This is a genomic window from Nonomuraea sp. H19, assembly GCF_052068215.1.
Taxonomy (GTDB): Bacteria; Actinomycetota; Actinomycetes; order Streptosporangiales; family Streptosporangiaceae; genus Nonomuraea.
Genome location: NZ_JBQHCV010000012.1, coordinates 1 through 115,343 on the forward strand (window position 1 = coordinate 1; position 115,343 = coordinate 115,343).

Genomic DNA, 115,343 nt, shown 5'->3' on the forward strand with positions numbered 1-115,343 from the left:
GTACTTTGTGGCGAGTGCGGGCGCGGTCAGCGCGGGCACGGTCCAGCGCTACATCGAGACCCAGTACGAGCGCGCCCCTAAGGCCAAGAGCGGGGGCGAGGGTGCGTAGGTCGTTCAAGTTCCTGCTGCGGCCGACCCGGCACCAGCAGATCGCGCTGACGGCGATGCTGGACGATCACCGGGTGTTGTACAACGCCGCGCTGGAGGAACGACGGGAAGCGTGGCGGCGGTCCAGAGTCTCGATCCGGTACGGCGATCAGTCCGCCCAGTTGAAGGAGATCCGTGACGCTGACCCCGAGGGTCAGGGCCGCTGGTCGTTCACCAGCCAGCAGCAGACCCTGCGGCGGCTGAACAAGGCGTTCGAGGCGTTCTTCCGCCGGGTCAGGGCCGGCCGGACACCTGGCTATCCCCGGTTCAAGGGCAAGGGCTGGTTCGACACCGTCACCCTGGTCGAGGGCGACGGCGCGAGATGGGACTCCCAGCCACACCACCCGTCCGCGACCTACCTGCGCGTGCGGGGCGTCGGGCACCTGCGGGTGCACCAGCACCGGCCGATCGCTGGGCGGGTCAAGCAGATCGAGATCAAACGGGAGGGCTCGCGCTGGTATGTGATCTGCTCTTGCGACAGCGTGCCTGCCGCGCCGTTGCCTGCGACCGGCCGCGAGGTCGGGGTGGACATGGGCGTCGCGCACTTCGCAACCGTGAGCGAGCCGATCGACGGCGTCACCGACCAGAGCGGGCATATCGCCACCCCCCGCTACCTCAAGACCGTGGAGGAGGAACTGGCCGCCGCGCAGCGGGCCTACGCCCGCACCCGACGCGGCAGCAGCCGCAGGAAGAGGGCTGCCAGGAAGATCGGGCAGATCCACCGCAAGGTGGCCCGGCAGCGGAGCGACCACGTGCACAAGAGCGCGCTTGGCCTGGTCCGCGCGGCCGACATGATCGCGATCGAGGACCTGCGCATCGCGAACATGACCAAGAGTCCCGCAGTGAAGCCTGACCCGGAGCAGGCGGGCCGATTCCTGCCCAACGGGTCAGCGGCGAAGGCTGGGCTGAACAAGAGCATCCTGGACGCGGGTTGGGGGGTGTTCCTCGCGATCCTCACGAACAAGGCTGAAATCGCCGGTCGGGTCGTGATCGCGGTGGATCCCCGCAACACTTCCCGCACCTGCCCCGAATGCGGGCACGTGTCAGGGGAGAATCGCACGACCCAGGCCGGCTTCGTCTGCGTCACGTGCGGGTACGCCGCCAACGCGGACGTGGTCGGGTCTGTCTGTCTGTCTTTCGTCTTTCTGGTCTTTCGTTGCTCGCTCCCTGGAATGACCCAGGTCGTGTCCGATAAGCATGACGGCGACCCCGGGCACGCCCGGGGTCGCCGTCATGATCACGCAATATGCGATATGTGGTTATCTCAGCACGGCAAGCGCGGGTTAGCGCTCGTCGTTGGGGGTCATCGAGCGGGTTTCGCTGAGTCGAGCCGACTCGTCCAGGATGTCGGCGCCCTTTTCGCGCAACGCTGCGATGTGCTGACGCCCATGGTGGGCACAGAACAGCAACTCCCCGCCCACTGGCAGGGTTGCGCGAATGTAGGCCTGGGCGCCGCAGCGGTCGCAGCGGTCGAGGGCCGTCAGCGGCTTAACGGGGGCGAGAGCTCCAGTCACGTATCGCCTTTCGGGTCACCCCCGCCGAAGCGAGGATCTGGCGTCAGTCACTTGGAACAACATCTAACCGGACGTGGACGTTCCCAACCGCCCCCTCTCTACGCCCAGAGCGGAATGTGTCCCAAAGTAATGATGATCAGCCGGTTGGTAACGGCAAACGGGTCGACGTGGCAAGCTTGTACGCGCACGTACGGGAAGAACGGTAAGCTGCGCACACGTGTTCGATGCCTAGACCTGGGGAGCTGGAGTGACGCTAGTGGAGGCGGGTTACACGGCTCGTCACCTGTCGGTGCTGGAAGGGCTTGAGGCCGTTCGCAAGCGTCCCGGCATGTATATCGGGTCCACCGACAGCCGCGGGCTCATGCACTGCCTCTGGGAGATCGTGGACAACGGCGTCGACGAGGCGCTGGCGGGGCACTGCGACCGCATCGAGGTCGAGCTCCACCCCGACGGCTCCATCGAGGTCCGTGACAACGGCCGGGGCATCCCCGTGGACGTCGAGCCCAAGACCGGCCTGGCCGGCGTGGAGCTCGTCTATACCAAGCTGCACGCCGGCGGCAAGTTCGGCGGCGGCTCCTACGGCGCGTCCGGCGGCCTGCACGGCGTGGGCGCCTCCGTGGTCAACGCCCTGTCCGCGCGGCTGGACGTCGAGGTCGACCGCGACGGCCTCGTGCACGAGATCAGCTTCCGCCGTGGCGTCACCGGCGTCTTCGACGGCGACGGGCCCACCGCCAAGTTCAAGAAGAAGTCGGGGCTGCGCGTCGGCGCCAAGCTCCCCGGCAACGTCACCGGCACCCGCGTGCGCTTCTGGGCCGACAAGCAGATCTTCCTGCCCGATGCCGAGGTCTCGCTCGATGAGATCCACGTGCGCCTGCGGCAGACCGCCTTCCTCGTCCCCGGGCTGACCCTGGTCGTCTATGACAGCAGGCACGAGGAGCGCGTCGAGGAGGAGTTCCGCTTCGACGGCGGCATCTCCGAGTTCACCGAGTTCCTGGCCCGTGACGAGGCCGTCTGCGACGTGCTGCGCCTGCAGGGCGTGGGCCACTTCCACGAGACCGTGCCGGTCCTCGACGACCAGGGCCACATGACGCCCACCGAGGTGCAGCGCGAGCTGACCGTCGACGTGGCGGTCCGCTGGGGCAAGGGCTACGAGTCGACCGTGCGCTCGTTCGTCAACGTGATCGCCACTCCCAAGGGCGGCACCCATCTCACCGGGTTCGAGCGCGGCCTGGTGCGCACGATCAACGAGCTGCTGCGCGAGACCCGCCTGCTGAAAAACGGCGACGACCCGGTCACCAAGGACGATATCTCCGAGGGGCTGACCGGCGTGGTGACGGTCCGGGTGCCCGAGCCGCAGTTCGAGGGCCAGACCAAGGAGGTGCTCGGCACCTCGGCGGCCACCCGCATCGTCTCCCACGTGGTCTCGCGCGAGCTCAAGGAGCTCTACACCAACCCGCCGCGAGGCTACAAGCAGCCGCTGCGGGCCGTTCTCGAGAAGATCGTGGCCGCGGCCAAGGCCCGCATCGCGGCTCGTGAGCACCGCGACAACCAGCGCCGCAAGAGCGCGCTGGAAAACTCCGCGCTGCCGGCCAAGCTGGTCGACTGCCGCAGCGACGACGTGGACCGCAGCGAGCTGTTCATCGTCGAGGGTGACTCGGCGCTGGGCACCGCCAAGCTGGCCCGCGACTCGGAGTTCCAGGCTCTGCTGCCGATCCGGGGCAAGATCCTCAACGTGCAGAAGGCGTCCGTGAGCGACATGCTCAAAAACGCCGAGTGCGCCGCCATCATCCAGGTGGTCGGGGCCGGCTCCGGGCGCTCGTTCGACATCGACGCCGCCCGCTACGGCAAGGTCATCCTCATGGCCGACGCCGACGTCGACGGCGCCCACATCCGCTGCCTGCTGCTGACCCTCTTCCACCGCTACATGCGGCCGATGGTGGAGGCCGGCCGGGTGTTCGCCGCCGTGCCGCCGCTGCACCGCATCGAGCTCACCAACCCCGGCAGGGGCAAGGAGAAATACATCTACTGCTACTCCGACGCCGAGCTTCACAAGGTGCTGCGCGACCTGGAGCGGCGCGGGAAGCGGTGGAAGGACCCGGTGCAGCGCTACAAGGGTCTGGGTGAGATGGACGCCGACCAGTTGGCCGAGACGACGATGGACCCGCGGCACCGGATCCTGCGCCGGGTGCGTATCGAGGACGCCGAGGGTGCCGAGGGCATCTTCAGCCTGCTGATGGGGAGCGAGGTGGCGCCGCGGCGCGAGTTCATCGTCAACAGCGCCGCCGAGGTCGACCGCGACCACATCGACGCCTAGACGCCTGGACGGCTCCCGAAGTGCGTCCGGAGGCATGCTCTCGCCGTGGGGCGGGTCTGGAAGGTCGTCTCCGTGAGGTGCGGGCGTCGATCGGTGTGGCTCCGTTCACGCGGGCTGGCGGCTTGTCTCCGTAGGACGCGGGCCGGTGAGTCGCGTCTGAGGTTTCGCGCGCGCCGCTTCTTGATGCGGCGCCTCCGAGGCGCGTCCGCAGTAGCCCCCCGCGTCCAGGGGGGTGCCTGCTCGTCGCGTCTGGAGGCGCCTGTGAGCCGTGCCGGCCGGGCAGCCCGGTCGCGGTCCCGGAGGACAGCCGTCCCGTGATCGCCGGCAGACGCCTCCTGGAGCGCCTGAGAGGGCCCTGCTGAGTGGCGCCCTCCTGGAGCCCCTGTAGGCGTCTGCAAGCCGTCTGACCCTCTTACTCGCCCTCGCGGACACGCCCGCCTTCGTGGCGGGCGTGAGGGCCGTCTGGGGCGTTTGGTGGCGGTTTGGCGGCGGTGTCAGTGCGGAGAAGGGGTCAGGCAGCCCGTGCGGACGTCGTAGATCGCGCCGGCCACCGGCATGTCCTCGGGCAGGAACGGGCTGGTCCTGACGCGGATCAGGTCGTGGCGGAGCGCCTCGTCCTGGCTGGGCACCGTGTGAAACTCCAGGCTGCGGGTGTCCACCCCGCGCTCGCTGGTGAGCGCGTGGACATCCGAGTCCGTCACCTTCGCCATGCCGCAGTCCGTATGGGGCATCACGAGCACCCGCTCGACGCCGAGCAGGTAGACGGCCAGCACCAGCGTACGCAGCACGTCGTCCGTCACACGGGCCCCGGCATTGCGGAGGATCTTGGCGTCGCCCGCCTTCAGCCCCAACAGGCCCAGCGGGTCGATGCGCGAGTCCATACAGGTCACGACGGCCAAACCCCGGGCTGCCCGGCCGGTGAGCCCAGAGTCTCCGAAATTCTTCGCGAACTTGGTGTTCGCGGCATAGACGTCGTCGAACGCACTCATGGCACAGATGATGGCGTACGCCCTAAAAGTGCTGGCTACCGGGGTGGCGCGACTGGCCGGACTTGGCAAACGTCCCACGAAAACGCTTCACCGTGCGTGATGATGTCGTAGCCGAAAGTACGTGATCGAAGAAGGTTAGTCGTGAGTAGGTCCGAATCGCTCGCCGCGTATCTCCGTGCTCAAGCCTGGCGCCGCCTCGACCGCGTGGAGTCCAACGACGGTGGCCGCAACGCCAAGTGCGCCCTGGCCCTCCTCGACACCGCCGCCTACGCGGCCAGTCTTCCCGACGACGATCCGCTCATCCTCATGCTGGACGAGGTGGGCTGCTTCGGCCCGCTGGGATGCGAGCAGTTCGACCCGGGGGAGACGGGCAGCAAGCTGATCCGGCACTGGGAGGGCGGCGAGCCGCACGAGCTCCTGCTGGCGATCCCCTCCGCCATCACCGCTTCCACCCAGTAGCCGGCCGGAGAATCAGACCGACGTCATCCCCGCCGCGATCAGCAGCAGGGATGACCGCGTGACGCTGCTGAGCACCAGGCTGCTTCAGGACGGCTCGTTGCCCGGCTTCCATTTGATGCCGCAGCCGAGCGACGGGTGCTGCTCCGCGGGCACCTCGCCGCTCTCCAGCAGGGCGTTGATGGCGGCCCGCAGGGACGCGCCGGTGACCGGCTCGGAGTTTCCGGGCCGGGCGCCGTCGAACTCGCCGCGGTAGACGAGGCGGAGCCGGGCGTCGTACAGGAAGAAGTCCGGCGTGCACGCCGCCTTGTACGCCTTGGCCACCTCCTGGGTGTCATCGAGCAGGTACGGGAACGTGAACCTGGCCCGCGCCGCCTGCTCCGCCAGGTGTGTCGGGTCGTCGTCCGGGTAATTGACGCTGTCGTTGCTGCAGATGGCGACGATCGAGAGCCTGGCGCCGTAGTCCCTGGCCAGTGCGCCGATGCCCTGCTCGATGTGGCGCACATAGGGGCAGTGATTGGAGAGGAAGACCACAAGCGTGGCGGGAGAGCCCTTGAGGTCTGCCAGCGAGACGCTGCCGCCGTTGATCGCGGTGAGGTCGAAGTTGGGCGCAGGTGTGCCGAGCGGAACCATGAACGAGTTGACAGCCATGACATCCATTGTCGTCCTTGGCCTCGTCCGGCCAAACAAGATCCAGAGGTGAAGATGAGCGGTGTCGCGGAATTCCAGAGCGTCGTCTTCGACTGCCCCGACCCGAAAGGGCTGGCGGAGTTCTACTCCCAGCTGCTGGGCTGGCCCGTCACGTCGGTCGAGGACGACTGGGTGGTGGTGAGCGACGGCGGGCCGCCCAGGCGGCTGGCCTTCCAGCTCGCGCCCGACTTCCGGCCGCCGACCTGGCCGGACCCCGAGCGGCCGCAGCAGCTCCACCTCGACCTCCGCGTGGCCGACCTGGACGAGGCGGAGAAGCGGGCCCTGGAGATCGGCGCGGTCAAGCACGAGCACCAGCCCAGCGAGGAAGACAGCTTCCGGGTGTTCCTGGACCCAGCCGGGCACACGTTCTGCCTGTGCCGGGACTGACCTGGCGCTCGGCGGGGGTTTCCGGGAGCGGGCCCTTGCCGCACGCACCGCCATCTTCACCGCCCGCGCCGCCGGCAGTCCCACCGGCTGGCCAACAGCATCAGCATGGCCACCGCCTTGCTCGGCGACGCGATCGCGAAGCCATCTCTTCCCTGGAGCGGGGCTTCAACGATCATGAGCACACCGAGCTGCTGATGGCGGGCGATTTCCAGTCCCGTGGCCTTGAGCCGACAGCCCGCCCGATTCGGACAGGTCTCCGTCGCCAGGTCCGTCTCAGCGGCCGGAGACCGTCTCCTTGATCTGGATCCAGGGGAATTTGTACTCGATGCTCTGGGGGAATTTGTGGTAGATCGCCGCGTATTCCTCGCCGAGCTTGCGCAGATGGTCGCGCGCCGCGTCGGCGCGAGGGTCGCCGACCAGATCCGCGAGCCAGCGCCCGAATCCGCCGTCGTCGGGGTCGACGACGAGGCCCACGGTCCTGCGGTACTCGGTGAGGACCGCGCCGGTCTCGGCGGCCCGGTCGCCGACGAACCCGGTGAAATAGGCGAATTTCTGGCTCTCGGTGTAGATCCGGCGCAGCGCCTCCTGGGCGGTCTCGGCGGCCTGTCCGACCCAGGCGTCGCGCATGTCCAGCGCGCGCTGGTACAGCTTGTGGGTGACGGCGACGAGGTCGGACGCGAGTTGCCCGTACCTGCGAGCGATGTCGTCCATGGTGTACGGCTCCGCCAGCGCGAACATGATCAGGATGTCGTCGGCGGACAGGCCGTTCCGGACGTCGCCGGGGTCGGGCGCGAATTCGTAGACGTGCCCTTGGATCGGCATCTTCTCCCGGGCCGTGTAATCGCTCGGCCCGGGGCCGCGGGCATCAGTGTCGGCGGTTTTGGTGAAGTCCACCGAATTGTAGTTCTTGTTCGCCAGGCCGATCCCGTGACTGAACGCCGACAGCACGCCGCCGAGCGACATGAGGTACCGGCTGATCGCCTCCGCTGCCACCGAGAAGGTGAGCGCCAACTGCAAGCCGGCGTGCGGGGGAGCGGCGAGAATCTCCTTCCCGATCTGCGGCTTCCCCCAGACGTTCGCGTACCCATCGAAATCGCGCACCATCTCCCCGAGACGGGTGCGGACGGAGCCTAGCCCTTGGTGGGCCACGTCGATGGTCCGCCGTTCGTCCAGCCCGAGCCCGGGCCAATCTCCCGGCTTCGAGGGGTGCAGACTCCAGCTCCGCCATTCGTCGCCCGGGGCCCCCGTGGCCATGGCTGCCCTCCGATCATGCCGCAGACCCTGAAGCATCGCCTGCGCGGCATAAACAATGATCAAATTTGCACGCCACGGTATACCGGTGGGGACGCCCCACAGGTACCACACCCCCGAGCCGTTACCGTCACTTCACGCCCTGGCCACCCCATGTTCGGCCGACCGGCGAAGGCCTGCAGGCGGCGCCAGAACTTCCACGGGGCCCGGGCGGTGTGAGCCTGCCCATCGAGCCGGGCCGCCTGGGCCGCGCTGAGGTCAAGCCGCGCCACATGCGCTCTCGCCTGTTGCACCAATCGTTTGGTCCATGTCACGCCCGAGCGTCCCAGGTGGGACGCATGGCCGCGGGTCAGTGCGCGGCCATGCGTCTCCATTGCAGCGACGTTCAGTCGTCCGCAGGAGGTGCCGCGGTCACCTGGCCGGCGGTGGCCTCGGGCCAGGGGGTGGAGGCGAGGGCGCCGCCGATGGCGCCGATGGTGTGGGTCAGACGGACGCCGGAGCCGTCCCTGCGCCCGAGCTCCTCCGGCAGCGGCACCGGCTTGCCCACCGCGGAGACGGCCTTGGCCGGCGCGGGTCCGGCCCAGGCCAGCAGCAGCTCGTCTTCGCCCTTCAGGAACCGCTGGGCCCGAACCCCGCCGGTCGCCCGCCCCTTGGCGGGGAACTCGGCGTAGTCGGACACCTTGCCGCCGCCCACCTGCGTCCCGGGCAGCGCCGTCGAGGACCCGGCGACCGTGACCACCTGCGCCGGACGCTCGGGATCGACCGCCCCGAACCAGATCACCCTGGCGTCGCCGTCCAGCCGGATGCCGGCCATGCCGCCCGCGGGACGGCCCTGCGGCCGGACCAGCGAGGCAGGGAAGCGCAGCAGCTGGGCGTCGGAGGAGATGAACACCAGATCGTGCGACTCCGACACCAGCTCGACCGCGCCCACGACGCTGTCGCCGTCCTTCAAAGTGATCACTTCGAAGTCGTCGCGGTTGGCCGGGTAGTCGGGCACCACCCGCTTGACCACGCCCTGCGCCGTGCCCAGTGCCAGCCCTGGCCCGTCGGGATCGAGCGAGCCCAGGCCGACGACCTTCTCGTCCGGCTGCAGGGAGACGTATTCGGAGACCGGGTGGCCGCCCGACAGCGTCGGGGGATTGGCCGTGGGCGGCAAGGTGGGCAGGTCCACGACCTGCACGCGGATGAGCCGGCCCAGCGACGTCACGACGCCGACCTCGCCGCGTACGGAGGTGCGTACGACGGAGACCAGCACGTCGTGCGCGGCGCGCTCGCCCTCGCCCGGCAGCGGCGTGGCGTCGGAGGTGCGGGCCAGCAGGCCGGTCGACGACAGCATCGCCAGGCACGGGTCGTCGGCCACCTGCAGCGAGACCACCGGGGTGCGGGCCACGCCCGGCGCCTCCAGCAGGACCGTGCGGCGCGGCGTGCCGTACTTCTTGCCCACGTCCGCCAGCTCGCTGGAGACGACCTGACGGAGCTTGGTCTCCGAGGAAAGGATCTCCGTGAGCTTGGCGATCTCGTCGCTCAGCGTCTCCTTCTCGCGGTCGAGCTCCAGCTTGTCATAGCGGGTCAGGCGGCGCAGCGGCGTGTCGAGGATGTAGGCGGCCTGGATCTCGGTCAGGTCGAAGACGTTCATCAGCCGCGTGCGCGCCTGCGCCGAGTCGTCGGAGGCGCGAATGACCTGGATGACCTCGTCGATGTTGAGCAGCGCGACGATCAGGCCGTCGACCAGGTGCAGGCGCTCCTCGCGCTTGCGGCGCCGGTATTCCGACCTGCGGCGCACGACCTCCAGCCGGTGGTCGACGTAGACCTGGAGCAGCTCGCGCAGCCCGAGGGTGCGCGGCTCGCCGTCGACGAGGGCGACGTTGTTGATCCCGAACGTCTCCTCCATCGGCGTCAGCCGGTAGAGCTCCTCCAGCACGGCCTCGGGGATGAAGCCGTTTTTGATCTCGATGACCAGCCGCAGGCCCTTGTGCCGGTCGGTGAGGTCCTTGAGGTCGGCGATGCCCTGCAGCTTCTTGCTGGTCACCAGCTCCTTGATCTTGGTGACCACGCGCTCGGGGCCGACGTTGTAGGGCAGCTCGGTGACGATGATGCCCTTGCGGCGCGGAGTGATCTGCTCGACAGTGCACTTGGCCCGCATGCGGAACGTGCCACGCCCGGTCTCGTACGCGTCCCGCACTCCCTGCAGCCCGATGATCGTGCCGCCGGTCGGCAGGTCGGGACCCGGGACGAACGTCATCAGCTCGTCCAGCGTCGCGTCCGGCTTCTTGATCAGGTGGCGAGCGGCGGCCACGACCTCGGTGAGGTTGTGCGGCGCCATGTTGGTCGCCATGCCCACCGCGATCCCGCTCGCGCCGTTGACGAGCAGGTTGGGGAACGCCGACGGCATGACGACCGGCTCGGTCTCCTGGCCGTCGTAGTTGGGCTTGAAGTCGACGGTGTCCTCGTCGAGCGACTCGACCATGAGCATGGCCGCCGGGGCCAGCCTGGCCTCGGTGTAACGCATGGCGGCGGGCATGTCGTCGGGCGAGCCGAAGTTGCCGTGGCCGTCCACGAGCGGCAGCCGCATGGAGAACGGCTGGGCCAGCCGCACCAGCGCGTCGTAGATCGCTGAGTCGCCGTGCGGGTGCAGCTTGCCCATGACGTCGCCGACGACGCGTGAGGACTTGACGTGCCCGCGGTCCGGGCGCAGGCCCATCTCGCTCATCGAATAGAGGATGCGCCGCTGCACGGGCTTGAGTCCGTCACGAGCGTCGGGCAGGGCGCGCTGATAGATCACCGAGTAGGCGTACTCGAGAAAGCTCGTGCGCATCTCGGAGGAGACGTCGATGTCGACGATCCGCTCCTCGAAGTCCTCAGGTGGGGGTGCAGTCGTGCGTCGGGCCATCTTGTGCTGCGCGGCTGCCTCGGCCGTCGCGCCGAGGGGAAGCGCATCCTCCTTCTGTCCTTGTGCTGTAACCGTAGCCGTCGCTCGCTGGAGAAGCGTCAGATCGGCGTGTGAGGCGTCGACGTAACGGCGGCGGTCGCGACGCGGTGGCGGCCAGAGGCGCGTACGGCCACGCGACCGATATGGGTTCCGACGTGTTTGCCCCTGGAGATGATGGCACGAGCCGGGGCCCCTATGACGTATCCATGGCCCTCCTCGCCGGGGAGAGTGCAACGTCGCACCGTCGTGCCGAGATGAGGATGATACTCGATGTCCGCCACTTCTCGCATACGTGTTCGATCGCTCCATACTTGACCAAGCAATTGCTTGGTGTTACGTTCGCGGCACGAGCGTTCCGCTGTCCCGGAGGGGTCATGATCGAGTTCCATCCCGTGGCCAAGCACATCGGCGCCGAGGTCACCGGGGTCGATCTGCGCAAGCCGCTGTCGCAGGAAGACGTCGCCACCCTGCGGGAAGGCTGGCTCAAACACCTCGTGCTGTTCTTCCGCGACCAGCCCATAGACGACGAGCAGCACCTGCAGTTCGCCCTGAACTTCGGCACGCTCAACCACCCCGCCTTCAAGAAGGACTCCGCCAGCCCCATCCACGTCCTCGACCAGACCTCCCCCAAGGGGGAAGGCGGCGACGAGTGGCACAGCGACAACACCTTCGAGCCCACGCCGCCGATGGGCTCCCTGCTGCGCTGCGTCCAGCTACCCAGCGTGGGCGGCGACACGTGCTGGGCGAACACCTATATGGCGTACGAGACACTCTCGCCGCCGCTGCAGCGGCTGTGCGACGAACTGACGGCCGTGCACGACATCACGATGTCGATGAAGAAGGCGATCGCGAAGGGCCACCCGTTCGACCTGGCCGAGATCCAGGCCAAATGGCCGCCCATCGAACGTCCGGTGGTCCGCGTGCACGCGGAGACGGGCAGGAAGGCCCTCTTCGTCAACCGGTCCTCGACCACTCGGCTCGTCGGGCTGTCCGACCGGGAGAACGAGGCCCTGCTGCCGCTCCTGATCGACCACATCCGCTCGCCCGAGTTCCAGTGCCGCCTCAGATGGCGGCCCGGCACTCTCGCCTTCTGGGACAACCGCCCAACGCAGCACTACGCGGTGGCCGACTACACAGAACGCCGCCGCATGCACCGGGTAACGATCAACGCCTTCCCCGAACACGCCGACCCCTCCTGAAACCCCCACCGGCCCACCCGACCATGCGCAGGCCGGCGATTCGCCACGCGGGCGGCCCACAGTGCGCACGTAACGGCGCCCGGCCCCGTAAACCGGAGGAGCGTTCCCTGGACGGGGCCCAGCCATGGTCGGTGGGTGGAGTGACGGCGGCACCGCCGTGAAAGATGGTGGGTTGTACGGGTGGAGTGACGGCGGCACCGCCGTGAAAGATGGTGGGTTGTACGGGTGGGGTGACGGCGGCACCGCCGTGAAAGATGGTGGGTTGTACGGGTGGGGTGACGGCGGCACCGCCGTGAAAGATGGTGGGTTGTACGGGTGGGGTGACGGCGGCACCGCCGTGAAAGATGGTGGGTTGTACGGGTGGGGTGACGGCGGCACCGCCGCAAAAGATGCTGGGTTGAACGGGCAGCATGCGCAAACCGTCGGCGGAAGCTGGTAACAAGGAGGCATGATTGACGCCCCCGATGCCGCCGCGCTGCGGGAAGAGGCAGAAGAGCGCCTGCGAGCCCTGGCCGGCGAGCATGCCCAGCTCCGTGACGACCAGTGGGCCGCGATCGAAGCGCTCGTCGTGGACCGGCGCAGGGTGCTCGTCGTGCAGCGGACCGGCTGGGGCAAGTCGGCCGTCTACTTCGTGGCCACCGCGCTCCTGCGCGAGCTCGGCGAGGGCCCCACGGTCATCGTCTCGCCGCTGCTGGCGCTGATGCGCAACCAGATCGCCGCCGCCGAGCGGGCCGGCATCAGAGCCGTCACGATCAACTCCGCCAACCCCGAGGCGTGGGAGGAGGTCTACGGCCAGGTCGCCGACGGCATGGTGGACGTGCTTCTGGTCAGCCCCGAGCGGCTCAACAACCCGGACTTCCGCGACAACGTGCTGCCCGAGCTGGCCGAGAGCGCCGGGCTCGTGGTGGTCGACGAGGCGCACTGCATCTCCGACTGGGGCCACGACTTCAGGCCCGACTACCGCAGGCTGGCCAGGCTGTTCGAGGAGTTGCCGCCCGGCATCCCGGTCCTGTCCACCACCGCCACCGCCAACGCCAGGGTCACGCGTGACGTGGCCGAGCAGATGCGCCTTCCCGCCGAGCTGCGGCCCGACGGCGAGGACACGCTGGTGCTGCGCGGGCCGCTGGAGCGGGAGAGCCTGCATCTCAGCGTCGTCCGCCTGCCCACCGCCGAGCAGCGCCTCGCCTGGCTGGCCCAGACGCTGCGCGAGCTGCCCGGTTCCGGCATCGTCTACACCCTCACCGTGGCCGCCGCCCACGAGATCGCCGGCTACCTGCGCGAGCAGGGTCACGAGGTGGCCGCCTACTCCGGCCAGACCGATCCGGCCGAGCGGCTGGCGGCCGAGGAGGCGCTGCTCAACAACAAGATCAAGGCGCTGGTGGCGACGAGCGCGCTCGGGATGGGGTTCGACAAGCCGGATCTGGGCTTTGTGGTGCACGTGGGCGCGCCGCAGTCGCCGGTCGCCTACTACCAGCAGGTCGGCCGGGCCGGGCGCGGTGTCGAGCGGGCCGAGGTGATGCTGCTGCCCGGCACCGAGGACCGGGATATCTGGGCATATTTCGCCTCGCTGGCCTTCCCTCCCGAACCCCTCGTACGCACCACGCTCCAGACCCTCGAAGAGCGTGGCGTCATGTCCACTCCGGCCCTCGAGACCGCCGTCGACCTGAGCCGCAGCCGCCTGGAGATGATGCTCAAGGTCCTCGACGTCGACGGCGCCGTCCGGCGGGTCAAGGGCGGATGGGAGGCCACCGGGGAGCCGTGGGCGTACGACACCGAGCGCTACGCCCGCATCGCCGCCGAGCGCAAGGCCGAGCAGGAGGCCATGCTCGGCTACCTGACGACGGGCGAGTGCCGGGAGCAATACCTGCGCAGGCACCTCGACGACGAGGCCGCCAGGCCGTGCGGCCGCTGCGACAACTGCACCGGCAGCCACCGCTCGCCGGAGATCGGCGCGCAGGCCGTCGAGACCGCACGGGAGCGGCTGAGCAGGCCCGGCGTCGAGATCGAGGCCCGCAAGCAGTGGCCGACCGGGCTGCCCGACCTGTCCGGGCGGATCAAGCCCGAGCTGGGGGCCGAGCCGGGCCGGGCACTCGGGCGGCTGACCGACATCGGGTGGGGCAACCGGCTGCGGGAGCTGTTCAACGGCGGCGACGGGCCGATCGCCGACGACATGTTCAAGGCCGTGGTGCAGGTGCTGTCCGCCTGGGACTGGCGCGAACGCCCCGTGGCCGTGGTCAACGTGCCGTCCGCGACGCGGCCGCAGCTCGTACGCTCGTTCGCCGAGCGGCTGGCACAGGTCGGCCGGCTGACATATCTGGGAGAGCTGGGCTACCGGGCGGGCTCGCCCGGGCAGCAGTTCAACAGCGCCAAGCGGGTGCAGGCCGTCCGGGGCACGCTGGCCATGCCCAAGGAGCTGGGCGCCCAGATCGCCGGCTGCGGCGGTCCCGTCCTGCTCATCGACGACCGGGTGGACACGGGATGGACGATGACGCTGGCGACCGCCCTGGTCCGCCACGCGGGCGCCCCCGCCGTGCTGCCGCTGGCCCTGGCGACCGTCAGCTGACGCCCATCGTGAGCAGGTCGTAGTCGCCGAAGACCGGGCTCACGTGGACGTTCGCGGCGTTCTCGCCGCGCAGCAGGAGCGGGCTCTCCCAGCCCAGCGGGGCCAGCACCGCCTCGGCGGCCAGGCGCTGCTCCACCTGCGTCCACACGGTGGCCCGCTTCGCCGGGTCGAGCTCCGCCCTGGCCTGGTCGATGAGGTCGTCGATCGCCTTGACACGGACGCTGATGTTGATCGACGAACCCTTCTCGCTGATCTGCCTGCTGTCCGCGAGCAACCCGAGGAACGCGTCCGGGTCCGGCCAGTCGGGCGTCCAGGACTTGGAGATCAGGCCAATTTTGTGCTGCTTGAGATATTCGGGGCTGCTGCCGTATTTCCGGTGGAAGTCCGCGATGGAGACGTGCTTCAGGGTCAGGGTGACGCCAACCTTGGCGAGCGCGGCCCGCACGCTCTCGGCCGCCTCCTTCTCCCCGGGCACGTCCCGGTAGAGGTACGTGGCGGCGAACCCCGACGCCTGCCCGCACGCCTGCAGCGACTGCCTGGCCGCCTGCTGGTCGCCCGCGGGCTTGAGATTCGGGTCGATCCAGCGGCGCCCCGCGACCGCGGGCGGCAGCAGCGACGTGGGCACGGGGGACTGCGTCAGGTCGGTGCCGTAGGCGCGGGCGAGCGCGTTCAGGTCCAGCGCGCGCACCACCGCCTGCCGGCACTCGACCTTGTCGAACGGCGCCACCTGCGGATTGATCGCCAGTATCCGGACCGAGGTGGTCACGGGCGCGTCTGCCCGCTGCTTGAGCGCCGGCGCGGCGAGCACCGTGTTCACCTCCTCTTTCAGGAGGTACGGCCCGAATTCGGCGTCGCCTTCGCGCAGCCGCTCGGTGGCGTCGTCGGCGTTGTACTCCAGCTCGTAGCGGTCGGGGAGCGCCTTGCGGTTGGGGTCCGTCGCAGCGGCCCACTGCTCGTTGCGCACCAGAACGACCTTGTCCTCGGTGACGCCGTCCAGCTTGTACGGGCCCGACGACATGACGCTCTTGGCGTACTGCGCCCGCGTGTCCTTCGCGGCCGGCACGGGGATGGTGTCGGGGAGCTGCGCGACGTGGTCGAACGCGGCGTAGGGCTTCTTGAGGCGGAAGACGATCGTGCGCTCGTCGGGCGTCTGGATGGCCGAGTCGGTGTTCTCGCCCGGCGACTTGTACGGGCCCTCGTAGCCGGTGGGAAGATCGAGCATCTGGTCGAAGTAGTACGAACCGTTGGAGTAACCGGCGTCCATGCTGCGGAGCACCGCGTACTTGACGTCGGCTGAGGTGATCGGGCTCCCGTCCTGATATTTCAGCCCGTGCCGGAGTCTGTAGGTCCAGGTCTTGCCGCCGTCGCCAGGCACGCCCAGCGACTCCGCCAGGTCCGGCACGAGCTGCGTCCCTGCGGCTGCAGGGGCCGGCTTGAACATCGTCAGCGCTCGCCCATAGAGCCTGACCATGTTGAACGAGTCCGGCAAGTACATGTTCCCCGGGTCGGTGGACTCCAGAGACGACGTCGAGACCACGCGGAGGGTGCCACCGGTCTTGGCGGACGGGTTCGCGACCGAGGTCACCGCCGTGCCGAAGCCGGTGACCGGCGGGGTGGCCGGCGGGGTGGCCGGCGTGCGGGTGGCGGTCGGCGTGATCGGAAGGCCGGCCTGCGCGACCAACCAGACCGCGACACCGGTCACCAGGGTGACGGCCGCCGCCCCGACCGTCACCAGCACGTTCCGCCGTCGCCGGGAGGGCTCGGTGGCAGCTCCGAGGCGGGGCGCTATGGGCCCGCTGACCGGGTAGGGGCCGCCGCCCGCCGCCTGAGGGGCGTGGACCTGCCGGCCGCTCGTCGGATGAGGCGCCTCGGCCTGAGCGCTGCTCGCCGCCTGCGGAGGCCGCGATGGGGCACCGCTTCCCGGCCGAGGCACCGAGCCCGAGGGCGCGGGCGGTGGGGCCGATGGCGCGGGCGCCGAGCCCGACGGCGCGGGCGGTGGAGCCGGGGACGCGGGCGGTGGCGCGGTGCCGGCTCGGATCAGGTCGTGGATCAGTTGCTCGGCGGTGGGCCGATGGCGATGGTCCTTGGCCAGGCAGGCCCGCAGCAGCGGCGCGAGCTCGCCCGGCACGCCCGACAAATCAGGCTCCAGGTTCAATATCCGATGCATCACGACGGGCATCGGCCCAACCCCGAACGCCCCCCGCCCCGTGGCCGCGAACACCATCGTGCCCGCCCACGCGAACACGTCGCCGGCAGGCAGCGCCTCACCGAGAAACTGCTCGGGAGCCATGAACGCAGGCGTCCCCACGATCCCGGTCGTGAGACTCTGGCTGATGTCGAGCGCCCGCGCGATCCCGAAGTCGATCACCCGGGGCCCGTCGGGCCCAAGCAGCACGTTGCTCGGCTTGAAGTCCCGGTGCACCACCCCGGCCCGGTGAATGGCCACCAGCGCCGTGGCCGTCGTGATCGCCAGCCGCATCAGCGACGGCCCCTGCACCGGCCCTTCCTTGGTGACCTGGTGCTGCAGGGAAAGGCCATCGACGTATTCGCCCACGATGTACGGCTGGTCGTTGACGGCCCCGACCTCCAGCACGCGAGCCGTGCAGAATTCCGCCACCCGCCGCGCCGCCTCGGCCTCGCGGCGGAAGCGGCGTACCGCGTTCTGGTCGTCGGCGAACCTGGCGTGCAGCAGCTTGATGGCGACCTGCTCGCCGCTGGCGGACACGCCGAGATAGACGCTGCCCTGGCCGCCCTCGCCGAGGAAACCGGTGATCTTGTAGGAGCCAACCGACGGAGGGTCGCCTGCCCGTAACGGGCGCACGCCGCGCATCCGGCTCCCCTATGTCGCGCTTTATCCGGCCCTGCCACCATAGCGCCGGTCAGCACGCCTAGAAGGGCGGACGCGCACCCAGGTGCATGATCGCCTTGGCGGCCAGCCGGCAGCCCGAGGCCAGCGACTCGGCCGGGGGCTTGCCCTCCAGCCACGGCGGCAGGAAGCCGGCGCAGAACGCGTCGCCCGCGCCCGTCCCATCAACGATCTTGTCGACCGGCTCGGCGGCCGCCCGGACGGAGTCGGGGCGGCCGTTGCTGAACCACAGCGCGCCCTCGGCGTTCATCTTGATGACGACCTGCGGGAACCACGCCGTCAGCACCTTGGCCGCGGCCTCGGCGTCGTCGCGGCCGGTCAGCACCTTGGCCTGCTGGATGTTGGCGAACAGCAGCTTGGCGCCGTTGGTCCACTCCAGGAACGGCTCGGCCCCCGTGCGCTCCAGCGGCGCGGACGAGGCGCAGTCGACCGAGATCGACATCCCGGTGTCGTGGGCCATGTCGAGCGCCGCGAGACCGGCGTCGCGCGAGCCCTCGTTGATCAGGGTGTAGCCGGAGAGGTGCAGATGCGCGCCCGATGCGAACAGGTCGCGCGGCAGGTCCTCCGGGGACAGCGCCGCGTTGGCGCCGGGGTCGGACAGCATGGTGCGCTCGCCCTTGTGCGTGACCAGCACCACGCAGGTGCCGGTGGGCCGCTCGGGGTCCATGACGAGCCGGGCGTCGACGCCGTAGCCCATCAGCTCCATGTCGCGGTTTCGCCCGGTGATGTCAGCGCCCCTGCGGCCGATGAAGGCCACCTCGGCGCCCTCGACGGCGAGCCATGAGGCGATGTTGGCCCCTGAGCCGCCACCGTGCATGGTGACGATCGCCGGCGTGTCGCTCGCCCTGGCGAGTGCATAACGGGCGCGCGCGACCGCGTCGGTCATGAGATCGCCCACCACGACGACCCGCGTCATGATGCCACCACCTTGCTGCCTTCAGAACGACCCTGGCCACGGCAAAACTAACAGCTTCCGGGCTGCTCGTGGGGCGGACCCAGGACACCGGGCTTGAGTCGATGCACAAGCGTTGCCCAACCGGACCCCGGGTCTTGGCATGTGGGATGCGGGTTTACCCTCGGGACTGTGGAGGCACACTATCCGGCCCACTGGGAGGCCGATGTCGTCCTGGCCGACGGCGGGACCGCGCACGTTCGCCCGATCAGGCCCGCTGACGCGGATCGCCTCCGTTCCTTCTACTCCCGTCTATCCGACGAGTCGATCTATTTCCGGTTCTTCGGGCCCCGGCCGCGGCTGTCCGACAAGGAAGTCGAGCGCTTCACGAACGTCGACTACGTCAACAGGGTCGCGCTGATCGCCACCATCGGCGCCGAGATGGTCGCCGTGATCCGCTACGACCGCACCGCGCCTGGCGAGGCCGAGGTGGCCTTCCTCGTCGAGGACGCCCACCAGGGCAGGGGAGTGGCCTCCGTGCTCCTGGAGCACCTGGCCGCCACGGCCCGCGAGCGGGGCATCGAGCGCTTCGTCGCCGACGTCCTGCCCGCCAACATGCGCATGATGGGCTTGCTGCGCCAGGCCGGCTACACCGCCCAGAGCCAGTTCGCCGACGGCGTCGTACGCATGACGCTCGACCTCACCCCCACCGACACCTCGGCCGAGGTGACGGCGGCCCGCGAGCACCGGGCCGAGTCCAGGTCCATCGCCCGCCTGCTGACCCCGGGCTCGATCGCCGTCATCGGCGCCTCGCGCGAGCCCGGCGGGGTCGGCCAGACCGCGCTGCGCAACCTGCTGGCCGCCGACTTCACCGGGCCCGTCTATCCCGTGCACCGTGAGGTGCGGGCGGTGGCGGGCGTGCGCGCCTACCCGAGCGTGGGCGCGATCGGCGACGAGGTGGACCTGGCCGTGGTGGCCGTGCCCGCCGAGAGCGTGATCGACGTGGTCAAGGAGTGCGCGGAAAAGGGCGTGCACGGTCTGGTCGTGGTCTCCTCCGGCTTCGGCGAGACCGGCCCGCAGGGCAAGGCCAGACAGGACGAGCTGGCCCGCATCGCCCGCGCCTACGGCCTGCGCGTGGTGGGCCCCAACTGCCTCGGCATCGCCAACACCGACCCCGCCGTCCGGCTCAACGCCACTCTCGCCGCCACTGTGCCGGGCCGGGGCAAGGTGGGCTTCTTCAGCCAGTCGGGCGCGCTCGGCACCGCGTTGCTGCAGCGGGTGGCGCAGCGCGGCATGGGCATCTCGTCGTTCGTCTCGGCCGGCAACAGGGCCGACGTGTCGGGCAACGACCTGCTCCAATATTGGGAGGAAGACGACTCGACCGAGGTGATCCTGCTCTACCTGGAGTCGCTGGGCAACCCGCGCAAGTTCACCCGGCTGGCCCGGCGCATCGCGCGCAGCAAGCCGATCGTGGTGGTCAAGAGCGGGGGCACCCCGTCGGGGCACTCCGCGGAGGAGCTCGGCCTGCCGGACTCCGCGATCAGCTCCCTGTTCGCGCAGGCCGGTCTGATCAGGGTCGACGACCTCATCCAGCTCTTCGACGTGGGGCAGTTGCTGGCCTACCAGCCGCTGCCCGCCGGCCCCAGGGTCGCGCTCGTGACCAACTCCGACGCACTCGGCCTGCTCGCCGCCGACGCCTGCGTGGCCGCGGGACTCGAGCCGCGCCCGCCGGTCAACCTGGGTCCCGCCGCGGGCGCCACGGAGTTCGGCACGGCCCTCGCCGGCGAACTGGACTCCCCCGACGTGGACGCCGCCGTCGTGATCTACATGCCGCCCATTCCCGGCGACACGGAGGCGGTGGCGGCCGAGCTGCTGCGAGTGTCGAAGGACGTGCCCAAGCCGGTGCTCACGACGTTCCGCGGCCATCTGGGCATGCACCCGGCCCTCCGCGTGGCGGGCCCGTCCGCCGACCAGGCGACGCCCGCGCGCGGGTCCATCCCTTCGTACGCGGCGCCGGAGGAGGCGGTCAGAGCGCTGGCCCACGTGGTTCAGTACGCCACCTGGCGCGCCCACCCCGCGGTGCCGCCACCGGAGCTCGACGACATCGACACCGGCCGCGCCCGCGCCCTGGTCAGCGCCACCCTGTCCACCGCCGCGGCCGACGCGTCGCCGGAGCCGGGGGCGGGGGCGGGGTTCGCGGAGCCGGGGCCGCCGGTCGAGATCGACGCCACCGAGCTGCTGTCCTGCTACGGCCTCACCGTCTGGCCCGCCGAGGTGGTGCGCTCGCCCGATGAGGCCGTGGCCGCCGCGGAGCGCCTCGGCTGGCCCGTGGTGCTCAAGGTCGCCGACCCCGGCGCCTCCCGCCGCGCGGGCACCGTGCGCCTGGGGCTGACGGGCCCGCAGATGGTATGCCACGCGTATGCCGAGTTCGCCGACCAACTCGGCGCCGAGGTCGAGCTGGCCGTGCAGCGCATGGCGCCGCAGCCGGCCGTGCCGACCGTGGTGGGCGTCGTCGAGGACCCGGCGTTCGGCCCGGTCGTGTCGTTCGGGCTCGGCGAGGTGACCGCACGCCTCCTGCTCGACCAGGGCTTCCGCCTCGCCCCGCTGACCGGCGAGGACGCCGCCGCACTCGTCCGCTCGGTGCGGGCGGCGCCGCTGCTGTTCGGCCAGTACGGCTACCCGCCGGTCGCGGTCGACGCCCTGGAAGAACTGCTCGTGCGCGTCGGCCGCCTGGCCCACGACCTGCCCGAGGTGGCCCGCCTGAACCTGGACCAGGTCCTGGTGGGGGAGTCGAACGTCATGATCCTCGGAGCCCGCGCGACCCTGCGCACCCCGGCGGGCCCGCGCCTGGACGGCGGCCCGCGCCGGCTCTCCTGACCAGGGCGTGGCCGGAGTGGCAGGTGATACCTGCTTAAGACGTTATAGAGCGTTATATCTGGTGGGTGAGTGCACTGCCCGTCCCTGGCAGGATGGAGCCATGAGGGAAACCCGAGTCTCAGCCGCGGGCCTGCGTGAAGCGATCGAGCGCAGCGGCTACTATCCCGACCTCGTCACCGATGCGGTCGAATCCGCGCTGGGCAAGGAGGCCGTGACCGCGTTCGTGGTCCATCACGAGGCCACTTTCGATCCCGCGATGGAGGTGCGCAGACACGTCACCGTGCTGGTGCTCACCGGGACGCGGCTCCTGGTCTGCCACACCGACGAGCATCCCGCGGTCGAGGGCGTCTCGACGTCCCACGCTTCCACGACGACGGAGGCCGTCCGGCTGAGCCGCATCCAGTCGGTGGCCGTCACCCGCGTCGTGCCCGACCCCGCCTCCTACGTCCCAGGCGTCCCTCCCACGGAGGCGACGCTCACCATCGGATGGGGCGCCATCTCCCACGTGGACCTCGAACCGGCCACGTGCGGCGACGAAAACTGCGAGGCCGACCACGGCTACACGGGCGCCATCACCGCCGACGACCTGTCGCTCAGGGTCAGCGAGGCCGCCGACGGCCCGGAGGCGGTAAACCACGTCCTCGCCTTCGCCAAGGCTCTCTCCGAAGCAACGGCCCACACCACCTCCTGATCCTGGCACCACCGGCGGACTCCCAGCAGCCCGCTGCGCCGATGCGGCGACGACGACGCGCGCGTGGCCGTGATCGGCGCAGCGCCCATGGCGCCCACCGGGCGGACACGAAGACGCCGGCCAAGACGTCAGCGAAGACGCAGGCCAAGCATGCGCTCGTAACGGCGAGGACTCCGTGAGCCTTCACGACCGGCCATGACAGACGGAGACCAGCGACGGCGAGTGCGGGTAAGCCGGCCGGCCGTAAAGAAAAAAAATAGACAGTGGGCGAGTGCCGGGCAAAATGCGCGGCGAGTTGGTCGCGGCTACAAGTAAAGAAGAGCGAGATCCGCGAGGGCTAGGATGAGGGCATGGCGACGCTGGCGGATCTCTCGGGTGCGTTGTTGGCCGCGGTCGGTGTTCCGAGCGAGTCAGACCAGGATCCCGCGATCGTCCTGGCGCCTGCGGAGCGCGTCTGCCTGTTCCTGGTCGACGGCCTGGGCGCCGAGCTGCTGCGGGCGCACCCCGAGGCCGCGCCGTTCCTGTCCGGGCTGGGGAGCAGGACGCTCACGGCCGGGTTTCCCACCACCACCGTCACCAGCCTCTGCTCGCTGGGCACGGCCCTGCCGCCGGGCGAGCACGGCATGCTCGGCCTGACCCTGGCCGTGCCGGGCACCGGGCACCTGTTCAACTGCCTGCGCTGGACGCTGCCGGACGGCCAGACGATGGACCCGGAGAAGTGGCAGCCCGCCGCCACCGTCTACCAGCGGGCCGCCCAGGCCGGGGTCGAGCCCGTCTACGTCGCCCCCGCCGAGTTCGAAGGCACCGGCCTGACAAGGGCCGTCTACCGGGGCGTGCGCTACGTGCCCGCCGACACCGTGGACGACCGCGTGGCCCGCACGCTCGACGCCCTGCGCGAGCGCCGGTCCACGCACGTCACCGTCTATTACGGAAATCTGGACGCCATCGGCCACATGGTGGGATGGGGCAGCGAGGAATGGCTGCGGCAGCTCGCCATCGTCGACGACATGGCCCAGCGCCTGGCCGAAGGGCTGCCTCCCGGGTCCGCCCTCTACATCACCGCCGACCACGGCATGGTCAACGCGACCCAGAAGATCGACGCTGAGAGCCTGTCCGAGCTGACCGAAGGGGTGGCGCTGCTCGGCGGCGAGGCCAGGGCCAGGCACGTCTACGCCAAGCCAGGCGCCGCCCAGGAGGTGCTCCAGGCGTGGCGTGCGACTCTCCAGGGGAAGGCCTGGGTAGTGTCCAGGCAGGAGGCGGTCGAGTCGGGCTGGTTCGGGCCCCGGGTCCGCGACGCGTGGCTGGAGCGCATCGGCGACGTCGTCGCCGTCCCCTACGCCGACCTGGCCATCACCGCCCCGACGATGCATCCGATCGAGGCCATGTTCACCGGATACCACGGTTCGATGACGGCGGCCGAACAGAACGTCCCGCTCCTGGAGGTACGCGCATGAGCCCGCTGATCACTCCCGCCGAGCTCGCCGCGCTCGGCGACGTGACGGTGCTCGACGTCCGCTGGCGGCTGGGCGGGCCGCCCGGGGTGGAGCTCTACCGCGAGGGGCACCTCGAAGGCGCCGTCTACTGTGACCTCGACACCGATCTCGCGGCCCCTCCGGGCGAGGGCGGGCGGCATCCGCTGCCCGAGGCGGAGGCGTTCCAGCGGGCGATGCGCCGCCTGGGAGTACGCGACGGGCGGCCGGTGGTGGTCTATGACGACGCCGGGTCCACCGTCGCCGCCCGAGCCTGGTGGGCGCTGCGGTATTTCGGGCACCAGGACGTGCGCGTGCTCGACGGCGGCCTGGCCGCCTGGACGGAGGCGGGGCTGCCGGCCACGAAGGAGGCACCCGTTCCCGCCGAGGGGGACTTCACCGCCCGGCCGGGCGGGATGCCGGTGCTGGCCGCCGCCGAGGCCGGCGCACTGGCGACCGAGGGCGTGCTGCTGGACGCCAGGGCGGGGGAGCGTTACCGGGGCGAGGTGGAGCCCGTGGACCCGGTCGCCGGACACGTGCCGGGCGCCGTCAGCGCGCCTACCACGGAGAACGTCGGCCCCGACGGCAGGTTCCGCGATCCCGCCGCGCTCCGGGCCAGGTTCGCCGAGCTCGGGGTCGGAGAAGGCGTCCAGGTGGGGGCATACTGCGGCTCCGGCGTCACGGCCGCCCATGAGGTGCTCGCGCTGGAGGTGGCCGGTCTGCCCGCCGCTCTCTACGTGGGCTCCTGGTCCAACTGGGTCGCCGACCCGTCACGACCCGTCGCCACCGGCTGACCACCACAGCCGAACCGGACAGCCGGCCACTTCCCGGCCCGGCCATCCGTCGGCACAAGGGCCGGGCTGCTGGACGAGCCGGCGAACCTGGCGGCCGGCAGCACAGTCCCCGGCTCCTGGGCTCCCGCATCCCGCTCGAGGCACCTGCCGACTGCCTGAGCAGGCACCCGCATCCCGCTTGAGCGGACACCTGCCGACTGCCTGAGCAGGCGCTCGCAGCCCGCCTGAGCGGGGCGCGGCCGTACCGGGGCGGAGGGCGGTGCACCGAGCGGCGGCGGAGGTCAGTAGAGGGCGCGATCACCGGCCCCGAAGCAGGTGAACTCGAACACCCCCGTCTTGGCCGAGGCACAGGCCAGTGCCGCGTCCGGGGGCCGACCGGCCGCGATGAGCTCGTGGAACGCGCTCATCACCGCCCGCGCCGCCTCATCCTGCACCGGCACCATCCCCGCGATCACACACGACGACCCCTTGGCCAGGAACGTTCCAGGCAACCCCAGCGGCGCCCCCTCCACCGGCGTCCGCGACATGCCGGAATTGCAGGCGGAAAGCACCACGAGCCCCGCCGACCGCGGCAACTTCAGCAGGTCGTAGGCCATGAGCGCGCCATCTTCCAACGTGATCCCGGACACCAGCGGACTACGCGCCTGGAACACCCCGTGCGCTGCCAGATGCAGCACGTCCGCGTCCAGCAGCGCCTCCAGCACCGCGTCGGTGCGTCCCGGCACCTCGCGCCCGCCCGGATGGCAGGCCAGCACGTGCGCCACCTCGGCGTGCGCGTGCGTCAGGGCGGGCCCGGCCGCCGCGACCACCACCGGAGGCCCGTCCCTGCGGGTGCTTGCGAGCTCCCTCGCCCGCACCCAGGCGGCCGCGCTGGCCGCCACGCTCACCGGCCGTTCGCGCAGGAAGGGCAGCGCTCCCCAGGGGAGCGTGTGCAGCGCGCCCACGGGCACCACCACCAGTGGCCGGTCACCCAGCTCGGCGGCCAGCGGTCGCAGCAGCAGCCCCTCCAGATCCCCGGCCGCGGCCTCGACGTCCCGCTCATGCTGCGCGTGTCTCGCCGCGCCGGCCAGACCCAGGCAATCCCGGGCCTCTCCCCGCTTGCGGACCACGTAACGCAGCCGGACGATCGCCTCCTCGACCGGCCGCGCGGCCCCCAGCCACCGCAGCAGCACCCGCTCCCCGGTGATCAGTACGGCCAGCAGCGACTCCTCGTCGACCACGAACTCCACCAGCGCCCCGCCGCTCCCCAGCTCCGCCCGCACCCGCTCGAGATCGGCCAGCGCGCAGGCGTGGGCGGGAGCCGTCACCGCGCGCCACCGCTCGGCCCACTCGAACACCTCACCCGCACCCCCGTCGCGCACCGCCAGCCCGAGCCCGAAGGCCGCCAGCCGCTCGCCGGCCCGGGCCGCATGGGCCCGCAGCGACGGATCGTCGAACGTCTCCACCTGCTCGCTCACCTCGGCCAGCCCGTCGCGGACCGCGCGGAAGGCCCCCGTGACGTCTTCCTGCAGAGACGCCTCCAGCGCCAGCGCGTGCTGGCGTACTGGGGCGGGGATGAGGCATCTCCGCCCGAGCTGCTTGGCCTGCGGTTTGGCGGCCAGCGAGGTCAGGCGGGCGCCCGCGGGCGGTGACCACGGCTCGCCCCGCGAAACGTGCCGGGTGAGCCTGGCCAGTTGCGCCGAGGCCGTCGGGTGATCGTCGATGGCGAGCGCCGCCTCGGCGGCCACCAGCCGCAGCGCCGCCGCCGCCGCAAGCTGGGCCGAGCCGTCCTCCAGCTCGTCGGCGCACGCGATCAGCTCGCCGACCAGAGCCGGCGTGACGGGTTCGAGGGCCAGCCGGGAACGCAGCACGACCTCCCTGGCCAGCGGCAGCCACGACGTGCGATCCTGCGCGGCGAGCTCGGCCGCCGCCTGCTCGGCCACCCGCCGGGCCTGGCGCGGGTCCCCGGTCAGCAACTCCACCTGGGCCAGCTTCAGCCGCGCCTCGGCCAGCGCCACGTGCGCCCCCGACGCCTCGAGATCGGGTACGGCGAGGTTCAGCATGGCCCTGGCCTCGCCGGGGAGGTGCGCGGCCAGCAGCGCGCCGGCGAAGTCGGCCCGCATGGTGGCCAGCCGCTCGGGAAAGCCGAACAGGGTGTCCTCGGCCTCCCGGTAGTGGTTGAACGCCCCTGCGATGTCGCCCCGGCGTACTGCCAGGAAGGGGAGGTTGGCGGCGGACAGGCGGGCCAGGTGCTGCAGCCCGGAGTGACGGGAGATCTCCAGGCAGGCGGTCAGGTCGCGCATGGCGGCGTCCCAGTCGCCGCGGTAGGAGTGGATGAGGCCGCGGTTGAGCAGGCCGCCCCCCAGGAACCTGCGGTTGTCCAGAGTGCCCGGCGCGGTCACGAGGGCCCGCACTGCCCGGTCGCAGGAGGCCATGGCCTCCTGGTGGCGGCCGAGGTGGGCGAGCGCGACCGCGCGCTGGGTGTCGAGCTTGGCGCGGTCGAGCGGGGACAGGTAGGCCCAAGCCAGCGCGGCCACGCGCAAGGCCTGCAGCGGATGGCCGCGCTCGGTGCGTACGGTGACGAGCGACAGCCGCGCCTGCGCGACCCGCTCCTGCGGCGCTCCCGGGGTGGCGATGGCCCGGCGCAGATGGTGTTCGGCGCCCTCGAGATCGCCCAGCTCACGCGCGGCCAGCGCCATCGCCCGGAGCGCGACGGCCTCGGCCTCGGCGGATCCGGCCCGGCGGGCGGCCGCGAGCACGACACGGCCGGCATGCATGGCATGGTCGGGATCGACCAGAGAACGCATCATGGCGGCCTCGGCCGCCGCGATGAGCGGGTCGAGGCCGCCGGGCGAGCCGTGGTGCTCCGGGGTGTCGCTCATGGGCGGGCCTTGCTCGAAACGGCCGGAAAAGGCGCGGCTCTCCCGGCCGGCTTGCTGAGGATCACATCAGACCGGCTGGCTGCGGGTCAGTGTGGGAACGGGCCGATCGCGGGTCAGGGCCGGATGCGCACCCATCTGGTCTGTATCGGGGCATGGCCGGGCCGGTGGCACACCACGCTGAGCCAGCCCGGAGGCAGCCCGGTGGCGACGAAATGGCCGTTGTCGGCGATGCGTCTGGTCAGCGTCAGGTGCGGGGTTCTCACATCGACGAGGGCGTCCTCTCCTGGATACGGGAAGACCTGTCCTGCGACGTCGATGAGCCCGTCACCCACCGTCACCTCCAGGTCGAACGTGAGCCCGGCGGCGACGAAGCGCACCAAGTGGGAGCCGTCGTCACCGCGCGCCCCCGCATTGGTGTGGATCGCGGCGAACTCGGCTGGGGCGGCGGTCACCGCCCGGGGGACCCGAAGCCCGTAGACCTCCCGTGCGGCGGTGGACACGTGGCTCGGTATCGGGTCGTTCCCGGCGGCCAGCCGGAGAGCCGCCAGGAAGTATTCGTCATTGATCATTGCGCCGTCTCCTGTGATGAGATCAGAGTGCGCAGTTTTTCCAGGCAGCGGGCCCTGGTCGGACCGACGCTGCCGATCGGCAGCCCGAGCCGCGTCGCCGTCTGCCGGCTCCCCAGGTCGATCGCGACCAGTTGGAGCAGCGTGCGGCAGGGTTCGTGCAAAGCGGAGACCGTCTTCCAGAGCAGCCGCCTGCCGTCGGTCTCCAGAACGGCGGAGGCTGGGTCAGGGTCCTCGACGACCTCGAGGGAGGAGACTCCCGGGCGGTCCTTCCGCAGGAGCAGGAGGGATTCGTGGCGCACGGTCGTCACGAGCCAGCCCCCCACCGCCGCCGGATCCCTGATGCTCTCGAGGTGCTGGAGCAGGCGCAGCCAGGCGCCCTGTACGGCGTCCGCCGCGTCAGACGGGCTCAGGCCGCACGCGCGGGCCACGGCCCACATGAGCGGCCCGAACCTGGACTCGAGCTCGTCCCAGGCGGACCGGTCGCCCTCGGCCGCGGCTTCGAGCAGCTCCGCCGGTTCGCGCGGATCGTGCATCGCGGCCTCCTCTCGTCCGGCACGGAGAGGCGATCATGCCTCCACGTGATTGACCGGGGACTCAGCGTAAACTCTACAGACTCGCCGGGAAGAGAACTCCCAGATCGGGAATTTGCCGGGTCGCCTCCTCATCGAGCAGCCGCCTGACCACCTCCTTCGCCGGCTCCTTCCTGGCCGCGTCGGCGATGGCGCCGGACACCAGCGCGGCGGCGAACGACGTGCCGCTCCACGCCGCATAGCCGCCGAACTCGCTCGTGTCGAGGAAGCTGCTGGTCAGCCAGTCGCCACGGGCGCAGGCGTCCACCCACGTGCCGTATCCGGAGTAGGGGGCCCTGCGCTCCTCAGAGGCGTCCACGGCCGCCACGCCCACCACGTAGGGCAGGGCGGCGGGCCAGAACGGCCGGTCGGAAGCCGTATTGCCGGCGCAGGCCACCGTCACCGTGCCGGTCAGCGCGCGGATGGCGTCCGCCAGCAGGGGCGGCGGCCGGTCGTCGAACGTGTGGCCGCCGAAGGACAGGTTGAGCACGTGCGGGGGCCGCTCCCGCATGCGGTGGAGGGCGCGTACGACGCTCGCCTCGTCGCCGAGGCCGTCGCCGTTGAGCACCCGGCCGACGCGCAGCGGCGCGCCGGGCGCCCGGCGGGTCAGCAGTCCCGCGATGAACGTGCCGTGCCCGGCCTGCGAGCCCTCCGGCGCGTCGGCCTCCTCTGGGCCGACGTCGTCGTACCAGTCGGCGCCGGACCACCACGGGTGCTTGGCGACACCGGTGTCCAGCAGCCCCATCACCACGCCGGACCGGGATCTGCCCGGCTTGAACGCGATGGGCCGGGCGGGGAAGGGCCTGGACGCCGGGCCGCCGAAGAACAGCGGCTGGCCGCGGAACACGTGGTTCGGCGAGGCTCGGAGCCCCCGCCCGCGCAGCTCGGCCGTGATCTCGCAGGGGTCGACGCCGGGCGACAGATGGATGACGCAGACGCCGTCCGCCTCCGAGACCGCCTGGGTCCAGCGCGACACGACCGACAGCGCCGCCCGGTCGGTCAGCACCTGGCCTGGCCGGATGAACGCCGCGCCGACAGATTGCAGTTCCATGGCGGGGTATGTTTCCCGCCCCGGACACCTGTCACGCGACACTCCCGCACCAACTTGGTATGGCCCCCCTCTGGTGCCGGATAGCGACCGACGGTAGTCTCTCCCTAGTCACTTGTGATCATCCCGTGGCGAGGCCGTTGGGGAAGGCGCACCTCGTACCGAAACGGGAGGTCCGGTGTCTGCTCGTGGCGTCCTTTACGTCCACTCGGCTCAGCCCGCGCTGTGCCCTCACATTGAATGGGCAGTCGCGGGTGTTCTTGGCGTGCCCGTAGACCTGACGTGGACTCCGCAACCCGCCGCGCCCAACGTCGTGCGGGCACAGGCGGAGTGGGAGGGCCGCGCGGGCATCGCGGCGGCCATCGCCTCGTCCCTCATGGGCTGGCAGCGCCTCAGATTCGAGATCACCGAGGACGCCTCACCGGGCGTGGACGGGTCCAGGCATGCCTACACGCCGACGCTCGGGGCCTTCACCGCGGTCATCGGTGCCGCCGGCGACATCATGATCCCCGAGGACCGGCTCAGGACGGCGATGATGATGGCCACCCAGGGGCGGTGCGTGCTGGAGGAGGAGATCGACAAGATGCTCGGCCGGCCGTGGGACGAGGAGTTGGAGCCGTTCAGGTACGCCGGGGACGGGGCCCCCGTCCGCTGGCTCCACGCCGCCGTCTGACCCGGCCCCCTGCCCGCACGCCGCTGTCCGACCCCGGTCCGCCGCCTGCCCGGCCGCTGTCCGACCCCGGCCCGTCGCCTGCCCGGCCGCTCTCAGACCCCGGCCCGTCGGCCGCACGCCAACAAGCCTGACCCCCGCCGCCTGACCCCCGCCACGTGCGCCTTCGCCTGCCCGCCGGGCCGAAGCCCCCGCGCCCACGCCTTCCCCTCGGGCGCCCCAGCGAGCAGCGCCCCCCGGCGGCGGCCGTCCTACGCGGAAGCCCTCCCTCGCCGCTCTGCGAGGCAGCGCGGCGAAAGTTCCGTACCTTCCCCAGCCGCCCCGGGCGCGGTGGCGCACAGCCGAAAGGCCCCGCACCTGCGCCGGTGCGGGGCCTTTCGGGGAGAACCTACAGAGGGATGTTGCCGTGGGCGCCTCTGGCCGGGGTCGCCTGGGCGAGGACCTTGGCGATCGCGCCGCGGGTCTCCTCCGGCTTGATCACCTCGTCGATGACCCCCAGCTCCTGCGCCCTGGCCAGCCCGCCGGCGAGCTGCTCGTGCTCGACGGCCAGCCGCTGCTCCAGCTCGGCCCGCTCTTCCTCCGGCGCCGCCGCCAGCTCACGCCGCTTCAGGATGCGCACCGCGGCCACCGCGCCCATGACCGCGACCTCGGTCGTCGGCCAGGCGAACACCTTGGTGGCGCCCAGGGCGCGGGAGTTCATCGCGATGTACGCCCCGCCGTACGCCTTCCGCGTCACCAGCGTGACCCGCGGCACCGACGCCTCGGCGAAGGCGTGCAGCAGCTTGGCGCCGCGGCGCACCACGCCGTCGTGCTCCTGCCCGACACCCGGCAGGTAACCGGGCACGTCCACGAGGACAACCAATGGCACGCCGAACGCGTCACACATACGTACGAAGCGGGCGGCTTTCTCGGCGGACGTGGCGTCGAGGCAGCCGCCGAGCCGCATCGGGTTGTTGGCGATCACACCGACCGTGCGGCCGCCGAGGCGGCCGAGCGAGGTGACGATGTTGGGCGCCCACTTGGGGTGCAGCTCGATGCCGGGCTCGTCGAGCAGGCCGTTGACCAGCGGCTTGACGTCGTATGCCCGTCGCGCCGACTCGGGCAGCAGCGTGGAGAAGTCCACCTCGCCGATCTCGCCGGTGCGTACCCGGCCCTGGTGGCCGAGCAGCGTGGCGAGCTGGCGCGCCTTGACGTAGGCGTCGGTCTCGGTCTTGGTGACGACGTGCACGACGCCGCTGCGCTTGCTGTGGGGCTCGGGGCCGCCCAGGGCCGCGGCGTCGACGTTCTCGCCGGTGACGCTGCGGACCACGTCGGGGCCCGTGACGAAGATGCGGCCGGAGTCGGCCAGGATGACGAGGTCGGTGAGTGCGGGACCGTACGCGGCGCCGCCGGCGGCGGCGCCGACGACCACGGAGATCTGCGGCACGACACCGGATGCCTTCGTCATGGCGGCGAAGACCCGGCCGACGGCGTGCAGCGACTCGACGCCTTCGGCGAGTCGCGCACCGCCGGAGTGCCAGATCCCGATGATCGGCACCCGTTCACGGACGGCCACGTCGTAGGCGTGCACGATGTGCTCGCAACCGTCGCTGCCCATCGCGCCGCCCTGGAAGCGGGCGTCGCTGCAGAAGGCGACGACAGGTACGCCCTCGACACGGCCCATGGCGGCCAGCACGCCGCTCTTGTCCTCAGCGGTGATCAGCCGCAGCGAGCCCTCGTCGAGCAGCGCGGTCAGACGGACGATGGGATCGCGGGGATCAGCAGGCTCCTGATCGGAGTCCCGCGTCACCACCCGGTTGTCGAGCACGGTCATTTAAGCCCCCTTAAACACGACGGTCACGTTGTGCCCGCCGAATCCGAACGAGTTGTTGACCGCGGCGATGTCGCCTTCCGGGAGCTTGCGGTTCTCGCCGTAGACGAGGTCCACCTCGATGCCGTCGTCGATGTTGTCGAGGTTGATGGTGGCGGGGACGATCCGCTCCTGGAGCGCCTTGATGGTGAAGACGGACTCGATGCCGCCCGCGCCGCCGAGCAGGTGCCCGGTCATCGACTTGGTGGAGGTCACCAGCGGGTGCGTGCCGATGGCCTTGGCCACCGCCTGCACCTCGCCGACATCGCCCGCGGGGGTCGAAGTGGCGTGCGCGTTGACATGCTTGACGTCCAGCCCGGTGATGTCCGCGTTGGTCAGCGCCTGGGTCATCGCCATGATGATGCCGCGCCCCTCGGGCTCGGGCTGGGTGATGTGGTGGGCGTCCGCGGAGTAGCCGACGCCGGCGCAGTAGGCGTAGATCCGCGCGCCGCGCGCCCTTGCGTGCTCCTCAGACTCCAGCACGACGATGCCGGCGCCCTCTCCGAGCACGAACCCGTCGCGGTCGCGGTCCCACGGCCGGGACGCGCCTGCCGGGTCGTCGTTGCGGGTGGACATGGCCCGCGCGGCGGCGAAGGCCGCCATGTTGAGGCCGTGGATGGCGGCCTCGGTGCCGCCGGCGACCACGACGTCGGCGCGGCCCACCCTGATCATGTCCATCGCGTAGCCGATGGCCTCGGCGCCGGACGCGCACGCCGACACCGTGGCGTGCACGCCCGCCTGGGCGCCCAGGTCGAGACCGATCCAGGCGGCCGGGCCGTTGGGCATGAGCATCGGCACCGTGAAGGGAGACAGCCGGTTCCAGCCGCGCTCCCGGTAGGTGTCGTACGCCGCCAGCGTGGTGTTGATGCCGCCGATGCCGCTGGAGACCACGACACCGAGCCGCTCCGGCGGCACCTCGGGGGCACCGGCGTCCTGCCAGGCCTCCCTCGCCGCCACCAGGGCGAACTGCTCGCTGCGGTCGAGGCGGCGGGCCTCCGGCCGAGGCAGCACCTCGGCGGGGTCCACGGCGGCCGTCCCCGCGAACTTCACGGGGACGGTGTCGATCCAGTCCGTGGCGAGAGTCTCGACACCCGACTGACCGGCGAGGAGCGCCGTCCAGGTCGAGGTGACGTCTCCACCGACGGGCGTCGTCGCGCCAAGCCCGGTGACGACGACACGTACCCGGTTCGCACTCACGTTTCGCGCTCCTTGCTAATCAGTGCTGGTCGGTGCTGGTCGGTGGGTTTTTCAGCCCTGGATGAAGCCGAGGACGTCCTTGACCGTCTTCAGGTTCTTGAGCTGGTCGTCGGGAATCTCGACGCCGAACTCGTCCTGGGCGGCCACGGCGATCTCGACCATGGACAGGGAGTCGATGTCAAGGTCGTCCACGAAGCTCTTCTCGGGGGTCACTTCCGAGGCCGGAATGCCGGTGATCTCGTTGATGATCTTGCCGAGGCCTTCGAGGATCTCCTGCTCGGTGGCAGCCATATCGTTGGTTCTCCTTTGGTGTTGCCGGGTTCTGTGCGGAGTGCCGCACAAGCCTTGAGTGGTACGGCGTGATCTTACGGAATCTCGATCACTTGGCCCGCATAGGTGAGGCCCGCGCCGAAGCCGAGCACGAGCGCCAGATCGCCCGAGCGGACCTCGCCGCGCTCCAGCATGCGCGAGAGCGCGAGCGGGATGGACGCGGCCGAGGTGTTGCCGGCGGTGACGATGTCGCGCGCGACGACGGCCTTGTCGGCGCCCAGCTTACGGGCGATGGCCTCGATGATGCGCAGGTTGGCCTGGTGAGGGACGAACGCCGCCAGCTCCGACGGGTCCACCCCCGCGCGTGAGCAGGCTTCCAGGGCCACCGGGTGCAGCGCGGTGGTGGCCCAGCGGAAGACGGTCTGGCCCTCCTGGTGGAGGAACTTCGTGCGGTCCTCGATGCGGATGGCGTCGGACTTGTCGCCGGCGCTGCCCCAGACGACCGGGCCGATGCCGGGGGTCTCCGAGGGGCCCACCACCGCGGCTCCGGCGCCGTCGGCGAAGATCACGGCGGTGGCCCGGTCCGTCCAGTCGATCCACTGTGACAGCTTTTCCGCGCCGATGACCAGCACGTTCTTGGCCGACCCCGCGCGTACGGCGGTGCTGGCGGTGCCGAGCGCGTAGCAGAAGCCGGCGCAGGCGGCGTTGAGGTCGAAAGCGCCCGGCGCCTTGATGCCGAGGCGGTGCGCCACGACGGCGGAGGCGTTGGGGATCTGCGACTCGAGCGTGCAGGTCGCCACGATGACCAGGTCGACGTCGTCGGGCGACAGGCCGCTCGCGGCCAGCGCCTTGCCGCCGGCGATGGTGGCCATGTCCTCGAGGGACTCCGCCTCGAGCGCGATCCTGCGCTCCTTGATGCCGACCCGGGACTGGATCCACTCGTCGTTGGTCTCGATGGTCCTGGCCAGGTCGTCATTGGTGACCACGTTGGCCGGCTGGTAGTGGCCGAGGGCCAGCACCCTGGCGCCGGGAGCGATGTCGGGGATCCTCATTTGATCAGCTCCCTGGCCGCGTCGAGGTCGTCGGGTGTCTTCAGCGCCACGGTCTGCACGCCACGCAGACCGCGCTTGGCCAGGCCGGTCAGCGTGCCGCCGGGCAGCAGCTCGATCATCTTGGTGACACCGAGCCCGGCCATGGTGGTCATGCAGGCGTCCCACCTGACCGGGCTGCTGACCTGCTTGACCACCCGCTCGACGAACTCGGCGCCGGTGCCGACGGCCTGGCCGTCGGCGTTGGACAGCAACGTGATCGCGGGGTCGGCGGGAACGACGTTCTGGGCGGCCGTGCGCAGGCTCTCCACCGCCGGGGCCATGTGGTGGGTGTGGAACGCGCCCGCCACGGACAGCGGGATGAGCCGGGCGCGGGCCGGCGCGTCGTCCTTGAACGCGGCCAGCTGCTCCATCGTGCCCCCGGCCACGATCTGGCCGGCGCCGTTGATGTTGGCGGGCGTCAGCCCGTGCTTGTCGATGGCGGCCAGCACCTCCTCCTCGACGCCGCCGAGCACGGCGGTCATGCCGGTCTCGGTGACGGCGGCGGCCTTGGCCATGGCCAGGGCGCGCTCGCGTACGAGGGTCAGCGCCTGCTCGGGGGTGAGCACTCCGGCCAGCGCGGCGGCGGCGAACTCGCCCACGCTGTGGCCGGCGAGCAGGTCCGGGGCCGCGCCGAGCGCCTCCGCCGAGGCCAGCGCGGCGGCCACGAGCAGAGGCTGGGCGACGGCGGTGTCGCGGATCTCGTCGGCGTCGGCGGTGGTCCCGTAGGCGATCAGATCGATCCCGACGACCTCCGACCAGGCGCCGAGTTTGTCCGCCAGACCGGGCAGCTCGAGCCAGGGGGTCAGGAAGCCTGGGGTTTGGGCACCTTGGCCCGGAGCGACGAGTACAAGCACGAAATCCACCATGCCCTGTAGAACTCCGACACGCGGATGGAGATCCGTACGAACTTTGTCCGGGGTGATTTGTAGGAACCCTACAGTGGGGATTTCGGCGCCGTTACGTTAGGGCTCGCCACGTTACGGCGCTCTCCGCAAGCCTGCCGAGGATCAGTCCGACCTGTAGGGTGAAGGCGGATCTGCCCTCCGTCGGCTGGTATCCGGTCAGCTCCGTGATCTTCTTCAGCCGGTAGCGGACGGTGTTGGGATGGACGAACAACAACCGCGCCGTCGCCTCCAGCGACGTCCCCTGTTCGAGGTACGTGGCGAGAGTATCGAGCAGCGGCGTGCCGGCGAGCGGCAGATAGACGTTCTCGATGAGCTGCTCCCTGGCATCGTCGTCGCCGTCGAGCGCCCGCTCGGCCAGCAGGTCCTCGGCGTGCACCGGCCGGGGCGCATCCGGCCAGCCGGCGGACGCCTTCAGCCCGGCCAGCGCCGCCCTGGCGGACCTGGCGGCGGCGTGCAGGTCGGGGACCTCGGGGCCGATCACGATGGGACCCACGCCGAAGCGGGCCACGACCTGCTTGGCCGCGTCGTCGACGCCGCTGGCGCCGCCCACGATCACGATCAGCCGGTCGGCCTGCACCCCGGCGAGCAGGTCCATGCCGATGCGGCGGCCCTTTTCGCGCAGGCCGTCGATCACCGCGCGAGGGTCGCCGTCGGGCGCGTGGCCGGCGATGACGACCACGGGAGAGGAGGTCCAGCCCAGCGCGGCCGCCCACGAATGCAGCCCGTCGTCCACCTCGCCGCGTACGAGGGCGTCCACGATCAGCGCCTCGAGCCGGGCGTCCCACGAGCCCCTGGCCTCGGCCTCGCGGGCGTACAGGTGGGCGGCGGCGAAGGCCACGTCACGGGTGTAGCGGAGCATGGCCTGCTGCAGCTCATGCTCGCCGCCGGGGGCGGCCAGCTCGTGCGCCTGCGCCTCGACCACTTCGACCACGACCCGGACGATGTCGACCGTCTGCTGGAGCGAGATCGACCGCTTGAGCTCGCGCGGCGCCGTGCCGAAGAACTCGATGCTGGGCGTGGGCCGGTCCTCGCCGGCGGTCGAGAACCACTCGACGAACGCGGCGATGCCGGCCTGGGCCACGAGCCCGACCCACGACCGGTCCTCGGCGCTGAGCGCGCGGAACCACGGCAGTTGGTCGTCCATGCGCGCCATCGCCGCCGTGCCGAGCGAGCCCATGGCCCGCTCAAGCCTGCGCGTGGTGTCCTCCCGGGTCCGGTCTGTCACGCCTCCTAGAGTGCCAGGTCGTTTCAGATGACCGCGACAGCGGTGATGAGGCCGATCGCCACATGCGTCACGGCGAGCAGTCGCGCGCCCGGCTGCAACTCCGGTTCCTTGACCAGATCGCGTACCGAGATGCCGACGACCCGGTCGAACACCAGCATCGCCACCGTCTGCACCACGATGCCGACCAGGCCGAACACCGCGGTGCCCGCCAGGCCCTCGGCGAGCCGGCCACCGGAGGCCCAGATGGAGGCGGCCACGATCAGGCCGACGGCGGCCATGGCGGAGGTGGCCAGCAGGGTGGCGTTCGGGTTGCGCTCGGTGCGGATGATCTCGCTCAGCTTGCCGGGCGTGGCCCAGTCGATCACGTAGAAGCCGACGATCATTAGAATCATGCCGACGGCGGCATATGAGGCGATCGCGCCCGCGCCGCGGGCGAGGGTCTCGAGAAGGGTCACGTCAGTTCCAATCGAAGGGTCCGGCTCGGTCAGAGCGAGGGGGTGATAGGTGACACATCATTCGGCTCGGTCGGCTCAGCCGACGATGCGGTGCGGGACGAAGGAGGAGGTGTCGTCGGTGATGAGGCCGGTCGTCTCGCGGATCCCGAGCCCGGCCGCCTCGTCGGCGACCATCCAGGCGCCGAGCACCGGCCGCTGCCCGTCGAACACCGGCAGGGCCTCGAAGCCCTGGAAGACGTATCCCTCCTGGCCGTACCTGCCGGGCGTTTCCTGTGTGCCCTCTGGGGTGACGATCCTCATCGAGGCGCCCTCCCTGCCGAGCAGCGGCTTGGCGATGTACGAGGTCAGCTCCCGCGGCCCGTCCAGATAGGCGGGCAGCAGTCCTGGATGCCCAGGGTAGAGCTCCCACAGCACGGCCAGCAGCGCCTTGTTCGACAGCAGCGTCTTCCACAGCGGCTCGATCCACGTCGCGTGCCGCACCGCGTGCTGCCCGAACTCGTCGGCCAGCATCCACTCCCAGGGGTAGAGCTTGAACACCGACCGGATCATCTGCTCCTGGACGTCGACGAAGCGCCGGTTGAGCGAGTCCCAGCCGATGTCCTCCATCGCGATGGCGACCGTCTGCAGGCCCGCCTGCTCGGCGGTCTCCTGCATGTACGCCACCGTCATGGCCTCCTCGCCGGTCTCGTCCGCGTTCGTGAACGAGAAGTGCACCGGCCCGGGCGGCAGTCGCAGCTCGCGCCAGCGGTCGACGAGCCGCTCGTGCACGGAGTTCCACTGGTCGTCGCCCGGATGGACGTCCTGCAGCCAGAACCACTGCACGACGGACGACTCCACCAGCGAGGTCGGCGTGTCGGCGTTGTACTCCAGCAGCTTGGCCGGCCCCGTGCCGTCGTAGCGCAGGTCGAAGCGGGCGTACAGGTGCGGGTCGCGACGCTCCCACGAGCGCGCCACCTCCTCCCGCGCCCACTCGGGGATGGCGAAGTCGGCGTAGCGCCCAGTCGAGATCACGTGCTCGACGGCGCTCAGGCACATGCCGTGGAGCTCCTCGACCTGCTCCTCCAGCGCCTCGACCTCCTCCAGCGAGAAGACGTAGTGCACGGACTCGTCCCAGTAGGGCCTGCTCAGGCCCATGGGGTGGGCGGCGCGGTGGTAGGCCAGGCCCTGGCCCTCGATCGTCTTCTCCCAGCCGTCCCTGGGAGTGCCATGCTCGCGTCGCATGCCTCAGCTCCCGCCGCTCCAGCTGTTGCCGAAGCCGCCCCGTTGGATCGACTTCCCGTTGCGGGAAGTGATGTCCACGTCGGAGGGCCGGTATGTGGTGCCGCTCTCGATCTTGTTGCCGACCCTGCGGCCGCCGTAGTACCACGTGTAAGCGCCGCGTGACCCACTGTAGTAGTGGGTGTTGCCGTTGTCGTCATCGCAATAGTCGTCGTCCACGACCTCGTAGGTGCCGTCCTCCAACTGGATGACGCAGTCGGCGGTGACCTCCTCGTCGTCCTGCGCGGCGCAATAGCCGACCACCATCACCGACAGGACCCCGAGGACCACCAACGGGACGATCTTCGAAGACTTGCGCGGCGGCTGTGTGGGCGCCTGCGGCGGTTTTGCCATCAAACTCCTGCTTTCCTGGGCCGATCAGCCTAGCGGTGGCCGTTGTCCCTGATCAATGTGTAGTGGTCTGCGGTTGTCGTTGGCTTGGGTATGACTTCACGCATGGATCCGATCGAGGCGCTGCGCGAGATCGCCTTCCTGCTGGAGCGCGCCGGCGAGCCCACCTACCGTGTGCGTGCCTTCCGCCGAGCCGCCGCCGTCGTCGCCGACCTCCCCAGAGACGAGCTCGTACGGCTCGCCCGTACCGGCGGACTCGGTGACCTGCCGGGCATCGGCAAGGTCACCGCTCTTGTTGTGAACGAAAGCCTCGATGGTCAGGTTCCTACGTACTTGCGGAGAATGCGGGCCACGGCGGAGGTCGAGCTGGACGCCGAGACCGCAGTGCTGCGCAGCGCGCTGAAAGGCGACCTGCACAGCCACTCGGACTGGTCGGACGGCGGCTCGCCGATCGAGGAGATGGCCGAGGCGGCCATCGGGCTCGGCCACGAGTACTGGGCGCTGACCGATCACTCGCCGCGCCTGTCCATCGCCAAGGGGCTGTCGGCCGAACGGCTGGAGCGGCAGCTCGACGTCGTGGACAAGCTCAACGAGCGGCTGGCGCCCTTCCGGATCCTGACCGGCATCGAGGTGGACATCGACCTGGACGGCTCTCTCGACCAGGAGCCTGAGCTGCTGGAGCGGCTGGACGTCGTGGTGGCCAGCGTGCATTCCAAGCTGCGCATGGGCGGTGAGGACATGACCCGGCGGATGGTCACCGCCATTTCCAACCCCCTGGTGGACGTGCTGGGGCACTGCACCGGCCGGGTGGTGCAGGCCGGCGGCCGGCGGGGCGTCAAGCGGCCGGAGTCGGAGTTCGACGCCGAGCTGGTCTTCGAGGCCTGCCGGCGGTTCGGGGTGGCGGTCGAGGTCAACTCCCGTCCCGACCGGCTGGATCCGCCGAAGCGGCTGATGCGGCTGGCGTACGAGATGGGGTGCCTGTTCGCGATCGACTCCGACGCGCACGCGCCGGGGCAGCTCGACTGGCAGCGGTACGGCTGCGAGCGGGTCGCCAGGTGCGGGATCGAGGCCGAACGCGTGATCAACACGTGGTCGTTGGACCGGCTCCTGGAATGGACACGGGAGGACGGAGAGGGTCTGTGACCTCCTTCCCTCCGCATGTTCTCGAACATACTACGCACTGCGCCCATCAAATAGCCCTGGGTGACATGACACTCGCGGTCACGGCAGGCCGTCACGCCATGATTGCCTGCTGGGGGCCGCCGCGAGCGAGGTGAAAGGGGCGATCATTTTTGCTGGTGCGTGAAAGCAAGGCCCGACATCCGGAACCGAAGAGTGGCGTGAGATGGGTCACACGAGGCGCGGGACACTGGCCGAGACCGTGAGACCCCTGTTGCCGCGCGGTGAGGAGGGTGTCCCGGGGCTGCCGGGCGCGCCGCGATTGTCGGTGGCGCGGCGTAACGTCACGGCTGTGAATCGTACCGACCGGCTCTACGCGCTCGTCGAGGACCTGCGCGCCATCGCGCCCCGCTGCCGCTCCGCCAGAGAGCTGGCCAAGCGGTTCGAGGTGAGCGTGCGCACGATCGAGCGCGACATCACCGCACTGCAGGAGTCCGGGGTGCCGATCTACGCCGAGGCGGGCCGCACGGGCGGCTATGCCATCGACAAGAAGATGTCCCTGCCCCCGCTCAACTTCACCCCGGCCGAGGCGGTGGCCATCGCGGTGGCGCTCAGCCAGGCCGGCGACCAGCCGTTCGGCCGGCAGGCGCGCAGCGCGTTACGCAAGGTGGTCGCCGCCATGCCGGGCCCCGAGGGGGAGCTGGCCAGGGAGCTGGCCCGCCGCGTGCAGCTCGTCAGCCCGCCGCCCGAGCCGGGCAGCGAGATCCTGCCGCTCGGCGGCGAGGGCATCTCCCGGGCCATCGAGGAGGCGTTGCTGCGCCGCCGCGTGCTCAAGCTCGACTACGTCGACGCCAAGGGGGCGCTGACCTCCCGTGACGTCGAGCCCGGGGTCTACCTGGGCGGGCGCGGCGGGTTCTGGTATCTCGTGGCGTGGTGCCGGATGCGCGACGACGTGCGTGTCTTCCGTCTCGACCGCATCGCCTCGGCCACCGTCACCAACGAGCGTTGCCCCGATCGGCCGCTCGAAGGCTTCGCCACCGACGTCCCCGAGATGATCGTGCGCGGCACGGCGCTCGATTAGTCAATCGAAAACACCGACATAAGGTTGTCGCCAACGCGTTAGATCGTTGTCTTGTTCGAGAAAGCAAGGAGATGACGATGGACAACACGGTGACCTGGTTCGAGGTTGCGACCGACGATCCCGAAGGCGCCCAGCAGTTCTACGGCGGGTTGTTCGGCTGGACGTTCGCGAGTGACGAGGGCCCGATCGACTACCGGTTGATCAGCTATCCGGGTGGTGAGCAGCCCGGGGGCGGGCTCTACAACACCAAGGGCGAGTTCCCCAATCACGCGATCTTCCACGTGCACGTGGCCGACGTGGAGGAGACGTGCGCCAAGAGCGAGGCGCTGGGCGGCAAGGTGCTCACCAAGGTGATCGACGATGGCGCGGGCACCGACTTCGCCTACCTGCGCGACACCTCGGGCAGCGTCTTCGGGGTCTTCCACCGCAGGTGATCGGCCCCTTGACCGGCACCTCAGCCGTCAGGATCCGCCAGTCCAGGTGACCACCCGTTCGCGGGCCGGGAAGAGCGTCTTCCCCGCCGGCCCCGGCACGCGGGCGGGCCGCTCGAAATGAGCGGTTCCCGAGGAGTGGTCCCCGTCGCCCTGGACACGCCGCCGATCGCCGAGCGGCAGCGCGTCCAGGGCGACCGCATCACAAGGCGGCCGCGGCCGCCTTGTGATGCGGTCGCCGTACACCGGACTAGGCCGCCGGGCAGATCGCCCCCTGCTGCGGCATTTTGCCGTTGATCAGGTACGCGTCCACGAGCCCCTGCACGCACTTGCTGCCCGACAGGTACGCCCCGTGCCCCTCTCCCTGGTACGTCAGTAGCGTCGCGGTCTTGAGCTGGGCCGTCAGCCTGGGCGCCCACTGGTACGGCGTGGCCGGGTCGTTCTTGCCGCCCACCACTAGGATCGGCGCGGACCCGGTGGCGTCCACCTGCTTCGCCTCGTTGCTGCCCTTGGCCGGCCAGAACCGGCACAGCCCGCCCGAGCCCTCGCTGCCGAACAGCGGCGAGATCTTGAGCGCGGCCGCCTCGGTTCGCCGCACCTCGGCCTCGGTGGGCCGCTCGGCGGTGTCCACGCAGGTGACGGCCGGGAAGGCGGTCATCTGCGTGGTGTAGGTGCCGTCTTCGCGGCGCCCGACGTAGGAGTCGGCCAGGTACATCAGCGCCGCGCCTCTGCCCTTCAGCGCGTCGGCCAGCGCCTGCTCCAGGAACGGCCAGGTCAGCTCGGAGTAGAGCGCGGCCGCCACGCCCGTGCCGGCCAGCCCCTGGGTGAGCGGACGGTTGCCGACCGCCAGCGGCTTGACGGTGAGCTGGTTCATCAGCTTCGTGACGTTGGCGTTGGCGTCCTCCACATCCTTGCCTATGGCGCAGCCGCCCTTGACGCACGACCTGAGGAAGCTCTCGTACGTCTTCTGGAAACCGCGTGTCTGGGCCAGCGTGCGCTGCTGGAACGTGACCGTGGGATCGAGTGGCGCGTCGAGCAGCATGCGGCCCACGTTCTTCGGGAACTCGGTGGCGTAGACGGCGCCGAGCTGGGTGCCGTACGACATGCCGACGTAGTTGAGCTTCTCCTCGCCCAGCGCGGCGCGGAGGCGATCCATGTCGCGGGCGGCGTTCACGGTGCCGACGTACGGGAGGATCTTGCCGGAGTGCTGCTGGCACAGTGCGGCGAACTCCTTGTTGGCCGCTTCGGTCCGCCGGTGCGTCTCCTCGTCCGGCGGCAGCGTGTCCAGCGAGACGAAGCGGTCCATCTGGGCGGTGTCGCCGCAGCGTACGCCGGAGCTGCGCTCGACGCCGCGCGGGTCGAAGCTGATCAGGTCGTAGCGGGAACGCAGCGTGGTGAGCGCCTTGGCGGCCTGGTCGAGCGTGTCGACGCCGGAAGCCCCCGGGCCGCCGAAGTTGAACACCATCGAGCCCAGCTTCTCGCCCTTGCCGGCGGCCGGGAGCTTGATGAGCGCCAGCTCCAGCTTCTCCCCCTCGGGATTGGCGTAGTCCAGGGGCACCGCGAGCTTCGCGCATCGCACCGAGGTGTCCTGGCGGGCAGGCGGCTCGCTGTCAGGGCGCTTGATGTCGGTGCACGGCCCCCAGCTGATCGTGCCGGCGGCGGTGCGAGTGCCGGCGCCGGTGGTGGTGGCCGTCGGCCGCGAGGCGGGCTCGGCAGGTGCGGTGGAGCAGCCGGCGGCCGTCACGAGCAGGGCGGCGGCTAGGACTCGTCGCATAAAACTAACTTCCCCTCGTCTCTCGGGGGGAAGTAGTGCCCACGATACGCGACGTCGCACCAAAGTCGGGTGAGGCGGCACGTACCCCTCCTGACGTGCCGCCTCACGCGAGCGGGCGGAGCGCCCGCCGGGAACACGATGGCGCTCCCGCGAGAAGCTTCGCGGGAGCGCCATCACCGGATGTCCTAGACGCCCATGGACTGGGTGTCGTTGCTCTCCGCTCCGCCGGCCTCGGTGACGCCGTTCTTGAGGTGGTAGCGGGCGATGGCCTCGCGCAGCACCTCGCCGTCGAGCTCGCCCCGCTTGACCAGGCTGGTCAGCACGGCCAGCGTGATCGAGGCGGCGTCCACGTGGAAGTGGCGGCGCAGCGCCGAGCGGGTGTCGGACAGGCCGAACCCGTCGGTGCCCAGCGAGGACCAGTCACCCGGCACCCACTGCGCGATCTGGTCCTGCACGGCCTTCATGTAGTCGCTGACGCCCACGAACGGCCCCTGCGCCTGCGACAGCACCTGGGTCACGTACGGGACGCGCTGCTCGGCGTCCGGGTTGAGCAGGTTGTGCTCCTCGCAGGCGAGGGCCTCGCGGCGCAGCTCGGACCACGACGTGGCCGACCACACGTCGGCCGACACGCCCCAGTCCTCGGCCAGCAGCCGCTGCGCCTCCATCGCCCACGGGCCGGCCACGCCCGAGGACAGGATGCTGGCCTTCGGACCCTGGGTCTGCGGGCCGTCGGCGAACTTGTACAGGCCCTTGAGCAGCCCCTGCACGTCGAGGTTCGCCGGCTGCGCCGGCTGCAGATAGGGCTCGTTGTAGACGGTCAGGTAGTAGAAGATGTCCTCCGGCTGGTCGCCGTACATCCTCCGCAGGCCGTCCTTGACGATGTGCGCGACCTCGAACGCCCAGGACGGGTCGTAGGAGACCGCGGCCGGGTTGGTCGAGGCGATGAGCGGCGTGTGGCCGTCCTCGTGCTGCAGGCCCTCGCCGTTCAGCGTGGTGCGGCCCGCGGTGGCGCCGACCAGGAAGCCGCGGCCCATCTGGTCGCCCATCTGCCACATCTGGTCGCCGGTGCGCTGCCAGCCGAACATCGAGTAGAAGATGTAGATCGGGATCATGTGCTCGCCGTGCGTGGCGTAGGCGGTGCCCGCCGCGATCGCCGAGGCCATCGAGCCCGACTCGGTGATGCCCTCGTGCAGGATCTGGCCCTGGACGGCCTCCTTGTACGACAGCAGCAGCTCCCTGTCGACGGCCTCGTACGTCTGGCCGTGCGGCGAGTAGATCTTCGCCGTCGGGAACATGGCGTCCAGGCCGAACGTACGGGCCTCGTCCGGGATGATCGGCACGAACCTGTGGCCGATCTCCTTGTCGCGCATGAGGTCCTTGAGCAGCCGCACGAACGCCATCGTGGTGGCCACCTGCTGCTTGCCCGAGCCCTTGCCGAAGGTGTTGTAGATCTCGTCGGCGGGCAGCTTGACCGGCTTGGCGCGCAGGACCCGCTTGGGCAGCACGCCGCCGAGCGCGGCGCGGCGCTCCATCATGTACTGGATCTCGGGGTCGTTCTCGCCCGGGTGGAAGTACGGGGGAAGCTCGCCTTCCAGCGCCGAGTCCGGGATCGGCAGGTAGAGCCGGTCGCGGAACTCCTTGAGCTCGGCCTTGGTGAGCTTCTTCATCTGGTGCGTGGCGTTGCGCGCCTCGAAGTCCTTGCCCAGCGTCCAGCCCTTGATGGTCTGGGCGAGGATCACGGTCGGCTGGCCGACGTGCTCGCGGGCCGCCTTGAAGGCCGCGTAGACCTTGTGGTAGTCGTGGCCGCCGCGCGACAGCTTGCGGATGTCCTCGTCGGTGAGGTGCTCGACCATCTTGCGCAGGCGCGGGTCGCCGCCGAAGAAGTGCTCGCGGATGTAGGCGCCCGACTCGACCGAGTAGGTCTGGAACTGGCCGTCGGGGGTGGTGTTCATCTGGTTGACCAGGACGCCGTCGACGTCGGCCGCCAGCAGCGGGTCCCAGTCGCGGCCCCACACAACCTTGATCACGTTCCAGCCGGCGCCGCGGAAGTACGACTCCAGCTCCTGAATGATCTTGCCGTTGCCGCGCACCGGGCCGTCGAGCCGCTGCAGGTTGCAGTTGATGACGAACGTGAGGTTGTCGAGCTCCTCGCGGGAGGCCAGGCCGATCGCGCCGAGCGACTCGGGCTCGTCCATCTCACCGTCGCCCAGGAACGCCCACACGTGGCTGCGGCTGGTGTCCTTGATCTGCCGGTTGAGCAGGTAGCGGTTGAACCGCGCCTGGTAGATCGCGCCGATCGGCCCCAGGCCCATGGAGACCGTGGGGAACTCCCAGAAGTCCGGCATGAGCCGCGGGTGCGGGTAGGAGGGCAGTCCGTGGAAGCCGTGCGACAACTCCTGGCGGAACGCGTCGAGCTGGGCCTCGTTGAGCCGGCCCTCGAGGAAGGCGCGGGCGTAGATGCCCGGCGCGGCGTGCCCCTGGAAGAAGACCTGGTCGCCCGACTCACCGTGGTCCTTGCCGCGGAAGAAGTGGTTGAAGCCCACCTCGTAGAGCGAGGCCGCCGAGGCGTAGGTGGCGATGTGGCCGCCGACGTTGGTGCGGGCGTTGGCCCTGGACACCATGATCGCCGCGTTCCAGCGGATGTAGGCACGGATGCGGCGCTCGACGTGCTCGTCACCGGGGAACCAAGGCTCGCGCTCCGGCGGGATCGTGTTGATGTAGTCGGTGCTGCGCAGGCCCGGCACGCCGACCTGGTGCTCGCGGGCCCGCTCCAGCATGCGCAGCATGAGATAGCGGGCTCTGGAGCGGCCTTCGGTCTTGACGACGTTGTCGAGAGACTCGAGCCACTCGTTGGTCTCACTGGGGTCGACATCAGGCAGCTGGCTGGGTAGGCCGTCGCTGATGATCGAGAATCGCTGGCGTCCGGAAGCCACTGGGTCTCGCCTTCCGAGAATGACTGATGTCTGGTCTGGGTCTCGCCTTCCATCCTGGTCGCTAGCCGTAGAAAACGCATCTCTACTGACCGGTAACCAGGGTGTCCCTGCTGGCAGGGCCATGCTCGATGGCCTAGACCACCGATGGTAGGACGAATCGCACCAAAGGTTACATCCCCGGTGGAATTTAACAAGACCGGAAAACGAACGAAATTTCGCTCGAATGCCGTGGGCCCCGTCGTCCCGTGGATCTCTGCCGTACCTCAACTTCCCCCGAACAGGGGCTGTTCTCACCGGCAGTCGGCGCAATGCGCTGGGCGAGTCTAGCCGCGGCCTCGGCGTACACCTCCTGCGGGGTGTGTTTCCGCAGCTAGACGGCCCGGGCCGAGCCGATCCAGAGGGCTTCGTTCAGGGGGCCGAGGCCGTGTTGGAGCGCGTGGATTGCCGTCCTCCTGCTCCAGGACGAACCGCAGGCCCTGCCGGACAGACCTCGTCGTCGGCGCGGCGCCGCCGTGCGCCGTGACCGCGACCTCCGGAAGCCGCCCGCCGCCACGGCCGTGGTGACGGCGGCGGGTCCGCGCACCCGGCTCGTCAGCCGCGCACCCGGCTCGTCTCGCGGAGCCGGCGACGATCTCCCGCCTGTGTCGACGGGCATCGCCGGCATCGCGAAGCCCAGCTCGGCTCGCGGCCTGGCATCGCCCACCCTTGTCCTGCCCCGCGTCTGCGCGGCGGGCTCCGCGAAGGCCCGGACACGCCGGGCCTGGCGGCCGGCGCCCTGGCCGCCTCGAAGCTGATCAGCTCGGTGTCCCTGTCCGCCGGCTCCCGCGGCACAGCGTGAGATCGGCGGCGTGGATCAGCGGCTCAGGAAGAGCGCCGCGATCACGGCCTCGACCGGCAGCACCGCGGTGGCGGTGAGGAGCACGTACGAGGCCGCCGTCCTTGCCCTAACAGCCGAAACGCCACATCGGCGCACCGTAACGTTTTGGTCATGTTTCGTCCTCATCCTGAAGAGGAGGCAAAAATCGCTTGATCTTGGGATTCGCTCTTTTCGAGCGGCCCTCCACGTACCAATCTGGGAGGTATGAACGCGACGGTAGGCGACCGGCTCCTGGTGCATGGGAAGAGCGTTGGGGAAAGGGACAGGAGCGGCGTGATCGTGGAGGTCAAGGGCCCGGACGGAGGGCCTCCCTACATGGTGCGGTTCGACGACGGGCACACTGGGCTGGTGTTTCCCGGCCCTGATGCCGTCGTTGTGCCTAAGTAAGATCTCCCCGTGAGATCCGAAATAATCTCCGTGGCCACGGGTTCACGAGAGACGGTGCACGACATCACGGCCGAATGCGCCGACTTCGTGCGCGCTCAGGGCGAGGACGGGCTGCTGCACATTTTCGTGCCGCACGCCACGGCCGGGGTCGCCCTGCTCGAATTGGGCTCGCGCAGCGACGACGACCTGCTCGCCGCGCTCCGCGATCTCCTGCCCGCCGACGACCGCTGGGGTCACGCCCACGGTTCGCGCGGCCACGGCAGGTCGCACGTCATGCCCGCGCTGATCCCGCCGTACGCCACCATCCCGGTGCTGGACGGGCGGATGGCGCTGGGCACCTGGCAGTCGGTCGCGCTCGTGGACCTCAACGTCGACAACCCGCAACGCCAGGTTCGCCTGTCGTTTTTGTCGGATTGATTCTGGCCGACTATGGCCGTACCCGTGGCGACCGTTGACGACTGAGGGTCACAGCGTGTGGACTGTGCCGAAGCGATAAACCGCATAAGCGGGGCCACTCAAGCAGGAGGGATAAACGTGAGCGCGACCGCGGGTCAGGCGCAGGGCGAGCGCGGCCTGGCCGAACGACTCGGCCTCAAGCCGGGTCAGGTGGTGCAGGAGATCGGTTGGGACGAGGACGTCGACGACGAACTCCGCGACTCCATCGAGAACCTGACTGGCAACGAGCTGCTGGACGAGGAGAGTGACGATGTCGTCGACGTGGTGCTGCTCTGGTGGCGCGACGGCGACGGAGACCTCTTCGACGCACTGACCAACGCCATGCGAGCACTCGCCGACGGCGGCCAGATATGGCTGCTGACTCCCAAGGCCGGGCGCGAGGGCCACGTGGAGCCGAGCGACATAGGGGAGGATGCCGCCACCGCGGGTCTCTCGCAGACCAGCAGCATCTCCGCCGCACCTGACTGGTCAGGTACCAGGCTCGTGACGCCCAAGGGCCGACGGTAAGGAGCTCGAGCGCCTGCCGTACGGCAGGATGATGCCTGTGAACGCACATCCTGCCGAGGTCGGCGCCCTGGCTCCGGATTTCGAGCTGCAGGACCAGCACGGCGCTCCGGTGCGCCTGTCCCAGTTCAGGGGCGGGAAGGTCGTGCTGGTCTTCTATCCGCTTGCCTTCACCGGCATCTGTCACGGCGAGCTGTCCGCCCTGCGCGATCATCCGCTCGACGCCCAGGTGCTGACCGTCTCCGTCGACTCCGTGTTCACCCACCGTGCCTGGGCGGATCAGGAGGGTTACGGGTTCCCGCTGCTCTCCGACTTCTGGCCACACGGACAGGTCGCGCGGGCGTACGGTGTGTTCGATGAGGCGAAGGGGCTCGCTTTGCGGGGGACCTTCATCATCGACGGCGAGGGCGTGATCCGGTGGTCGGTGATCAACCCGATCTCCTCCGCACGTGACGTCGCCGACTACGTCAAGGCACTCGCCGATATTCACTGACTTCGGAGGGAAGGATGCCCTGCTACCGGTGCGGGGCCCGGCAGACGGACCCGGTACGCGGCGCCAGCCCGTGGCAGCGCGGGGTGCGCAACGAGACCCAGGTCCTGGTCTGCCCGGACTGTCAACGCCTGCACGACCTCGATCTGGACGCGTGCGGGACCTGCGGGTCGACCACGCTGATCTGCCGGCTCGGCGAGGTGGAGTGCCGGTCCTGCGGCGCCGTGCGAATGGCGCGGGCGGACACGCCTCTCGCGGCCTCCGTGGCGCCGCCGCCCGGCCTCTCGGCCGAGGTCGAGGCGGCGCTCAACCGCGTCCTGGGCCGCGCCTGAAAGGTCCCCGGCCAGGCTCGCGGTCATGGGCGTGCTCTGGCGGCCCCGGTGGCGCGGGGACGCTCTACGGGCTGGGCTGGTGGACATAGGCGCTGGGAGGCCCCTGCGGTCCGGGCTGGTGGACGGGGGGCGCAGGGCGCGGCGTGGCTTTGGGGCTGAGCTGCGCTATCGTCTCATTCCGTGTCCGCAATGAGTACGTTCGTCGTCGCGCTCGACGTCGGTGGCACGTCCATGAAGGGCGGCCTGATCAGCGAGTCCGGCGCGGTGCTGCTGAGCGAGCGGCGCCCCACCCCGCGAGCCGAGGGCCCGGAGGCGGTCGTGGCCGCCATTTCCGCCTTCATCAGCCACCTGGCAGCCGCCGGCGACGGCGTCCCGGCCGGCGTGGGCCTGGCCGTACCGGGGCTGGTGTCGGAGAACTCCGCCATCTACGCGGCGAACCTGGGCTGGCGCGACGTTCCCGCCACGGCGTTCACCGCCCTGGACCTGCCGGTGATGCTGGGACACGACGTACGCACCGGCGGGCTCGCGGAGAGCATCCTGGGCGCGGGCAGGGGCCTTTCCGACTTCCTGTTCCTGCCCATCGGCACGGGCATCGCAGGCGCCTCGATCATCCGCGGCGAGCCGTACGGCGGCTCCTCGGGCTGGGCCGGCGAGATCGGCCACACCCCGGTCTTCCCCGACGGCGAACAGTGCGCGTGCGGCCAGTTCGGCTGCCTGGAAACCTACGCCTCGGCCGCCTCGGTAGGCCGCCGCTACAGCCTGCGGACGGGCGTCGAGGGCGTCAAGGCCGAGCAGGTGGTCTCCTCGGACGATCCCAGAGCCATCGAGGTATGGGACGAGGCCGTGGAGGCGCTGTCGCTGGCGCTGGCCACGTACACGCTGCTGCTGGACCCCTCGATGATCGTCCTGGGCGGCGGCCTGGCCGAAGCGGGCCCGGCCCTCTTCGACCCGGTACGCACCCGCCTGGTCAAGCGCCTTGCCTTCCGCGAGGCGCCCCCGCTGGTCCCGGCGGCGCTGGGGGTGGACGCGGGCATGCTCGGCGCGGCCCTGCTGGGCTGGCGCGCGGCGGGCCGACCCGAACTTGGGCCCGGCTGGGTGGTGGATGTGCGATCGGAGCCCTTGGTGTCGTAAGGTGTAGTGCCGATCAGGGGCGGTTAGCTCAGCGGTAGAGCACTCGCCTTACAAGCGAGGGGTCACTGGTTCGAACCCAGTACCGCCCACCTGCGAAAACGCCCCGTCTCCGATCATGGAAACGGGGCGTGAGTGACAAACTGAGTGACATCCTGAACGGCTATGCATCATCCACCATGGGGAAGATGCGGTCCATTGCAGTCGCGCTTTCTTGGATGACTGGCCGTATCTGCTGACGGTAGACCGTCTCCGTGACGACCGTGTTGGAGTGCCCGACCAGGCGCGAGATGTCCTCGATAGGAATGTCATGATCCGAAAGCCGGGACACACCAAAGTCTCCACTGTTGTGATCACGGGCCGCATCTGGTGTCGGTAGACCGTCTCGGTGACCACCGTGTTGGAGTGCCCGACCAGGCGCGAGATGTCCTCGATGGGGACGCCGGAGTCTGACAGCACGGACACAAAGCTGTGCCGCAGCTCGCGAGGTGACCACTCCCGCCCGGTGAGCCCCGCTGCCTCCACGACCTTCCGGAAGTCGCGCCGTACGTTGTGAGCCGTGACGGGTGTGCCGGTACGTGTGCAGAACACGAGGTCTGTGTTCTGCCACCGGTCACCCGCCTTCTCCTGCGCGATGTTCTGAGCTTCTCTGAGCAGGCGCAGCGCGTCCACGCAACGCCGGGGAAGCTTGAGCGACCGGCGGGACTTGACCGTCTTGCTGTCGCCCTTCTGCCGGACGGACCGCCAGACGTAGATCGCGAAGTCGTTGTGCTCCCAGGCCGCCTGGCCCACCGGCAGCCAGGCGGCCTGAGCCTCGTCGTACGCCACTACATGCGACCAGAGCAGCGCCCTCAGCTCCTCCGTGGCTCGGCCTGCCGCGGGTGCCCGTGGTGATCTGGCCGGAGCCATCGGACGTCGATGAACAGGACGAGCGGGACGGGATGCATTGGAAAACCCGCGCCCTTGTCGACTGGGCAGCAGGGCGCTCGTTCGCCTGGGTCGACGATGAGATCACCGGCATCGATCGAGCCTGGGTATCCGCACACCACCGCGGGCATGCCCTGCTCCATTGTGTCGACCCCAGTCAGGGGCTCGGCGATGCCGACTACGCCCCCCTCAATGAGTGGTTGCACAGGATGCGCGGAATCCCGTCGTCGCATGATGCGGCTTGAAACTTCCCAAGAGGCGCGGTGCCCGCGACACGCCGAGGGGCAGGCCATCAGCAATTAACTGAGGCCGGGTCCGAACCGGAGGTTCGGGCTGCAGGTCACCGGGGCCGGTGGCCCTTCCTTTTACGGCCGGCCGGCACGGCCCGGCGGCCGGAGCCATTCTGTGCGGGTTTTCGTGCCTGCCGCTGCGCCGGTTTCTCCGCAGGGGAGGCGGGGGTACGGCCTCGCGAGCTGTTCACCGTCCGGCCGCGGACGATGCCGATGAAATCTTCCACCAGGTCAGTGGTCGCGTCCGTGGGCCAGGCCAGCGCGACCTGAGACTGCGGCGCGTCCAGCACCGGCCGGTAAGTGACATCCCTGCGGTGGTGGAGGCGTGCCAGCGACTGCGGAACCAGGAGAAGTCCAGTGCCGGCCGCCACGAGCTCGACCGCGTCCGCCGTTGTGGCCGGGCGGGTGAACGCGGGCAGCCCGGGCCGGACCGTCCACTCGATGGTGTCGTCCAGAGGATGGAGCACCTCGTCGTCGGTCAGGTCGGTGATGGCCACCTCGTCGGCGGCGGCCACCGCGTGGTCCTTGGGCACCACGACCACCGTGGTCTCCACGTAGAGAGGAATCACGCTGAGCCCGTCCCGGTCGACCGGCAGCCTGACGAATCCGGCGTCGGCGCCGCCATCCCGCAGGAGTCCCACCACCTCGGCGGCGGGAACCGTGACGAGGGTAACCGGCACGCCGGGCATCCTCTCGGTCCAGACGTTGACCCATTTCGCGGGTGTCACCCCGGGCACGTACGCCAGCCGGAACACCCTGCCAGTCTCTCCATCAGTCACTTCCTCAGGGTACCGATGTCAGGGGAACCCGTTCCGACTGACTATTCTCGACGCCATGACCTCGTCCAAACCGAAGACCATCCAGACGATGAAGCCCGAGACGGCGGCCAAGAAGCTGGGTGTCCTCCTCTCGGCCACTCCCGCCGAGTTCCAGGCGGGTGTCGTCTCCAGGGACGAGCTGAACGAGTTGCAGTCGACGCCACCCGCCTGGCTCGTTGACCTTCGCCGCAACGGCCCGCACCCCAAGCAGGTCGTCGCCGCGAAGCTCGGTATCTCCATTTCCGGCCTGGCCAGAGGCGGGATCACCGAACCGCTCACGACCGCTGAGATCGATGCGCTGAAGGCGGAGAATCCGGCGTGGCTGGAGCGCGAGCGGTCCATCCAGGCCGAGGCCCGCAAAGAAGCACTCCGCCTCAAGCAACGCTAGACAGCTGAGATCCTGGACGTCTCCGAGCCGAATCCACCACGTCGCCGGAGCCGATACGAGCTTGGGCTGCTTATCGCTCGCCGCGATGGCCTCGACGTGGACCATTTGCCTTCAGGCTGACGGGCGGACACCAGGTTGCCCGGCCCCTATGGACGTGCGACTGGACTGCGCCACGACTCAGCGGCGGATTCAGACCGAGTTGCGCGGCGCCGGCAATCTCTGGGTGACGGTCAGTGATGATCGTGACCTCAGTCCGAAAGTGAGACGACCTGAACGCCGTCTTCACCAACATCAGAAACTGGCTTGATCGGCCTGCTCGTCTCGCCGGCCACCCTGATGCTCACCCTCGGCGGTCTGCGCTACCTGGTCGCTGGCGGCGACCCCGGCGAGGTCCAGAAGGCGAAGTCCGCGCTCAAGGCCGCCGCCGCGCCGGACCGGCACGTTCCGTAAGACCGGTCGGCAGCTCGACATGGCTGACACCGCCAGGATCTCCCCGCGTGGCCAGCTTCGCGGCTGCGCGCATGAGCGCTGCCCTGGCCGTGTCCGGACTCGTCGGATCATCGGCGTGCATCATGCGCGCCATCTGCGGAACCGCGTACCACCAGCCCGCCAGGGCCAGGATGAGGAAGGCGAGGTCGGCGCCTGGTATGTCGTTGCTGATCAGATTCGCCTGCTGTGCCCGGGTGAAAGCCGCGACCTTGGTGCGGTAGTAGTCCGTGCGGGATGCCTCGTCGGGCACTTCTGGGAGGTCGAGCAGACCCTCCCACAACAGCAACCGGGTCAGCTCGGGGTGTTCGGCGTGGTAGTCGTACACCGCGCCTGCGTACGCCGCCACTGCTTCGGGTCCGTCCAGGCTGTCCAGGGGAACGGCGGCTGCGACCTTGTTCAGTTCGTCCGCCAGCACGGTGGCGAACAGCTGGGATTTGTCGCCGAAGTAGGTGTACAGGCGCTCCTTGTTGACCCCCGCCCGGTGCGCGATGCGCTCCATGGTCGTTCCACCGAGGCCGTGAGCGGCGAACTCGGCGGTCGCGGCCTCCTGGAGCCTGCGTTTGGTCTCGGCGGTGTTCCAAGCCATGCCATGCAGCATATCCAACGCTTGCGTTGCAAATCTCCGACGGCGCGCTAGAGTGATTTCCAACCCAAACGTTGGAGTTGGAATTCATGGCCACCATCTTGAGCACGCCGCACTCACCCTCGACCGAGCCAGGCGTCGCGCGGGCAGGCACGGTCCCGCTGCTGGTCGCCACCGCGCTGGTCGTCCTCGTTCAGCTGTACGTGTCCATCCCGCTTCACCAGCCCGTGGCCGCCGACCTCGGGTCCACCGGTGTGACGGCCGCACTGGTCGCCGGTTACGCCTTCGCCTACGCTCTGGGATTCCTGATCTATGGACCGCTGTCGGATCACTACGGCCGTCGGCGCGTTCTGGTGTCCGGCCTCGCGGCTCTCACGGTCGCCACACTCGCGGTGAGCCTCGCCCCCTCGGTAGGTGCTCTGGCCGTCTTGCGAGCCGTACAGGGCCTGGCAGCCGCCACGTTCGCACCGACTGCCCTGGCCTATCTCGGGGAGGTGCTGCCTCCTCGGCAGCGGGCCACCGCGATCGGCGCCATCTCGATCGCCTTCCTCTCCGCGGGGATCCTCGGACAACTGGCCGCCACCGTCACGGCCGCTGCCGTGGGCTGGCGCGGAACCTTCTCCCTCGGCAGCGTCCTCCTAGCTGCCCTGACCCTCGCGGCCTTCGCCGTCCTCCGCGAACCCGACATCGACCGGCCCCGCCAGTCTCTCTCTGCTCACTACACCGCTCTCGTCCGCTTCGCCGTACGGGGACGCTCGCTGCTCCTCGCTGCAGGGCATCTGGTCGTCCTCGGCGGCTTCATGGGAATGCACAGCCTGGTCGGCCCGCACTTGAACGCGGCCGGTCTCTCCGATACCGAGATCATGCTCGTTCGCGCCGCCGCGCTGCCGGCGATGTCCTGCTCGCTCCTCGCCGGTCCGCTGGCGGCACGCCTCGGCCTGCCTCGTGCCGCGCTCACCGGCTTCGTTCTCTCGGCCGCCGGTCTGGCAGCCGTGGCGGTGCTGGGCGGTGTACTCGCGGGCCTCGTCGCCGCCAGCGTGATCTTCGTTTCGGGAGTCGCCGTCCTTGTCCCCACGATGATCACGCTGTGGGGTGAAGCCGCGCATCCCGCTAGGGGCGTCGGGATGGCCCTCAACGGGTTCGTTCTTTTCCTCGGAGCCGGTCTGGGCTCCTATGCCATCGCGTTGCCGGGCGGTCTTGGCGCCGCGCTCGGCGTCCTGTCCGGGCTGTACCTGGTCGCAGGCGCCGTCGTCTACGCAGCGTGCCCCATGAACCAGCACAGGTGACCACCCACGTCCGAATCACCACGTGAGGAGTTGTTCCATGTCCCGTCGGAATTCCGTCGTCCTCTCCGGGATCGCCGTTGCGATCCTTGCCACCTCCGGAGCCGCCTACGCCGCGATCTCCCGCGACGACATCCAAGCGGCATCTGCCGAGCCCGTGACAGGCCCCCCTGAGCGCACCACCTCGTCGCCTACCGCCGCACCTACGACCGCTGCCGCGAACGACGCCCGACGCCGGGCGACCGACGCGCTGGACGGCACTGGCCTCCTCATCCCCAGCGGGTGGGAGATCGTCAGGGTCCGCGAGGAGCGGCACGATGACCGCGCGGTCACCGTGATCCGCTACCAGCCCGACGGTTACCGGCCCGGCGGCCCGCACACGAGCATCGTCCTCGATGCCGACGGCACGATTCTCGGATTCACCCGCCTCCAGGGCGTCAGCGACGGCCCGCTCCCCGGCGTATCCCGCGCCGAAGAGGTGGCCCTCCGCTTCCTGCGGCAGGTGGCGCCCGACTACGCCGAAGGGCTCAGCGTCAACTGGGTCTCGCAACACGATGAGATCGTGACCCGGCCCGACGGCGCCACCGAGACGGTCTCCGGCATGAAGGTGAAGATGCACCACGGCGACGGCCTCTACGCCTGGGTCATCGTCGGTCCCGATGAGTCCGTGCTGACGTATGAGCGCGACATCACTTGGGACTCCGGTCAGAGTCGCCGAGGCACCCAGATGTGGCTCCACGACGCCTGGATCGCCGCTTATGAGGGAACCGGCCCGCAACCCGGCTCACCTTACGCGCTCGCAACCTCGTGACCGCTGCCCATGCTGTCTCGGAAAGTGGAGCTTCAACATCGGCTCCGCCGCCTCCCCTCGACCCGGCCAAGCTCGTTCGACCGCGACGAACCCACATCGGTCAGCGGCAGGTGTCGCCATACATAGCGCACGTCCCCGAAGTCCGCGAGGAGTTCACGGATGACCGGTTCTGCCTGCCCGCAGTAGGGCATTCGTAGTCGCCGTACTCCACGAGGGTCACCGGGGCGAGCCGTGGGCCTGGGACGATGTGCGCCGGGTCCAGGGGAGGTCGCCTGGACCCGGCGTGTTGATATCGCCAGTTCCCGGTTATGACCTGGTCCATCTCTGGGTGGCCTGGCCGTTGCAGGTGGCGATGGTCACGGCGGAGGCGTTGCCGGTGCCGGTGACGTTGAGGCAGAGGTTGTTGGCGGCGCTGGTGACCGTGCCGTTGGAGTTGAAGGTCCACTGCTGGTTGCTGTTGCCGTGGCAGTCCCACAGTTGAACGCGCGTGCCGGAGCCGGCGTTCGTCGGGGAATCCAGGCACTTGCTGAGGATCTGGAGTCTGCCGGAACTGTAGCCGAAGCGCTGGTTGGCGTTGTCGTGGCAGTCGTAGATCTGGAGCTGGGTGCCGTTGGCGGTGGCGCTGTTGGGGGAGTCGACGCAGCGGCCGGCCGCCTCGTTGTGCAGGCGGAATTCGGTTGCGGGGGTCGGGGTGATGGTGGGGGTGGGGCCGGTTGGCGAGCCCGACGGGCTGGAGTCGTTGAGGGTGGGAGTCTGCCAGTCTCTCCACTCGGCCAGATTGCCACTCGCCCTGGGCGAGATCCTGATCGCACCGGGATCATTGCTCGTCTTCAGCAAGAACTTCCTGATGTTCTTCTGCAAGGGGTCGCGCCATTCAGGCCTGTTGGCGCAGTGGTTACCGTCCTGGATGTCGGACCAGTAGGTGATGTTCTCGCCCGCGCCGAGCGCCTTGTAGACCTCCGCCCCGCCCAAGGCGGCCACGCTCGCGGACCTGGGGCCCAGATTGGTGATGTGGGGATTGTCCATGATGAACAGTCCTCGCGGCGCGACCATTGCCACGATTTCATGCGTGTCCACCGGCAGCCTGGCCGGGCTGCTCGTGAAGGAGCCGAACGCGTCGCCCAGCCACGGTTGCTCTCCGTAGGCGCTGCTCAGACTCTGGGCGCCTTCCCCAGGGATCCCGCGGAAGATGGGAACACCGGCGCTGCCCGACTCGATCGGCATGGTCAGGGCGATGCGCTGATCGAAGGCACCGATCACGAAGGCGCCCTTTCCGAACCGCGAGCATCCCGTGACGCCGGTCGCGTCCGCTTTGAGGATGCTGCCGCCCGACTGCTCGATGACGTCGATGATCCGGCTCACACCCCAGGCCCAGGCGAGTAGCAGCCCTGTGCTGCTCGAGGAGCCGTAGATGCTGTAGTACGCGCCTTGTTTGTTGTTTCGTGGCGTGCCCTCTCGCCCCACCGCGTAGGGGTCGTAGGTGATGACGGCAGCGCCGGCCGCTCTGATCGCGGCCGTGTCCGCGCCGAATCCGCCCAGGACGACGACGGCGGGGAAAGGTCCGGTACCACTCGGCAGTTGGACACTCGCTGAGAAGCCGGCGCTCCTGCCGTTGTGCGACACGTTCACAGTGATGTTGCTACTCGAGACCGTTCCTGTGACACTTGCCGGCTTGCCGGGCTTCTCGCCGTAGACGAACTTCTCCGCGAGCTTCTTGATCTCTTGCCGGCGGCATCGCCACTCGGACTTGGCGGCGATGCGCGTACCATCCAGCTTCCTGAAGGGATCGGGAAGCCTGGAGTCGGTAGGCAGGGATCCTGCGTCGGGCAGGGCAGGCACCGCGCAGTCGGCACCCTCGTCTTCAACACCGGCGGCGAGAGGCGCGGCGGCCTCGGCGACCACTACCGTTACCGCTCCAGCGACCGCGAGCGCCAGCGCGACGACCGCCGAACGGATCTTAGAGCGGCCCGACCTGATGATCACTGGCCCCTCCTTCCGGGTAGCTGATGGAAAGGACGATCCCCGACCGGTGATCGACGGGACGGGGCTGTTCACCGCGCGCGCAGTCGCTGATCAGTGTGAGAATCACTCCGAAATGTGTCAAGGATTATGTGAAATATTTCGGAGCGCAGGATGCTGATGCTGCTCTGAGCAGGCATGTTCATCAGAAGGTTGTAGAAACTTTCTGCTGCTCGGCATGAGTGAGGGAGGCTATGCCTCCTCCGGGTCCTCGTTCCGAAAGTTTCGGATCGCCACACAGGACGTCGTCCGACGGCCCGGCCTGAAGCCCGGGCCGTCGGACGGACAGCGTGGGGTACGGCGGGACGGCGGGGTGCGCGGGGGAGGAACGCCGGAATCGGGGGCGCTCGGAAGGCGGTGAGGCGGGCCGCTCAGTCGCGGTGGGCAGGGGGGTCCGCCGCCTTCGCGGCTTCTGGGGTCTCAGCGGCGATCAGGCTGCCCAGCAGGAACAGCGCGTGTTCGGAGGAGCTGCCGGGTTCGGCCTGGTAGACGACCAGTTGCTGCCCCGGCGCACTGTTGATGGTCAACGACTCGTAGTCCAGGGTGAGCTCGCCGACGACGGGGTGGTGGAAGCGTTTGGTCTCCCGCGTCTTCTGGCGGATGTCGTGGCGTGCCCACAACCTGCGGAAGTCGGCGCTCTTGAGCGACAGTTCGCCCACCACCTCGATCAGTTGGAGATCGTTGAGGTCTGCTCCCGCCCCCTCGCGCAGCCCGGCCACCGTGTTGACGGCGACCCGGTCCCAGTCCGGGTAGAAGTCCCGGGCGTCGGGATCGAGGAAGACCAGGCGCATCAGATCCCCGCTGTAGGTGTGTCCGGCGAAGAGGGCCTCGCCGAGCGGATTATGGGCCACCACCGTCAAGCAGCGGTCCAGGATCACGGCCGGGGTGTGCGGCCAGTTGTTCAGCATCCGCAGCAAGCCCGGGGTGACCCGGCGGCTGCGCGTGCTCCTGCGCCCCCTGGCGGGCACCGGCCGGGCCAACTGGTGCAGGTGGGCGATCGCGTCGTCCTCCAGCATCAGGGCCCGGGCCAGGGCCTCGAGCACCTGTACGGAAGGGTTCCGCTCACGGCCCTGTTCAAGACGTACGTAGTAGTCGGTGCTGAGCCCGGCCAGCATCGCCACCTCCTCCCGGCGCAGGCCCGAGACCCGGCGCCGGTCGCCGCCCGGCATGTTCAGGTCCTCGGGCTTCACCAGTTCGCGGCGGGCTCTGAGGAACTGTCCAAGGAGGTTGTCGCTGTCCATGGCTCGACGGTAGCTCCGTACCCGTGGAGCAGGGTGGTACTGATACTCCTAGGGCACGCCTCGGCGGCGAGGCCTCGTGCGCCGGAAAGGTCGTGCCCAAAGAAAGCTCGTCCACCCCGCGCGGTCGGCGGGGCGGACGATCCCTTACGTCACGGGCGGATCTTCACCTCGCCGGTGAAGGTACGACCGTCGGTCAGGTGGCCGGTGATGGTCACGGTGACACTACCGGTGTAACCGGCCAGCGCCTTCTCGATGGCGGCACCGTCGACGCGGAACCCGCCGTGCGGCAGCGCCGTGGCGCCGAGCTCGACGATCTTCCCGTCGGCGACCGCGCGGACCGTGCCCGGCAGGATCCCGGCGCGACCGCCGGCATGGTGCCCACGGTCCACGCCGGGCAGCTCCACGTGGAGCTGGTCCTTACGGAGCCGAGGCCGGGCCGGAAGAGGGGAGCCGGTGGTCAGGTACGGCGCCGCCGGCGTGGTCATCCCGGTGCCGAGGAAGAAACCGGTGTGCGGGGGCTGGTTGTAGCCGACGTTCTGCCAGGCGATCCCGGACTGGTAGACCGGGTCGTGCATGAGCGTCGGGAAGCGGTGATCCGTCGGGTACGGCGTGGCGTAGAGCCGTAGCGCGCTCGAATCCTCGGTCCGGACGATCAGTTCCTCACGCCAGTCGCCCAGGATGTCGGCCTGGAGCGAGGGATTGCCCTTGGTCGTGTTGTTGGAGTAGGTGCCGGTCGCGGTGAGCATGTTGACCGTGCTCTGCGGGGCCGGGTCCCATTTGCCGATGGTCGGCACGCCGGCCAGCTTGTCGGCGGAGTAGTCGTGGTCCAGGATCTCTCTGGACAGATCGCCGTCCCACCAGATGGTGTTGCTGATCGCCGGGGTTTTCGCCGAGATGAGCTCTCCGGTGGTGGTGCGGAGACCGGCCCCGGTGGAGGCCCAGGCTTCCTCTCCCGGATGCGAGGGGTCGATGTCGCCGGTCAGGCCGCGCCCGGTGTCCTGGCCGGTCTTGACACACCAGAGGATTTCGCCGCTGTCGGCGTCGTGCATCTCCAGCCCACAGGGCATGTTGGTGTGCTCGTGCACGCCGACGATCTCCAGGCCGGGGTGTGCCGGATCCAGGTCGCCCAGGTGCATGGCGTCGCCGTGCTCCAGCTTGGTGGTGTAGAGCCCGGTGCCGTCGTCGTCCAGGGTCATCGCGCCGTAGGCGATCTCGTCCCTGCCGTCGCCGTCCACGTCGGCCACGGACAGGTTGTGGTTGCCCTGGCCGCCGTACCCGGGGTTGTCGGAGCTGGAGAAGGTCCAGCGCTTGGTCAGCTTGCCGTCCCGCCAGTCGTAGGCCACCAGCATGGACTTGGCGTAGTAGCCGCGGGTCATCACGATGCTGGGCAGTACGCCGTCCAGGTGGGCGGCGGCAGCCAGGAAGCGGTCGGAACGATTGCCGCCGGTGTCGCCCCAGTCGGCAAGGTTGCCGCGGGCCGGTTCGTAATCGACGGTGGCGAGCGCCGCGCCGCTGCGCCCGTCGAAGACGGTCAGATACTCCGGCCCGGTCAGGATCCGGCCGCCGGTGGTCCGGTAGTCGGCGGCGGCGTCTCCGATCACCTTCCCGGCGCCGTCCACGGTCCCGTCCGCAGTCTTGACCACGAACTCGGCCCGCCCGTCCCCATCGAAGTCGTCGACCAGGAACGGGCTGTAGTGCGCCCCGGCCCGTACGTTGCGGCCGAGATTGATCCTCCAGAGCCTGGTCCCGTCCAGTTCGTAGGCGTCGAAGACGGCCTCACCGGTATAGCCGCCCTGAGAGTTGTCCTTGGAGTTGGACGGGTCCCACTTGAGCACGATCTCGGACTGCCCGTCTCCGTCCAGGTCGGCGGCTGCCGCGTCATTCGCGCGGTAGTCGTAGCTCCCTCCGCTCGGGGTCACACCCCCGGTCGGCTTGTCCAGCGGGACGTCCAGGTACGGTGCCGCCCACGGCCGCACCGGTGCCGAGCGGCGTTCCTTCTGGCCGTCCAGCACCGCGGCGATGGTGTAGGAGCCGGTACCGCTGTCCAGATAGTTCGTCTTGTCCGTGGTGGTGAGGAGCTTCCCGTCCCGGTAGAGCTTGAAGCTCACCTTGGCCGGGTCGGTGCCGAGCATCCGCCAGCTCACCAGCGTGCCCTGCTCGGTCGGCACAGCGACCAGGCCACGGTCCAGCTTCGGCATCCGGCGCAGCGGATAGGCGGTGACCGGCGAGGTCAGCTCGGCCGAGGAGGCCGACAACCCGCCCGTTCCGGCGGCCACCACCCGGTAGCGGTGCCGGTCGCTGGGCACGATCTCGTCGGTGTAGCCGGGCTCGGTCACGACACCGATCCGCTTGTCGTCCCGGAAAAGGTGGTAGAGGAGGGCGCCCTCGACCGGCCGCCAGCGCAGCGTGATCTTCTTGCTGGAGGCGGTGACCAGTTCCAGGTTCTCAGGTGCGGCCGGGGCGGCCTGAGTGGCGTCCTTGACGGTCACGGTGAGCGGCGCGCCCAACGTGCCGCCGGGCACAGCGACCGCGTAGACGTAGGTCAGGCCCAGCTCAGGGGTGCTGTCGGTGAAGGCGGGCGCGGAACTCTCGCCCAGCTTGGCCCATGGACCCGCGGTGTTCTCGGCTCGGTAGATCTCGTAGCCGGTGGAGCCGGTGGCGTTCCAGGCCAGCGTGACGCTCGGGGTGGCAGTGGCCTTGATCGCGGTGGCGGCCAGGCCGGTGGGCGCGGTGGCCGGCCTGATGAGGACCGCGTTCACCCGGCCGTCCCGGCCGAAGCCCAGGTTGAGCTGGCCGTCGGCGACCCGGGCGGTGCCGGTGTAGTCGCCGTACGCGCCGGTGCTCGCGGTGATGGTGCCGCGGTCTTCGCCTTCCACGGCGAGCGTGGTGATGTTGGGAGCGACGGCATCCCCGGAGATCACGGTGAGCTCGTACTCGCCGTCGGGTACGTCGGCGGCGAAGCCGTACGAACCGGAGACGGTGAAGTCCCGCGTCACCGGGTCGGCGGTGCCGCGGTCGCGGTAGCCCACCGTCCGGTCCAGGCCGTAGCCGCGGTCGGCGCTATAGAGGGTGTTGTGCGCGACGCGCGTGTAGCCGTCGGCTAAGGGGCTGGACGTGGAACCGAAGTCGAACTTGAGTCCGGGGGCCGGGTCGAGGGGGGCCGCCACGGCGGAGGTCGCCGATACGGTCAGCGTGACCGCGGCGGCGATGAGTGCGAGCCTCACAGGCGTTCTCCTGCCGAGTGATCTTTGATTAGAACGTTTTACCGGTATCGGAAAGCGCTTGCCAAGGCTTTACTTTGAAGCCCCGATCAACTAAGGGGCAGGGAGACACGTGAGGGACCCGGCTGGAGCCGGCGCCAGTGGAGCGGGCGGGGGTGCGCGAGCCTGTGATCGACCGATCTGTGGCCGCGATGAACGGCGAAGTCAGGAGCCGCTCAGGGTGTCAGCGGGCCTTCACCGTGCGCGTGACGTAGCGGAACGGCAGCCCGCCGGGGACCGCGAGGATTCCGTTCGCGCTGATGTCTCCGGCGAACCAGACCTCGTCCTTGACGCCGGGGCCTGGGACGGGGAAGGAGCATTGGGACTGGCCGTCCGGCTTGAGCAGGACGAGACGGCCGTCGGTGCTCCATCGCCGTCCGTTGGCTCGTTCGCCTTCCGAGGACACCACGCGGACCTTCTCGCCCCGGCAAGGCCAGACCTCCCACGGACTGGTCTGCAGAATGCGTAGTTCCTTACGCCGCGCCCGCTGCCACATGAGGATGAGGCCGAGCGTGACCGCACTGGTGAGGGCGAGCATCACGCCCAGGAAGCTCGCCGCTTCTCCCCGGGGTATCAGCCATCCTGTGAGGCAGAGCTGGATCGCGAGCACGGGCAATCCTAGGCGAAGGCCCGTTCGTGCCTCTTTGCGTACGATGTCCAGCACTCCCGGCGTCTGCGCCGCGGTGCCGGGAAGGATCTGATATCCGTACTCGCGAGCAGTCATGTCTGTCTCCCCGTGGAGATGATCCCGTCGAGGAGACCACGATAAGCGGCCACGCGCCACCGACGGGCGCTCGCCCGCCGGTGTCCGTGACAGGGCTCAGTGTCCCATGGAGGCGCCGCCGTCCACCGGGATGACCGCCCCCGTGAGGTACGACGCCGCGGGAGAGGCCACGAACCGGACCACCTCCGCGATCTCCTCGGGCGTGGCCATCCGCTGCAGGGGGATCTGGGCGCACATGTCGGCGATGCGTTGCTCGGACAGCACGGCGGTCATGTCCGTGTCGGTGAGGCCGGGCGCGATGACGTTGACGGTGATGCCGCGGCTGCCGAACTCCCACGCCAGCGACCGGGCGAAGCCGATCAGAGCGGCCTTGGAGGCGGCGTAGTTGCTCTGGCCCCGCTCGCCCCGCAGGCCCACGGTGGAGGAGATGAAGACGATGCGGCCGCGGCGGGCCTTGAGCATGGCGGGGGCCACGCGTTTGGCGACGCGGAAGGCGCCCTTGAGGTTGGTGTCCAGGGCGGCTTCGAAGTCGTCCTCGGTCATGCGCAGGAGGAGCTTGTCCCGCGTCATGCCGGCGTTGGCGACCAGGACCTCGACAGGGCCGTGCAGGGTCTCGACCTCCGCGACCGCACGGTCCACCTGCTCCGCGGACGTCACGTCGCAGCGGCAGCCCGCCAGACCGGGCGGGGGCTCGGCGCTGCGGTAGGTGACCGCCACCTTGTCGCCGTCGTCGGCGAAGGCGCGGGCCACGGCCAGGCCGATTCCGCGGTTGCCGCCGGTGACCAGAACTGAGCGGCTCATGACGCCCTCCCGTACATGGTGGTGAAGGTGGTGGCGATCCGGTCCGGGGTGATCTCGCCGCCCTCGGCGTCAGCCAGCGACTGGATGACGTCGGCGAACTCCCGATGGAGCTGTGCCGGCACCTCGACCCCGTGGTGCGCGCTCATCACGTACGCGATGCCGCCCTTGCCCGACTGGCTGTTGATGCGGACCATCGCCTCGTACGAGCGGCCCACGTCATGGGGGTCCAGCAGCAGGTACGGCATCCGCCATGGCAACTCGCCGACCGGCACGCCCGATGCGGCGGCCTCGCGGGACAAGGCGTGCAGGCTCTTGTTGATCGCGTCCTGGTGCGCGCCGGAGAAGGCCGTGTAGACGAGGTCGCCCGCGTACGGGTGCCGCGCGTGGACCTCCATGCCCGTGCAGTGTTCGGCCACCTGCTTGATCTCGTCGAGGTCGGAGAAGTCGATTTCGGGGTCGATCCCCTGGGTATGCAGGTTCATGCCGAGTGTGACAAGGCAGACGTTGCCCGCCCGCTCGCCGTTGCCGAACAGGCAGCCCTCGACGCGTTCGGCGCCGGCCAGCAGGGCGAGCTCGGTGGCGGCGACACCGGTGCCGCGGTCGTTGTGGGGGTGGATGGACAGGCAGACGTGCTCCCGCCGTGTCAAGGTGCGGTCAAGCCATTCCACCTGGTCCGCAAAGACGTGTGGTTGCGAGCGCTCTACGGTCGCCGGAAAATTGAGGATCATCGGGCGCTCGGCGTCCGGCTGCCAGACGTCCATCACCGCCTCGCAGACCTCGACCGCGAAATCCGGCTCGGTTTCGTTGAACGCCTCGGGGGAGTACTGGAATCGAAGATCGCAATCCTCGAGCGTGCGCTCCGCGAACTTCATCATGAGGCGGGTCCCCTGAACCGCCATGTCCTTACACTCGTCCCGCGACATTTTGAAGACGACCTGTCGGAATACTGGCGCGAGGGCGTTGTAGAGGTGGAACGTGGCGCGTGGTGCGCCGCGCAGGCACTCGACGCTCTGCCTGATGAACTCGTCGCGGGCGGGCACCATCACGGTGATCCACACGTCGTCGGGGATCCGGTCCTCCTCGATGAGCATGCGGACGAAGGCATGGTCATCCTTGCTGGCGACGGGGAAGCCGACCTCGATCTCCTTGTAGCCCATGCGGACCAGCAACTCGAACATCGCCAGCTTCCGCTCGGGGTCCATGGGATTGGCGAGGGACTGGTTTCCGTCGCGCAGGTCGGTGGACAGCCAGCGCGGCGCGGCGGTCAGGTGCCGGTCGGGCCAGGACCGGTCGGGCAAGGTCAGCGGAACGAATTCTTTATACCGTCCGGCGGAAATTCGAGAGTGCCGCATGGCCAGGGATCTCCATTCTCCGGTGGCGGGCACGGCCGAACTCAAGCTATCGTCGGTGTCCGGAGATCGACAAGTAACAGTGCATATATCGGAAGTAGTAGACGCACCTACAACTTTCAATTCCCTACTTAACTTCGATCCATATTTAATGCAATGTCGGCGTTATGCCAAGCGTACAGACCTCACCCATGTCCTCGTCCGTCGCCTCCCTACCCCCGCTCGGCGCCCGTGTCAAACACGGCGTCAATATGCTGCGCATGTGCGTGGTGGAGACGCGCCCTTCGGTGCTGATGCTGTTCGCGCTGCGCTTCGCCGCCGGAGCTGTGCTGGGCGCGCAGGCCCTCGGCGCCGGCGACGGCTCCCTCCTGCTGGTGGCGGGCACCGCGCTGGTCTGGGTCTTCGCCATCTTCGCCGTCTACTTGTTCAACGGGGTCGAGGACCTCCGGGAGGACCGGGCGAACGGATCGGCGCGGCCGATCGCCAAGGGTGAGCTCGCGCCCGGCGCCGCGCTCGGAGTCACCTGCGTGGCCGCGCTGGCCGCGATCGCCGGGGCGATGCACCTGCCGGCGCCGATCGGCTGGATGGTGCCCATCTTGTTGCTGCTCGGCTACATGTACTCAGGGCCTCCCTTCCGTCTCAAACGCCGCTCGGCCGGCACCATGACGATCGGCGTCGCCGCCAGCCTCATGACGTACGCGGCCGGGTTCCTGGCGCGGACGGACGGCTGGGTGGCACAGGTCGAGTTGCTCGTCGTGTTCACGGTGGCCGTCTCCCTGTGGACGGGGCTCGTGGGTGGCCTCACCAAGGATCTGTCCGACATCGAGGGAGACGCCGCCGCGGGGCGCAGGACGCTCGGGGTCACCCGGGGCGAGGGGACCGTACGGCTGCTGGCCGCGATGGCGGCTCTCGGCACCGCCTGCGCGTTCGCGGCGGCCGCGCTGATCTGGCGGCCGTCCCTGGTGGCCGCGGCCGTGATCATGCTGGCCGGCGCGGTCGCGCTGGCCGTCGTCACTCTGGGGCCGCTCTCGCATGGGAGCCGGTCACGGCGCAGGCGTCCGTATCGTGCGTACATGACCACGCAGTATGTAGTTCATCTATTTTTAGTCGGATCCATGGTCATATCTCCTGTTGCCTGGCCAACTTAATTGGGTAAAAATAGGCCATCCGGTTTCTCTAGGTCCGGAGGCAGAGTACGTTGGGGCATCCGCACGGGGCAGAGAGTTTCGCGGTCCTCGTTGGAAGCTGCCGCGAGCAGATTCTCGGCGAATACACTCGCAGACTCAGAGCCGAATGCGCGTCGCTGGTGCGAGAGCCGGCGACGCATCGGCAATTGATGGCCAACGCCGAGGAGATTCTGGACGACATCGTGGCTGCCCTGGCCGCCGGCAAGATCCAGACCGGGGACTCGATAAGCCGTCTGGCCTGGGAGATCGGCGCGGACCGCGCCGAGGCGGGCATCCATCCGAAGGAATCGCTGGACGCGGCGTCGATCTTCTTCAGGGTGGCGCTGCCCCGGCTGAGCAGCGCCCTGGCGGACCGCCCCGACTACGCCGAACTGCTCAACATCGTGGTCCTGAGCCTGGAGCGCAGCATCTCGACCAGGATCAAGGCGGCGTCGGCCAGCTACACCGCGTTCCTGCTCAACAGGGTGCACACCGTGCAGATAGAGGAGCGGCGCCGGATCGCCAGGGACCTCCACGACCGCATCGGCCACGGCATCAGCGTCGCTCACCAGCAGCTCGAACTGCACGAGCACAACCGCCTGACCGAGCCGGTCCGGGCCTCGGGGAACGTCAAGCTCGCCGAGCAGGCCATCCAGGAGACCATGCGCAACCTGCGGCAGGTGACCTCGGAGCTGCATCCGAACGAGCCGCTGAAGAGCCTGGAGAAGGCGTTGCTCGGCTATCTCGACACCGTGGACTGCGAGGCGGCCGTGCGCCTGCAGGTCAACGGCGACGAGGCGTGGGCCTCGCCACAGGTGCGCGACGAGTCGTTCCTCATCTTCCGCGAGGCGGTGCGCAATGCGCTGGCACACGCGCGGGCGTCGCTGATCCTGATCAGGATCGACATCGCCCCGCACGAGATGCGGGGTGTCGTGCAGGACAACGGGCGTGGCTTCACGGGGGAGCGCTCCGACCCGTCGGGAATGGGGCTGAAGTCGATGCGGGAGCGTGCCGAGCTGCTCGGTGGCTCGGTCACCGTGTCGAGCGAACCGGGTAAGGGGACCTCGGTGGAACTCTACGTGCCAAGAGCGATGTCATGAGTGAGCCCACGACGGTAGGCATCGTCGATGACCACGCCCTTTTCCGTGAGGGCTTACGCGAGATCCTCGAGACGTGCGACGACCTCCTGGTCGTGGGGGAGGCGGGCGACTCCGGCGAGGCGGTGGCCCTGGTCCAGGAGCGGCGCCCTGACGTGCTCATGCTCGACATCGAGATCCCCGGCGAGGACGTGCTCGACACTGTGGGCCGGGTCCGGGCCATCTCGCCCGAGACCAAGGTCATCGTGCTCAGCATGTACGACGGCCCGCAGCTCCTGCGCAGGCTGCTGTCCGCCGGCATCCGCGGCTACCTCCTCAAGAGCGTGCACAGGGAAGAGGTCATCTCCGCGATCAGGAGCGTGGTCAACGACCCCGAGCGCCTCGTGCTGGCCGTCTCGCGCGACAGCCTCGCCCAGGTCCACGCGCCTGCCCCGAACATCCTGACCGACAAGGAGCGCCAGGTCCTGGAGTTCGCCGCGCAGGCGCTGAGCAACCAGCAGATCGCCAACCGGCTCGGCCTCACCGAGGCCACCGTCAAGCGGCACCTGCGCAACGTCTTCGTCAAGCTCGGCGCCGTCTCCCGCATCGACGCCGTCAACCGGGCGGTGGCCGCCTCGCTGATCACCGTGCGGCGCGATCCCGGCGCGATGCCGAAGGGCTTCGGCTAGCACCAGCCACCGCATCACGCGCTCGCCGGAGGGGAGAAGACGCGGGCCAGCCGCTCGCAGGTCTCCGGCGTCAGGTGCACCTCGGCCGCGGCGATGTCCATCTCCAGCTGGACCGGGTCCAGCGCGCTCGGCAGCGGGACCACGTCGTCGTTCCTGGACAGCAGCCAGGCCAGGGCCAGCCGGCTCATGCCGATGTCCAGGTCGGCCGCGATGGCCTCCGCCTCCCGCAGCATGCCCGTGGCGCCGGGCGACTCGCGCGGGTCGAACCCGGACAGGTCGGGAACGCGGCCGCCCAACAGCCCGCGGGCGAACGGGCAACGGGCGACGACGCCGATGCCGAGCTCCCGCGCCACGGGCAGCTGCTCCATCTCCGCCTCCCGGTGCCCGAGCGAGTATTCCGTCGCCAGCGCCGTCACGGGATGGATGGCGTGGGCGCGGCGGAGCTGGGCGGTCGACCCGCCGAGCAGCCCGATGTAGCGGACCTTCCCGTGCCTGACCAGCTCGGCCAGCTCGGCGACGCTGCTCTCGATGCGGGTCGCCGGCCCGGGGCGCAGGAAGAAGATGTCGATGTAGTCGACGTCGTACTGGGCGAGGGTGTCGTCGCAGCTGCGCCGCAGCCATCCTGGACCCTCCTCTTCCGTGTCCGGGTGGGAGGCGGTCAGCAGCAGGTCCGCGCGCCGGGTGGCCAGCGCCTTGCCGATCAGCGGCGCCAGCTCGCTGCTCGCGCCCAGGTCGCTGACATCGAACAAGGTGATCCCCGACGCGATCGCATAGTGCAGCGTCTCGACCCAGGCGGCCGGATCCAGCTGCTCCCGCACGCCCAAGAGTGATAGGCCGACGCAGGATGAGACAGGTCCGGTCCGGCCCAGTCTTCTGTGCCGCACGGGATCACCTCCGTAAGTGTTCACAAGTATGTGATGGGGCGACCGCGGAAGGCCCACCAGCCCATCGCCTGGAAGGCGAGCAGCAGGGGGATCACCAGCGTCGCGACGGGCAGCAGCAGTTGCAGGGTCGTGACGTCCGCGGCGGCCTCGGCGACGGTCATGCCCTGGCCGCCGCCGGGCGTCGCGAGGACGTTCGGGTAGAGGCCGAACCCGACGATCGGCACGGGCAGGGCCGCGGCGCCGGAGGTGGCGGCGAACGCCCACTTCGGAGCCCCGCGCCCCAGCGCGAGCGCGGCGAGGGCGAGCAGGCAGGGCATCGCCGCGGCGAGCGCGGCGAGCCGCCAGCCGCCGGCCGCCGTGCTGGCCGCCGTGCCGGACACAGCGCCGGCGGCTGCCGCCGCCACGGTCAGCGCCGCCGCCGTGAGCAGCAGGGGGCGGCCCGCGCGCAGCGCCCGTTCGCGCAGCCCGTCGCGGGTCCGCATCGCGATGAAGGCGGCGCCGTGCCCCGCGAAGAGCGCCAGCGTGGCGGCCGCGCACAGCAGCACGAACGGATGGAGCAGCTCGCCGGGGCCGACCGCGAATCCGGACGGGGCGGCGGGCAGACCGCGCAGCAGCAGGCCGACGAGCAGGCCCCAGCCGGCCGCCGGGATCAGGCCGCCCACCATGGCGAGCACGTCCCAGACCGCCCGAGCTCTCCGGCCCGCGTGTCTGCTGCGGAGCTGGACCGACACGTTGCCGAGGACGATCCCGCCGAGCAGGGCGGCCACGAGCAGGTGCAGCGGCGGCAGCAGGGCCGCCTCCAAATGGGGGAAGGCCCCGATGAGGACTCCGGCGAAGGCCACCAGCCACACCTCGTTGCCGAGCAGGAACGGTCCGAAGGAGTTGAGCGCGAGCCGCCGCTCCGCCTCGCCGCGCGCCAGCGGCGCCTGTAACAACTGCACGCCGTAGTCGTAGCCGCCGAGCACGAAGTACCCGGCGAGGAGCAATCCCAGCAGAGCCAGCCAGATCGTTTCCAAGGGAGCCGTTCCTAGAGTTGAAGGGCGACGGCGGGTTGCTCGCGTGAGTCCGCCGCCGGCGTGCCGAGGTCGGTGTCGCGCGGGCCGCGCCTGGCGTACCGGGCGATGAGGCACCAGTTGGTGATCGCCAGCGCGGCCAGCAGTGCGCTGAACCCGATCAGCGAGATGAGCATCGTCCCCGCCCCGACGGGGGAGCGGGCCTCCGAGGTGAGGAGCTGACCGTAGATCGCCCACGGCTGCCTGCCCACCTCGCGCACGAGCCAGCCGAGGGTGGCCGCGACGAACGGGATGGGCACGATGAGCGCCACGACGAAAGCGGCGCCCCGCGAGCGGGCGATGCCGTCGCGGATCAGGCACGCCGCGCCGAACAGGGCGATCACCACGATGAAGAAGGCGGAGGTCATCATGATGTCGTACGCGGTGGCGATCCAGCCGGGCGGCGCGTAGTCACCGGGGCCGAGTCGCGCGGCCATCTCCGACTGGACCTGCGCCACCGTGGCCGGCCCGCGATCTTCCGGCAGCAGGACGTCGCGCAGGGCCGCCATCTTCATCGGCTGGGCCTCGTGCAGCGGCGTGATCTGGCGGAAGCCGGTCTCGGCGACGGCGATGGAGAACGGCACCGCCACCGCCAGCCCGGTGCGGGCGGAGCTGAGGAAGAAGGGCACCTCGCGGGTACGCCGGACGAACTGGTACGCGCTGACCCCCGCGACGAACCCGCCGCCGGCGACCATGGCCGCCGCCACGATGTGCCACATGGCGTACAGCGTGTTGGGGTTGGCCAGCATGGCGCCGAAGTCGGTGAGGTACGCCACCCCGCCCCGGACCTCGTGGCCCACGGGGTTGTGCATGAACCCGTTCGCCACCAGGATCCAATAGGTGGACGCGTAGGCGGTCAGCGTCACGAGCCAGAACAGCAGCATGTGGAGCACCTTGGGCAACCTCCCCCACCCGAAGATCCACATGCCGAGGAAGGTCGACTCGGCGAAGAACGCGACGAGCGTCTCGATGGCCAGCGGCGCGCCGAAGACGTTGCCGGCGAAGACCGACAGCCCGCTCCACGACAGCCCGAACTGGAACTCCATCACCAGCCCGGTGGCGATGCCGAGCACGTAGTTGACGACGTAGATCTGCCCCCAGAACCGGGTCATGCGCTCGAAGCGGGGATTGCCGCCGATGACGTGGCGGGCCTGCATATACGCGATGATCGGCGCCAGCCCGAGCGTGAGCAGCACGAACAGCCAGTGAAAGCCGACCGTGATGGCGAACTCGAGGCGGGCCAGGATCTCAGCGTCCACCGGCGCCGCCCTTCAGCGTCGCGGCGGCCAGCTCCGTGAGCGCGTTGACGTCGACCTTGCCGTTGCGGTTGACGGGGAACCGGGGCAGGGTGACCACGGCGTTGGGCCGCTCGTAGGAGGCCAGGCAGGCGCGCAGCCGCCCGCGCCAGAAGCGCTCGTCGTTGGCCGCGTCCTGGACGAAGAAGACCAGCATGGCGCCGGCCCGGTCGTCGTCGACGGCTACGACCTTCACGGGGGCGCCGCACTCTTCGGCGCGGCGTTCGAGATATTCGGGATAAAGGGTGTGGCCTAATCTGTGCACGGCGTTCATTCTCCCGAACACGTGAAGCACCCCGTGCTCGTCGATCCTGCCGAGGTCGCGGGTGCGGAACCAGGGCTCGTCGAAGGGGGCGAGGGAGCCGTCGGGGCGCAGGTATCCCTCCAGCCGGCCGGGGGTGCGTACCTCGATCTCGCCGGGCTCGCCGTCCGCGCCCGGGACGCGTATCTCGCCGTCCGCGCCCCGGACCCGCACCTCGACGCCGGGCAGCGGCCGGCCGCAGCCCTCCACCAGGTCGGGGAGGGTGAGCGCGATGTTGCCGGTCTCGGTCATGCCGTAGCCGTCGAGCAGGTGGTGTCCGGTGGCGGCGTGGAAGCGCTCGGCCAGCGGGCGGTTCAGCGGCGCCCCGCCCACGCACCACATGCGGACGCGGCCCAGCCTGTCCAGGAGCGCCGGGTCGCGGGCGAGCAGGGTGAGCATGCCGTGGTAGGTGGGCGGGGTGCCGTCCACGACCGTGGCGCCCGATTCGGCGACGGCCACGATCGACGGCTCCAGTCTGCGGAAGGGGGCGACGAGCAGGCCGCAGCCCACCAGCCACCAGATGAGCAGCAGCGACATGCCGTACTGGTGGGAGAACGGAAGGAGCGGGGCGAGCACGTCCTGGGGCGTGTAGCCCATGGACGCGGCGGTGACGCGGGAGTTCTCCAGGACGGCGCGGCCGGACTTCACCACGGCCTTCGGGGCGCCGGTGGTGCCGGACGACCACATGATCACCGCGTCCCTGCGCTTCTCCCAGCGGTCGAGGGAGATCGTCGCAGGCACCGGGGTGGCGGGCCCGTCGGGGACGGTGAGGTCCAGCACGGCGGAGGCCGGCAGCGGGATCCGCCCGGTCGCGTCGGTGACCGCCCAGCGCACGCCCGAGATGCCGGACATGTGGGCGAGCTGGTCGGTCGCGAGTTGCGGGTCGGCCAGGACGATGGAGGCGTCAAGGTGGCACAGCGCAAGCAGCGCGGCCACGAAAGGGGAGGAGTTCTCCCCGGTCAGCAGTACCCGGTCACCCGCCCGGACACCCAGCTCCTCCAGGCGCGCGATCAGCCCGAGCGCCTGCTTCTCGACCGCGGGCGGCCACAGCACTTCAGTCACGGGTCTCCTTCAGGGGAACCGTCGCAAGGTGGGAGCCGCTCGGCTCCCGCTTCGGAAAGGCCGGAGCAGAGGTCAGGTCCGTGGTCAGCAGGATCTGGCTGCGGTCGGCCAGGACCAGACGCGATCCCACGGCGCCGGCCCGGACCTGGGCGTCGCGCCCGATGAGGGAGTCCCTGACCGGGCCCACACCGCGCAAGGAGGCGCCGTCCAGCACGATCGAGCTCTCGACCGTGCTGTCCTCGACGGCGCAGTCGGCGCCGAGCGAGGTGTGCGGCCCGATCACGCTGCCGGTCACGGTGGCGCCGACGCCGACGATGGCGGGCCCGACCACCCGGGAGCCGCGGACCGACGAGCCCGCGTCCACGAACACCGGTCCGATCAGCTCGCTGTCGCCGTCCACGTCGCCGAGCACCAGAGGGTCGATGCGGGAGAGCACCTCGCGGTTGCAGTCGAGCGCGTTGTCCACGCACCCCACCGTGTTCCAGTAGCCCTGAGCGGAGTAGGCGAGCACCGTGCCCCCGTGCGCGATCAGCCACGACACGGCGTCGGTGAGGTCGCGGCCGCCGTGCCAGGCGGGCCGGGCGGACAGGACGGCCTGGTGGATGGCGGGGCCGAAGACGTACGCGCCGACCAGCGCCCGGTCGAAGGACGGATGTCCGTGCCCGTTCGTGACGCCGGTCACGCGGCCGAGCTCGTCCACGACGGCGACGGGCCCGCCGCCGGTCCTGGCGAGGTCGCCGACCATGGCCATGGCCTCGGGGCGGTCGCGGCGCTCGTACTCGGCGACCAGCCCGGGGATGTCGTCCAGCACGACGTCGTCGCCGTGCAGGACCAGGAAGTCGGCATCGCCCAGGTAGTCCCTGGCGATCAGGACGCCCTGCCCCAGCCTGGAGGCGTCCTGCTGGATGTAGGTCACGTCGAGGCCGAAGGCCGCGCCGGTGCCGACGGCGTCCCGGACCGGCGCCACGTGCCGGTCCACGACGATCGCCACCTCGGAGATGCCCGCCTTCCTGATCGCCTCCAGGCCGTAGAACACCACCGGCCGGTTGGCGACGGTGACGGCGTGGCCGTAAGGGCGCGGTCGCGTCCCCGTACGGCCCGCCAGGACGAGAGCCTTCACTGTCCTCCACCCTTCTACGAGATCGACTGTCAGGCGGCGCCGACCCTGACGCGGCGCCTGGGTCCCTGCGCGTGCAGCATCCGGTACTGGAGCTGGCGTAGTTCCCGGGAGGGCTCCAGGCCGAGCTCGCGATCGAGCACGGCATGCAGTTCCCGGTAGGCGCCCAGGGCCTCGTCGCGCCGGCCGACCTGGCACAAAGCCTCCATGAGCCGGCCGTGGAACCATTCGTTGAGCGGATTGGTCGCGACCAGGAAGCGCAGCTCCCCGATGAGGTCGCGGCCCCTGCCGATCTCCAGGTCCGCCTCGATGCGCAGCTCCAGCGCCCGCAGGCGGGACTCCTCCAGGTCGGCCAGGTACGCCTCCAGCATCCGGCCCGGCACGACGTCGGTGAGTGGGTGCCCGGACCACAGGTCGAGCGCCTGCCGCAACCGGAGGGAGGCCTCCTCGGGCCGCCCGGCCGCCGCGCAGCCGCGGCCCTCGGTCACCAGCCGGCGGAAGGTGAACACGTCCACCCGCTCCTCCGGGACGGAGATGAGATAGCCGGGCGGGCGGGTGAGGAGGATCTCCTCACCCGAGGGCAGGCTGTGCTCCTGGTCGAAGAACCGCCGGAGCTGGTAGATGTAGGTCTGGATTGTCGTGAGAGCGCTCTTCGGAGGATTGTCCCCCCACAGCTCCACCATAAGAGAATCGATGTCGACGATCTGGTTCGCATTGAGCAGCAGCAAGCCCATCATCTGCCGCTGCCGTGGTGCGCTCAGACGCCAAACCCGCTCCTCTGAGCTGATTTCCAGGGGACCGAGGACTTTGAATTCGACCATCTGGCTGAACCCCAATCTCGGACCGGTTCCGGTCGCCGTCTAAAAGGACCGTAGCCAGCCGGGGGATGCACCCACAACAGTAATTCACGGAGGATCGGCCAAGGTATCGAAAGGAGTACACGCCGGCACGCATCCGATATCGGACATGAGTGAGGCGGGACCGGCAACCGGTCCCGCCTGGCTAGTTGATCGAGGTTCAGCCGGTCCTGGGCGCGAACGGGCACTCCCACGCCGGTTCCGTGAACCGGCCCCCGTAGTGGCGGGACTCGTCCTTATAGGCGATGAAACTGGGATTCGGCGAGCCGTGGAACGCCCGTTCCCGGCTGCGTATCTTACTGCGGAGTTTGAAGAACTTGATTCCGAGCGCGTTGAATTGAATGTGTGAGTTGAAAACCAGCGTGGGTTTCTCGAACCGGCGGCTCGGCCGGGACGCCCCCGAATGCAAACCCACCACGAAGAACGGGTGCGAGCCGACCGAATATGCGAAGTCCGCCGAGGCCGGATCGGAGTCGTAGGTGTCGTTCCACGGGTAGAGCTCGCTGTCGATGTCGTGCATGGCCTGCAGATGCCGCCACAGCAGCGCCTCGTACTCGTGCTCGGACAGCTCGAGCGGCCCCTCGAACGTGGCCACGAACGAGGTGAAGCTGCGTGCCGACGGCTCGAAGGTCTCCAGGAATTTGAGCACGTCGCCGTGGTGGGCTTGGACCGACTGCTCCTCGCCCAGCTCCGGATAGTGGTGGTGGACGATGGCCTTCTTGCGCAGCGCGGCCCTGGCTCCGAGGCAGACGAAGTCGCCCTGCTCGATGAACGCGGCCAGGGCGGCGTAGACGTCGTCATCCATGCCGGAAGCTCCAAGGTCAGAGAGGGATGTTGCCGCGCGTGCCACGGGCGGCCGGCGCGCAGGCGATGGCCCGCGCGATCGCGCCCCTGGTCTCGCGGGTGGAGATGATCTCGTCGACCACGCCCAGGTCCACGGCCCGGTCGAGGCCGCCGATGGTGCGGTCGTGCTGTTCGGCGAGTTCCTGCTCCAGCGCGGCGCTCTCCTCCGGCGTGGCGCAGGCCGCCAGCTTGCGGCGGTGCAGGATGCGCACGGCCGCGACCGCCCCCATCACCGCGACCTCGGCACTCGGCCAGGCGAACACGCGGGTGGCGCCGAGCGAGCGGGAGTTCATCGCGATGTACGCCCCTCCGTACGCCTTCCGCGTCACCAGCGTCACCCGGGGCACCGACGCGCCGGCGAAGGCGTGCAGCAGCTTGGCCCCGCGGCGGACGATGCCCTCCCACTCCTGAGAGACGCCGGGCAGGTAGCCGGGCACGTCCACGAGGACGATGAGGGGCACGCCGAACGCATCGCACATCCTGACGAACCGGGCGGCCTTCTCGGCCGAGATCGCGTTGAGGCAGCCGCCGAGCCGCATGGGGTTGTTGGCGATCACCCCGACCGTCCGGCCGCCCAGCCTGCCGAGCGTGGTCACGATGTTAGGGGCCCACTTGGCGTGCAGCTCCACGCCCCTCTCGTCGAGCAGCCCGTCGATCAGCGGCTGGATGGCGTAGGCGCGCTTGGGGTTGTCCGGCAGCAGGGCGGAGAAGTCGACCTCGGCCACCTCGCCGGGCGCCTCGCCCTGCGCGCCGAGCAGTGCGGTGAGGGCCCGCGCCCGCTCGTACGCCTCCAGGTCGGTCTTGGTGGTCACGTGGACCACGCCGCTCTTGGTCGCGTGGGCGGCCGGGCCGCCCAATGTGGCCATGTCCACGTCCTCGCCGGTGACGCTGCGGACGACTTCGGGGCCGGTGACGAAGAGGCGGCCCTGCTCCGACATGATCACGATGTCCGTGAGCGCGGGCCCGTAGGCGGCGCCGCCGGCGGCGGGGCCGAACACGACGGACAGTTGCGGCACCAGGCCGGAGGCCCGCGTCATGGCGGCGAAGACGGTGCCCACCGCGTTCAGCGAGCCCACGCCCTCGGCCAGCCGGGCGCCGCCCGAATGCCACAGGCCCACGATGGGCACGCCCCTGCGCAGGGCGACCTCGTACGCGTGGACGATGTGCGCGCATCCGGCCGAGCCCATCGCGCCGCCCTGCACCCGGGGGTCGCTCGCGAACGCCACCGCGGTGACGCCCTTGGCCCGGCCGATCCCGGCGAGGACGCCGCTGTCGTCGGCGGAGGTCAGCAGGGTCAGCGTGCCGGGGTCGAAGAACGACGTAAGCCGCAGGGACGGGTCTCGGGGATCCGGTTCTCTGAGTGCCGGGCCCCCGGCCTTCTCCACGTCTTTGGAGAGAAGGCCGGGACCACGGGTGTCTTCGAGGATGGTCATGCGTGCTGTCCTTCGGCGAGGGCCGGTTCGGTCAGGCTGGGCAGGGCGGGCGCGCGCCAGATCTGCAGCCCGGCGGCGATCAGCCACACGGTCGGCGTCAGCATGCCGAACAGCGGGTAGAGCACCCCGTAGCCGAGGTCGGTCAGCCCGGTCGCGTAGAGGTAGCCGGCGGTGGCCACCGCGCCCGTGCCGCCGGCGATGCCGAGCCAGCCGATCCACTTGGCGTAGAGCGAGCTGACGACCATGGCAAGGCCGTAGGCGAGGGGAGCGAGCCCGGCCACGAGCAGCACGCCGGTGATCTCGGTGGAGTACGCCGTCCGCGAGCTCGCGCTGAAGATGGCCTCCTGGACGCTCCCGGTCTGCTCCCAGGTCTGGGTCAGGAACGTGTGGACGTAGCCGTCCCGCGCGTAGGTGACGATCAGCAGCGCGACGCCGGCCACGGCGAACCCGTTGCCGATCATCGCCAGCGGCCGGGCCGGCGTGCCGGCGAACGTCTCTCCAACGGTCAGCAGCCCGGCCAGCCGCAGCGAGGTGCCGAGGGTGACCGCGAAGTGCAGCAGCACCCACAGTCCCGGCATCGCGGCGATGCCCTTCATGTACGCCGCCGCGGACACGTCCGCGAACGGGTCCTGGATGACCACCAGCACGGCCAGTGCGCTCAGCACGGCCAGCGTGACGCCGGCGATCCCGGCGGCCGCGCCGATCCTGAACGCGGTCCTCTTCTCAGTCGCCCATCGCATGGAATCCTCCATCCACGTGAATCACTTCTCCGGTCGTCGCCGGGAACCAGTCGGAAAGCAGCGCCGTACAGGCCCGGGCGACCGGCTCGCAGTCGTCGGCCTTCCAGCCGAGCGCGGAGCGCGCGTCCCAGCTCGCCTCGACGCCGGCGAAGCCGGGGATGCCGCGGGCGGCGACCGTCCGCAGCGGCCCGGCGGCCACGAGGTTGACCCGGATGCCGCGCGGCCCGAGATAGCGCGCCAGGTAGCGGGAGCAGGACTCCAGCCCGGCCTTGGCCACGCCCATCCAGTCGTAGTTCGCCCAGGCGACGGTGGCGTCGAAGTCGAGGCCGACGATCGATCCGCCGTTGGGCATGAGCGGCAGGCACGCCACGCTGAGCGACTTCAGCGAGTACGTCGACACCTGCAGCGAGGTCGAGACGTCCGACCACGGCGTCTCCAGGAAGTTGCCGCCGAGCCCCGACTCGGGGGCGAAGGCGATCGCGTGCAACACGCCGTCCAGGCGGTCCACGCCCACCCGGTCGGCCAGGCCGGCCAGGTGGCCCTCGTCGGTGACGTCCAGCTCGACGACCCGGGTGTCGGGGTTCGGCAGCCGGCGGGCGGTGCGCTGGACGAGGCTCATCCGCCCGAAGCCGGTCAGCACGACGTTCGCGCCCTGCTCCTGGGCGACCCTGGCCACGTGGAAGGCGATGCTGGCGTCCGTCAGCACGCCCGTGACCAGCAGGTTCTTGCCGTCTAGGATGCCCATGTCAGCTCCCCGCGGGGGTGACGGTGACGACGCCGGTCCGCCACAGCAGCTTCACCAGGTGCAGCTGGAGCTCGTTGAGCTCCTTGCTCAGCTCGCCGTAGCTCATGCCGCCGTCCGACAGGCAGTCCCAGACCACCTTGCCGCCGTCCACCTCGTCGAAGCTGCGCACCTCGACGCCGGAGGCCGAGCCCTCGACCGAGTAGCGGTGGCAGGGCAGCGGCTGCGACAGGGGCGAGACCACCGCGTCCCCGTTCGCGACCGGGTCCTCCCAGTACTTGGTGAGCGCCGCTTCCTCCTCCTCCGACAGCTTGAACGGGGGCGGCGGGGCGAAGCCCTTGAACCCGGGGATGTCCAGGCCGAGGCTCGTGCGGATGGTGGCGCCCGGGGTGAGGCTGACGTGGTCGTCGTCGCTGATCCGGCCGGGGTCGGCCATCCCGTACGCCTTCATGTACGGGCCGTCGGCGTCCAGGTCGGACTGCGTGCCGCCCTCGCCGGTCAGATGGCGCAGCACGTCGGGCTCCATCGTGGTGCTGAGCAGGACCTGGAAGGTCTGCTCACGGAAGTTCCCGGTCACGTCCTGGCCGCGGGTGCGCCAGTAGATGCTGTCCGGGTTGCTCTTGCCGATGGCGTGGTACCACTGGTCGATCGACAGCGAGAACGACTCGGCGATGCCGTGCCACTCCATGTCGTAGTCGTGCCACAGGTCACGCTTGTGCTGCTCGTCGATGCTGTCGTCGAAGGTGGCCTTGAGCACGGTGGCCGCCGACAGGCCGTGGTGCATGGCGAACGCCACGCCCGAGGAGAACAGGGGGTCGACGAAGTAAGCGGCGTCGCCGACCAGGATCCAGCGCTCGTCGAAGTTGGCGAACTGGTCGTTGATCATGGAGTAGTTGGTGGCCGTCTGCATCTTGTCCGAGACCGGCGTGCCGTTCTTGACCAGCTCGCCGACCAGCGGGATGTCCTTGATCGCGTTGGTGAACTGCGCGATGTCGGTGAAGTCCTTGCCGGCCTCCTTGAGGATGGCCGGGATGGTCACGATGCCGACCGAGTGCGTCATCACGCGCTCGCCGTTGATGACCTTCGGCACCGGGATGTACCAGCACCAGCCGTCGCTGAAGGCCGAGCAGGCGATGGGGGACTGGCTCTTGGGGTGGAAGATGTTCCAGTCCTCGGGGACGTCGTAGGCGTGCTGGGCGCCGGTGTAGTGCTGCCAGATCGCGATGTTCTTGTACCCGGACAGGTAGCTGCGCTTCTTCTTCGAGGCGATGCTGTTGCGCCGCCCCGAGGCGTCGACGAAGTACCCGCAGCGGACCTTGCGGCCGTCGTTGAAGGTGACCTCGCAGCCGTCCTCCAGCCGCTCGAACTCGGAGATCGTCATCTCCTCGAACATGTGCGCGCCGCACTCTCCCGCGTGCCTGAACAGCAGTTCGTCGAACTCCGAGCGGTTGACGTGGGAGGCCCAGCGCTGCACGCCGTCCCTGACGTACGACTCGTGGTCGAAGAAGGCCACGCTGGGCTTCTCCTCCCACTTGAAGATGCCGCCGTACTTCTGGACCTTGAACTCGCTGGACATGACCTTGTCCAGCGCGCCGATCTCCTCGAGGGCCGGCGTCGTGGGATGCGCGAGAGATTCGCCGATGTGCTCGCGAGGGTGCTTCACCTTGTCGAAGACGGCGACGCTCAAATCAGTGGTCCGCGCCAATTGCGCGGCCAAAGTCGAGCCTGCCGGGCCGCCACCCATGATGATGACGTCGTAATAGTCTCGAACCGCGTCGGTCATTGCTTCCTCTTTCTCCGGGCGTCGGGGGCGGAGGGCGAGGCCCACCGAGGCCACAATGGCATCCGACCGGCCGGTCGCGGACCGAGGAGATTACCGAAGTCATTTGCTGCGGTCTTAATACCGGTGTCCGCGGCGTGCACTGTTGGGTCGTGGCTGACAATGATTTCAAAGCGCTTCTCGCCCCGCCCGAGGCCCGCTGGTTCGTCCTGGCCGGCTTCGTCGGGCGGCTCCAGATGTCGATGCTCGGCATCGCCACCATCCTGCTGGTGACCTCGGCCACCGGCTCCTACGGGCTGGCCGGCGCGGTCGGCGCCACCATCCTCATCTCACAGGCCTTCGCCGCCCCCAGGATCGGCAGACTCGGCGACCGTCTCGGCCAGGGCCGCGTGCTGCGGCCGGTGCTGCTGCTGCACGCGGTCGGCCTGGCCGGCATCATGGGCGGCGTCGCCACCGGCCAGCACTGGCTGCTCTTCCCCTCCGCGGTGCTGGCGGGCCTGGCCTTCCCGCCGCTCGGGCCGATGGTCCGCTCCCGGTGGGCCGCGAGGGTCGGCGGAACGCCGCTGCTCAAGGCGGCCTTCGCCATCGAGAGCGCCATCGACGAGGTCATCTACATCGTCGGTCCGGTGATCGCCACCACGGTCGCGGTGGCCGTCAGCCCGAGCGTGGGCTACGTCGCCGGCATGGTGCTGACCCTCGCCGGCGGCCTGTCCTTCGCCGCCATGCGCCGCACCGAGCCCGCGCCCATGCCCGTCGCGCGCACCGGGCCCTCGCTGCTGCGGATCCCGGCGCTGCGCGTCACGCTGCTGTTCGCGCTGGTGCTCGGCGTCGTGCTGGGCTCCAGCGAGATCGCCATGGTCGGCTTCGCCGCGGATCTCGGCGCGACCGCGCTGGCCGGGCCGTTGGTCGGCGCCCTGTCCGTCGGCAGCCTGCTCACCGGGCTCTGGTACGGCTCGCGCCGGTGGCGCTCCTCGCTCTCCCAGCGTTTCCTGGCCTTCGCCGCCTGCCTGGCCGCCGGCCTGATCCCGCTGACGCTGGTCACCGGCGCGCCCCTGATGGCGCTGGCCTCCTTCGTCGCGGGCGCCGCCCTCGCGCCGACGCTCATCGTCGTGTACGAGATGGTCGAGTCGCTGGTGCCCGGCGAGCGCAGCAGCGAGGGGTTCGCCTGGGTGCAGAGCGCCCTCGTCATCGGCCTGGCCGCCGGCGTGCAGCTCGCCGGGCAGGTGGCCGACGCGCTCGACGGGCACCACGCCTTCCGCGTCACGGCGGCCGCGGGGGCCGTCGCGCTCGTCACTGTCGTGCTGGCCACCCGCCTCACCCGGCGCGTACGGCCCGCCGCCGAAGCACTTCGGTAATTCCCTCGGTGGGCCACCGAAGTACTTCGGTCTTCCCCTCGGTGGAAAACCGCGGCCCCGATGCGATGCTGAATTCAGCAGGCGAACACCATTGATTTCGCGAAGTAGGGACACGATGCGTGATATCGCGATAGTCGGAATGGGATGCCGATTCCCCGGCGCCGGAAATCTCAATGAATATCACCGGATGCTGCTCGACGGCGAACGCCATTTCCACGGGGTTCCCGCGACGCGATGGGACCACCGCGAATTCTTCAACGCGGCCGAGGGCCGGGCGCCGCGGAAGGCGTACACCGACCAGGTCTCCTATCTGCCGGAGGTCGACCGGTTCGACGCCGCGTACTTCAGGATGCCGCCGCGCCGGGTCCGCACGATGGACCCGCAGCAGCGGCTGATCCTGGAGGTCACCCGCGAGGCCGTGCAGGACGCCGGCTGGGAGCGCCGGCCCTTCGACCGGCAGAACACCGGCGTGTACTTCGCGATGAGCACCGCCGACTTCATGTACCTCACGCCCGACCCCATGGACATGGAGCCCTGGTCCATCCCCGGCGAGCAGCTCAACATGGCCGCCACCAACGTCAGCCAGTTCTACGACCTGGCCGGGCCCAGCTTCACCGTCGACTCCTCGTGCTCCTCGGGCTTGGTCGCGCTGCACGAGGCCGTGGTCGCGCTGCGGGCCGGGGTGTGCGCCGAGGCGATCGTCGGCGGCGCCTACATCAACCTGATCCCGCACAGCCTCATCGGCTTCTCCAAGGTGGGCGCGGTCTCCCGCGAGGGCGTGTGCCGGCCGTTCGACCGGCGCGCCGACGGGTTCGTGCTCGGCGAGGGCGTCGGCGTGGTCGTCCTGCGCCCGCTGGAGGCGGCGCTGGCCGCCGGCGACCGCGTCTACGCGGTGATCAAGGGGATCGGCTGCTCGAACGACGGCACCACCGAGGGGCCGATGACGCCGCGGACCGAGGGGCAGCGGCTGTCGCTGCGCCGGGCGTACGCCGACGCCGGGGTCGAGCCGGGCTCCGTGGGCTTCGTCGAGGCGCACGGCACCGCCACCACCGTGGGCGACCGGGTCGAGCTGGAGTCGCTCCGGCACGCCCGCAACGCGTCGGGCCGCGAGCCCGGGCCCGCCTACCTCGGCTCCGTCAAGGCGCTGATCGGCCACTCGCTCACCGCCTCCGGCATGGCCTCCCTCATCAAGACGACGCTCGCGCTGCACCACGGCGTGATCCCGCGCCAGCCGGAGACGGAGGTCAACCCCGAGGCCGACCCCGCCATCGCCGGGCTCACCATTCCGCAGGAGAACATCCCGTGGCCGCGCACCGGCGCGGACGCCCGGCGGGCCGGCATCAACTCCTTCGCCTTCGGCGGCACCAACGTCCACGTGGTGATGGAGGAGGCCCCTGAGCCGGCTGCCGAGGCGAGCCCGGACGAGCGGCCGCAGCTGTTCCTCTTCTCCGCGGCGACGGTCGAGCTGCTCGCCGACCACGTGGAGGCCTTCCCCGTGACCGCCGAGGTGCCCCTGGACGCGGTGGCGCGGACGCTGGCCGAGCGCGAGCTGCTCAAGGCGCGGCTCGCGGTGGTCGCGGCCGGCCACGAGGAACTGGCCACGCGACTCAAGACGGCCGCCGCGGCGCTGAGAGCGGGCCGCACCGGCCCCCTCGGCGAGGGCGTGTACGCCGCGGCGGTGCCACTGGAGGCGAACGAGCGCCAGGTCGCCTTCCTCTTCCCCGGCCAGGGCAGCCAGCGCCCCCACCTGCTGGCCGACCTGTACGAACGCTTCCCCGCCTTCCGCGAGACCGCGGGCGCGCTCGACGCGGTCGCCAGAGAGGGCTTCGGCGTCGACGTCCTGGACGCCGTCTACGGCGCCGGCGCCGACACCGACGCGGGCCGCGAGCGGATCAAGGGCACCGACGTGTGCCAGCCCCTGCTCGGCGTGCTCGGCCTGGCCGCCGCCCGCCTGGTCGCCTCCTGCGGGGTGCGCCCGGCGGTGGCGCTCGGGCACAGCGTCGGCGAGTTCACCGCGGCGGCCGTGGCCGGGGCGATGGACGACGCGGAGGCGGTCCGGCTCATGGCCGGGCGCGGCGCGGTCATGCGCCGGGCCGAGAACGGCAAGGGCGGCGGCATGCTCGTCGTCCAGGCCGCCCCGGACACCGTCGCCGGCCTGTCGGACGGGATCGCGGGCGTCTGGCCCGCCTGCTACAACACCCCGCGGCAGACCGTCGTCGCCGGAGAGCCCGAAGGGCTGGCGGCACTCGCCGAGCGGTGCGCGGCCGCCAAGGTCGGCGCCGTCCCGCTCGCGGTCTCCAACGCCTTCCACACCCCCCTGCTGGAAGGAATCCGTGGCGACATCCGCGCGGATCTGGAGCTGCGCGAGATCGCCAGCCCTTCGGTCACCTACGTGTCCTGCATGAGCGGCGGCCGGGTCGAGGAGCCCGCGCGGCTGCGCGAGCTGTGGGAGGGACACGCCTCCTCGCCGGTCAGGTTCGCCGACGCCGCGCTGGCCGCGTACGAGCACGGCGCGCGGGTGTTCGTGCAGGTGTGCGGCGGCCGGTCGCTGCTGGCGATGGTCAAGCGCACGCTCGGCGACAGGCCCGGCGCCACCTACGTCGCGATGTCCGGCGACGCGGCCGACGACGGGCGCTCCTTCCTGGCCGGGCTCGGCCAGCTCGCGGTGCTCGGCCTGCCCGTGACGCTCCCGGACACCGGCGCCCGCCCGGACCTGGTGAGCCTGCCGCCGTCACCGCTGCTGCGCAAGGTGCACGCTCTTCCCCCGTTCCCGATGCCTTCCGCGCAGCCGATGCAGTCGGCGCAGCCGATGCCTTCCGTACGACAAGAGACCGCGGCGGCGCAGCCGCTCCAAGCGGAGGAGAGTCATGTGAGCGAGATCGTCAGTCTTTTCCGCGAGCAGATCGCCCTGCTGCGCTCGGCCGGAGCCCAGGTGGACGCCGCGCCGGCGGCGGCGGCGATCGCCGCCCCGGCCGTCCAGCCCCGGCCGCAGGCCCGGCCCGAGCCGCAGGCGCCCGCCGGGGACGCGGTGGTGACCAGGGCCAGGCAGACCGTGTACGAGCACATCGCCAGGATCGGCGCGTTCCCCGCGGATCAGCTGAGCGGGCCGACCCTGCTGGTCGAGGAGCTCGGGTTCGACTCACTGATGGTCACCGAGCTGCGGGTCTCCCTGCAGAAGGTGTGGCCCGAGCTGACCAGCCTGCCCAAGCGGCCCACCATCGACGAGGTCGTCGCGGCGGTGTCCGGCTCGCAGGGGGTCGTGGTCGAGGTCGCGGCACCGGAGCCGCCGAAGCCTCAGGTGACGATGGAGACCTCCCTGGAGACCTGGTCCGACCTGGTGGAGCACCGGGAGTTCATGAAGGGCATCGAGCGCAACCCGTACTTCATCGACCACCAGGCCAACATCAGGGACACCACCGTCGTGGACGGCAAGGAACTGATCAGCTTCTCCAGCTACAACTACCTCGGCCTGTCCGGGCATCCCAAGGTCAACGAGGCGGTGCGCGAGGCGGTCGAGCGGTACGGCACCTCCGTCTCGGCCAGCCGCTTCCTGTCCGGCAACCGGCCGATCCACCACGAGCTGGAGGCCGAGCTGGCCGCCCTGCTCGGCACCGAGGACGCGGTCGTCATGGTCAGCGGCCACGCCACCAACGTCTCGGTGATCGGGCACATCGTCGGCCCCGGCGACCTCATCGTCCACGACGAGCTGTCCCACGACAGCATCATGCAGGGCTGCGCGCTGTCCGGCGCCACCCGGCGCCCGTTCGCCCACAACGACCCGGCCGCGCTGGACGCGGTGCTCAGCCGGCACCGCAAGCTGCACCGCCGGGCGCTGGTCGTCATCGAGGGCGTCTACAGCATGGACGGCGACCTTGCCGACCTGCCCGCCATCATCGACATCAAGAACCGCCACGGCGCCGTCCTGCTCATCGACGAGGCGCACAGCTACGGCACGGTCGGCAAGTCGGGCGGCGGGATCGGCGACCACTTCGGCGTGGACCGCTCGCAGGTCGAGCTCTGGGCCGGCACGCTGTCGAAGGCGGGTGCGAGCTGCGGCGGCTACGTGGCCGGCTCCCGCGAGGTCATCGACTACATGAAGTACACCGTGCCGGGCTTCGTCTACAGCGTCGGCATGACCCCGCCCAACGCCGCCGCCGCGCTGGCCGCCCTGCGGGTCATGCGGGACGAGCCCGAGCGTCTCGAGCGGCTGCGCACCAACTCCGAGCTGTTCCTGAGGCTCGCCAAGGAAGCCGGGATCAACACGGGCGTGAGCAAGGACTCTCCGGTGGTCCCCTGCATCGTCGGCGACAACGAGCAGTGCCTGACGCTCGCGAACCGGCTCTTCGACCGGGGCATCAGCGCCAACCCCATCCTCTACCCCGCGGTGCCGGAGGAGCTGGTGCGCCTGCGGTTCTTCGTCACCTCCGAACACACCACCCAGCAGATCGAACACACCATCGGCGTGCTCGCCGATGAGCTGAAGGGACTGGCGGGCTGAACCACGGCCCCACGACCCGTACGGAATGGATGAGACAGTGGACTGGACCACAGGAAAAGTCATAACTCCCACCGCCACCTACACCTCGATCGAGATCGAGGAGCTTGCGCTCGGCATGGCCGCGATCCTGGCCGAGAGCTCGCTCACCCCGGGCGACAGGGTCGTCGTCAGCGCCGACAACTCCGCCGAGTACATCGCCGCCCTTCTCGCCCTGATGCATCTGGACGCCTCCATCGTCCTGATCGATCACCGCGAGACCGCCGCGGAGCGGCGCAGGATGAGCTCCGTCGCCGGCGCCCGGCTGATCATCAACGACGGCGACCTGGCCGACCTCACCGCCCGCGTGCCGACGCTGGCCATCCACTCGCTGGCCGAGGAGGCCAGGCGGCGGGAGCCCAGCGCGGAGTTCCTGTCCTTCTCCGCCTGGCACGCCCGCACCGACGCGCTCGTCACCTGGTCGTCGGGCTCCACCGGCGCGCCCAAGGGCGTCGTGCGGTCGGGCCGCAGCTTCCTCAACGACCTGCAGCGCACCCGCGAGCGGATGGGCTACCGGCCCGACGACGTGCTGATGCCGCTGCTGCCGTTCTCCCACTTCTACGGGCTGACGCTGGCCATCCTGCAGTGGACGGTCGGCTGCTCGCTGGTCGTGGCGCCGCTGGAGCGGCTCGACCTGGCCGTGCGGCTGGCCGCCGTGGCGGGGGTGACCGTGGTGGACGCGACGCCGTCCACATACCACGCCCTGCACGCGATGAGCCAGCGCCGCCCGGTCACGGTCAGGGAGCTGAGCAGCGTGCGGATGTTCTGCACCGGGGGCTGCCCGCTGCAGCCTGCGCTGGCCGAGCGCTTCGCCCGCACGTTCAGCCGGCCGCTGCTCGACGGCTACGGCAGCAACGAGGTCGGCAACATCGCCCTGGGCAACCTGGCCAACCCGGTCGCGTGCGGGCGCCCGCTCACCGACGTGCAGGTGCGCATCCTCGACCGCGACGGCTCGCCCGTGGTGCCCGGCCAGGTCGGCGAGATCTTCGTCTCCTCGCCCAGCCTCATGGAGGGCTACCTGGCCGACGACGGCACCGTCACCCCGCTCGGCGAGGGGGCGTACGCGACCGACGACCTCGGCTACTGGACGCCCGAGGGCAACCTCGTGGTGATGGGCCGCAAGCAGGCCGTGCACCGCATGGGGCACAACCTCTACCTGGAGACGATCGAGCGCAAGGCCGAGTTCTGCGGCCGGCCCGTGAAGATCGTCCCGGTGGACGACGAGCGCCAGGGCAGCCTGCTCGTCTTCTTCGTGGAGGACCAGAACGAGGGCTCCGCCACGCACTGGCGCAGCGCCATCTGCTCGCTGCTGCCCTCCTACGAGCACCCGAACAAGGTCGTGGTGCTGCCCCGGCTGCCGGTCAACGGCACCGGCAAGGTGGACGTCAGGGCCTTGCGCATGCTCGCCGAGCAGGCGGTGTACCGGCCCGCCCGGCTGCGCCCCCTTGAGGTACGGCAGGAGGAGGCGCCGCTGCCCGAGGACCTGGACCGGATCCCGTTCGCCGAACGGATCGCTGCGCTAAGGGCGGTGGCGCACTACTTGCGCACCGACCCCGGAGCGATCATGGACGTGCTCACGGAGATCTCGGACTACAAGTCCGTCGAGTCGGAGATCGAGGCGGCGCTGCACACGCTGTCCGGCGCGATCGACGAGGTCGTGCGCAACGGCCCGGCGCGGATGGACCGCATGGCCGTCTTCATGTCGTCCAACGTGCTGCTCAACTCCTATGTGCTGTACCTGCTCGTCCCCTCCCTGTACGTCGAGTCGATCGTGGCCAGGCCGTCCAGCCAGGTGGCCGCCCAGACGTGGCGGCTGCACGAGCTCCTCGCCCCCGTGCACGGCCTGCCGATCGAGATGACGTCGCTGAGCCAGCGCAAGTTCAAGGAAGGCCCGGTGGCCGAGGCGGACGTGGTCGTCTTCACGGGCACCTACCAGAACGCCGAGACGATCCGGGCGGAGCTGTCGCCGGAGCAGATCTTCCTGCTCTTCGGCCAGGGCGCGAACCCCTTCATCCTGGCCCCAGGCGCCGACATCGATGTGGCCTCCGAGGACGCACTGCGGATCAGGATGCTCAACTCGGGCCAGGACTGCTTCGGCCCCGACGTGTTCTTCGTCCAGGAGAGCGACGTCCCGCGGTTCGTGGAGGCGCTGCTCAAGCGGCTGTCCACGCTGACCTTCGGCGACTACGACGACCCCGACGCCGACTACGGGCCCATGTGCTACGTCAGCGCGATCTTCGAGGCGGCGGAGTACCTCCAGGACAACGGGCAGCACATCATCTACGGCGGCCAGATCGACTTCCGCACCCGCCAGATCCAGCCGACGGTGCTGCTGCGCTCGATGCGGGACGAGATGTCGATGGCGGAGATCTTCTCGCCCATCTTCAACATCGTCTCCTACACCGACCTGGCCGAGGTGCGCGAGCGCCTGGGCACCGGCTACTACCAGGACAGGTCCATGGGCGCCATGGTGTACGGCGAGGCCCCCGAGCTGGTCGAGCACCTGCGCAAGCGGCACATGGTGGCCGTGAACGAGACCCTGCTCGACATCGACAACGGCAACGAGCCGTTCGGCGGCCGCGGGATCATGGCCAACTACGTCGCCCACCGCAAGAAGCGCGTCTCCAAGCCGCTGCTCATCTCCCAGATCGTCGCCGAGTACGGCAGGGTCCCGGTCGAGGCGGGTGCCCGATGAACCCCGTCACCTACCCCAGCGCCTGGCACGCGGCCGTGGACTTCGCGCGGGCGTACGGCGTGGACACCGTCTTCGGGCTCCCCGACGACGACCTCGTCCCGCTCCAGGCGATGGAGCGCACCGACCTGCGGATGGTGCTCTGCCGCGACCAGCGCGCGGCCGCCTTCATGGCCGCCGGGCACGCGCTGACCTCGGGCCGGACCGCGCTCTGCGTCATCGGCAAGGGGCCGGCCGCCGCCAACGTCGTCGGCGGCCTGGTCGAGGCCCGCTGCTCCAGCGCCCCGATGGTGGTGCTGGCCTCGGGCACCGCGGCCAAGGCCCGCGGCTCGGGCGCCTTCCAGGAGCTCGACCAGCTTTCCATGATCGCGCCGGTGGTCAAGTGGGCGCACCGCGTCGACCACCCCGACCGGGTGGTGCCCGCGATCGAGCGGGCCTTCCTGGTCGCCGCCAACGGCGCCCCCGGGCCCGTCTACGTGGAGCTGCCCGCCGACCTGCTGGACGCGGAGGTCACCAGGGACCGGGCGTGGCGGCTGCCGCGCGCCCACCGCCCGGTGCCCGACGCCGAGGCGCTGGCCGGCTCGCTGGCCGCGCTGCGGGCGGCCCGCCGCCCGATCGTCCTGGTCGGCGGCGGCATGCGGCACAGGAACGCGCGTGGCGAGGTGGAACGGCTGGCCGAGCGGCTCGGCGCGGCCATCTTCACCACCGCCTCCGGGCGCGGCTGCGTGGACGAGGAGCACCCGCTCTTCTGTGGCCTGGCCGGCCTGTACGCCGCCGAGGAGACGCTGCCGCTGTGGGCCGAGACCGACCTGGTCGTGTCACTCGGCAGCCGGCTGGAGGAGACCGCCGTCTACCGGCCGGGCTTCGCCGCCCCCGGTACCGAGGTCCTCCAGGTGAACCTGGAGCCCGTCGAGGTATCCGCCGAGTGGCCCGGTCCGGTCGTCATCGGCGACGGCGCCGCCACCGTGCGGGCCTGGCTGGCGGAGTTCCCCGAGCAGGCCGGCGAATGGGCGCAGCGGGCACGCGCGGCCAAGAGGGCGGCGGCGGAGCGGGTCGAGGCCGAGCGGCGGCGGGTCCGCGAGCTGCCCGGCATCCACATCGCCGACCTGCTGCGCGTCCTCGACGAGGTGCTGCCGGACCAGCGCATCCTGGTGCAGGAGAACGGCCTGCAGGACATGTGGTCGTACTTCTACCCGCACTGGAGCTGCGCCGCGCCGGCCGGCTCGATCGTGCCCTCCGAGCAGACGAGCCTCGGCTTCGGCGCCATCGCCGCGGCCGGCGTGAAGCTCGCCGCACCGGGCCACGCCGTGGCCGCCCTCGTCGGGGACGGCGCCTTCGGCAAGCTCGGCGCCGACCTCGACGTGCTGGTCGAGCAGGAGCTCGGCGTCCTGTACGTGGTGCTCGACAACGGCGGCTTCGGCTGGCTCCAGGCCCAGCTCGACAAGGGCGGGCAGTCCCGGTTCTCCTTCGCGGGCCACCCCGGCGGCACGAGCGCCGGACGAGCCGGGGTGCACCACGCCGTGGTGGACGACAAGACGCGGCTGGACAAGGAGTTGCGCCAGGCGGCGGAGGCATGCGCGGCGGGCCGGGTCGCCGTGGTCGAGATCCCGGTCCGGCTCGACGACGTGCCCGCCGACCTCACCGAGACGGAAGGACAACACTGATGAGAACTTACGGACGGCGCGTGGTCATCACCGGCCAGGGCGTCATCACCCCCGTCGGACTGAGCGTCCAGGACTTCTGGGACTCCCTGCTCGCCGGCCGCAGCGGGGTCGGCCCGATCCAGTCCTTCGACACCGCCGAGCTGCCGGTCAAGATCGCCGGTGAGGTGAAGGGCTTCGACCCCGTGGAGTACATGCCGCGCACGGTCAGCCGCAGGATCGACAAGTACGCCCAGTTCGCGGTGGCCGCAGCCATGCAGGCCGTGGAGAACGCCAAGTTCGTCGTCGACGACACCAACACGCACCGCGTGGGCATCCTCATCGGCTCCGGGTACGGCCCCACCGCCCTCGTCCAGTCGGGCACCCTGACGCTGGACGAGCGCGGACACCGGGCGCTCGCGCCGTGGCTGTCCGCGGCCACGTCGATCGACTGCGCCGCCGGGGAGGTCGCGCTCAGGCTGGGCGCGACCGGCCCGTCCGGCGCGGTCAGCACCGCCTGCGCGTCCGGTACCTCGGCCGTGGGCGAGGCCATGCGGATGATCCAGCGCGGCGACGTGGACGCGATGATCGCGGGCGGCGCCGACAACTCGATCACCTCCTTCGACATCGGCTCCACCGCGATGTCCAGGGCGCTGTCACGGCGCAACGACGACCCGCAGCGCGCGAGCCGCCCGTTCGACAAGGACAGGGACGGGTTCGTCATGGCGGCCGGCGCGGGGGCGCTGGTGCTGGAGGACGCCCGCTTCGCCGAGCGGCGGGGCGCGCCCATCCTGGCAGAGGTCGTCGGCTACGGCGCGACGAGCGACGCCTACCACCCGACCGCGCCGCATCCGGAGGGCCTCGGCGCGCGCCGGTCCATGCAGCTCGCCCTCGACGACGCGGGCGTGGCCGCCGCGGCCGTGGACCACATCAACGCCCACGGCACCAGCACCACGCTCAACGACAGGACCGAGGCCGCCGCCATCCGCAGGGTGTTCGGCGACCACGCTCCCGGCATCCCGATCACCGCCGTCAAGTCGATGACCGGGCACATGATCGGCGCGGCCGGCGCGGTCGAGCTCATCGCGACCGTGCAGACCCTGCTCACCGGCATCGTGCCGCCCACGATCAACTGCGACGACCCCGAGGACCCGGGGCTCAACTTCGTCCCGCACCGGCCCCAGCAGCACGACGTCAAGGTGGCGATGAGCAACTCGTTCGGCTTCGCCGGGCACAACGCCACCCTCGTCGTACGGCGCTACGAGCACTGACCGACCCACATCACTACAGCACCGACCCACATCACTACAGCAAGGAGACAGGGAAATGAGCAACGAACGAGTTCTCGCCGAGTTCGCCGAGATCGTGCACGAGGTCGTCGGCATCCCCGCCGCCGAGGTGCAGCCCGGCAGCCACCTGCGTGACGACCTGGACATCGACTCGCTGTCCCTGGTGGAGATCATGGTCGCCGTCGAGGAGAAGTTCGGCGTGTCGACCCCGGACGAGATCGCGGTCGAGCTGGAGACCGTGAGCGCCGTGCTCGACCACATCGGGCAGAACCAGTCCGTCGGCGTCTGAGCGGTCCATGACCGGGGGACGGCCGGACATCCGGCCGTCCCCCTTGACTCGAGAGGAGCAAGCGCATGGAGGACGTGGACCTGCTGCGGGAGCTGGAGCCGGTCGTCGCCGAGAACATGGACCGCCACCTCAAGGTGGTACGCGACTGGCACCCCCACGACTACGTGCCGTGGAGCGAGGGGCGCAACTTCGCCTTCCTCGGCGGCGAGGACTGGCAGCCCGGCGACACCAAGATCGCACCGGTGGCCCGCGCCTCGCTGATCGTGAACCTGCTGACCGAGGACAACCTGCCCGCCTACCATCACAATCTGCTCACCGCCCTGGGCACGGGCGGCGCCTGGGGCGAGTGGATCTACCGCTGGACCGCCGAGGAGGCCAGGCACGCCATCACGCTGCGCGACTATCTCGTGGTGACCCGCGCCGTCGACCCGGTGGACCTGGAACAGCGGCGGATGGCGCTCATGTCGGCCGGGCCCGCCAACGAGCCCACCGAACTGCTGCCGAACGTGGTCTACACCGCGCTGCAGGAACTGGCCACGCGGCTGTCGCACCGCAACACCGGCACCGCCACCGGCTGCCCCATCGGCGAGCAGCTGCTGGCCCGCATCGCCGCGGACGAGAACCTGCACATGCTGTTCTACCGGAACCTGGTGGGCGCGGCGCTGGAGCTGGCCCCCGACGCGACGATGCGGGCCATCACCGACGTGGTGAAGAACTTCGAGATGCCCGGCACCGGCCAGCCCGGCTTCCGCCGCATGGCGGTCGAGATCGCCAACGGCGGCATCTACGACATGCGGCTGCACCACGATCGCGTCATCATGCCGATCCTGCGGCACTGGCGGATCTTCGACCGCTCCGGCTTCGGCCCGGAGGGCGAGGCCGCGCGGGCCGAGCTGTCGGCGTTCCTGCACGTGCTCGACGTGCAAGCGGACCGGTTCGTCACGCGCCGCGAGGAGCGGGCGGCCGCCGTCGCGGCAAGACTGTAAGCGCATCAGCCCTCCTTGATCAGCTCTGCCCGGTTGGACACGTTCAGCTTCCGGTAGATGCTGGTCAGGTGGAGCTCGACGGTTCGCTGGGAGACGAACAGAATCCCCGCGATCTCCCTGTTCTTCTTCCCCTCGACCACCAGGTCGGCGACCCGGCTCTCGGCCGGCGTCAGCGAGTCCCACCCCGTCTGCGCCCGCCGGCGCGGGCGCGCTCCGTACTTGAGCAGCTCGGCGTGCGCGTGGTCGGCCAGCGCGGTGCCGCCGCAGCGCTGGCCCAGGTCCAGGGCCCGGCGCAACATGTCCCGGGCCTCGGACTCCTGGTCCACGGCCGCGAGCGCGGTGCCGAGATCGACCACTGCGCGGCCGAGTTCGAGGGCCGCGGGAGAGCTCTCCAACTCCGGTACGGCCTGCCACAACAGCCTCACCCGCTCTTCCTGTTCGCCGGGCCCGTGCGCCACCAGCGCGAGTGCCCGCAGGCTCCCGCCGACGGCGCGGCCCGTCGGCCAGAGCCGGGCGGCGCGGTGCTGGTCGGCGGCCAGCTCTCTGGCCCGCTCCGTCTCCCCGAGCGTGGCCAGGGCCGCGGCGGCGTGCGTGCGCCACGCGCTGACCGCGGGGTTCGACACGCCCCATGCGGCCAGGCGTTCGCCGCAGGCCAGCAGGTCCTCCACGCCCGCCCGCACGTGGCCGCAGGCGATTCGCAGCCGGCCCCTGCTTTCGAGCAGGTGGTTGCAGCGCCACACGAGCGGCAGCTCGTTCGGCAGCCGGGCCTGGCGTAGCAGGTCGTCGGCCTGCTCGTGGTCGCCGCGCTCCAGCAGCACGTCGATCAGCGCCGCCAGGTGGTGGAAGACCACCGGCTCCGGCAGCCCGTCCTCGATGGCCGCGACCGCCGTGCGCGCCGCCGCCTCCGCCTGCTGGACGTCTCCTCTGCGCAGCGCGACGTGCGAGCGCATCACGGCCAGCTCGGGCACCTGTACGGCCGGCGCCCGCTGCTCGGCGTCCAGCAGGTGCCGCTCCACCGTGTCGAGGGCGTCGGCGTACAGCAGGGGCAGCAGCGCGAAGCCCGTCACCAGCCCACCGGCGTCCAGCAGCCCGTCCTTGGCCAGCGCCGCCTCGGCCGCGGCCCGCGCGGCCGGCAGCTCCCGCCCGGCCCAGGCCAGCCGCACCGCCAACGCGGCCCGCGTGCCACCGTCGGACCCGGCCGCCGGCACATCCGCCACCAGGTCCACTCCCGGCTCGCCGCCGGGAGTGGCCGTCACCAGGTCGTACTCGGGCCGCGTGCCGTTGTCAGGGCCGGCCGCCGCGGAAGCGGGTCCGGCGGCGTTCAGCATGCGGAGGATCAGCCGGTAGCCGCGCAGCCGCGCGCCGAGCGCCGGGTCCGCCTGGTCCACCCGCTCCACATGCTCGTCCAGCACGCCGATCGCCGCGTCGAGGTCGCCGAGCGCCGCCGTGGCGAGCGCGAGATGCTGCCCGATCAGCGCGTGCTCGGCGGCTGTCCGCACCCCCGCGCTCGCGTTCCTGAGATGCCTGATCGAGGCGTGGTGGTCGTACCCGCTGAGCGCGACGCCGAGCTGCAGCATCAGCTTCACCCGGTGCGCGGGCGACAGCGAGCTCTGGATCGCCCGCTGCATGCACGCGGTGGCCTGCTCCAGATATCCCATCGAGGTGAGCCGCACGGCCACGTCGCACAGCAGCTCGGTGATCTCCGGCGAGGCGGTCGGCCCCGCCGCGAGCAGGTGCCGGCCCATCACCGGGGCGTCGGCCTCCCGCGCGGCCAGCAGCCTGGCGGCGGCCAGGTGGTGCCGGCTGCGCTCCTCCGCCCGCATGCAGCGGTAGAGCGCGGTGCGGACGATCGGGTGGACGAACGCGATGGTGCCGCCGGCGCGCAGCAGGCCCAGCTCCGTCAGGCCCAGGATGGTGTTGGCGACCTCGCTCTCCTCGATGCCGCACAGCTCCTTGACCAGGGTGGGCCGGGCGTCGCCGTCCAGGACCGCCAGCGCCTTGGCCACGGTCAGCGAGTGGGCGGAGTGGCGGGCCAGGCGGTCGGCGACGTAGCGGGCGATCCGCGGCGGGGCCAGTCCGGGCAGCAGCCCTGCCGATTCGTCGTCGGTGCCGATGCCCTCCTGGTTGAGCTGTCTGATCAGCTCGTGGACGAAGCGCGGGTTGCCGCCGGTGAGGCGCTGGCACAGCGCCGCGAACTGCGGGGTCGGCCGCGCGCCGCGATAGAGCTCCAGCAGGCCGGCCACCTCCTCCTGCCCCAGTGGGTTCAGCAGGATCTCGGTGTGGTTGACCGTGCCGCGCAGCACGTCGTACGCCGGCCATTCCCCTACAGGAAAAGAGACAACCAGCAGAACCGGCAGGTTGGATAAGCGGCGCGCCAGGTGGGCGAGCCAGCCGAGCGTGAGTTCGTCGACGTGGTGCACGTCGTCCACGACGAGCACCAGCGGGCCCTCCTCGGTGATCTCGCGTACGTGCTCGTACAGCTCGGCGAACACATCTTCTCTCCCTGAGTCGGGAACTGCCGGCGGCTGCCGGAGCTGGAGCAGCTCGCACACCGCCCCGAACTCCGGCTGCGGGCGGCGGCGGCCGCCAGAGGCGAACAGCACCTTGGTGCCCTCGCGGCGTGCCGCCGCCACGACGTGGTTGAGCAGAGCGGTTTTCCCCGTGCCCGCCCCGCCCTCGATGACGACTACGGCCGAACGGCCCTGCGCGGCGTCGCCGACGACGCGATCCAGGAGCCGGATCTCGGCCTCGCGACCGAGCAGAGGTTGCATGGCCCCCCCTTCGTGTTGCCTTACGCGAACCCAGTATCACAGGGGGTGATAGAAGGCCACTCAAGCCGGATTCAGCGGAATGTCTTCGGTCTTTTCCTCGGTGGAAAACCGGCCTGTCGATGGCAGCCTGAGAATACGTTCCACTGCCCAGCGGAGGTCTGTTTCATGGCTCCCATTCAGCCGATGGCACCGCACGCGCTGCTACTTCTTCTCCTGCAAATTGGGGTGCTGCTGCTGCTGGCACTCGTACTCGGCCGGCTCGCGATGAAACTGCGGCTGCCGGCGATCGTCGGCGAATTGTGCGCCGGAGTGCTGCTCGGTCCCTCGTTGTTCGCTTTGCTGGCGCCCGACCTTTCCTCATGGTTGATTCCGCAGCAGACCGGGCAGTTCCATCTGCTCGACGCGGTGGGGCAGCTCGGCGTGCTGTTGCTCGTCGGCATCACCGGCGCCCACGTGGACTTGAAACTGATCCGCCGGCAGGGTGCCTCCGCCGTGAAGGTCAGCGCGTTCGGGCTGGTGATCCCGCTCGGGTTCGGTGTCGCCACCGGGCTGCTGCTGCCCCAGGCGCTGGTGGGCGCGCGGGACCAAACCGTCTTCGCGATCTTCCTGGGCGTCGCCATGTGCGTCAGCGCGATCCCGGTGATCGCCAAGATGCTCATCGACATGAACCTCATGCACCGCAACATCGGCCAGCTCACGCTGACCGCGGGCATGGTGGACGACGTGTTCGGCTGGCTCATGCTGTCCGTGGTGTCGGCCATGGCCACCAGCGGGCTGAGCGCCGGCTCGATCAGCTTGTCAGTGGCCTACCTGGCCGCCGTGCTGGCCTTCGCCTTCGTCGTGGGCCGCCCGCTCGTCCGCACCGCCTTCCGGCTCGCCGCCCGCTCGTCCGAGGCCACCCCGACGGTCGCCACCACGGTCATCCTGATCCTGCTCGCCGCCGCCGGCACCCACGCCCTCGGCCTGGAGGCCGTCTTCGGCGCATTCCTGATGGGCCTGCTCATCAGCGAGTACGGCAAGCCCGACCCGGCCAAGCTGGCCCCGCTGCGCACCGTCGTCGTGGGCGTGCTGGCCCCGGTCTTCTTCGCGACCGCGGGCCTGCGCATGGACCTGACCGCGCTGGCCAGGATCGACGTGCTCGGCTTCGCGGTGCTCATTCTGGCCGTCGCGATCGCCGGCAAGTTCATCGGCGCCTATCTGGGCGCGCGTACGAGCAGGCTGAACCGGTGGGAGGCGCTCGCGCTCGGAGCGGGCATGAACGCCCGCGGCGTCATCGAGGTCATCGTCGCCATGGTGGGCCTGCGCCTGGGCGTGATCGGCACCGAGGTGTTCACCATCATCATCCTGGTGGCCGTCGTCACCTCCGTCATCGCGCCGCCCATCCTGCGCGTCGCCATGGCCAGGCTGCGGCCCACCCCAGAAGAGGACGAGCGCTGGATCGCCCAGTTCGGACCGGCCGTACCCGTGCTAGAGCGGGTCGGGTGAGCCCGATGGACCTGCGGTACTGGCTGGGGCAGGCGGTCGAGACGGTGGAGGAGTGGGCCGCGGAGTTCGGCCCGTTCGCGCCGCACCCCTCGCACCACGTCGGCGACGACGAGTTCGCCGTCGCCTTCGCCGACTTCGGCAAGCGCCTGCGCGACAACTACCCGTTCTTCCACCCCCGCTACATCGGGCAGATGGTCAAGCCGCCGCACCCCGCCGCGGTCGTCGGCTACCTGACCGCGATGCGGCTCAACCCCAACAACCACGCCCGCGAGGGCGGCCCCGCCACCGCCGACATGGAACGCGAGGTGATCGCGGAACTCGCCGCCATGTTCGGGCTGGGGAGCCACCTCGGGCACCTCACCACCAGCGGCACGATGGGCAACCTGGAATCCCTGTACGTCGCCCGCGAGACCCACCCGGGCGCGGGCATCGCCTACAGCGCCGACAGCCATTTCACCCACGCCCGTATGTGCCACGTCCTCGGCGTGCGCGGGCACGCTGTGCCGGTGGACGCGCACGGCCGGATGGACCTCGACGCGCTGGAGGACCTGCTGCGCAGGGAGCGCATCGGCACCGTGGTGCTCACCGCGGGCACCACCGGGACCGGCGCCGTCGATCCCGTGCACGAGGCACTGGAGCTGAAGGCGCGTCATGGCGTGCGACTGCACGTGGACGCCGCCTATGGCGGGTTCTACGCGTTGCTGGCCGGCGAGGGGCTGTTCGATCCGCGGCCGTGGCGGGCCATCGCGTCCTGCGACTCCGTCGTGGTCGATCCGCACAAGCACGGGCTGCAGCCGTACGGGTGCGGGGCCGTGCTCTTCTCCGATCCGCAGGTGGCCCGGTATTTCCGGCACGATTCGCCGTACACCTACTACACGCCCAGCGACCTGCACCTGGGCGAGATCAGCCTGGAGTGCTCCAGGGCGGGCGCGGCGGCGGCCGCGCTCTGGCTCACGCTGCGGCTGCTGCCCGCCACCCGGGAGGGGCTCGGACGGGTGCTGCTGCCCGGGCTGCGCGCGGCCCGGCAATGGGCCGGGATGCTGACCGCGTCGCCGCACCTGACGTTGTATCAGCAGCCCGAGCTGGACATCGTCTCCTATTTCCCGTCAGAACCGGCGCTGAGCGGCATCGACGCCGCCTCGGCCCGGGTGCTCGCCGACGGCATGACCGGGCCCGACCCGGTGTACGTCAGCGCCCTGCGGGTGGACGCGCCCGCGCTCACCGCGCGCCATCCCGGACTCGTGGCCGACGCCCCGAGCGCACGGATCCTGCGCAGCGTCCTGATCAAGCCAGAGACCGGCGACCACCTCGGGCACCTGCACCACCGCCTGGAGGAGCTCGCCACCAGAAGGAGTTCGCCATGACACTCTCCACCCTGACCATCCGCCCAGCCACCCGGGCCGACACGGAGCCGCTGGTCGCGCTCCTCGCCGAGGCCTTCCACGAGGACGCGCTCACCGTGTGGGCCTTCCCCGACCCGGTACGCCGTCGTCAGATCCTGCCCGGCCTCTTCCGCGCCTTCTACGACCTGTCGCTCTCCCAAGCCGGCGCGTTCACCAGCGACGACCTGGAGGCGGTCGTGCTCTCGACCCCGCCGGGCGCCCCGGATCCCGGCGAGCCGTTCGAGCGGCGACTGCGCGAGGCCGCGGGGGAGTACGCCGACGCGCTGATGACCATCGTCAACCTGCAGGACCTGTACCACCCGGCGGCACCGCGGCACCTCTACCTCGGCTTCGGCGCGGTCGCGCCGCACCGCCAGGCGAGCGGGCTGGGCAGCGTGCTGATGCGGCAGATCCTGGACGGCTGCGACCGCGACGGCACCCCCGTCTACCTGGAGGCCAGCTCGGCGGGCGGCGCGGCGTTGGCGCGCCGCTTCGGCTTCGAGCCGCACGGGCCCGCGATCTTCATCCCCGGCGGCCCCCACCTGCGTCCGATGTGGCGGGACCCGCAATGAGCGCGCCCGGACCTCAGGTGTGGCCGGCCGCCGAGGTGGCGGCCGGTTTCGACCATCCCAGGCTGCCCGAGATGCGCAAGATCCTGGACTGGAGCCGGGAGTTCCTCACCAAAGGCCATCCCGAGCTGGGGCGCTCGGGTCCGGTCTGCCCTTTCAGCGCTCCTTCGCTGCGTCGCGGCCTGTTCTATCTCGCGGTGGAGGAGGACACGGACATCGGCGTGACGGTCAATTCCATGACGGCTTTCCGCGAGCGTTTCCTGGAAATGCTGGAAGCGCTTTCCCCCGAGCGCCGCGAATTGCTGACATTCGTCGTGGTATTGCCGGAGATCGACGGTCCGGAACTCGACGAATTGCAGCGGCGGTTGAAGGAAGAATATGTCGCGGCCGGGCTGATGATCGGCCAGTTCCATCCCACCTGCGCCGAGCCGGGGCTGTGGAACGGGGATTTCCGGCCCCTCCGCTCGCCCATTCCGCTGCTGGCCATCCGGATGATGCTCGCCTTCGATCTGCCTTTTCTGTGGGACGAGACCGGGCACCTCGGGTCGTATCTGGAGCGCTTCGCCGGAGGCATCCCCGCCAGGATCCGCGCGCACCTGGTGGACCGGCTGGTGTCCTAGCTCAGGATCCGTCGCCGTCACAGCGCACGACGACGGATCCTGGCCGCGGTCGCGTTGCTCGAAGCGCCGGGCGTCAGTCCTGCCGGTTGGCCAGGCGGCTCAGCGGCTCGTCGGTCAGCCGGTATTTCAGCCATTCGTCCTGCCGGACCGCGCCCAGCTTGTCGTAGAAGCCGATGGACGGCTCGTTCCAGTCGAGCACCGCCCATTCGAGGCGCTGGTATCCGCGTTCCGCGCAGATCCTGGCCAGCTCGCCCATCAGCGCCAGGCCGTGGCCGCCGCCGCGGTGCTGGGGGCGTACGTAGAGGTCCTCCATGTAGATGCCGTGCACGCCCCGCCAGGTGGAGAAGGTGAGGAACCACAGGGTGAAGCCGGCCACCTCGCCGTCCTGCTCGGCGATGTGGACGAAAGCGGCGGGACGCTCGCCGAAGAGGGCGGCGTGAAGCTGCTCCTCGGTCACGAGCACCTCGTGAGCGGCCTTCTCGTAGGTGGCGAGCTCGCGGATCAGCTCGACGATCACAGGCACGTCGGCAGGCGCTGCGGGACGAATCATGCCGACCAGGTTACGGGTCTCGGACACCCGCCGCGGGCGAGGGGCGCCGCCTCCGCCGGCCCGGCCCACGGCCGGCGATCATACGGTGAGCAAGGACGGTTCGGCGCGGTGGGCCTCGGCGGCGAGGGCGCGTAGCTGGTCGGCGAAGGCGATCGCCTGCTCGGAGGTCAGGCGCGGCTCGACGCCGACGTAGAAGACCACGATGTCACCCGCGGGCGATCGCATGGCGTTGAAAGGAATCATGATGCGAGCGATTCTGCCCGCCGGGACCGACATTTTCCGGGGGTGAACCCGGCCGCGTCACGCGGGCGTACTCGTTCTCCGGACGGGTTGCCCCGGCCATGGGGCCGATGACGCGCCGACCAGTCCCATCCGCGACACTTGCCTGAGGAAAACCCCTGGTGGGAACGGCAACGGAAAGGTTGGCTTCGATGGAGCATCGCGTGTTGGGACGTACCGGACGCGAGGTCGGCGTGGTCGGGCTCGGCGCCTGGCAGCTCGGCGCGGACTGGGGCGAGGTCTCCGAGGAGGAGGCGCTCGCCACCCTGGAGGCGGCCGCGGACGCGGGTGTCACGTTCATCGACACCGCGGACGTGTACGGGGACGGGCGCAGCGAGCAGCTCGTCGGCCGCTTCGCCAAGGGCCGCCCGGAGCTCACCGTGGCCACCAAGATGGGCCGCCGGCTGGAGCAGATCCCCTCGAACTACGTGATGTCCAACTTCCGCGCCTGGAACGAGCGCTCCCGCCAGAACCTCGGCGTGGACACCATCGACCTGGTGCAGCTGCACTGCCCGCCGACCCCGGTCTATTCGGCGGACGCGGTGTTCGACGCCCTGGACACGCTGGTGGCGGAGGAGAAGATCGCCGCCTACGGGGTCAGCGTGGAGACCTGCGACGAGGCGCTGACCGCGATCGCCCGGCCAGGGGTGGCGACCGTGCAGATCATCCTGAACGCGTTCCGGCTCAAGCCCCTGGAGCGGGTCCTGCCCGCCGCGCGGGCGGCCGGAGTGGGGATCATCGCCCGGGTCCCGCTGGCCAGCGGCCTGCTGTCCGGCCGGTACGACGAGCACACCACGTTCGCTCCGGACGATCACAGGAACTACAACCGGCAAGGGGAGTCGTTCGACGTCGGCGAGACGTTCTCGGGCGTGGACTTCGCCACCGGCCTGGAGGCGGTCCGCCGCCTGGCCCCGCTGGTCCCGGAGGCCATGACCATGGCCCAGTTCGCGCTCCGCTGGATCCTGGACCAGGAAGGGGTCTCGGTGGTCATCCCGGGTGCCCGCAACCCGGCCCAGGCGATGTCGAACGCCTCCGCGGCGGCCCTGCCCCCGCTCTCCGCCGAAACGATGGAAGCGGTCCAGTCCGTCTACGACGAGCTGATCCGGCCCCAGGTTCACCACCGCTGGTAGTCCCGTTGCCCGGGCCGGAGACCGGGACCTGTCACGCAGGTCACGCTCGGTGACGTGACCCGCGTGACATATCGGTTAAACGCCGGCGTGCGTCCTGGCCCGGGGCCGCTCCGCCTGCTCGAACTCTTCCCTGCCGGGCTCGGCGAACTCGCGGTGGGTCTCCTCGATGCGCAGCGCCACCCCGAGCGCGAACAGCGTGGGAGCCCACTCGCCGACGAAGATCCCCCACCGGTCGGCCCGGTCGATGCCTGCTTGCTCCATGTTTCTCGACATCAGCCAGGTCGCGCAGGACAGGACGATCGACGCCGCCCCCGCGGTGTAGAGATGGCCGGACCTGAGGCCCATGTCGTGTAGCTTCTTGATCATCTTTCCCCCCTTGCTGTGAGTGCAGGTACCCGAGGGGCGATCATGTAATCGAAGATTACGAGTATGTTTCCGGCGTGACGCATGTGCGCGGCTTGTTACAGCGGTGAATCACACGTAACGAACGCACAGCCACGGATTGTCAGAGTGCGTAACGAGCGCTTCCTACCTTGGAGATCCCCGGACGCCGAGTGTAGGAGAAAGTCGATGGCGCGCTGGATCGCCGAGTGGCACCCCGATGACCCAGCTTTTTGGGAGAGTTCAGGCAAGAGCGTCGCACGCCGCAACCTCATCTTCTCGATCGTGGCCGAGCACCTCGGCTTCACGGTGTGGACGCTGTGGAGCATCGTGGCCACCAAGATGGGGGCCTACGAGTTCACCACCGACCAGTTGTTCTGGCTGGTCGCCCTGCCGAACCTGATCGGGTCCGTGCTGCGCGTCCCCTACACCTTCGGCCCCGCCAAGTTCGGCGGCCGCAACTTCACCGTGGTGAGCGCGCTGCTGCTGCTCATCCCAGCGGTGCTGCTCGGGGTGGCGGTCGGCAATCCGAACACTCCGTACTGGTTGTTCCTCGTGATCGCGGCGATGGCCGGTTTCGGCGGCGGGAACTTCGCCTCCAGCATGGCCAACATCACCTACTTCTACCCGCGTCACAAGCAGGGCGTGGCGCTCGGGCTGAACGCCGCGGGCGGCAACATCGGCGTCAGCTCGGTCCAGCTCGTCATGCCGCTGGTCATCGGCTCGCTCGGGCTGGCCGCCGCCGGCTGGTTCTGGATCCCGTTCGTCGTCGTGGCCGCCATCTGCGCCTGGTTCTTCATGGACAACCTGACCAGCGCCAAGGCCAACCCCCGCGAGCAGCTCGCGGTGGCCGGCAAGGCCCAGACCTGGATCATGTCGTTCCTGTACATCGGCACCTTCGGCTCGTTCATCGGCTACTCCACCGCCTTCCCGCTGCTGAGCAAGAGCCTGTTCCCCGACGCCCCGTTCGCGGCGGTGGCCTTCGCCGGGCCCCTGGTCGGGTCGCTGATCAGGCCGGTGGGTGGCTGGCTGGCCGACAAGTTCGGCGGCGCCCCGGTCACGCTGTGGAACTTCGCCGGGATGGGCGGCGGCATCCTGCTGGTCTGGCTGTCCAGCACCTCCGGCAACTTCTGGCTCTTCTTCCTGTCCTTCCAGCTGCTGTTCCTCACCTCCGGCATCGGCAACGGCTCCACGTACCGGATGATCCCCGCGATCTTCCAGGCCAAGGCCGTGGCCGAGCGCGGCGAGAGCGAGGATGCCCTGCTGTACGGCAAGCGCCAGGCATCGGCCGCCATCGGCATCATCTCGGCGGTCGGGGCGCTCGGCGGGTTCCTCATCAACCGGGCGTTCGGAATGTCGTTCGCCGCCTACGGCACCCCCGCCCCCGCCTTCCTCGCCTTCGGCATCTTCTACGTGGCCTGCCTGGCCCTCACGTGGTGGTGCTACACGCGCAAGGTCGGCGTCAAGGTCGTGGCCAGCCTCGCCTACGCCCGGGTCTGAGCCAGTGACTGACGCGGTGAAGACGCACTGCCCGTACTGCGCCCTGCAGTGCGGCATGGAGATCGGTCCTGAGCTGGCCATCCAGCCCAGGACCGACATCCCGGCCAACGCCTCGGGCGCGCTGTGCCAGAAGGGCTGGACGGCAGGCGAGCTGCTCACCAACGGCGAGCGCCTGACGACCCCCCTCCTGCACGGCGAGCCCGTGGAGTGGGACGTCGCGCTCGACTACGTGGCGAACCGGCTGACCGCCATCCGCGCCGAACACGGCCCCGACGCCGTGGCCGTGTTCGGCGGGGGTGGTCTCACGAATGAGAAGGCCTACACGCTCGGCAAGTTCGCCCGGGTCGCGCTCGGCACCAGCCAGATCGACTACAACGGGCGCTTCTGCATGTCGTCGGCCGCCGCCGCGTCGATCAAGGCGTTCGGCATGGACCGCGGGATGCCGTTCCCGATCACCGACCTGGCCGAAGCCGACATCGTGCTGCTGGCCGGCGGGAACGTCGCCGAGACCATGCCGCCGTTCGTGCGTCACCTGTCCGGCCCGCGGATGATCGTCATCGACCCGCGCCGCACCCAGACCGCCAAGCTGGCCTGGCTGCACCTGCAGCCCACGCCCGGCACCGACCTGGCGCTCGCCCTCGGGCTCCTGCACATGGTCATCGCCGAAGAGCTCGTGGACGAGGAGTACGTGGCCGCCAGGACCACCGGCTTCGACGAGGTACGCACCTCGCTGGCCGCCTGGTGGCCGGAGCGGGTCGAGCGGATCACCGGCGTGCCCGTCTACCGGATGCGGCAGGCCGCCAGGGCCCTGGCCGCGGCCCAGAAGGCGTACATCCTCACCGGGCGCGGCGCCGAGCAGCACTCCAAGGGCACCGACACCGTCACCGCGTTCATCAACCTGGCGCTCGCGCTCGGCCTGCCCGGGCGCCACGGCTCCGGGTACGGCTGCGTGACCGGGCAGGGCAACGGGCAGGGCGGCAGGGAGCACGGCCAGAAGGCCGACCAGCTCCCCGGCTACCGCAAGATCGACGACCCGGCCGCGCGCGAGTACGTCGCCGGGGTGTGGGGCGTGCCGGCCGAGTCGCTGCCGGGGCCGGGGCGGTCGGCGTACGAGCTGCTCGACGCCCTCGGCACCCCGGAAGGGCCGAAGGCGCTGCTGCTGTTCGGGTCCAACCCGGTGATCTCCGCGCCCGCCGCCGAGCACGTCGCCGAGCGCATCGCCGCTCTCGATCTCCTCGTGACCTGCGACTTCGTCATGTCCGAGACCGCGGCGATGGCCGACGTGGTCTTCCCGGTGACGCAGTGGGCCGAGGAGAGCGGCACCATGACCAACCTCGAAGGCCGCGTCCTGCTGCGCAACCAGGCCGTCACTCCGCCCGACGGCGTCCGGAGCGACCTCGAGGTCCTGGCCGGGCTCGCGCAGCGGCTCGGCCACCGCTTCGAGACCGAGCCCGCCACGGTGTTCGAGGAGCTGCGCCGCGCCAGCAAGGGCGGTCCCGCCGACTACTCCGGCATCACCTACGAGCGCATCACCGCCGAAAAGGGCGTGTTCTGGCCCTGCCCCGAGCCCGGGCACCCCGGCACGCCGCGCCCGTTCCTCGACTCCTTCGCCACCCCGGACGGCCGGGCCAGGTTCGTGCCCGTCCAGCACCGGCCCCCGGCCGAGGAGACCGACGAGGACTACCCCGTCTACCTGAGCACCGGCCGGGTGCTGGCCCACTACCAGAGCGGCGCCCAGACCCGCAGGATCGCCTCGCTCGTCCAGGCCGCGCCCGAGCCGTACGTCGAGCTGCACCCGGACCTCGCCGAGCAGCTCGACATCACCGCGGGGGACGTGGTGCGGGTCAGCAGCAAGAGAGGCGAGGCCAAGGCCGTCGCCCGGATCAGCGACGCCATCAGGCGCGACACCGTATTCATGCCCTTCCACTGGGAGGGCGCCAACCGGCTCACCAACCCGGCACTCGACCCGACGTCGAGGATGCCGGAGTTCAAGGTCTGTGCGGTCAGGGTGGAGAGGGACTCATGAGACTCGTCGTCGTGGGGAACGGGATGGCCGGGTCGCGGCTGGTGAGCGAGGTGCGCACCCGTGACCCGCACATCAAGATCACTGTGTTCGGCGCGGAGACGTGCCAGCCCTACAACCGGGTGCTGCTGTCCAACGTGCTCGCCGGCAGCTCCCGCCCGGAGCAGGTGCGGCTGATCGACGCCTCCTGGTACGCCGCGCACAACGTCGAGGCCGCCTTCGGCAGCGCGGTCGCGCACATCGACAGGGAGACCAGGCACGTCGTCACCGAGGACGGCCGGCGCGAGCCGTACGACCTGCTGGTCCTGGCCACCGGCAGCGAGGCCATCGTGCCGCCGCTCCCGGGCGTGGAGCGGGCGATCCCGTTCCGCACCCTCGACGACTGCGAGCGCATCCTGGAGTCGGCCGAGCACGCCCGCAGGGCCGTGGTCATCGGCGGCGGGCTGCTCGGCATCGAGGCCGCCCGCGGCCTGGCCGGGCGCGGCCTGCCCGTCACGCTGCTGCACCTGGCCGGGCACCTGATGGAGCGTCAGCTCGACGTCGAGGCCGGCGAGGTGCTCGGCGAGACGCTGGCCGGGCTCGGCGTGGACATCCGCACCGGCGTCAGCGCCCAGGCCGTGCAGGAGGACGGCGTCCGGCTCGCGGACGGCGAGCTGATCGAGGGCGACCTGGTCGTGCTCGCCTGCGGCGTCCGCCCGATCACGGGCCTGGCCCGCGAGGCCGGGCTGGAGGTGCGGCGCGGCGTCGTCGTGGACGACGAGCTGCGCACCGACGACCCGTCCATCTTCGCCATCGGCGAGTGCGCCGAGCACGACGGCACCGTGTACGGACTGGTCGCCCCCGCCTGGGAGCAGGCCTCCGTGGCCGCGGACGTCATCACCGGCGGCAAGGCCCTCTACCACGGCTCCAGGCTCGTCACCCGGCTCAAGGCCAAGAGCGTCGAGCTGGCCGCCATGGGCGAGACCCACCTCACCGAGGAGCACGCCGAGGTCGTCCGCTTCAGCCACCGGGCCCGCGGCACCTACCGCAAGCTCGTCATCCGCGACGGCCGGCTGGTCGGCGCGATCCTGCTGGGCGAGAGCGACGCCGTCGGCACGCTCACCCAGCTCTTCGACCGCGGCGGGCCGGTGCCGGGCGACCGGGCCGGGCTGCTGTTCCCCGGGCTGTCGTCGGCGCCCGTGACCGAAAACCCGACGCTGATACCCGACGCGGCCAAGATCTGCCAGTGCAACAACGTGACCAAGGGACAGATCAGGGCGTGCTGGGAGGCCGGGGCGCGGGACGTGGCCGGAGTTGCGGCCGCGACCAGGGCCACGACCGGATGCGGTACCTGCCGCGACGCCGTGGAAGGCATCGTCGGCTGGCTGTGCGAGCAGGAAGGGATCTCGGTTTGACTTCCGTCCCACTGCCGAGGCCGCCGGAGGCCCGCCACCATAACGGATGGCCTGCGGCAACGTGCCGCGTTTCCGCACAACGCCGTAAGGCGAAGGTATCTGAGCTTGGGGAGGTTCGATGAACAGGATCGTCGTCGTAGGGTACGGGCCGACGGCCCACCGGCTCGTCGAAACCCTCGTGAGCAAGGGCTTCGACGGGCGCGTCACCGTGATCGGGGAGGAGCCGCGCCCGGCCTACGACCGGGTGCACCTGACCTCCTACCTGTCGGGCACCAGCGCGGAGGACCTCACCTACGCCGTCCCCGAGGGCGCCGTGACCCGGCTGAACACCCGCGTCACCGGCATCGACCGGGACGCCAAGCACGTCGTCACCGCCGACGGCGACGTCGAGCCGTACGACGTGCTGGTGCTGGCCACCGGCTCGGCCCCGTTCGTGCCGCCGGTCCCCGGCGCCGAGCACGCCTACGTCTACCGGACGATCGAGGACCTGGACGCGATCAAGGTGGCCGCCAAGGACGCGGCCGAGGGCGTCGTGGTCGGCGGCGGGCTGCTCGGCCTGGAGGCGGCCGACGCGCTGCGCGCGCTCGGGCTGAAGGCGCACATCGTCGAGATGAGCCCCTGGCTGATGCCGCGCCAGGTCGACGAGGGCGGCGGCTCGGTGCTGAAGGCGCACATCGAGGGGCTCGGGCTGAGCGTGCACGCCGGCTCGGGCGTCAAGGAGATCGTCACCGACGACAGCGGTGAGGTCATCGGGCTGCGCAAGCCGGACGGGACGCTGGTGGACGCGCAGGTCGTGGTCTTCTCGGCGGGCATCAGGCCGCGCGACGAGCTGGCCAGAGCGTCCGGGCTGGAGGTGGGCGAGCGGGGTGGCATCGTGGTCGACTCCGCGATGCGGACCTCCGACCCCGCCATCTACGCGGTCGGCGAGTGCGCGCTGGCCAGCGGGATGATCTACGGGCTGGTAGGGCCGTGCAACAACATGGCCGAGGTGGCCGTCGACCGCATCATGGGCGGGTCCGCGACGTTCGAGGGCGCGGACATGTCCACGAAGCTCAAGCTGCTCGGCGTCGAGGTGGCCCAGTTCGGGGCGATGGACGGGGCGCTCGACGTCACCTACATGGACCCGGTGGGCGGCGTCTACAAGAGGCTGTTCATCAGCGACGACGCGCAGACGCTGCTCGGCGGCATCTGCGTGGGCGACGCCTCGCCGTACACGGCGCTGCGGCCCTTCGTCGGCAAGGCCCTGCCGGCCGCGCCGTCCGACCTGCTGTTCAGCGGCGCCGGGGCGAGCCTCGACCTGCCGGACGAGGCGCAGGTGTGCTCGTGCAACAACGTGTGCGCGGGCGACGTCCGCACCGCCATCGCCGACAAGGGCGTCACCGATGTGCCCGGCATCAAGGCGTGCACGCGGGCCGGCACCACGTGCGGCAGCTGCGTGCCGATGCTCAAGCAGCTGCTGGAGAAGTCGGGCGTCGAGATCAGCAAGGCCCTGTGCGAGCACTTCACGTACTCCCGGGCCGAGCTGTTCGACATCGTACGGGTCCGCAAGATCACGACGTTCTCCCAGCTCATCACCGAGCACGGGCAGGGCGGCCGGGGCTGCGACATCTGCAAGCCGGCCGTGGCCTCGATCCTGGCCTCGCTGCACAACGGGCACGTGCTGGAGGGCGAGCGGGCCACGCTGCAGGACACCAACGACGCCTTCCTGGCCAACATCCAGAAGAACGGCACCTACTCGGTCGTCCCGCGCATCCCCGGCGGTGAGATCACGCCCGAGAAGCTCATCGTGATCGGCGAGGTGGCCCGCGACTTCGGCCTCTACACGAAGATCACCGGCGGGCAGCGGATCGACCTGTTCGGGGCCACGGTCGACCAGCTCCCGGAGATCTGGCGGCGGCTGGTCGAGGCCGGGTTCGAGTCGGGGCACGCGTACGGCAAGGCCCTGCGCACGGTCAAGTCGTGCGTGGGCTCGACCTGGTGCCGCTACGGCGTGCAGGACTCGGTCGGCATGGCCATCGCGCTGGAGCTGCGCTACCGCGGCCTGCGCTCGCCGCACAAGCTCAAGTCCGCCGTCTCCGGCTGCGCCCGCGAGTGCGCCGAGGCCCGGTCCAAGGACTTCGGCATCATCGCCACCGAGCAGGGCTGGAACCTGTACGTCGGCGGCAACGGCGGCTTCAAGCCCCGCCACGCCGACCTGCTGGCCAAGGACCTGAGCTCGGACGAGCTGATCAGGACCATCGACAGGTTCCTGATGTTCTACATCCGCACGGCAGACCGGCTGCAACGCACCGCCGCCTGGCTGGAGTCGCTGGACGGCGGTCTCGACTACCTACGGGAGGTGATCATGGAGGACTCGCTCGGTATCTGCGCCGACCTGGACGCGCAGATGGACAACCACATCGCCACGTACGCCGACGAGTGGGCGGCCACGCTGGACGACCCGGAGAAGCTGAGCAGGTTCGTCAGCTTCGTGAACGCGCCGGGTGTGCCCGACCCGTCGATCGTGTTCGCCAGCGAGCGCGGCCAGATCAAGCCGGTGATGGCCCAATGAGCTGGACCCCGATCTGCGACTACGACGCGCTGCTGCCCGAACGCGGCGTCTGCGCCCTGGTGAAGGGCAAGCAGGTGGCCGTCTTCCGCACCTACGACGGCACCCTGCACGCACTGGACAACCTCGACCCGTTCAGCGGGGCGTACGTGCTCTCGCGCGGCATCGTCGGCACCAGGAAGGGCGAGCCGACCGTGGCCTCGCCGCTGCACAAGCAGGTGTTCTCGCTGGTGTCCGGGATGTGCCTGGACGAGAAGGAAGTGGTGGTGCCCGTCTATCAGATACGGGTGGCCGACGGGTACGTGGAGGTCAGCGTCTAGAGCTCACGTCGTTTCCGGGGCCCAGGTCGTCCGCTCGCACGGCGACCTGGGCCTTTCGCGTTCCGGTCGTCCGTCAGGCAGTGCGGCGGCCTGGGCCTTTGGCGTCCCGGCGTCGATCGTCAGGCAGTGCGGTGGCCTGGCCCGGTCTCCACCGGCGGGTAGACGTGGGGGCTGTGGTGGGCCACTGGTAACACGCAACGCCGACCCGCCTCGACGCTGTCGCAGCGCTCTGCGTCCTCGCGCTGGGGGAGGGGTTCGGGGTTCGCCTGTGTTCGCGGCACTGGACGGACGGTATCCGCGACACCCGCCGGGCTGGTCTCGTGGCGGCAACGATCCTAGCTCTGAATGGTCTCGCCAAAACGGGTCATTCTGCCCAGTAATGCCGGTAGAGGTAAAGGGAGCGTGCAAAGTGCCTAAACCGCGCATTCGCTCATGACCGGCGCGGGCATCAAAGCGGCCATGAGCAAGATTTCTCAGCGCAGGGCACTCCTGCTGGCCATGATCGTCCCCGCCATGCTCGTGACGGGCTGCGCCGCCGGCAGCGGCACGCAAGCCATGAAGGGCGCGGCGAGCCCGGTGGAGCCGACGGACACCGAGGTGCCGCCCGACGAGGCCTCTCCAGAGGCGCCGACGGGGACGGGCACGGAGATGGAGAGCCCTCCGGTGACGGACATGGGCGTGGGCGGCGCACGGGCGGTCGTCCAGCAGTTCTTCAACGGGCTCAAGGAGAAGAAGCCCGACCAGGTCGCGAAGACGTTCGCCGACGACGCGGTGGCCGCCGTGGCCGGGCAGCCCACGGCGACGGGCACCGACGCGATCCAGGACGTCTTCAAGAAGCAGATCGACCGCCCGGGCAACCACGCGCAGGCCACGCACAACATCGACGAGGCACGCATGGCCGGCGACAACGACGCCATCGTCCGCTCGACGAGCAAGGTGGGGGACAGGAACATGCGCGAGCTGTTCGTGGTCTCGAAGGACGGCGGCGAGTGGAAGATCTCGCGGTTCATGAGCAACGTCGCGTCCTGAGCGGACTCCACGGCGGAATACGGGAGGGTGTACAGCGGTGCCGTCGGTGTAGCGAGCGGCGGCGACGAGCGCGCCGCAGTCGTTCGCGCTGCCCCTGCTTGAGAGGGCACATGGCGCACTGCGTGGCCGAGGCCGCGCAGAAGGGCGGAGCCGAGGCGGAGGCCAAGGCGAAGGAGGCGGCCGGCGTCATCGCCCGGCTCGTCAGATCGTGAGGCCGGCCGGCCATCGCTCGGGCCGGCCGGCCGCTCTGTCACATCACCGGGAACCTGCGCCCTCCACGCGGTGTAACTACACCGGAGGTGGTCCCATGAAGAGGATCCTGGCCATGCTGGTCGCCGCGGTGGCGGCCCTGGCCGTGGGGGCCGTGCCGGCCGCCGGAGCGGGTGGTTGGGCGGTGACGTACCTCGATCCGCTGCCTTCCCGGTTCGCCGGTGGCTCGCCGTACGCGCTGGGCTTCTGGGTGCTCCAGCACGGCAACCACCCGTTCGAGGGCGATATCGGGACTGTCGGGCTGCGGTTCACCAGGGAGAAGGACGGCAAGAGCCTGTCGTTCAAGGGCACGGCCCTGCCGGAGGCAGGTCACTACGCCACGTCGGTGGTCGTGCCCGAAGGGGTGTGGCGCGTGGAGGGCATCCAAGGACTGTTCCGGCCGCACCGGGTGGGGACGCTCGAGGTTCCCGGCGCCCTTGAGATCGACCCGGTGCCGGAAGAAGTGATCGCGGGCTTCGAGGCGAACGGGAAGGACTATTGGGGGGCCGTACGGCCGCCCGGGTTCCCGGTGCTGAAGGGCGGCGTGGTGGCGTCCGACGTCGGTGCGGCGGTGGCCACCGGGCCGGTGGCGCCGTCTTCGTCCGCGTCCGCGTCGGCGTCGCCGGTGGCGCAGGGGCAGGTGGCGCAGGGACGGGACTCTGGCGGGGTTCCGGCGTACACGCTGCTGATCGCCACCGCGGGCGGCGCGCTGCTGGCGGTGGCGGCCCTGCGCTGGTCCGCCCTGTCGCGCCTGCCGCACCCGTCGCGCCGGAAGGACGACGACCAGGATCCGCCGGTGGACGCTTCGGCGGAGACGATCACCATCTCGGGTTAGCCGACGGGTTCGAGGGCAGACCGCCGGAGTACGCCACGGCGCACTCCGGCTCTACGATCGCCGTCACGGACACGCGTCCGGCGTCGTCCTTCTTGCGGCGACCGGCTAGCGCATCCTGACGATCAGCTTGCGGATCTTGCGCAGGTCACGCAGCCGGTGCTCGTACGTCGCCCCGGTGAACAGCAGGAACGCGCCCGCCAGCGCGATCGGCAGCCAGCGCGGGCCCTCGCCCATCAGCTCGGCGAGGGTCGGCGCGAACTCGTGCGCCGCCGTCACCACCAGCACCGCCCCGCCGAGGATCAGCGGCGCCTGCAACCTCGCCCACGCCCCGGCGAGGGTCGCGGCGAACGCGGCCACGCCGAGCAGCAGCGGCCTGGCCAGGCCCGGGTCGTTCCAGGCCGCGTAGGCGCTCGGCAGGAACGTCAGCGCCAGCGCCGTGCCGTAGCCCACCCATGAGGAGATGCCGGGATCCCGCCGCCTGGCCGGCAACGCCGCGACCAGCCCGGCCACGGACAGCGGCACGGTGTACGCCTCGGGGGCCGTGACGTCCGAGATCGCGAGCCGGAGCCAGAGGGCGAGTTGCAGCAGCCCCAACCCGAGCCAGGCGGCCCGGCGCCGATCGGGGCGCAGGGCGACGGCGAGGGCGAGGACGCCGGCGCAGGCCAGCGCCAGGGACAGCAGGCCCGCGTCCGTGGCGGCCATGATCACCGCAACCCCGGCCAGACACCACCCCGGCACCTCGACCCCCACAGCAACCCTGCCCCCGCGCCGATCGCGCTCGGTCCCCCCGCGGGCGTGGCCGACTCCATGACGGCGTCGATCGGCATCGGCCCCGGCCGGATCGGCTCCTGCCGGGGCCTGCTCGGCATCGACCCCGGCCGGATCGGCTCCTGTCGGGGCCTGCTCGGCATCGACCCCGGCCGGGCCGGCTCCTGCCGGGGCCTGCTCGGCATCGGCCCGCTTCTGCTCGACACCGACCTGGGCCTGCTCGATCTCTGACGGCACCGTGCTGATCCCGGCGGGCACCATGGCGGCCGCTGGGGTGCGTGCTTTGAAGGGGCGGCGAGGCGGCGGCGTGCCTGAGCCGGTCCGGGCCGTCGGCGCGAAGCCGGGTGCGGCCAGGCGGGGTGCCTTTCGGCGGGTCAAGGCGGCGGCCGTGAGGGCGGCCAGCGCGGCGACGGCGAGCAGCGCGAAGGCCGCCACCTGAACCCGGAACCCCGCCGACAGCGCCGAGGCGATCGCGAGCGCGCCCGTGGCGACGGTGGCTGAGGCGGCGGCGCCCGTGCGCGCGATCTCGTCGCGGCCGAGGACCCAGGTGACGATTCCCAGCACCGCGACCCCGCCCAGCACCAGCAGCGTGTACGGCTCCGCGTTCAGCGACCATGCCACCAGATGCCCGCCGAACCCCACGGCCAGCACCCCCGCGACCCCGGCCCGCGCCCCGGCGGCGGCCTGCGTGGCCAGCGCCACCAGCAGGACCCCGTAGAAGACCGACGTCCCCGGATACGGCATGTCCGCGACCGCAGGCACGAGCAGCAGGCACCAGAACGCCCCCACGGTGGCCGCGGCCCGCCCCGCGAGCGCGCCGCCCAGCCCGCGAGCGACGATCACGCTCGTGACCGCCACGAACGCGCCCACCCCCAGCGCGGTCTCCACCCCCGACAGCACGAACCCCGCCCGATCCAGCTGGAACGGCTCCCCTTGCGATCCCAGCCACTGGTACGCCGCCACCTGAGCCGGCCACCCCGTGAACTGCTCGGACCACGGATCACCGATCCGCGGATACGGCACCCACAGAACGGCGGCCCAGACCGCCAGATGCGGCAGCACGGCCACCCCGGAGACCACCGCCGCGAACACGTACGCCCCCGCTCTGTGCCGGACCGCCAGCCGCCCGGCCGTCCCGGCCAGCGCGAGCGCGCCCACCGCCAGCACCAGCGACAGCCGCGCCGGATCCGCCACCGACAGCGCCAGGGCGACCAGCCACAACACCACCGCCGTGCCGCCCACCGGCCCGGGGACGGCGACGGGCAGGCCCGGCAACGCGGCGGCCCGCGCCAGCAGCACCGCCACCAGCAGCAGGACCAGCGCCGCGTTCTCCGGCCCCAGCCCGCCGCCGAGCGCCGCGGCCACGCTCTCCGCCCCGATGGCCAGCCCGGTGACCGTTGACGCCACGCTCGTGACCGGAGAGCCCTTGCCCCGGATCGCGCAGAGCAGCCCGGTCACCACGATCGCCGCCAGTACCGCGAGCGTCGCCGTACGGTCGGCCAGCGACCACGAGATCGCCAGCGTCGCCGTCCACAGACTCGCGCTGCCCGCGGCCGACCGGCTCACCGCCGACCAGAGCGCGAGTCCCGCCGTGAGCGCGACGAGGAAGGCCAGCGCCGCCCAGTACGGCAGGTCCGCCACCACCGGCAACGTCGTGGCCGCCAGCGGGAACGCGATCCTGGCCACCCCCATCGCGGCCGGCCTGCCCCAGCACGCCCAGGCGGCGAGCGTGCCCGCGGCGGCGGCCAGCACCAGGACGGGCAGCAGCATCGGTTGTTCCTGCCACGGCCCCGACGGGCTGACCGCCTCGCGCGCCCCTTCGGCCGCCCCGGCCCAGGCGTGCGTCAGCCACCCGTACGGGCCCACGAGTGCAGGCACGACCGCCTTGCTCACCGGCAGCGGCGCGAGAGCGGCCAGCAGGCAGGCCTCGACCGCCGCCGCCGTCCGCCACGGGTCCCTGGGCCGCCGCCACGCGGAGGCCGCCGCCAGCATCGCGCAGAGCGCCAGCACGAGCGCCGGCCATTCGCCCTGAACGCCGTGCTGGGCCAGCGCGAACAACCCCACCGCGACGGCCGCCGTCTCGACCGCCGCGCACCCGCCCGGCTTGATCAGCCTGGTGATCCGATCCAGGCTGCCCAGCGCGAGGGTGGCGCCCGTGCTTCGCGCCCGCACGACCGCGGCGGCCAGCTTGCGCGACGGCCTCGTCACGACGAGCGTCGCCGCCCGCACGCCGAGCAGCGCGAACGCGGCCCCGAAGCCGCCCGCGAACAGGCCCCAGACGAGCAGGCCCGCCGCCAGTGTGGCCCCGGCGCCGCCTGCGGCCTGCACCGCCTTCGGCCGGACCGCGACGGCACCCGCCAGCGACACCACCAGGAGCCCGGCGGCCACCCCGACGGTGGCCTGCCGATCGGCCAGCGCCCAGCCCATCGCCAGCACGGCCAGGTACCCGCCCAGCCACAACGCCGCCCTGCCGGGATATGCCGGGTCACCGGCCCGGCGGGTGGTGACGGCCCGCACCGCCGCACCGGTCCCGCCTTCGGTCTCGTGGGTGGCGCGGGCGGCCACGAGGAGCAGGGCCCCGGTCAGGGCGACGAGCACCGCCAGCGCCGCCTCGTACGGCATCCCCGTCGCCACCGGCGCGGTCAGCACCGCCAGCGAGCCGAAGACGAGGCAAACCGCATGCCGGAGCCCGGTCGTCCACACCTCGCCCCACGGCGGTACGAGCGCCAGCCCCAGTGCCACGGCGACCATCACCACCGGCGTGGCTGCCGTGTCGTCCCACTGGATGCCACGCGGCCCCAGCACCTGCGAGGCGGGCCCGCCGGCCTCGTCCCACACCGATCCCAAC

At 70.4% G+C, this 115,343-nt stretch carries 92 protein-coding genes, 1 tRNA gene and 2 pseudogenes (1 of these 95 running past the window's edge); 48 read left to right on the forward strand and 47 right to left on the reverse strand.

Annotation, left to right across the window (positions count from 1 at the left end; translation table 11 throughout):
• Nucleotides 1-101: 101 nt before the first annotated feature.
• A pseudogene (locus ACTMTI_RS26195) lies at nt 102-1,262 on the forward strand (RNA-guided endonuclease InsQ/TnpB family protein); the annotation flags it as partial.
• Nucleotides 1,263-1,430: 168 nt separating this feature from the next.
• Here the strand turns inward: ACTMTI_RS26195 and ACTMTI_RS26200 are convergent.
• Nucleotides 1,431-1,661, reverse strand: a complete 231-nt coding sequence (locus ACTMTI_RS26200) for a DUF7455 domain-containing protein (protein ID WP_441123426.1) — start codon at nt 1,659-1,661, stop codon at nt 1,431-1,433.
• A 247-nt stretch (nt 1,662-1,908) separates the two neighbouring features.
• On the opposite strand from ACTMTI_RS26200, the gene ACTMTI_RS26205 reads away from it, so the two are divergent.
• Nucleotides 1,909-3,975: a DNA gyrase/topoisomerase IV subunit B gene (locus ACTMTI_RS26205; protein WP_441123162.1), complete on the forward strand. Its 2,067-nt coding sequence runs from the start codon at nt 1,909-1,911 to the stop codon at nt 3,973-3,975.
• 494 nt (nt 3,976-4,469) lie between these two features.
• On the opposite strand, the gene ACTMTI_RS26210 is transcribed toward ACTMTI_RS26205, so the two are convergent.
• Complete coding sequence (locus ACTMTI_RS26210; RefSeq protein WP_441123163.1) at nt 4,470-4,964, reverse strand: beta-class carbonic anhydrase; 495 nt, start codon at nt 4,962-4,964, stop codon at nt 4,470-4,472.
• A 141-nt stretch (nt 4,965-5,105) separates the two neighbouring features.
• On the opposite strand from ACTMTI_RS26210, the gene ACTMTI_RS26215 reads away from it, so the two are divergent.
• On the forward strand, nt 5,106-5,423 hold the full coding sequence (locus ACTMTI_RS26215; protein ID WP_441123164.1) for a hypothetical protein: 318 nt from the start codon (nt 5,106-5,108) through the stop codon (nt 5,421-5,423).
• 84 nt (nt 5,424-5,507) lie between these two features.
• On the opposite strand, the gene ACTMTI_RS26220 is transcribed toward ACTMTI_RS26215, so the two are convergent.
• Entirely contained in the window at nt 5,508-6,071 is a 564-nt protein-coding gene (locus ACTMTI_RS26220) for a thioredoxin family protein (protein WP_441123165.1), read from the reverse strand.
• Nucleotides 6,072-6,125: 54 nt separating this feature from the next.
• Here ACTMTI_RS26220 and ACTMTI_RS26225 point away from each other — a divergent pair, with 54 nt between their 5' ends.
• Entirely contained in the window at nt 6,126-6,497 is a 372-nt protein-coding gene (locus ACTMTI_RS26225) for a VOC family protein (RefSeq protein WP_441123166.1), read from the forward strand.
• Nucleotides 6,498-6,770: 273 nt separating this feature from the next.
• Here ACTMTI_RS26225 and ACTMTI_RS26230 read toward each other — a convergent pair whose 3' ends face one another.
• Together ACTMTI_RS26230 and ACTMTI_RS26235 are read right to left on the reverse strand one after the other, a co-directional pair.
• Nucleotides 6,771-7,751, reverse strand: a complete 981-nt coding sequence (locus ACTMTI_RS26230) for a WXG100 family type VII secretion target (protein ID WP_441123167.1) — start codon at nt 7,749-7,751, stop codon at nt 6,771-6,773.
• A gap of 382 nt (nt 7,752-8,133) precedes the next feature.
• On the reverse strand, nt 8,134-10,638 hold the full coding sequence (locus tag ACTMTI_RS26235; protein ID WP_441123168.1) for a DNA gyrase/topoisomerase IV subunit A: 2,505 nt from the start codon (nt 10,636-10,638) through the stop codon (nt 8,134-8,136).
• Between the two features lie 413 nt (nt 10,639-11,051).
• Here ACTMTI_RS26235 and ACTMTI_RS26240 point away from each other — a divergent pair, with 413 nt between their 5' ends.
• Both ACTMTI_RS26240 and ACTMTI_RS26245 read left to right on the forward strand, forming a co-directional pair.
• Nucleotides 11,052-11,876 carry a TauD/TfdA dioxygenase family protein gene (locus ACTMTI_RS26240; protein ID WP_441123169.1) on the forward strand — a complete coding sequence of 275 codons (825 nt, stop codon included), beginning with the start codon at nt 11,052-11,054 and terminating at the stop codon, nt 11,874-11,876.
• Nucleotides 11,877-12,324: 448 nt separating this feature from the next.
• Nucleotides 12,325-14,439 (forward strand): RecQ family ATP-dependent DNA helicase, encoded by a 2,115-nt coding sequence (locus ACTMTI_RS26245; RefSeq protein WP_441123170.1) that lies wholly within the window; start codon nt 12,325-12,327, stop codon nt 14,437-14,439.
• Here the strand turns inward: ACTMTI_RS26245 and ACTMTI_RS26250 are convergent.
• Together ACTMTI_RS26250 and ACTMTI_RS26255 are read right to left on the reverse strand one after the other, a co-directional pair.
• Complete coding sequence (locus ACTMTI_RS26250; RefSeq protein ID WP_441123171.1) at nt 14,432-17,269, reverse strand: ABC transporter substrate-binding protein; 2,838 nt, start codon at nt 17,267-17,269, stop codon at nt 14,432-14,434. The two genes, ACTMTI_RS26245 and ACTMTI_RS26250, sit on opposite strands and share 8 nt — an antisense overlap.
• Nucleotides 17,270-17,327: 58 nt before the next feature.
• Nucleotides 17,328-18,221 (reverse strand): carbohydrate kinase family protein, encoded by an 894-nt coding sequence (locus ACTMTI_RS26255; protein ID WP_441123172.1) that lies wholly within the window; start codon nt 18,219-18,221, stop codon nt 17,328-17,330.
• Between the two features lie 168 nt (nt 18,222-18,389).
• On the opposite strand from ACTMTI_RS26255, the gene ACTMTI_RS26260 reads away from it, so the two are divergent.
• The 4 genes from ACTMTI_RS26260 to ACTMTI_RS26275 all read left to right on the forward strand — a co-directional run bounded on the left by ACTMTI_RS26260 (nt 18,390) and on the right by ACTMTI_RS26275 (nt 24,028).
• Nucleotides 18,390-21,074: a bifunctional acetate--CoA ligase family protein/GNAT family N-acetyltransferase gene (locus tag ACTMTI_RS26260; protein ID WP_441123173.1), complete on the forward strand. Its 2,685-nt coding sequence runs from the start codon at nt 18,390-18,392 to the stop codon at nt 21,072-21,074.
• 100 nt (nt 21,075-21,174) lie between these two features.
• Nucleotides 21,175-21,765, forward strand: a complete 591-nt coding sequence (locus ACTMTI_RS26265; RefSeq protein ID WP_441123174.1) for a DUF5998 family protein — start codon at nt 21,175-21,177, stop codon at nt 21,763-21,765.
• A gap of 350 nt (nt 21,766-22,115) precedes the next feature.
• Complete coding sequence (locus tag ACTMTI_RS26270) at nt 22,116-23,219, forward strand: alkaline phosphatase family protein (RefSeq protein ID WP_441123175.1); 1,104 nt, start codon at nt 22,116-22,118, stop codon at nt 23,217-23,219.
• Entirely contained in the window at nt 23,216-24,028 is an 813-nt protein-coding gene (locus ACTMTI_RS26275; protein WP_441123176.1) for a sulfurtransferase, read from the forward strand. Before ACTMTI_RS26270 ends, ACTMTI_RS26275 begins: the two co-directional genes overlap by 4 nt.
• A gap of 281 nt (nt 24,029-24,309) precedes the next feature.
• Here the strand turns inward: ACTMTI_RS26275 and ACTMTI_RS26280 are convergent, their stop codons facing one another.
• The 4 genes from ACTMTI_RS26280 to ACTMTI_RS26295 all read right to left on the reverse strand — a co-directional run bounded on the left by ACTMTI_RS26280 (nt 24,310) and on the right by ACTMTI_RS26295 (nt 29,078).
• On the reverse strand, nt 24,310-26,889 hold the full coding sequence (locus ACTMTI_RS26280) for a CHAT domain-containing protein (RefSeq protein ID WP_441123177.1): 2,580 nt from the start codon (nt 26,887-26,889) through the stop codon (nt 24,310-24,312).
• A 113-nt stretch (nt 26,890-27,002) separates the two neighbouring features.
• Nucleotides 27,003-27,458, reverse strand: a complete 456-nt coding sequence (locus ACTMTI_RS26285) for a hypothetical protein (protein WP_441123178.1) — start codon at nt 27,456-27,458, stop codon at nt 27,003-27,005.
• Nucleotides 27,455-27,991: an RNA polymerase sigma factor gene (locus ACTMTI_RS26290; RefSeq protein WP_441123179.1), complete on the reverse strand. Its 537-nt coding sequence runs from the start codon at nt 27,989-27,991 to the stop codon at nt 27,455-27,457. Before ACTMTI_RS26290 ends, ACTMTI_RS26285 begins: the two co-directional genes overlap by 4 nt.
• A 73-nt stretch (nt 27,992-28,064) precedes the next feature.
• The gene (locus ACTMTI_RS26295) at nt 28,065-29,078 is read right to left on the reverse strand and encodes a S8 family peptidase (RefSeq protein ID WP_441123180.1); all 1,014 of its coding nucleotides are present in this window, start codon (nt 29,076-29,078) and stop codon (nt 28,065-28,067) included.
• Between the two features lie 175 nt (nt 29,079-29,253).
• On the opposite strand from ACTMTI_RS26295, the gene ACTMTI_RS26300 reads away from it, so the two are divergent.
• A complete protein-coding gene (locus ACTMTI_RS26300; RefSeq protein ID WP_441123181.1) occupies nt 29,254-29,748 on the forward strand; it encodes a DUF3145 domain-containing protein in 495 nt (164 codons plus the stop codon).
• 385 nt (nt 29,749-30,133) lie between these two features.
• On the opposite strand, the gene ACTMTI_RS26305 is transcribed toward ACTMTI_RS26300, so the two are convergent.
• From ACTMTI_RS26305 to ACTMTI_RS26345, 9 genes are all read right to left on the reverse strand, one after another.
• On the reverse strand, nt 30,134-31,558 hold the full coding sequence (locus ACTMTI_RS26305; RefSeq protein ID WP_441123182.1) for a carboxyl transferase domain-containing protein: 1,425 nt from the start codon (nt 31,556-31,558) through the stop codon (nt 30,134-30,136).
• Nucleotides 31,559-32,791, reverse strand: a complete 1,233-nt coding sequence (gene fabF, locus ACTMTI_RS26310; RefSeq protein ID WP_441123183.1) for a beta-ketoacyl-ACP synthase II — start codon at nt 32,789-32,791, stop codon at nt 31,559-31,561.
• A gap of 51 nt (nt 32,792-32,842) precedes the next feature.
• Entirely contained in the window at nt 32,843-33,082 is a 240-nt protein-coding gene (locus tag ACTMTI_RS26315; RefSeq protein ID WP_441123184.1) for an acyl carrier protein, read from the reverse strand.
• 74 nt (nt 33,083-33,156) lie between these two features.
• The gene (locus tag ACTMTI_RS26320) at nt 33,157-34,113 is read right to left on the reverse strand and encodes a beta-ketoacyl-ACP synthase III (protein WP_441123185.1); all 957 of its coding nucleotides are present in this window, start codon (nt 34,111-34,113) and stop codon (nt 33,157-33,159) included.
• Entirely contained in the window at nt 34,110-35,006 is an 897-nt protein-coding gene (locus ACTMTI_RS26325) for an ACP S-malonyltransferase (RefSeq protein ID WP_441123186.1), read from the reverse strand. The genes ACTMTI_RS26320 and ACTMTI_RS26325 overlap by 4 nt, the downstream gene beginning before the upstream one ends.
• A 103-nt stretch (nt 35,007-35,109) precedes the next feature.
• Entirely contained in the window at nt 35,110-36,234 is a 1,125-nt protein-coding gene (locus tag ACTMTI_RS26330; protein WP_441123427.1) for a PucR family transcriptional regulator, read from the reverse strand.
• 71 nt (nt 36,235-36,305) lie between these two features.
• A complete protein-coding gene (locus ACTMTI_RS26335; RefSeq protein ID WP_441123187.1) occupies nt 36,306-36,737 on the reverse strand; it encodes a DUF350 domain-containing protein in 432 nt (143 codons plus the stop codon).
• A gap of 75 nt (nt 36,738-36,812) precedes the next feature.
• Nucleotides 36,813-37,958, reverse strand: a complete 1,146-nt coding sequence (locus ACTMTI_RS26340; protein WP_441123188.1) for a glutathionylspermidine synthase family protein — start codon at nt 37,956-37,958, stop codon at nt 36,813-36,815.
• A 3-nt stretch (nt 37,959-37,961) separates the two neighbouring features.
• Nucleotides 37,962-38,348, reverse strand: a complete 387-nt coding sequence (locus ACTMTI_RS26345; protein ID WP_441123189.1) for a hypothetical protein — start codon at nt 38,346-38,348, stop codon at nt 37,962-37,964.
• A gap of 102 nt (nt 38,349-38,450) precedes the next feature.
• Between ACTMTI_RS26345 and ACTMTI_RS26350 the strand changes: the two genes are divergently transcribed.
• From ACTMTI_RS26350 to ACTMTI_RS26360, 3 genes are all read left to right on the forward strand, one after another.
• A complete protein-coding gene (locus ACTMTI_RS26350) occupies nt 38,451-39,488 on the forward strand; it encodes a PHP domain-containing protein (protein ID WP_441123190.1) in 1,038 nt (345 codons plus the stop codon).
• A gap of 328 nt (nt 39,489-39,816) precedes the next feature.
• A complete protein-coding gene (locus tag ACTMTI_RS26355; RefSeq protein WP_441123191.1) occupies nt 39,817-40,545 on the forward strand; it encodes a helix-turn-helix transcriptional regulator in 729 nt (242 codons plus the stop codon).
• Nucleotides 40,546-40,622: 77 nt separating this feature from the next.
• A complete protein-coding gene (locus ACTMTI_RS26360) occupies nt 40,623-40,979 on the forward strand; it encodes a VOC family protein (RefSeq protein WP_441123192.1) in 357 nt (118 codons plus the stop codon).
• Between the two features lie 247 nt (nt 40,980-41,226).
• Here the strand turns inward: ACTMTI_RS26360 and ACTMTI_RS26365 are convergent, their stop codons facing one another.
• On the reverse strand, nt 41,227-42,750 hold the full coding sequence (locus tag ACTMTI_RS26365; protein ID WP_441123193.1) for an alpha/beta hydrolase: 1,524 nt from the start codon (nt 42,748-42,750) through the stop codon (nt 41,227-41,229).
• Between the two features lie 185 nt (nt 42,751-42,935).
• A complete protein-coding gene (gene aceE / locus ACTMTI_RS26370) occupies nt 42,936-45,683 on the reverse strand; it encodes a pyruvate dehydrogenase (acetyl-transferring), homodimeric type (protein WP_441123194.1) in 2,748 nt (915 codons plus the stop codon).
• Between the two features lie 1,081 nt (nt 45,684-46,764).
• Here aceE and ACTMTI_RS26375 point away from each other — a divergent pair.
• From ACTMTI_RS26375 to ACTMTI_RS26405, 7 genes are all read left to right on the forward strand, one after another.
• The gene (locus ACTMTI_RS26375) at nt 46,765-46,947 is read left to right on the forward strand and encodes a DUF1918 domain-containing protein (protein WP_441123196.1); all 183 of its coding nucleotides are present in this window, start codon (nt 46,765-46,767) and stop codon (nt 46,945-46,947) included.
• 9 nt (nt 46,948-46,956) lie between these two features.
• A complete protein-coding gene (locus ACTMTI_RS26380; protein ID WP_441123197.1) occupies nt 46,957-47,364 on the forward strand; it encodes a secondary thiamine-phosphate synthase enzyme YjbQ in 408 nt (135 codons plus the stop codon).
• A 117-nt stretch (nt 47,365-47,481) separates the two neighbouring features.
• Nucleotides 47,482-47,910: a DUF3052 domain-containing protein gene (locus ACTMTI_RS26385; RefSeq protein ID WP_441123198.1), complete on the forward strand. Its 429-nt coding sequence runs from the start codon at nt 47,482-47,484 to the stop codon at nt 47,908-47,910.
• A gap of 31 nt (nt 47,911-47,941) precedes the next feature.
• The gene (locus ACTMTI_RS26390; RefSeq protein WP_441123428.1) at nt 47,942-48,400 is read left to right on the forward strand and encodes a peroxiredoxin; all 459 of its coding nucleotides are present in this window, start codon (nt 47,942-47,944) and stop codon (nt 48,398-48,400) included.
• 14 nt (nt 48,401-48,414) lie between these two features.
• Nucleotides 48,415-48,729, forward strand: coding sequence for a hypothetical protein (locus tag ACTMTI_RS26395; protein WP_441123199.1), 315 nt, complete (start codon nt 48,415-48,417; stop codon nt 48,727-48,729).
• A gap of 189 nt (nt 48,730-48,918) precedes the next feature.
• Nucleotides 48,919-49,860: an ROK family protein gene (locus ACTMTI_RS26400; RefSeq protein WP_441123429.1), complete on the forward strand. Its 942-nt coding sequence runs from the start codon at nt 48,919-48,921 to the stop codon at nt 49,858-49,860.
• Between the two features lie 17 nt (nt 49,861-49,877).
• Nucleotides 49,878-49,949 (forward strand) — tRNA-Val (locus tag ACTMTI_RS26405).
• Here the strand turns inward: ACTMTI_RS26405 and ACTMTI_RS26410 are convergent.
• Nucleotides 49,909-50,766, reverse strand: coding sequence for a tyrosine-type recombinase/integrase (locus ACTMTI_RS26410; protein WP_441123430.1), 858 nt, complete (start codon nt 50,764-50,766; stop codon nt 49,909-49,911). The two genes, ACTMTI_RS26405 and ACTMTI_RS26410, sit on opposite strands and share 41 nt — an antisense overlap.
• Here ACTMTI_RS26410 and ACTMTI_RS26415 point away from each other — a divergent pair.
• Nucleotides 50,739-51,029 carry a hypothetical protein gene (locus ACTMTI_RS26415; protein WP_441123200.1) on the forward strand — a complete coding sequence of 97 codons (291 nt, stop codon included), beginning with the start codon at nt 50,739-50,741 and terminating at the stop codon, nt 51,027-51,029. The genes ACTMTI_RS26410 and ACTMTI_RS26415 overlap by 28 nt on opposite strands.
• A 95-nt stretch (nt 51,030-51,124) precedes the next feature.
• Here the strand turns inward: ACTMTI_RS26415 and ACTMTI_RS26420 are convergent, their stop codons facing one another.
• Entirely contained in the window at nt 51,125-51,853 is a 729-nt protein-coding gene (locus ACTMTI_RS26420; RefSeq protein ID WP_441123201.1) for a LysR family substrate-binding domain-containing protein, read from the reverse strand.
• 55 nt (nt 51,854-51,908) lie between these two features.
• Between ACTMTI_RS26420 and ACTMTI_RS26425 the strand changes: the two genes are divergently transcribed.
• Together ACTMTI_RS26425 and ACTMTI_RS26430 are read left to right on the forward strand one after the other, a co-directional pair.
• Nucleotides 51,909-52,280 carry a DUF5997 family protein gene (locus ACTMTI_RS26425; protein WP_441123203.1) on the forward strand — a complete coding sequence of 124 codons (372 nt, stop codon included), beginning with the start codon at nt 51,909-51,911 and terminating at the stop codon, nt 52,278-52,280.
• 303 nt (nt 52,281-52,583) lie between these two features.
• Nucleotides 52,584-52,730 (forward strand): hypothetical protein, encoded by a 147-nt coding sequence (locus ACTMTI_RS26430; protein ID WP_441123204.1) that lies wholly within the window; start codon nt 52,584-52,586, stop codon nt 52,728-52,730.
• On the opposite strand, the gene ACTMTI_RS26435 is transcribed toward ACTMTI_RS26430, so the two are convergent.
• Nucleotides 52,693-53,355 (reverse strand): TetR/AcrR family transcriptional regulator, encoded by a 663-nt coding sequence (locus ACTMTI_RS26435; protein WP_441123205.1) that lies wholly within the window; start codon nt 53,353-53,355, stop codon nt 52,693-52,695. The two genes, ACTMTI_RS26430 and ACTMTI_RS26435, sit on opposite strands and share 38 nt — an antisense overlap.
• Before the next feature lie 86 nt (nt 53,356-53,441).
• Here ACTMTI_RS26435 and ACTMTI_RS26440 point away from each other — a divergent pair, with 86 nt between their 5' ends.
• Both ACTMTI_RS26440 and ACTMTI_RS26445 read left to right on the forward strand, forming a co-directional pair.
• Nucleotides 53,442-54,638, forward strand: coding sequence for an MFS transporter (locus tag ACTMTI_RS26440; protein WP_441123206.1), 1,197 nt, complete (start codon nt 53,442-53,444; stop codon nt 54,636-54,638).
• 37 nt (nt 54,639-54,675) lie between these two features.
• Nucleotides 54,676-55,446, forward strand: coding sequence for a hypothetical protein (locus ACTMTI_RS26445; RefSeq protein ID WP_441123207.1), 771 nt, complete (start codon nt 54,676-54,678; stop codon nt 55,444-55,446).
• Nucleotides 55,447-55,752: 306 nt separating this feature from the next.
• On the opposite strand, the gene ACTMTI_RS26450 is transcribed toward ACTMTI_RS26445, so the two are convergent.
• From ACTMTI_RS26450 to ACTMTI_RS26475, 6 genes and pseudogenes are all read right to left on the reverse strand, one after another.
• Entirely contained in the window at nt 55,753-57,429 is a 1,677-nt protein-coding gene (locus ACTMTI_RS26450) for an RICIN domain-containing protein (RefSeq protein WP_441123208.1), read from the reverse strand.
• Nucleotides 57,430-57,836: 407 nt separating this feature from the next.
• The gene (locus ACTMTI_RS26455) at nt 57,837-58,706 is read right to left on the reverse strand and encodes a helix-turn-helix transcriptional regulator (protein ID WP_441123209.1); all 870 of its coding nucleotides are present in this window, start codon (nt 58,704-58,706) and stop codon (nt 57,837-57,839) included.
• Nucleotides 58,707-58,855: 149 nt separating this feature from the next.
• Nucleotides 58,856-61,930 (reverse strand): hypothetical protein, encoded by a 3,075-nt coding sequence (locus tag ACTMTI_RS26460; protein ID WP_441123210.1) that lies wholly within the window; start codon nt 61,928-61,930, stop codon nt 58,856-58,858.
• A 220-nt stretch (nt 61,931-62,150) separates the two neighbouring features.
• A complete protein-coding gene (locus ACTMTI_RS26465; protein WP_441123211.1) occupies nt 62,151-62,690 on the reverse strand; it encodes a hypothetical protein in 540 nt (179 codons plus the stop codon).
• Between the two features lie 96 nt (nt 62,691-62,786).
• Nucleotides 62,787-63,491 (reverse strand): beta-ketoacyl-ACP reductase, encoded by a 705-nt coding sequence (locus ACTMTI_RS26470; RefSeq protein WP_441123212.1) that lies wholly within the window; start codon nt 63,489-63,491, stop codon nt 62,787-62,789.
• An 11-nt stretch (nt 63,492-63,502) separates the two neighbouring features.
• Nucleotides 63,503-64,843, reverse strand: a pseudogene (locus ACTMTI_RS26475) (2-isopropylmalate synthase); the annotation flags it as partial.
• A 188-nt stretch (nt 64,844-65,031) separates the two neighbouring features.
• Between ACTMTI_RS26475 and ACTMTI_RS26480 the strand changes: the two are divergent.
• From ACTMTI_RS26480 to ACTMTI_RS26490, 3 genes are all read left to right on the forward strand, one after another.
• Entirely contained in the window at nt 65,032-65,988 is a 957-nt protein-coding gene (locus ACTMTI_RS26480) for a UbiA family prenyltransferase (RefSeq protein ID WP_441123213.1), read from the forward strand.
• 188 nt (nt 65,989-66,176) lie between these two features.
• A complete protein-coding gene (locus ACTMTI_RS26485) occupies nt 66,177-67,106 on the forward strand; it encodes an ATP-binding protein (protein WP_441123214.1) in 930 nt (309 codons plus the stop codon).
• Nucleotides 67,103-67,771, forward strand: a complete 669-nt coding sequence (locus ACTMTI_RS26490; protein WP_441123215.1) for a response regulator — start codon at nt 67,103-67,105, stop codon at nt 67,769-67,771. Before ACTMTI_RS26485 ends, ACTMTI_RS26490 begins: the two co-directional genes overlap by 4 nt.
• Before the next feature lie 14 nt (nt 67,772-67,785).
• On the opposite strand, the gene ACTMTI_RS26495 is transcribed toward ACTMTI_RS26490, so the two are convergent.
• The 11 genes from ACTMTI_RS26495 to ACTMTI_RS26545 form a co-directional block, all read right to left on the reverse strand.
• Nucleotides 67,786-68,712, reverse strand: a complete 927-nt coding sequence (locus ACTMTI_RS26495) for an aldo/keto reductase (RefSeq protein WP_441123216.1) — start codon at nt 68,710-68,712, stop codon at nt 67,786-67,788.
• The gene (gene cydB / locus ACTMTI_RS26500; RefSeq protein WP_441123217.1) at nt 68,676-69,671 is read right to left on the reverse strand and encodes a cytochrome d ubiquinol oxidase subunit II; all 996 of its coding nucleotides are present in this window, start codon (nt 69,669-69,671) and stop codon (nt 68,676-68,678) included. The genes ACTMTI_RS26495 and cydB overlap by 37 nt, the downstream gene beginning before the upstream one ends.
• A gap of 11 nt (nt 69,672-69,682) precedes the next feature.
• Nucleotides 69,683-70,966, reverse strand: coding sequence for a cytochrome ubiquinol oxidase subunit I (locus ACTMTI_RS26505; protein ID WP_441123218.1), 1,284 nt, complete (start codon nt 70,964-70,966; stop codon nt 69,683-69,685).
• Nucleotides 70,956-72,365, reverse strand: a complete 1,410-nt coding sequence (locus ACTMTI_RS26510; protein WP_441123220.1) for a class I adenylate-forming enzyme family protein — start codon at nt 72,363-72,365, stop codon at nt 70,956-70,958. The genes ACTMTI_RS26505 and ACTMTI_RS26510 overlap by 11 nt, the downstream gene beginning before the upstream one ends.
• Nucleotides 72,358-73,485 (reverse strand): sugar phosphate nucleotidyltransferase, encoded by a 1,128-nt coding sequence (locus ACTMTI_RS26515; protein ID WP_441123221.1) that lies wholly within the window; start codon nt 73,483-73,485, stop codon nt 72,358-72,360. The genes ACTMTI_RS26510 and ACTMTI_RS26515 overlap by 8 nt, the downstream gene beginning before the upstream one ends.
• A gap of 29 nt (nt 73,486-73,514) precedes the next feature.
• On the reverse strand, nt 73,515-74,303 hold the full coding sequence (locus ACTMTI_RS26520; protein WP_441123222.1) for an AfsR/SARP family transcriptional regulator: 789 nt from the start codon (nt 74,301-74,303) through the stop codon (nt 73,515-73,517).
• Between the two features lie 196 nt (nt 74,304-74,499).
• On the reverse strand, nt 74,500-75,144 hold the full coding sequence (gntA, locus tag ACTMTI_RS26525) for a guanitoxin biosynthesis heme-dependent pre-guanitoxin N-hydroxylase GntA (protein ID WP_441123223.1): 645 nt from the start codon (nt 75,142-75,144) through the stop codon (nt 74,500-74,502).
• A gap of 16 nt (nt 75,145-75,160) precedes the next feature.
• Complete coding sequence (locus ACTMTI_RS26530; protein WP_441123224.1) at nt 75,161-76,615, reverse strand: acyl-CoA carboxylase subunit beta; 1,455 nt, start codon at nt 76,613-76,615, stop codon at nt 75,161-75,163.
• Nucleotides 76,612-77,355 carry a hypothetical protein gene (locus tag ACTMTI_RS26535; RefSeq protein ID WP_441123225.1) on the reverse strand — a complete coding sequence of 248 codons (744 nt, stop codon included), beginning with the start codon at nt 77,353-77,355 and terminating at the stop codon, nt 76,612-76,614. Before ACTMTI_RS26535 ends, ACTMTI_RS26530 begins: the two co-directional genes overlap by 4 nt.
• Nucleotides 77,339-78,100, reverse strand: a complete 762-nt coding sequence (fabI, locus tag ACTMTI_RS26540; protein WP_441123226.1) for an enoyl-ACP reductase FabI — start codon at nt 78,098-78,100, stop codon at nt 77,339-77,341. The genes ACTMTI_RS26535 and fabI overlap by 17 nt, the downstream gene beginning before the upstream one ends.
• Before the next feature lies 1 nt (nt 78,101).
• Entirely contained in the window at nt 78,102-79,880 is a 1,779-nt protein-coding gene (locus ACTMTI_RS26545) for an NAD(P)/FAD-dependent oxidoreductase (RefSeq protein ID WP_441123227.1), read from the reverse strand.
• 149 nt (nt 79,881-80,029) lie between these two features.
• Here ACTMTI_RS26545 and ACTMTI_RS26550 point away from each other — a divergent pair, with 149 nt between their 5' ends.
• The 7 genes from ACTMTI_RS26550 (at nt 80,030) to ACTMTI_RS26580 (ending at nt 92,662) form a co-directional block, all read left to right on the forward strand.
• The gene (locus tag ACTMTI_RS26550) at nt 80,030-81,232 is read left to right on the forward strand and encodes an MFS transporter (protein WP_441123228.1); all 1,203 of its coding nucleotides are present in this window, start codon (nt 80,030-80,032) and stop codon (nt 81,230-81,232) included.
• A 115-nt stretch (nt 81,233-81,347) separates the two neighbouring features.
• Nucleotides 81,348-85,730, forward strand: coding sequence for a type I polyketide synthase (locus ACTMTI_RS26555; RefSeq protein WP_441123229.1), 4,383 nt, complete (start codon nt 81,348-81,350; stop codon nt 85,728-85,730).
• A 37-nt stretch (nt 85,731-85,767) separates the two neighbouring features.
• A complete protein-coding gene (locus tag ACTMTI_RS26560; RefSeq protein WP_441123230.1) occupies nt 85,768-88,461 on the forward strand; it encodes an aldehyde dehydrogenase family protein in 2,694 nt (897 codons plus the stop codon).
• Nucleotides 88,458-90,122, forward strand: coding sequence for a thiamine pyrophosphate-binding protein (locus ACTMTI_RS26565; RefSeq protein WP_441123231.1), 1,665 nt, complete (start codon nt 88,458-88,460; stop codon nt 90,120-90,122). Before ACTMTI_RS26560 ends, ACTMTI_RS26565 begins: the two co-directional genes overlap by 4 nt.
• Nucleotides 90,122-91,369 carry a beta-ketoacyl-ACP synthase II gene (fabF, locus tag ACTMTI_RS26570; protein ID WP_441123232.1) on the forward strand — a complete coding sequence of 416 codons (1,248 nt, stop codon included), beginning with the start codon at nt 90,122-90,124 and terminating at the stop codon, nt 91,367-91,369. The genes ACTMTI_RS26565 and fabF (ACTMTI_RS26570) overlap by 1 nt, the downstream gene beginning before the upstream one ends.
• Nucleotides 91,370-91,424: 55 nt before the next feature.
• Nucleotides 91,425-91,676, forward strand: a complete 252-nt coding sequence (locus tag ACTMTI_RS26575) for an acyl carrier protein (RefSeq protein WP_441123233.1) — start codon at nt 91,425-91,427, stop codon at nt 91,674-91,676.
• Nucleotides 91,677-91,741: 65 nt separating this feature from the next.
• Nucleotides 91,742-92,662, forward strand: a complete 921-nt coding sequence (locus tag ACTMTI_RS26580) for an acyl-ACP desaturase (protein ID WP_441123234.1) — start codon at nt 91,742-91,744, stop codon at nt 92,660-92,662.
• 5 nt (nt 92,663-92,667) lie between these two features.
• Here the strand turns inward: ACTMTI_RS26580 and ACTMTI_RS26585 are convergent, their stop codons facing one another.
• The gene (locus ACTMTI_RS26585) at nt 92,668-95,433 is read right to left on the reverse strand and encodes an AAA family ATPase (protein WP_441123235.1); all 2,766 of its coding nucleotides are present in this window, start codon (nt 95,431-95,433) and stop codon (nt 92,668-92,670) included.
• Nucleotides 95,434-95,598: 165 nt separating this feature from the next.
• On the opposite strand from ACTMTI_RS26585, the gene ACTMTI_RS26590 reads away from it, so the two are divergent.
• Genes ACTMTI_RS26590 through ACTMTI_RS26605 form a run of 4 tightly spaced genes read left to right on the forward strand, consistent with a single transcriptional unit; the run spans nt 95,599 to nt 99,489 of the window.
• Nucleotides 95,599-96,918 carry a cation:proton antiporter gene (locus ACTMTI_RS26590; protein ID WP_441123236.1) on the forward strand — a complete coding sequence of 440 codons (1,320 nt, stop codon included), beginning with the start codon at nt 95,599-95,601 and terminating at the stop codon, nt 96,916-96,918.
• 5 nt (nt 96,919-96,923) lie between these two features.
• A complete protein-coding gene (locus ACTMTI_RS26595) occupies nt 96,924-98,282 on the forward strand; it encodes a pyridoxal phosphate-dependent decarboxylase family protein (protein WP_441123237.1) in 1,359 nt (452 codons plus the stop codon).
• Nucleotides 98,279-98,872: a hypothetical protein gene (locus ACTMTI_RS26600; protein WP_441123238.1), complete on the forward strand. Its 594-nt coding sequence runs from the start codon at nt 98,279-98,281 to the stop codon at nt 98,870-98,872. Before ACTMTI_RS26595 ends, ACTMTI_RS26600 begins: the two co-directional genes overlap by 4 nt.
• Nucleotides 98,869-99,489 carry a DUF6875 domain-containing protein gene (locus ACTMTI_RS26605; protein WP_441123239.1) on the forward strand — a complete coding sequence of 207 codons (621 nt, stop codon included), beginning with the start codon at nt 98,869-98,871 and terminating at the stop codon, nt 99,487-99,489. The genes ACTMTI_RS26600 and ACTMTI_RS26605 overlap by 4 nt, the downstream gene beginning before the upstream one ends.
• Nucleotides 99,490-99,562: 73 nt before the next feature.
• Here ACTMTI_RS26605 and ACTMTI_RS26610 read toward each other — a convergent pair whose 3' ends face one another.
• Both ACTMTI_RS26610 and ACTMTI_RS26615 read right to left on the reverse strand, forming a co-directional pair.
• The gene (locus ACTMTI_RS26610; protein WP_441123241.1) at nt 99,563-100,039 is read right to left on the reverse strand and encodes an N-acetyltransferase family protein; all 477 of its coding nucleotides are present in this window, start codon (nt 100,037-100,039) and stop codon (nt 99,563-99,565) included.
• Nucleotides 100,040-100,117: 78 nt separating this feature from the next.
• Nucleotides 100,118-100,282 (reverse strand): hypothetical protein, encoded by a 165-nt coding sequence (locus ACTMTI_RS26615; protein ID WP_441123242.1) that lies wholly within the window; start codon nt 100,280-100,282, stop codon nt 100,118-100,120.
• Nucleotides 100,283-100,470: 188 nt separating this feature from the next.
• Here ACTMTI_RS26615 and ACTMTI_RS26620 point away from each other — a divergent pair, with 188 nt between their 5' ends.
• Nucleotides 100,471-101,448: an aldo/keto reductase gene (locus tag ACTMTI_RS26620; RefSeq protein WP_441123243.1), complete on the forward strand. Its 978-nt coding sequence runs from the start codon at nt 100,471-100,473 to the stop codon at nt 101,446-101,448.
• 75 nt (nt 101,449-101,523) lie between these two features.
• Here the strand turns inward: ACTMTI_RS26620 and ACTMTI_RS26625 are convergent, their stop codons facing one another.
• Nucleotides 101,524-101,814, reverse strand: coding sequence for a hypothetical protein (locus ACTMTI_RS26625; RefSeq protein WP_441123244.1), 291 nt, complete (start codon nt 101,812-101,814; stop codon nt 101,524-101,526).
• Nucleotides 101,815-102,018: 204 nt separating this feature from the next.
• On the opposite strand from ACTMTI_RS26625, the gene ACTMTI_RS26630 reads away from it, so the two are divergent.
• From ACTMTI_RS26630 to ACTMTI_RS26660, 7 genes are all read left to right on the forward strand, one after another.
• Nucleotides 102,019-103,329, forward strand: coding sequence for an MFS transporter (locus tag ACTMTI_RS26630; RefSeq protein ID WP_441123245.1), 1,311 nt, complete (start codon nt 102,019-102,021; stop codon nt 103,327-103,329).
• Nucleotides 103,330-103,333: 4 nt separating this feature from the next.
• Nucleotides 103,334-105,355, forward strand: a complete 2,022-nt coding sequence (locus tag ACTMTI_RS26635) for a molybdopterin oxidoreductase family protein (protein WP_441123246.1) — start codon at nt 103,334-103,336, stop codon at nt 105,353-105,355.
• Nucleotides 105,352-106,746 carry an FAD-dependent oxidoreductase gene (locus tag ACTMTI_RS26640; protein ID WP_441123247.1) on the forward strand — a complete coding sequence of 465 codons (1,395 nt, stop codon included), beginning with the start codon at nt 105,352-105,354 and terminating at the stop codon, nt 106,744-106,746. Before ACTMTI_RS26635 ends, ACTMTI_RS26640 begins: the two co-directional genes overlap by 4 nt.
• Before the next feature lie 118 nt (nt 106,747-106,864).
• Nucleotides 106,865-109,297, forward strand: a complete 2,433-nt coding sequence (gene nirB / locus ACTMTI_RS26645; protein WP_441123248.1) for a nitrite reductase large subunit NirB — start codon at nt 106,865-106,867, stop codon at nt 109,295-109,297.
• On the forward strand, nt 109,294-109,614 hold the full coding sequence (gene nirD, locus ACTMTI_RS26650; RefSeq protein WP_441123249.1) for a nitrite reductase small subunit NirD: 321 nt from the start codon (nt 109,294-109,296) through the stop codon (nt 109,612-109,614). The genes nirB and nirD overlap by 4 nt, the downstream gene beginning before the upstream one ends.
• 459 nt (nt 109,615-110,073) lie before the next feature.
• Nucleotides 110,074-110,643, forward strand: a complete 570-nt coding sequence (locus ACTMTI_RS26655) for a nuclear transport factor 2 family protein (protein ID WP_441123251.1) — start codon at nt 110,074-110,076, stop codon at nt 110,641-110,643.
• Between the two features lie 307 nt (nt 110,644-110,950).
• Nucleotides 110,951-111,727 (forward strand): hypothetical protein, encoded by a 777-nt coding sequence (locus tag ACTMTI_RS26660; protein WP_441123252.1) that lies wholly within the window; start codon nt 110,951-110,953, stop codon nt 111,725-111,727.
• Between the two features lie 105 nt (nt 111,728-111,832).
• On the opposite strand, the gene ACTMTI_RS26665 is transcribed toward ACTMTI_RS26660, so the two are convergent.
• Nucleotides 111,833-115,343, reverse strand: the 3' portion of a protein-coding gene (locus ACTMTI_RS26665; protein ID WP_441123253.1) for an SCO7613 C-terminal domain-containing membrane protein. It continues 1,298 nt past the right edge of the window; 3,511 of the gene's 4,809 nt are visible here — the last part of the coding sequence; the start codon falls outside the window, past its right edge; its stop codon occupies nt 111,833-111,835.

Excerpts from the sequence above, each read along its gene's own strand:
- ACTMTI_RS26345 (WP_441123189.1), bottom strand. The coding sequence starts at position 38,348 with ATGGCAAAACCGCCGCAGGCGCCCACACAGCCGCCGCGCAAGTCTTCG.
- ACTMTI_RS26305 (WP_441123182.1), bottom strand. The coding sequence starts at position 31,558 with ATGACCGTGCTCGACAACCGGGTGGTGACGCGGGACTCCGATCAGGAG.
- ACTMTI_RS26625 (WP_441123244.1), bottom strand. The coding sequence starts at position 101,814 with ATGATCAAGAAGCTACACGACATGGGCCTCAGGTCCGGCCATCTCTAC.
- ACTMTI_RS26360 (WP_441123192.1), top strand. The coding sequence starts at position 40,623 with ATGGACAACACGGTGACCTGGTTCGAGGTTGCGACCGACGATCCCGAA.
- ACTMTI_RS26435 (WP_441123205.1), bottom strand. The coding sequence starts at position 53,355 with ATGGCTTGGAACACCGCCGAGACCAAACGCAGGCTCCAGGAGGCCGCG.
- ACTMTI_RS26580 (WP_441123234.1), top strand. The coding sequence starts at position 91,742 with ATGGAGGACGTGGACCTGCTGCGGGAGCTGGAGCCGGTCGTCGCCGAG.
- ACTMTI_RS26640 (WP_441123247.1), top strand. The coding sequence starts at position 105,352 with ATGAGACTCGTCGTCGTGGGGAACGGGATGGCCGGGTCGCGGCTGGTG.
- ACTMTI_RS26350 (WP_441123190.1), top strand. The coding sequence starts at position 38,451 with ATGGATCCGATCGAGGCGCTGCGCGAGATCGCCTTCCTGCTGGAGCGC.
- ACTMTI_RS26295 (WP_441123180.1), bottom strand. The coding sequence starts at position 29,078 with ATGGAACTGCAATCTGTCGGCGCGGCGTTCATCCGGCCAGGCCAGGTG.
- ACTMTI_RS26585 (WP_441123235.1), bottom strand. The coding sequence starts at position 95,433 with ATGCAACCTCTGCTCGGTCGCGAGGCCGAGATCCGGCTCCTGGATCGC.
- ACTMTI_RS26630 (WP_441123245.1), top strand. The coding sequence starts at position 102,019 with ATGGCGCGCTGGATCGCCGAGTGGCACCCCGATGACCCAGCTTTTTGG.
- ACTMTI_RS26320 (WP_441123185.1), bottom strand. The coding sequence starts at position 34,113 with ATGAGGATCCCCGACATCGCTCCCGGCGCCAGGGTGCTGGCCCTCGGC.
- ACTMTI_RS26610 (WP_441123241.1), bottom strand. The coding sequence starts at position 100,039 with ATGATTCGTCCCGCAGCGCCTGCCGACGTGCCTGTGATCGTCGAGCTG.
- fabF (WP_441123232.1), top strand. The coding sequence starts at position 90,122 with ATGAGAACTTACGGACGGCGCGTGGTCATCACCGGCCAGGGCGTCATC.
- ACTMTI_RS26555 (WP_441123229.1), top strand. The coding sequence starts at position 81,348 with ATGCGTGATATCGCGATAGTCGGAATGGGATGCCGATTCCCCGGCGCC.
- ACTMTI_RS26605 (WP_441123239.1), top strand. The coding sequence starts at position 98,869 with ATGAGCGCGCCCGGACCTCAGGTGTGGCCGGCCGCCGAGGTGGCGGCC.
- ACTMTI_RS26275 (WP_441123176.1), top strand. The coding sequence starts at position 23,216 with ATGAGCCCGCTGATCACTCCCGCCGAGCTCGCCGCGCTCGGCGACGTG.
- ACTMTI_RS26480 (WP_441123213.1), top strand. The coding sequence starts at position 65,032 with ATGTCCTCGTCCGTCGCCTCCCTACCCCCGCTCGGCGCCCGTGTCAAA.
- ACTMTI_RS26240 (WP_441123169.1), top strand. The coding sequence starts at position 11,052 with ATGATCGAGTTCCATCCCGTGGCCAAGCACATCGGCGCCGAGGTCACC.
- ACTMTI_RS26620 (WP_441123243.1), top strand. The coding sequence starts at position 100,471 with ATGGAGCATCGCGTGTTGGGACGTACCGGACGCGAGGTCGGCGTGGTC.
- ACTMTI_RS26265 (WP_441123174.1), top strand. The coding sequence starts at position 21,175 with ATGAGGGAAACCCGAGTCTCAGCCGCGGGCCTGCGTGAAGCGATCGAG.
- ACTMTI_RS26455 (WP_441123209.1), bottom strand. The coding sequence starts at position 58,706 with ATGGACAGCGACAACCTCCTTGGACAGTTCCTCAGAGCCCGCCGCGAA.
- ACTMTI_RS26365 (WP_441123193.1), bottom strand. The coding sequence starts at position 42,750 with ATGCGACGAGTCCTAGCCGCCGCCCTGCTCGTGACGGCCGCCGGCTGC.
- ACTMTI_RS26285 (WP_441123178.1), bottom strand. The coding sequence starts at position 27,458 with ATGATCAATGACGAATACTTCCTGGCGGCTCTCCGGCTGGCCGCCGGG.
- ACTMTI_RS26440 (WP_441123206.1), top strand. The coding sequence starts at position 53,442 with ATGGCCACCATCTTGAGCACGCCGCACTCACCCTCGACCGAGCCAGGC.
- ACTMTI_RS26445 (WP_441123207.1), top strand. The coding sequence starts at position 54,676 with ATGTCCCGTCGGAATTCCGTCGTCCTCTCCGGGATCGCCGTTGCGATC.
- ACTMTI_RS26410 (WP_441123430.1), bottom strand. The coding sequence starts at position 50,766 with ATGGCTCCGGCCAGATCACCACGGGCACCCGCGGCAGGCCGAGCCACG.
- nirD (WP_441123249.1), top strand. The coding sequence starts at position 109,294 with ATGAGCTGGACCCCGATCTGCGACTACGACGCGCTGCTGCCCGAACGC.
- ACTMTI_RS26235 (WP_441123168.1), bottom strand. The coding sequence starts at position 10,638 with ATGGCCCGACGCACGACTGCACCCCCACCTGAGGACTTCGAGGAGCGG.
- ACTMTI_RS26535 (WP_441123225.1), bottom strand. The coding sequence starts at position 77,355 with ATGCGATGGGCGACTGAGAAGAGGACCGCGTTCAGGATCGGCGCGGCC.
- ACTMTI_RS26595 (WP_441123237.1), top strand. The coding sequence starts at position 96,924 with ATGGACCTGCGGTACTGGCTGGGGCAGGCGGTCGAGACGGTGGAGGAG.
- nirB (WP_441123248.1), top strand. The coding sequence starts at position 106,865 with ATGAACAGGATCGTCGTCGTAGGGTACGGGCCGACGGCCCACCGGCTC.
- ACTMTI_RS26545 (WP_441123227.1), bottom strand. The coding sequence starts at position 79,880 with ATGACCGACGCGGTTCGAGACTATTACGACGTCATCATCATGGGTGGC.
- ACTMTI_RS26485 (WP_441123214.1), top strand. The coding sequence starts at position 66,177 with ATGGCCAACGCCGAGGAGATTCTGGACGACATCGTGGCTGCCCTGGCC.
- ACTMTI_RS26255 (WP_441123172.1), bottom strand. The coding sequence starts at position 18,221 with ATGACGCGGGTCGTCGTGGTGGGCGATCTCATGACCGACGCGGTCGCG.
- ACTMTI_RS26655 (WP_441123251.1), top strand. The coding sequence starts at position 110,074 with ATGAGCAAGATTTCTCAGCGCAGGGCACTCCTGCTGGCCATGATCGTC.
- ACTMTI_RS26465 (WP_441123211.1), bottom strand. The coding sequence starts at position 62,690 with ATGACTGCTCGCGAGTACGGATATCAGATCCTTCCCGGCACCGCGGCG.
- ACTMTI_RS26220 (WP_441123165.1), bottom strand. The coding sequence starts at position 6,071 with ATGGCTGTCAACTCGTTCATGGTTCCGCTCGGCACACCTGCGCCCAAC.
- ACTMTI_RS26400 (WP_441123429.1), top strand. The coding sequence starts at position 48,919 with ATGAGTACGTTCGTCGTCGCGCTCGACGTCGGTGGCACGTCCATGAAG.
- ACTMTI_RS26590 (WP_441123236.1), top strand. The coding sequence starts at position 95,599 with ATGGCTCCCATTCAGCCGATGGCACCGCACGCGCTGCTACTTCTTCTC.
- ACTMTI_RS26290 (WP_441123179.1), bottom strand. The coding sequence starts at position 27,991 with ATGCACGATCCGCGCGAACCGGCGGAGCTGCTCGAAGCCGCGGCCGAG.
- ACTMTI_RS26520 (WP_441123222.1), bottom strand. The coding sequence starts at position 74,303 with ATGGTCGAATTCAAAGTCCTCGGTCCCCTGGAAATCAGCTCAGAGGAG.
- ACTMTI_RS26565 (WP_441123231.1), top strand. The coding sequence starts at position 88,458 with ATGAACCCCGTCACCTACCCCAGCGCCTGGCACGCGGCCGTGGACTTC.
- ACTMTI_RS26330 (WP_441123427.1), bottom strand. The coding sequence starts at position 36,234 with ATGGGCTCGCTCGGCACGGCGGCGATGGCGCGCATGGACGACCAACTG.
- ACTMTI_RS26615 (WP_441123242.1), bottom strand. The coding sequence starts at position 100,282 with ATGATTCCTTTCAACGCCATGCGATCGCCCGCGGGTGACATCGTGGTC.
- ACTMTI_RS26470 (WP_441123212.1), bottom strand. The coding sequence starts at position 63,491 with ATGAGCCGCTCAGTTCTGGTCACCGGCGGCAACCGCGGAATCGGCCTG.
- ACTMTI_RS26280 (WP_441123177.1), bottom strand. The coding sequence starts at position 26,889 with ATGAGCGACACCCCGGAGCACCACGGCTCGCCCGGCGGCCTCGACCCG.
- ACTMTI_RS26245 (WP_441123170.1), top strand. The coding sequence starts at position 12,325 with ATGATTGACGCCCCCGATGCCGCCGCGCTGCGGGAAGAGGCAGAAGAG.
- ACTMTI_RS26490 (WP_441123215.1), top strand. The coding sequence starts at position 67,103 with ATGAGTGAGCCCACGACGGTAGGCATCGTCGATGACCACGCCCTTTTC.
- ACTMTI_RS26315 (WP_441123184.1), bottom strand. The coding sequence starts at position 33,082 with ATGGCTGCCACCGAGCAGGAGATCCTCGAAGGCCTCGGCAAGATCATC.
- ACTMTI_RS26425 (WP_441123203.1), top strand. The coding sequence starts at position 51,909 with ATGACCTCGTCCAAACCGAAGACCATCCAGACGATGAAGCCCGAGACG.
- ACTMTI_RS26340 (WP_441123188.1), bottom strand. The coding sequence starts at position 37,958 with ATGCGACGCGAGCATGGCACTCCCAGGGACGGCTGGGAGAAGACGATC.
- gntA (WP_441123223.1), bottom strand. The coding sequence starts at position 75,144 with ATGGATGACGACGTCTACGCCGCCCTGGCCGCGTTCATCGAGCAGGGC.
- ACTMTI_RS26375 (WP_441123196.1), top strand. The coding sequence starts at position 46,765 with ATGAACGCGACGGTAGGCGACCGGCTCCTGGTGCATGGGAAGAGCGTT.
- ACTMTI_RS26250 (WP_441123171.1), bottom strand. The coding sequence starts at position 17,269 with ATGCGCGGCGTGCGCCCGTTACGGGCAGGCGACCCTCCGTCGGTTGGC.
- ACTMTI_RS26530 (WP_441123224.1), bottom strand. The coding sequence starts at position 76,615 with ATGACCATCCTCGAAGACACCCGTGGTCCCGGCCTTCTCTCCAAAGAC.
- ACTMTI_RS26230 (WP_441123167.1), bottom strand. The coding sequence starts at position 7,751 with ATGGCCACGGGGGCCCCGGGCGACGAATGGCGGAGCTGGAGTCTGCAC.
- ACTMTI_RS26210 (WP_441123163.1), bottom strand. The coding sequence starts at position 4,964 with ATGAGTGCGTTCGACGACGTCTATGCCGCGAACACCAAGTTCGCGAAG.
- ACTMTI_RS26575 (WP_441123233.1), top strand. The coding sequence starts at position 91,425 with ATGAGCAACGAACGAGTTCTCGCCGAGTTCGCCGAGATCGTGCACGAG.
- ACTMTI_RS26270 (WP_441123175.1), top strand. The coding sequence starts at position 22,116 with ATGGCGACGCTGGCGGATCTCTCGGGTGCGTTGTTGGCCGCGGTCGGT.
- ACTMTI_RS26600 (WP_441123238.1), top strand. The coding sequence starts at position 98,279 with ATGACACTCTCCACCCTGACCATCCGCCCAGCCACCCGGGCCGACACG.
- ACTMTI_RS26225 (WP_441123166.1), top strand. The coding sequence starts at position 6,126 with ATGAGCGGTGTCGCGGAATTCCAGAGCGTCGTCTTCGACTGCCCCGAC.
- ACTMTI_RS26390 (WP_441123428.1), top strand. The coding sequence starts at position 47,942 with ATGCCTGTGAACGCACATCCTGCCGAGGTCGGCGCCCTGGCTCCGGAT.
- fabI (WP_441123226.1), bottom strand. The coding sequence starts at position 78,100 with ATGGGCATCCTAGACGGCAAGAACCTGCTGGTCACGGGCGTGCTGACG.
- ACTMTI_RS26395 (WP_441123199.1), top strand. The coding sequence starts at position 48,415 with ATGCCCTGCTACCGGTGCGGGGCCCGGCAGACGGACCCGGTACGCGGC.
- ACTMTI_RS26660 (WP_441123252.1), top strand. The coding sequence starts at position 110,951 with ATGAAGAGGATCCTGGCCATGCTGGTCGCCGCGGTGGCGGCCCTGGCC.